This window comes from Rhizorhabdus wittichii (genome assembly GCF_017607425.1).
Taxonomy (GTDB): domain Bacteria; phylum Pseudomonadota; class Alphaproteobacteria; order Sphingomonadales; family Sphingomonadaceae; genus Rhizorhabdus; species Rhizorhabdus wittichii.
The window spans coordinates 1,456,200-1,570,834 of the sequence record NZ_CP059319.1 but is presented as its reverse complement, the minus strand read 5'-3'; the positions used below and the strand labels follow the sequence as shown (position 1 = coordinate 1,570,834).

At 66.4% G+C, this 114,635-nt stretch carries 100 protein-coding genes, 1 tRNA gene and 1 pseudogene (2 of these 102 cut by a window edge); 64 read left to right on the top strand and 38 right to left on the bottom strand.

The window, feature by feature from the left end; genetic code table 11:
* The 4 genes in view from HRJ34_RS07465 to HRJ34_RS07450 are tightly spaced (at most 56 nt apart) and all read left to right on the top strand, a layout consistent with a single transcriptional unit that may run on beyond the window.
* A protein-coding gene (locus HRJ34_RS07465) for a TonB-dependent receptor (RefSeq protein WP_226949091.1) crosses the window boundary here: on the top strand, positions 1–1,010 show its end. Its footprint begins 1,396 nt before the window's first position; only the last 1,010 of its 2,406 coding nucleotides appear in the window; its start codon lies off the left edge, out of view; the stop codon is at positions 1,008–1,010.
* A gap of 56 nt (positions 1,011–1,066) precedes the next feature.
* Positions 1,067–1,543, top strand: coding sequence for a nuclear transport factor 2 family protein (locus HRJ34_RS07460; protein WP_011951808.1), 477 nt, complete (start codon positions 1,067–1,069; stop codon positions 1,541–1,543).
* A gap of 30 nt (positions 1,544–1,573) precedes the next feature.
* The gene (locus HRJ34_RS07455; protein WP_011951807.1) at positions 1,574–2,803 is read left to right on the top strand and encodes an aromatic ring-hydroxylating oxygenase subunit alpha; all 1,230 of its coding nucleotides are present in this window, start codon (positions 1,574–1,576) and stop codon (positions 2,801–2,803) included.
* A 12-nt stretch (positions 2,804–2,815) separates the two neighbouring features.
* Positions 2,816–3,181: a hypothetical protein gene (locus HRJ34_RS07450; RefSeq protein ID WP_208633738.1), complete on the top strand. Its 366-nt coding sequence runs from the start codon at positions 2,816–2,818 to the stop codon at positions 3,179–3,181.
* A gap of 18 nt (positions 3,182–3,199) precedes the next feature.
* Here the strand turns inward: HRJ34_RS07450 and HRJ34_RS07445 are convergent, their stop codons facing one another.
* The gene (locus tag HRJ34_RS07445) at positions 3,200–4,087 is read right to left on the bottom strand and encodes a LysR family transcriptional regulator (RefSeq protein WP_208633737.1); all 888 of its coding nucleotides are present in this window, start codon (positions 4,085–4,087) and stop codon (positions 3,200–3,202) included.
* 87 nt (positions 4,088–4,174) lie between these two features.
* Here HRJ34_RS07445 and HRJ34_RS07440 point away from each other — a divergent pair, with 87 nt between their 5' ends.
* On the top strand, positions 4,175–4,882 hold the full coding sequence (locus HRJ34_RS07440) for a CoA transferase subunit A (RefSeq protein WP_011951804.1): 708 nt from the start codon (positions 4,175–4,177) through the stop codon (positions 4,880–4,882).
* The gene (locus HRJ34_RS07435) at positions 4,882–5,532 is read left to right on the top strand and encodes a 3-oxoacid CoA-transferase subunit B (protein WP_016746021.1); all 651 of its coding nucleotides are present in this window, start codon (positions 4,882–4,884) and stop codon (positions 5,530–5,532) included. The genes HRJ34_RS07440 and HRJ34_RS07435 overlap by 1 nt, the downstream gene beginning before the upstream one ends.
* 58 nt (positions 5,533–5,590) lie before the next feature.
* On the opposite strand, the gene HRJ34_RS07430 is transcribed toward HRJ34_RS07435, so the two are convergent.
* The 4 genes from HRJ34_RS07430 to HRJ34_RS07415 all read right to left on the bottom strand — a co-directional run bounded on the left by HRJ34_RS07430 (position 5,591) and on the right by HRJ34_RS07415 (position 7,755).
* A complete protein-coding gene (locus HRJ34_RS07430) occupies positions 5,591–5,950 on the bottom strand; it encodes a hypothetical protein (protein ID WP_029994374.1) in 360 nt (119 codons plus the stop codon).
* Between the two features lie 193 nt (positions 5,951–6,143).
* Positions 6,144–6,596, bottom strand: coding sequence for a MaoC family dehydratase (locus tag HRJ34_RS07425; RefSeq protein WP_208633736.1), 453 nt, complete (start codon positions 6,594–6,596; stop codon positions 6,144–6,146).
* A 111-nt stretch (positions 6,597–6,707) separates the two neighbouring features.
* The gene (locus tag HRJ34_RS07420; RefSeq protein WP_016746019.1) at positions 6,708–6,971 is read right to left on the bottom strand and encodes a hypothetical protein; all 264 of its coding nucleotides are present in this window, start codon (positions 6,969–6,971) and stop codon (positions 6,708–6,710) included.
* A 103-nt stretch (positions 6,972–7,074) separates the two neighbouring features.
* Positions 7,075–7,755, bottom strand: a complete 681-nt coding sequence (locus HRJ34_RS07415; protein WP_011951800.1) for a Crp/Fnr family transcriptional regulator — start codon at positions 7,753–7,755, stop codon at positions 7,075–7,077.
* Between the two features lie 255 nt (positions 7,756–8,010).
* On the opposite strand from HRJ34_RS07415, the gene HRJ34_RS07410 reads away from it, so the two are divergent.
* The 3 genes from HRJ34_RS07410 (at position 8,011) to HRJ34_RS07400 (ending at position 9,946) form a co-directional block, all read left to right on the top strand.
* Entirely contained in the window at positions 8,011–8,265 is a 255-nt protein-coding gene (locus HRJ34_RS07410; RefSeq protein ID WP_016746018.1) for a DUF6894 family protein, read from the top strand.
* Entirely contained in the window at positions 8,249–9,013 is a 765-nt protein-coding gene (locus HRJ34_RS07405; RefSeq protein WP_030089599.1) for a Crp/Fnr family transcriptional regulator, read from the top strand. The genes HRJ34_RS07410 and HRJ34_RS07405 overlap by 17 nt, the downstream gene beginning before the upstream one ends.
* 75 nt (positions 9,014–9,088) lie before the next feature.
* Positions 9,089–9,946 carry an LLM class F420-dependent oxidoreductase gene (locus tag HRJ34_RS07400; RefSeq protein WP_208633735.1) on the top strand — a complete coding sequence of 286 codons (858 nt, stop codon included), beginning with the start codon at positions 9,089–9,091 and terminating at the stop codon, positions 9,944–9,946.
* Here HRJ34_RS07400 and HRJ34_RS07395 read toward each other — a convergent pair.
* Entirely contained in the window at positions 9,943–10,827 is an 885-nt protein-coding gene (locus HRJ34_RS07395; protein WP_208633734.1) for a LysR substrate-binding domain-containing protein, read from the bottom strand. The two genes, HRJ34_RS07400 and HRJ34_RS07395, sit on opposite strands and share 4 nt — an antisense overlap.
* A gap of 74 nt (positions 10,828–10,901) precedes the next feature.
* Here HRJ34_RS07395 and HRJ34_RS07390 point away from each other — a divergent pair, with 74 nt between their 5' ends.
* Genes HRJ34_RS07390 through HRJ34_RS07380 form a run of 3 tightly spaced genes read left to right on the top strand, consistent with a single transcriptional unit; the run spans position 10,902 to position 13,548 of the window.
* Complete coding sequence (locus tag HRJ34_RS07390; protein WP_029994378.1) at positions 10,902–11,963, top strand: YeiH family protein; 1,062 nt, start codon at positions 10,902–10,904, stop codon at positions 11,961–11,963.
* A 15-nt stretch (positions 11,964–11,978) separates the two neighbouring features.
* Entirely contained in the window at positions 11,979–13,217 is a 1,239-nt protein-coding gene (locus tag HRJ34_RS07385; protein ID WP_011951794.1) for a molybdopterin-dependent oxidoreductase, read from the top strand.
* A complete protein-coding gene (locus HRJ34_RS07380; protein WP_011951793.1) occupies positions 13,210–13,548 on the top strand; it encodes a c-type cytochrome in 339 nt (112 codons plus the stop codon). The genes HRJ34_RS07385 and HRJ34_RS07380 overlap by 8 nt, the downstream gene beginning before the upstream one ends.
* Here HRJ34_RS07380 and HRJ34_RS07375 read toward each other — a convergent pair.
* Positions 13,534–14,286: a class II aldolase/adducin family protein gene (locus HRJ34_RS07375; RefSeq protein ID WP_208633733.1), complete on the bottom strand. Its 753-nt coding sequence runs from the start codon at positions 14,284–14,286 to the stop codon at positions 13,534–13,536. The two genes, HRJ34_RS07380 and HRJ34_RS07375, sit on opposite strands and share 15 nt — an antisense overlap.
* Positions 14,287–14,514: 228 nt before the next feature.
* Between HRJ34_RS07375 and HRJ34_RS07370 the strand changes: the two genes are divergently transcribed.
* The 10 genes from HRJ34_RS07370 to HRJ34_RS07325 all read left to right on the top strand — a co-directional run bounded on the left by HRJ34_RS07370 (position 14,515) and on the right by HRJ34_RS07325 (position 27,269).
* Entirely contained in the window at positions 14,515–15,087 is a 573-nt protein-coding gene (locus tag HRJ34_RS07370; RefSeq protein ID WP_226949090.1) for a TetR/AcrR family transcriptional regulator, read from the top strand.
* A 71-nt stretch (positions 15,088–15,158) separates the two neighbouring features.
* Positions 15,159–16,415, top strand: coding sequence for a sarcosine oxidase subunit beta family protein (locus HRJ34_RS07365; protein WP_011951790.1), 1,257 nt, complete (start codon positions 15,159–15,161; stop codon positions 16,413–16,415).
* 9 nt (positions 16,416–16,424) lie between these two features.
* Positions 16,425–16,721 carry a sarcosine oxidase subunit delta gene (locus tag HRJ34_RS07360; RefSeq protein ID WP_016747188.1) on the top strand — a complete coding sequence of 99 codons (297 nt, stop codon included), beginning with the start codon at positions 16,425–16,427 and terminating at the stop codon, positions 16,719–16,721.
* Positions 16,718–19,636: a sarcosine oxidase subunit alpha family protein gene (locus HRJ34_RS07355; protein WP_208633732.1), complete on the top strand. Its 2,919-nt coding sequence runs from the start codon at positions 16,718–16,720 to the stop codon at positions 19,634–19,636. The genes HRJ34_RS07360 and HRJ34_RS07355 overlap by 4 nt, the downstream gene beginning before the upstream one ends.
* Positions 19,629–20,159: a sarcosine oxidase subunit gamma gene (locus tag HRJ34_RS07350; RefSeq protein WP_208633731.1), complete on the top strand. Its 531-nt coding sequence runs from the start codon at positions 19,629–19,631 to the stop codon at positions 20,157–20,159. The genes HRJ34_RS07355 and HRJ34_RS07350 overlap by 8 nt, the downstream gene beginning before the upstream one ends.
* Positions 20,160–20,214: 55 nt before the next feature.
* Positions 20,215–21,066: a formyltetrahydrofolate deformylase gene (gene purU / locus HRJ34_RS07345; RefSeq protein ID WP_011951786.1), complete on the top strand. Its 852-nt coding sequence runs from the start codon at positions 20,215–20,217 to the stop codon at positions 21,064–21,066.
* Positions 21,067–21,070: 4 nt separating this feature from the next.
* Complete coding sequence (folD, locus tag HRJ34_RS07340) at positions 21,071–21,958, top strand: bifunctional methylenetetrahydrofolate dehydrogenase/methenyltetrahydrofolate cyclohydrolase FolD (protein ID WP_208633730.1); 888 nt, start codon at positions 21,071–21,073, stop codon at positions 21,956–21,958.
* Positions 21,959–22,060: 102 nt separating this feature from the next.
* The gene (locus HRJ34_RS07335; protein ID WP_208633729.1) at positions 22,061–24,454 is read left to right on the top strand and encodes a GcvT family protein; all 2,394 of its coding nucleotides are present in this window, start codon (positions 22,061–22,063) and stop codon (positions 24,452–24,454) included.
* A 44-nt stretch (positions 24,455–24,498) separates the two neighbouring features.
* Entirely contained in the window at positions 24,499–26,334 is a 1,836-nt protein-coding gene (locus tag HRJ34_RS07330; protein ID WP_208633728.1) for a CocE/NonD family hydrolase, read from the top strand.
* Positions 26,335–26,360: 26 nt separating this feature from the next.
* Positions 26,361–27,269, top strand: coding sequence for an alpha/beta fold hydrolase (locus tag HRJ34_RS07325; protein ID WP_208633727.1), 909 nt, complete (start codon positions 26,361–26,363; stop codon positions 27,267–27,269).
* 55 nt (positions 27,270–27,324) lie between these two features.
* On the opposite strand, the gene HRJ34_RS07320 is transcribed toward HRJ34_RS07325, so the two are convergent.
* A complete protein-coding gene (locus HRJ34_RS07320; RefSeq protein WP_208633726.1) occupies positions 27,325–28,407 on the bottom strand; it encodes a helix-turn-helix transcriptional regulator in 1,083 nt (360 codons plus the stop codon).
* Between the two features lie 367 nt (positions 28,408–28,774).
* Between HRJ34_RS07320 and HRJ34_RS07315 the strand changes: the two genes are divergently transcribed.
* The 4 genes from HRJ34_RS07315 to HRJ34_RS07300 are packed head-to-tail and all read left to right on the top strand — an operon-like array spanning position 28,775 to position 33,581.
* Complete coding sequence (locus HRJ34_RS07315; protein ID WP_208633725.1) at positions 28,775–30,814, top strand: TonB-dependent receptor; 2,040 nt, start codon at positions 28,775–28,777, stop codon at positions 30,812–30,814.
* Between the two features lie 31 nt (positions 30,815–30,845).
* The gene (locus tag HRJ34_RS07310; RefSeq protein ID WP_029994394.1) at positions 30,846–31,901 is read left to right on the top strand and encodes an aldo/keto reductase; all 1,056 of its coding nucleotides are present in this window, start codon (positions 30,846–30,848) and stop codon (positions 31,899–31,901) included.
* Positions 31,894–32,445, top strand: coding sequence for a cupin domain-containing protein (locus tag HRJ34_RS07305; protein ID WP_030089585.1), 552 nt, complete (start codon positions 31,894–31,896; stop codon positions 32,443–32,445). Before HRJ34_RS07310 ends, HRJ34_RS07305 begins: the two co-directional genes overlap by 8 nt.
* 11 nt (positions 32,446–32,456) lie before the next feature.
* A complete protein-coding gene (locus HRJ34_RS07300; protein ID WP_208633724.1) occupies positions 32,457–33,581 on the top strand; it encodes an MFS transporter in 1,125 nt (374 codons plus the stop codon).
* 9 nt (positions 33,582–33,590) lie between these two features.
* Here the strand turns inward: HRJ34_RS07300 and HRJ34_RS07295 are convergent, their stop codons facing one another.
* The 5 genes from HRJ34_RS07295 to HRJ34_RS07275 all read right to left on the bottom strand — a co-directional run bounded on the left by HRJ34_RS07295 (position 33,591) and on the right by HRJ34_RS07275 (position 39,622).
* On the bottom strand, positions 33,591–35,705 hold the full coding sequence (locus tag HRJ34_RS07295) for a CocE/NonD family hydrolase (RefSeq protein ID WP_208633723.1): 2,115 nt from the start codon (positions 35,703–35,705) through the stop codon (positions 33,591–33,593).
* A gap of 39 nt (positions 35,706–35,744) precedes the next feature.
* A complete protein-coding gene (locus HRJ34_RS07290) occupies positions 35,745–36,962 on the bottom strand; it encodes an MFS transporter (RefSeq protein WP_157783601.1) in 1,218 nt (405 codons plus the stop codon).
* A gap of 33 nt (positions 36,963–36,995) precedes the next feature.
* Positions 36,996–37,478, bottom strand: coding sequence for a hypothetical protein (locus HRJ34_RS07285; RefSeq protein WP_208633722.1), 483 nt, complete (start codon positions 37,476–37,478; stop codon positions 36,996–36,998).
* Position 37,479: 1 nt separating this feature from the next.
* Positions 37,480–38,586 (bottom strand): helix-turn-helix transcriptional regulator, encoded by a 1,107-nt coding sequence (locus HRJ34_RS07280; RefSeq protein ID WP_226948727.1) that lies wholly within the window; start codon positions 38,584–38,586, stop codon positions 37,480–37,482.
* An 85-nt stretch (positions 38,587–38,671) separates the two neighbouring features.
* Entirely contained in the window at positions 38,672–39,622 is a 951-nt protein-coding gene (locus HRJ34_RS07275) for a LysR family transcriptional regulator (RefSeq protein WP_226949089.1), read from the bottom strand.
* A gap of 84 nt (positions 39,623–39,706) precedes the next feature.
* On the opposite strand from HRJ34_RS07275, the gene HRJ34_RS07270 reads away from it, so the two are divergent.
* From HRJ34_RS07270 to HRJ34_RS07260, 3 genes are all read left to right on the top strand, one after another.
* The gene (locus HRJ34_RS07270) at positions 39,707–40,963 is read left to right on the top strand and encodes an aromatic ring-hydroxylating oxygenase subunit alpha (protein WP_208633721.1); all 1,257 of its coding nucleotides are present in this window, start codon (positions 39,707–39,709) and stop codon (positions 40,961–40,963) included.
* Positions 40,964–41,046: 83 nt separating this feature from the next.
* Entirely contained in the window at positions 41,047–43,290 is a 2,244-nt protein-coding gene (locus HRJ34_RS07265) for a TonB-dependent receptor (protein ID WP_011951776.1), read from the top strand.
* Between the two features lie 35 nt (positions 43,291–43,325).
* Positions 43,326–45,470, top strand: coding sequence for a CocE/NonD family hydrolase (locus HRJ34_RS07260; RefSeq protein WP_208633720.1), 2,145 nt, complete (start codon positions 43,326–43,328; stop codon positions 45,468–45,470).
* Positions 45,471–45,475: 5 nt separating this feature from the next.
* On the opposite strand, the gene HRJ34_RS07255 is transcribed toward HRJ34_RS07260, so the two are convergent.
* From HRJ34_RS07255 to HRJ34_RS07245, 3 genes are read right to left on the bottom strand one after another with little or no spacing between them, the layout of a single operon-like run.
* Positions 45,476–46,195, bottom strand: a complete 720-nt coding sequence (locus HRJ34_RS07255) for an SDR family NAD(P)-dependent oxidoreductase (protein WP_208633719.1) — start codon at positions 46,193–46,195, stop codon at positions 45,476–45,478.
* 18 nt (positions 46,196–46,213) lie between these two features.
* A complete protein-coding gene (locus HRJ34_RS07250; protein WP_208633718.1) occupies positions 46,214–47,104 on the bottom strand; it encodes a polysaccharide deacetylase family protein in 891 nt (296 codons plus the stop codon).
* Between the two features lie 20 nt (positions 47,105–47,124).
* Entirely contained in the window at positions 47,125–48,543 is a 1,419-nt protein-coding gene (locus HRJ34_RS07245) for an amidase (protein WP_208633717.1), read from the bottom strand.
* Between the two features lie 257 nt (positions 48,544–48,800).
* Here HRJ34_RS07245 and HRJ34_RS07240 point away from each other — a divergent pair, with 257 nt between their 5' ends.
* From HRJ34_RS07240 to HRJ34_RS07205, 8 genes are all read left to right on the top strand, one after another.
* The gene (locus HRJ34_RS07240; RefSeq protein ID WP_226949088.1) at positions 48,801–51,374 is read left to right on the top strand and encodes a LuxR C-terminal-related transcriptional regulator; all 2,574 of its coding nucleotides are present in this window, start codon (positions 48,801–48,803) and stop codon (positions 51,372–51,374) included.
* A gap of 123 nt (positions 51,375–51,497) precedes the next feature.
* Positions 51,498–52,253 (top strand): SDR family NAD(P)-dependent oxidoreductase, encoded by a 756-nt coding sequence (locus HRJ34_RS07235; protein WP_011951770.1) that lies wholly within the window; start codon positions 51,498–51,500, stop codon positions 52,251–52,253.
* Positions 52,254–52,295: 42 nt separating this feature from the next.
* On the top strand, positions 52,296–54,683 hold the full coding sequence (locus HRJ34_RS07230; protein WP_208633715.1) for a TonB-dependent receptor: 2,388 nt from the start codon (positions 52,296–52,298) through the stop codon (positions 54,681–54,683).
* A 258-nt stretch (positions 54,684–54,941) separates the two neighbouring features.
* Positions 54,942–55,460 carry an RNA polymerase sigma factor gene (locus HRJ34_RS07225; RefSeq protein ID WP_011951768.1) on the top strand — a complete coding sequence of 173 codons (519 nt, stop codon included), beginning with the start codon at positions 54,942–54,944 and terminating at the stop codon, positions 55,458–55,460.
* Complete coding sequence (locus tag HRJ34_RS07220; protein ID WP_208633714.1) at positions 55,457–56,413, top strand: FecR family protein; 957 nt, start codon at positions 55,457–55,459, stop codon at positions 56,411–56,413. The genes HRJ34_RS07225 and HRJ34_RS07220 overlap by 4 nt, the downstream gene beginning before the upstream one ends.
* A gap of 86 nt (positions 56,414–56,499) precedes the next feature.
* Positions 56,500–59,169 carry a TonB-dependent receptor domain-containing protein gene (locus HRJ34_RS07215; RefSeq protein ID WP_208633713.1) on the top strand — a complete coding sequence of 890 codons (2,670 nt, stop codon included), beginning with the start codon at positions 56,500–56,502 and terminating at the stop codon, positions 59,167–59,169.
* A gap of 28 nt (positions 59,170–59,197) precedes the next feature.
* Positions 59,198–61,675, top strand: a complete 2,478-nt coding sequence (locus HRJ34_RS07210) for a penicillin acylase family protein (RefSeq protein ID WP_208633712.1) — start codon at positions 59,198–59,200, stop codon at positions 61,673–61,675.
* A 55-nt stretch (positions 61,676–61,730) separates the two neighbouring features.
* Positions 61,731–62,948: a serine hydrolase domain-containing protein gene (locus HRJ34_RS07205; protein ID WP_037507270.1), complete on the top strand. Its 1,218-nt coding sequence runs from the start codon at positions 61,731–61,733 to the stop codon at positions 62,946–62,948.
* An 8-nt stretch (positions 62,949–62,956) separates the two neighbouring features.
* On the opposite strand, the gene HRJ34_RS07200 is transcribed toward HRJ34_RS07205, so the two are convergent.
* From HRJ34_RS07200 to HRJ34_RS07185, 4 genes are all read right to left on the bottom strand, one after another.
* Positions 62,957–64,258, bottom strand: a complete 1,302-nt coding sequence (locus HRJ34_RS07200) for a spinster family MFS transporter (protein WP_011951763.1) — start codon at positions 64,256–64,258, stop codon at positions 62,957–62,959.
* On the bottom strand, positions 64,255–65,415 hold the full coding sequence (locus HRJ34_RS07195) for a dipeptidase (protein WP_208633711.1): 1,161 nt from the start codon (positions 65,413–65,415) through the stop codon (positions 64,255–64,257). The genes HRJ34_RS07200 and HRJ34_RS07195 overlap by 4 nt, the downstream gene beginning before the upstream one ends.
* Positions 65,416–65,437: 22 nt before the next feature.
* The gene (locus tag HRJ34_RS07190) at positions 65,438–67,003 is read right to left on the bottom strand and encodes a M20/M25/M40 family metallo-hydrolase (RefSeq protein ID WP_030092246.1); all 1,566 of its coding nucleotides are present in this window, start codon (positions 67,001–67,003) and stop codon (positions 65,438–65,440) included.
* 69 nt (positions 67,004–67,072) lie between these two features.
* A complete protein-coding gene (locus tag HRJ34_RS07185; protein ID WP_226949087.1) occupies positions 67,073–69,808 on the bottom strand; it encodes a M14 family zinc carboxypeptidase in 2,736 nt (911 codons plus the stop codon).
* Between the two features lie 596 nt (positions 69,809–70,404).
* Between HRJ34_RS07185 and HRJ34_RS07180 the strand changes: the two genes are divergently transcribed.
* Together HRJ34_RS07180 and HRJ34_RS07175 are read left to right on the top strand one after the other, a co-directional pair.
* Entirely contained in the window at positions 70,405–72,675 is a 2,271-nt protein-coding gene (locus tag HRJ34_RS07180; protein WP_226949086.1) for a TonB-dependent receptor, read from the top strand.
* Between the two features lie 56 nt (positions 72,676–72,731).
* On the top strand, positions 72,732–74,048 hold the full coding sequence (locus HRJ34_RS07175; RefSeq protein ID WP_029994416.1) for a metal-dependent hydrolase family protein: 1,317 nt from the start codon (positions 72,732–72,734) through the stop codon (positions 74,046–74,048).
* A 66-nt stretch (positions 74,049–74,114) separates the two neighbouring features.
* Here HRJ34_RS07175 and HRJ34_RS07170 read toward each other — a convergent pair whose 3' ends face one another.
* The 4 genes from HRJ34_RS07170 to HRJ34_RS07155 are packed head-to-tail and all read right to left on the bottom strand — an operon-like array spanning position 74,115 to position 78,024.
* Positions 74,115–74,894, bottom strand: coding sequence for a 2-keto-4-pentenoate hydratase (locus tag HRJ34_RS07170; protein WP_030092242.1), 780 nt, complete (start codon positions 74,892–74,894; stop codon positions 74,115–74,117).
* On the bottom strand, positions 74,887–75,720 hold the full coding sequence (locus tag HRJ34_RS07165) for a 2-keto-4-pentenoate hydratase (protein ID WP_208633709.1): 834 nt from the start codon (positions 75,718–75,720) through the stop codon (positions 74,887–74,889). Before HRJ34_RS07165 ends, HRJ34_RS07170 begins: the two co-directional genes overlap by 8 nt.
* The gene (locus tag HRJ34_RS07160; RefSeq protein ID WP_208633708.1) at positions 75,717–76,478 is read right to left on the bottom strand and encodes an alpha/beta fold hydrolase; all 762 of its coding nucleotides are present in this window, start codon (positions 76,476–76,478) and stop codon (positions 75,717–75,719) included. The genes HRJ34_RS07165 and HRJ34_RS07160 overlap by 4 nt, the downstream gene beginning before the upstream one ends.
* 1 nt (position 76,479) lies before the next feature.
* The gene (locus HRJ34_RS07155; protein WP_226949085.1) at positions 76,480–78,024 is read right to left on the bottom strand and encodes an oxidoreductase; all 1,545 of its coding nucleotides are present in this window, start codon (positions 78,022–78,024) and stop codon (positions 76,480–76,482) included.
* Between HRJ34_RS07155 and HRJ34_RS07150 the strand changes: the two genes are divergently transcribed.
* On the top strand, positions 77,923–78,765 hold the full coding sequence (locus HRJ34_RS07150) for a VOC family protein (protein ID WP_404947168.1): 843 nt from the start codon (positions 77,923–77,925) through the stop codon (positions 78,763–78,765). The genes HRJ34_RS07155 and HRJ34_RS07150 overlap by 102 nt on opposite strands.
* Positions 78,765–79,508, top strand: coding sequence for an HpcH/HpaI aldolase family protein (locus HRJ34_RS07145; protein WP_208633706.1), 744 nt, complete (start codon positions 78,765–78,767; stop codon positions 79,506–79,508). The genes HRJ34_RS07150 and HRJ34_RS07145 overlap by 1 nt, the downstream gene beginning before the upstream one ends.
* A 461-nt stretch (positions 79,509–79,969) precedes the next feature.
* Here the strand turns inward: HRJ34_RS07145 and HRJ34_RS07140 are convergent, their stop codons facing one another.
* Positions 79,970–80,806: an IS5 family transposase gene (locus HRJ34_RS07140; RefSeq protein ID WP_208631555.1), complete on the bottom strand. Its 837-nt coding sequence runs from the start codon at positions 80,804–80,806 to the stop codon at positions 79,970–79,972.
* Between the two features lie 140 nt (positions 80,807–80,946).
* Between HRJ34_RS07140 and HRJ34_RS07135 the strand changes: the two genes are divergently transcribed.
* The 6 genes from HRJ34_RS07135 (at position 80,947) to HRJ34_RS07110 (ending at position 90,078) form a co-directional block, all read left to right on the top strand.
* A complete protein-coding gene (locus HRJ34_RS07135; RefSeq protein WP_208633705.1) occupies positions 80,947–83,172 on the top strand; it encodes a TonB-dependent receptor in 2,226 nt (741 codons plus the stop codon).
* Positions 83,173–83,270: 98 nt separating this feature from the next.
* A complete protein-coding gene (locus HRJ34_RS07130; protein WP_011951753.1) occupies positions 83,271–83,939 on the top strand; it encodes a cysteine hydrolase in 669 nt (222 codons plus the stop codon).
* Between the two features lie 425 nt (positions 83,940–84,364).
* Positions 84,365–86,569 (top strand): TonB-dependent receptor, encoded by a 2,205-nt coding sequence (locus tag HRJ34_RS07125; RefSeq protein ID WP_016746973.1) that lies wholly within the window; start codon positions 84,365–84,367, stop codon positions 86,567–86,569.
* A gap of 147 nt (positions 86,570–86,716) precedes the next feature.
* A complete protein-coding gene (locus tag HRJ34_RS07120; protein ID WP_011951751.1) occupies positions 86,717–88,159 on the top strand; it encodes a UbiD family decarboxylase in 1,443 nt (480 codons plus the stop codon).
* Positions 88,160–88,221: 62 nt separating this feature from the next.
* Complete coding sequence (locus tag HRJ34_RS07115; RefSeq protein ID WP_030091417.1) at positions 88,222–89,544, top strand: spinster family MFS transporter; 1,323 nt, start codon at positions 88,222–88,224, stop codon at positions 89,542–89,544.
* 12 nt (positions 89,545–89,556) lie between these two features.
* Entirely contained in the window at positions 89,557–90,078 is a 522-nt protein-coding gene (locus tag HRJ34_RS07110) for a TIGR02444 family protein (protein ID WP_208633704.1), read from the top strand.
* A gap of 12 nt (positions 90,079–90,090) precedes the next feature.
* Here HRJ34_RS07110 and HRJ34_RS07105 read toward each other — a convergent pair whose 3' ends face one another.
* Positions 90,091–90,681, bottom strand: coding sequence for a UbiX family flavin prenyltransferase (locus HRJ34_RS07105; RefSeq protein ID WP_011951748.1), 591 nt, complete (start codon positions 90,679–90,681; stop codon positions 90,091–90,093).
* A 55-nt stretch (positions 90,682–90,736) separates the two neighbouring features.
* Positions 90,737–91,060 (bottom strand): hypothetical protein, encoded by a 324-nt coding sequence (locus HRJ34_RS07100; protein ID WP_016746968.1) that lies wholly within the window; start codon positions 91,058–91,060, stop codon positions 90,737–90,739.
* Between the two features lie 213 nt (positions 91,061–91,273).
* Between HRJ34_RS07100 and HRJ34_RS07095 the strand changes: the two genes are divergently transcribed.
* On the top strand, positions 91,274–93,568 hold the full coding sequence (locus HRJ34_RS07095; RefSeq protein ID WP_208633703.1) for a TonB-dependent receptor: 2,295 nt from the start codon (positions 91,274–91,276) through the stop codon (positions 93,566–93,568).
* 74 nt (positions 93,569–93,642) lie between these two features.
* Here HRJ34_RS07095 and HRJ34_RS07090 read toward each other — a convergent pair whose 3' ends face one another.
* Both HRJ34_RS07090 and HRJ34_RS07085 read right to left on the bottom strand, forming a co-directional pair.
* Positions 93,643–94,872, bottom strand: coding sequence for an NAD(P)/FAD-dependent oxidoreductase (locus tag HRJ34_RS07090; RefSeq protein WP_208633702.1), 1,230 nt, complete (start codon positions 94,870–94,872; stop codon positions 93,643–93,645).
* Between the two features lie 4 nt (positions 94,873–94,876).
* Complete coding sequence (locus HRJ34_RS07085) at positions 94,877–95,692, bottom strand: SDR family NAD(P)-dependent oxidoreductase (protein ID WP_100213050.1); 816 nt, start codon at positions 95,690–95,692, stop codon at positions 94,877–94,879.
* Positions 95,693–95,853: 161 nt separating this feature from the next.
* Here HRJ34_RS07085 and HRJ34_RS07080 point away from each other — a divergent pair, with 161 nt between their 5' ends.
* From HRJ34_RS07080 to HRJ34_RS07060, 5 genes are all read left to right on the top strand, one after another.
* Positions 95,854–97,038, top strand: coding sequence for an aromatic ring-hydroxylating oxygenase subunit alpha (locus HRJ34_RS07080; protein WP_226949083.1), 1,185 nt, complete (start codon positions 95,854–95,856; stop codon positions 97,036–97,038).
* Complete coding sequence (locus tag HRJ34_RS07075; RefSeq protein WP_208633700.1) at positions 97,028–97,528, top strand: aromatic-ring-hydroxylating dioxygenase subunit beta; 501 nt, start codon at positions 97,028–97,030, stop codon at positions 97,526–97,528. Before HRJ34_RS07080 ends, HRJ34_RS07075 begins: the two co-directional genes overlap by 11 nt.
* A gap of 8 nt (positions 97,529–97,536) precedes the next feature.
* On the top strand, positions 97,537–98,475 hold the full coding sequence (locus HRJ34_RS07070; RefSeq protein ID WP_226949082.1) for a VOC family protein: 939 nt from the start codon (positions 97,537–97,539) through the stop codon (positions 98,473–98,475).
* Between the two features lie 2 nt (positions 98,476–98,477).
* Entirely contained in the window at positions 98,478–98,798 is a 321-nt protein-coding gene (locus tag HRJ34_RS07065; RefSeq protein ID WP_011951740.1) for a non-heme iron oxygenase ferredoxin subunit, read from the top strand.
* Positions 98,799–98,906: 108 nt separating this feature from the next.
* Positions 98,907–100,373 (top strand): flavin-containing monooxygenase, encoded by a 1,467-nt coding sequence (locus HRJ34_RS07060; protein WP_226949081.1) that lies wholly within the window; start codon positions 98,907–98,909, stop codon positions 100,371–100,373.
* Between the two features lie 63 nt (positions 100,374–100,436).
* On the opposite strand, the gene HRJ34_RS07055 is transcribed toward HRJ34_RS07060, so the two are convergent.
* The gene (locus HRJ34_RS07055; protein WP_011951738.1) at positions 100,437–101,132 is read right to left on the bottom strand and encodes a GntR family transcriptional regulator; all 696 of its coding nucleotides are present in this window, start codon (positions 101,130–101,132) and stop codon (positions 100,437–100,439) included.
* Between the two features lie 406 nt (positions 101,133–101,538).
* Between HRJ34_RS07055 and HRJ34_RS07050 the strand changes: the two genes are divergently transcribed.
* The 8 genes and pseudogenes from HRJ34_RS07050 to HRJ34_RS07025 all read left to right on the top strand — a co-directional run bounded on the left by HRJ34_RS07050 (position 101,539) and on the right by HRJ34_RS07025 (position 106,793).
* Positions 101,539–102,726 (top strand): aromatic ring-hydroxylating dioxygenase subunit alpha, encoded by a 1,188-nt coding sequence (locus tag HRJ34_RS07050; RefSeq protein ID WP_020372189.1) that lies wholly within the window; start codon positions 101,539–101,541, stop codon positions 102,724–102,726.
* 4 nt (positions 102,727–102,730) lie between these two features.
* Positions 102,731–103,258: an aromatic-ring-hydroxylating dioxygenase subunit beta gene (locus HRJ34_RS07045; RefSeq protein ID WP_264319425.1), complete on the top strand. Its 528-nt coding sequence runs from the start codon at positions 102,731–102,733 to the stop codon at positions 103,256–103,258.
* A 9-nt stretch (positions 103,259–103,267) separates the two neighbouring features.
* Entirely contained in the window at positions 103,268–104,107 is an 840-nt protein-coding gene (locus HRJ34_RS07040) for an alpha/beta fold hydrolase (protein ID WP_226949080.1), read from the top strand.
* A 5-nt stretch (positions 104,108–104,112) separates the two neighbouring features.
* Positions 104,113–104,616, top strand: a complete 504-nt coding sequence (locus tag HRJ34_RS29175; protein WP_264319424.1) for an amidase family protein — start codon at positions 104,113–104,115, stop codon at positions 104,614–104,616.
* Positions 104,583–104,723: pseudogene (locus HRJ34_RS29440) on the top strand (amidase family protein); the annotation flags it as partial. The gene HRJ34_RS29175 and the pseudogene HRJ34_RS29440, both read left to right, overlap by 34 nt.
* 12 nt (positions 104,724–104,735) lie before the next feature.
* Positions 104,736–105,386 carry an amidase family protein gene (locus HRJ34_RS29170; protein WP_264319423.1) on the top strand — a complete coding sequence of 217 codons (651 nt, stop codon included), beginning with the start codon at positions 104,736–104,738 and terminating at the stop codon, positions 105,384–105,386.
* A gap of 1 nt (position 105,387) precedes the next feature.
* Entirely contained in the window at positions 105,388–106,140 is a 753-nt protein-coding gene (locus HRJ34_RS07030) for an alpha/beta fold hydrolase (RefSeq protein ID WP_208633696.1), read from the top strand.
* A gap of 5 nt (positions 106,141–106,145) precedes the next feature.
* Positions 106,146–106,793: a pyroglutamyl-peptidase I family protein gene (locus tag HRJ34_RS07025; RefSeq protein ID WP_011951732.1), complete on the top strand. Its 648-nt coding sequence runs from the start codon at positions 106,146–106,148 to the stop codon at positions 106,791–106,793.
* Positions 106,794–106,882: 89 nt separating this feature from the next.
* Here the strand turns inward: HRJ34_RS07025 and HRJ34_RS07020 are convergent.
* The 4 genes from HRJ34_RS07020 to HRJ34_RS07005 all read right to left on the bottom strand — a co-directional run bounded on the left by HRJ34_RS07020 (position 106,883) and on the right by HRJ34_RS07005 (position 109,507).
* A tRNA-Thr gene (locus HRJ34_RS07020) sits at positions 106,883–106,957 on the bottom strand.
* A 20-nt stretch (positions 106,958–106,977) separates the two neighbouring features.
* A complete protein-coding gene (locus HRJ34_RS07015; RefSeq protein ID WP_011951731.1) occupies positions 106,978–107,847 on the bottom strand; it encodes a hypothetical protein in 870 nt (289 codons plus the stop codon).
* Entirely contained in the window at positions 107,844–108,194 is a 351-nt protein-coding gene (locus HRJ34_RS07010) for an MmcQ/YjbR family DNA-binding protein (RefSeq protein ID WP_208633695.1), read from the bottom strand. Before HRJ34_RS07010 ends, HRJ34_RS07015 begins: the two co-directional genes overlap by 4 nt.
* Entirely contained in the window at positions 108,191–109,507 is a 1,317-nt protein-coding gene (locus tag HRJ34_RS07005) for a replication-associated recombination protein A (protein ID WP_208633694.1), read from the bottom strand. Before HRJ34_RS07005 ends, HRJ34_RS07010 begins: the two co-directional genes overlap by 4 nt.
* A gap of 128 nt (positions 109,508–109,635) precedes the next feature.
* On the opposite strand from HRJ34_RS07005, the gene HRJ34_RS07000 reads away from it, so the two are divergent.
* Positions 109,636–110,262, top strand: coding sequence for a PadR family transcriptional regulator (locus tag HRJ34_RS07000; RefSeq protein WP_011951728.1), 627 nt, complete (start codon positions 109,636–109,638; stop codon positions 110,260–110,262).
* Between the two features lie 8 nt (positions 110,263–110,270).
* Positions 110,271–110,591: a DUF2218 domain-containing protein gene (locus HRJ34_RS06995; protein WP_029995297.1), complete on the top strand. Its 321-nt coding sequence runs from the start codon at positions 110,271–110,273 to the stop codon at positions 110,589–110,591.
* A 16-nt stretch (positions 110,592–110,607) separates the two neighbouring features.
* Here the strand turns inward: HRJ34_RS06995 and HRJ34_RS06990 are convergent, their stop codons facing one another.
* Positions 110,608–111,789 (bottom strand): glycosyltransferase family 4 protein, encoded by a 1,182-nt coding sequence (locus HRJ34_RS06990; protein ID WP_011951726.1) that lies wholly within the window; start codon positions 111,787–111,789, stop codon positions 110,608–110,610.
* 145 nt (positions 111,790–111,934) lie between these two features.
* Between HRJ34_RS06990 and HRJ34_RS06985 the strand changes: the two genes are divergently transcribed.
* Positions 111,935–112,345 (top strand): low affinity iron permease family protein, encoded by a 411-nt coding sequence (locus HRJ34_RS06985; RefSeq protein ID WP_029995296.1) that lies wholly within the window; start codon positions 111,935–111,937, stop codon positions 112,343–112,345.
* Between the two features lie 112 nt (positions 112,346–112,457).
* On the opposite strand, the gene trmFO is transcribed toward HRJ34_RS06985, so the two are convergent.
* From trmFO to HRJ34_RS06970, 3 genes are all read right to left on the bottom strand, one after another.
* Positions 112,458–113,795, bottom strand: a complete 1,338-nt coding sequence (trmFO, locus tag HRJ34_RS06980; protein ID WP_208633693.1) for a methylenetetrahydrofolate--tRNA-(uracil(54)-C(5))-methyltransferase (FADH(2)-oxidizing) TrmFO — start codon at positions 113,793–113,795, stop codon at positions 112,458–112,460.
* 511 nt (positions 113,796–114,306) lie between these two features.
* Positions 114,307–114,438, bottom strand: coding sequence for an entericidin A/B family lipoprotein (locus HRJ34_RS06975; RefSeq protein ID WP_011951722.1), 132 nt, complete (start codon positions 114,436–114,438; stop codon positions 114,307–114,309).
* Between the two features lie 81 nt (positions 114,439–114,519).
* On the bottom strand, positions 114,520–114,635 hold the 3' end of the coding sequence (locus tag HRJ34_RS06970) for a winged helix-turn-helix domain-containing protein (protein ID WP_226949079.1). Its footprint extends 1,045 nt past the window's final position; 116 of the gene's 1,161 nt are visible here — the last part of the coding sequence; its start codon lies off the right edge, out of view; the stop codon is at positions 114,520–114,522.

The window sequence follows — 114,635 nt, the reverse complement described above, 5'->3', positions numbered from 1 at the left end:
GCCTCGCCTTCTTCGGGCAGGGCACCTACGAGATCGTCCACAACCTGAACCTCACCGCCGGCATCCGCTGGACCGAGGACAAGAAGACCTTCGGCAACGCCAACCAATATGTGGTGGAGGCGGGCTTCCTGACCGGGGCGCCGTTCAACCCGGACGGCTCGGGCCTGCAGAACGGTGATCCGCTGATGGGGCCGCTCGGCCAGCGGTCGACGGTGAAGGATACCGCCTGGACGCCGATGGCCAGCCTGTCCTATCGCTTCAGCCCCGAGCTGCTCGGCTACGTGTCCTATTCGGAAGGCTTCAAGGGCGGCGGCTTCACCCAGCGCGTCTTCCCGCCCTTCGCCTTCATCCCGTCGTTCAAGCCGGAAACCAGCACCACCTATGAGGTCGGCTTCAAGTCGGACCTGTTCGGCCGCAAGCTGCGGCTGAACGGCGCCGCCTTCCTGAACGACTATGACGACCTGCAGATCACGGTGAACGACCCGACGCTGGGCTTCGCGCCGATCATCCAGAATGCGGCGAAGGCGCGGATCAAGGGCTTCGAGCTGGAGATGCAGGCGCGCCCGATCGGCGGGCTGCAGATCGACGCGGGCCTCGGCTATCTCGACGCCAAGTATCGCCGGGTCGACATCCGCGCGCTCAACGCCGGCGTGACGACCGCGACCAAGCTGCAGAATGCGCCGAAATGGACGCTGAGCGCCGGCATCGCCTACAATATCCAGGCGGACGGCATCGGCAGCTTCCAGCCGCGCGTCGACTGGTCCTACCGGTCGCGGGTCTACAACGACGCGGTCAACAACCCGCTGCTCGTCCAGGACGGCTATCATCTGGTCAACGCCTCGGTCGCCTGGACCGACGAGGACAAGCGCTGGGGCATCACCGCCAGCGTCAAGAACCTGACCAAGGAGGTCTATCTCGGATCGGGCTATGCCGACTCCTTCGGCGGCCTGGTCGAGGGCGTCTATGGCCGTCCGCGCGAATGGTATCTCAGCGCGCGCTATTCCTTCTGACGGCGACGGGGCGGGCCTTGCCGGGCCCGCCCCCTGTTTTTTTGCGGAGCGTGGCGATGGAGACACTGGAACGCAGGATCGAGAGGCTGGAGGCGCTGCGGGCGATCGACGATCTGATCGCCGATCTCGGCCGGGCGTTCGACGCGGGGCCGTCTGCGGCGGCGCTGCGCGAGCTGTTCGTCGACGACGCGGCCTTCCTGATCGACCGCTATGGCGAGCTGCGCGGGCGCGACGCGATCGCCGAGGGCGTCGCCGGCAACGCCGACCAGGGCTTCCGCTGGACGCTCCACTATCTGGTGTCGCCCAAGGTCGCGCTGGCCGACGACCGGCGGTCGGCCGATATCGAATTCTACCTCTGGGAGGTGGCGACCGCCGCGAGCGGGCGCGCTTACTGGATCGGCGGCCGCTACGTCGCCGAGGCGCTGGCCGACGGGCCGCGCTGGCGCTTCCGGCAGCTCGAGCTGAAGGCCGATCTGATCTCGCACTACCCCGATGGATGGTCGCCCAAGCCGGCGGCCCTGGCCGACGCCTGATCGGCCGATTTTGACGCAAGGAGAGCAGCAATGAACGCAGAGGATCCGACGCTGAGCCATATCGGCCGCTCGATCGCGGAGATCCGGGCCGAACTGGGCGTCGATCCGGTGTCGGTGGAGGCGATCCGCGACCCGGCGGTCTATGAGCTGGAGCGCGAGAAGATCTTCCGCCGCGCCTGGCTGAAGGTCGCGACCGCCTGGGAGATACCGGAGATCGGCGACTACAAGGTCAAGGAGATGCCGGTCGCCGATACCTCGGTGCTGATCGTGCGCGGCAAGGACGACAAGATCCGCGCCTTCCACAATGTCTGCACCCATCGCGGCAACAAGGTCGTTCCCAACGGCGATTTCGAGAGCTTCGGCCGGTCCCGCGCCGGGGTCGTCACCTGCCGTTTCCACGGCTGGGTGTTCGGCACCGACGGCCCGCTGCGCTCGGTGCCGATGGAGGAGGGGTTCGGCAAGATCGACAAGAGCTGCCTCGGCCTGCGCGAGATCGCCTGCGACACGTGGGAAGGCTTCGTCTTCATCAACTTCGCCGACCCGCCCGAGCAGAGCCTGCTCGACTATCTGGGCGACTTCGCCAAGCTGTTCGGCGGCTATCCCTATGCCGAATCGACCACCATCTTCCGCTATTCGACGGTGCTCGAATGCAACTGGAAGGTCGCGCACCAGGCCTTTTCCGAGGGCTATCACGTGCCGACCATCCATGCCGGCTCGCTGCCCGGCTTCCGCGGGGTCGAGCATAGCGATTTCAAGCTGATGGGGCCGCACGCCTCCTCGACCATCTATGGCGCGGGGATGGACACCGCGGCGTCGACCGCGGCCTTCGCCGGGGTGCTGCACGGCGCCGAGCCCCACCGGCCGCGCCCCGACCAGCTTCCGCCCGGGATCAACCCGACCCGGCGCACCGACTTCCAGTTCGAGCTGCCCAACCTCTTCCCGAACCTGATCATCCATCTTTCGGCGGGCTGCGGCTATCCGGGCATGTCCTTCTTCACCCATCAGTTCTGGCCGCTCGACCATGGCCGGACGCTGTGGGAGGGGATCAACTATTTCCGGCCGGCGCGGAATGCCGCCGAGCGGGTGGCGCAGCTCCACGTCAACGCGCTCCACCGCAACGCCTGGCTGGAGGACACCGCGACGATGGAGGATACCTTCACCGGCATCCGATCCGGCGCGATCGACCAGATGTACCTGATGGACCAGGAATTCCTGATCCGCCACGCCGTCCGCGTCCACGACGATTTCCTGGCCGCCTGAGGAGCCTCGACCATGACCGACGACAAGAGCCTTCCCTCGGGCTTCGAGCAATTCGCCGACCTCGCCGCGCGCTGGGCGCGGCCGACCGAGGGCGAGCGCAGCCAGATCCGCTGGGCCGCCTCGAAGCAGAACTTCGCCGACTTCTACGCGGCGTTCATGCCCAAGCTCGACGAGGCCCTGGCGCTGCTCGCCGACCAGTCGCTCGAAGGGCTGAGCGGGCCGACCGCCAATCTGTTCGAGCTGGTCTGCGCCTTCGCCGAGGCGACGCCGCACCACGAACTCTATGGCGGCAGCGCCGAGGTGCCGTTCAGCTTCTCCGCGCGGCGCTTCGTCCCCGCGCATCGCGACCGGCCGAGCGCCAGCCCGGTGCTGCGCTGACCGGATCGCCCCCGGCCGTCATCGGCCGGGGGCGATCTCCGCGATCTCCAGCGCCGCCGCCCGCGCGAAGATGTCGCGGACGAGCGGGTCCCGCTCCTGCGCCCGGATCGCGGCGTGGAACGGGATCGAGCGGTCGAGGTCGGGGCGCAGCCGTACGAGCGTGCCGCGATCGAGATGGTCGCGCGCCATGATCTCGGGCACGAAGCTGATGCCGCCGCCCGACAGCACGATGTCGATCAGCGAGCGGACGTTGTTGCAGCTGTTGATCGTCGCGTCGCCATGCCCCGCCGCCTCGAGGCTGGCGCGGGCGACGCCGTGGATCGGCGAATGGCGGTGGAGCAGCCACAGCGTGGGGCAGGGGCCGTCGAAGCCCCGATTGCCCAGCGCGGGACTCGCGATCCACATCATGTCGACCGCGCCGATCGGGGCGGTCTCGATATTGGGGCTGGCGACCGGGCCGGCGAGGAAGATCAGGTCGCAATTGGCGCTGAGCAGCTTCTGGAGCAGGCCGTGCGACAGGTCGATCTCCATCTCCAGCGTCACGCGCGGCATCTCGGCCTTCAGCGCGGTGAAGAAGGACGGCAGGCAGGTCGCCGCCGCGATCTCGCCCGCGCCGATCCGGACGATGCCCGACGCGCCCTCGAACCGGCCCGATTGCAGGAAAGTGCGCTCGATCGAGGTCCAGAGCGGCTCGCACTCGCGGACGAACGCGCGCCCCCGCACCGTCAGCGCCATCGTCCGCCCGGCGCGCTCGAACAGGCGGAAGCCGATCTGATGCTCCAGCTCGCGGATGCGCGCCGACACGCCCGGCTGGGTGGTGTTGAGCCGTTCCGCCGCCGCGCCGAACGTGCCGAGACGGCTGATCCACAACAGCGTTTCGAGATGGTAGAGTGAGATGCGTCTCATAAGAGATGGCTATGATTAAACCAAGAAAACTACAATTGGATTTTATGATTTCGGTCCTCTAGCCCCCGTGTCAGGGAGGAGCCTTCCATGACCAAGATTTACCCGAACGCCGCAGCGGCGCTTGAGGGATTGCTGTTTGACGGAATGACGATCTCCGCCGGCGGTTTCGGCCTGTGCGGTGTTCCGGAGCGTCTGATCGACGCGATCGTCGCATCGGGCGTCGGCGGCCTGACGGTCGCGTCGAACAATGCCGGCATCGACGGGGAGGGACTCGGCAAGCTGCTGCGCACCCGCCAGATCAGGAAGATGATCAGCTCCTATGTCGGCGAGAACAAGGAGTTCGAGCGGCAATATCTGGCCGGCGAGCTCGAGGTCGAGTTCTGCCCGCAGGGCACGCTGGCCGAGCGGATGCGCGCCGGCGGCGCCGGCATCCCCGGCTTCTACACGAAGACCGGCGTCGGCACCCTCGTCGCCGAGGGCAAGGAGAGCAAGGAGTTCGACGGCGAGACCTATGTGCTCGAACGCGGCATCCGCTCCGACCTGGCGATTATCAAGGGCTGGAAGGCCGACGAGAGCGGCAACCTGGTGTTCCGCAAGACCGCGCGGAACTTCAACCATCCGGCGGCGACCTCGGGCAAGGTCTGCGTGGCCGAGGTCGAGGAGATCGTGCCGGTCGGCAGCATCGACCCCGATCACATCCATCTGCCGAGCATCTATGTGAAGCGCCTCGTCCTCGGCGCGCCCTATGACAAGAAGATCGAGTTCCGCACGACCCGCGCGAGGGAGACCGCATAATGGCCCAGGAAAGCAAAGGTTGGGACCGCAACCAGATGGCGGCGCGCGCCGCCAAGGAACTCAAGGACGGCTTCTACGTCAACCTGGGTATCGGCATCCCGACCCTGGTCGCGAACAACATCCCCGCCGGGATGACCGTGACCCTGCAGTCGGAGAACGGCATGCTCGGCATCGGCCCGTTCCCCTATGAGGACGAGGTCGACGCCGACCTGATCAACGCCGGCAAGCAGACGATCAGCCAGCTTCCCTCGTCGAGCTTCTTCTCCTCGGCCGACAGCTTCGCGATGATCCGCGGCGGGCATATCGACCTGACCGTGCTCGGCGCGATGGAGGTGTCGGAGGGCGGCGACATCGCCAACTGGATGATCCCCGGCAAGATGATCAAGGGCATGGGCGGCGCGATGGACCTCGTCGCCGGCGTCAAGAAGATCATCGTCGTCATGGAGCATAATGCCAAGGACGGCAGCCCGAAGTTCATCCCGGCCTGCACCCTGCCGCTGACCGGGAAGAACGTCGTCGACATGATCGTCACCGACCTGGCGGTGTTCCAGCGCCCCGATCACGCCTCGCCGTTCAAGCTGGTCGAGATCGCCCCCGGCGTCACCGCCGAGGAGGTCGCCGCCAAGACGACCGCGCATTATCTGAGCTGAGGCGACGTTCCAGACCCTCTCCCGTGAAAGCGGGAGAGGGCATCCCGGGCGATCGGGCTCAGGCGGTCTGGACGTCGAAGGCGAACCAGGCGCTCCGGCCGTGATCGTAGAGCTGCACGGCGCGGTCGGTCACCATGACCGAATAATGGGTCGAAGAGGCGCGATCATAGCCCTTGGCGGTCGTCCCATCGATCTCGATCGAGACGAAGCTCTGGTCGGCCGCATCGTAGAGTTCGGGCAGCGTGCCGCCGAACTTCGCCGCGCGGTCGCCGTCGAAGCCCTGCAGATGCTCGCCCCGCGCCTCCGCCGCGATCCGCAGATGGCGCCCCGCCGCGTGATCGTAGATGCCGGCCACCTTCGTCTGGGTGATCAGGGCGTGGGCGGCAGCCGCCACCATGGCGCGTGTATGGGAAAGCATGGCGGCACCTGACATCCTCGACCGGGGAAAATCAAGCGGGTGCCGTCAGCCAGCCGGGCGATAGGATTGGGAAGGAGCGGTTTTCCCCGTCGTCATCCCGGACTTGATCCGGGATCCAGAACCGCAACGCTGCGGCTCCGTCCCGACGGAGCGGCAATGGACCCTGACTTTCGTCAGGATGACGCTTGTCTCCCTATGCCGTTTTCCGCTTCAGCAGCGCCGAGCGCAGGCATTCGCAGACGATCTCGTCGCGCTGGTTGATCAGGCGGTGGCGGAAGGTGACGATGCCGGCGTCGGGGCGTGAGCGGGATTCGCGCAGTTCGACCACCTCGGTCTCCGCGCGCATCGTGTCGCCGATGAAGACCGGCTTGGGCATCACCAGCTTGTCATAGCCGAGATTGGCAACGAGCGTGCCGAGCGTCGTGTCGCCGACCGACAGGCCGACCATCAGCGCGAAGGTGAAGGTGCCGTTGACGAGGATCTGGCCGAACTCGCTGGCCTTGGCCGCCTCCAGGTCGATGTGGAGCGGCTGCGGATTGTGGGTCATCGTCGAGAAGAGCAGGTTGTCGGTCTCGGTGACGGTGCGGCGGATCTCGTGCCGCAGGCTGTCGCCGACCTGCCATTCGTCAAACCACCGGCCGGCCATCGCGCATCCTCCCTCTGATCAGCAGGGGCGGTGTATCGCAAGCGGCGATATCTGGAAAATCGAAATGGCGCGGGGCCGTGCATAGACCGCGTCTATGGACGGGCCCGTGGTTCAGAGATCGAGCGCGGTGACGAGGATCTCGATGCCCCGATCGCCGCGCGTGGCGAAGCCTTCGCGCGCGAGGCGCATCGCGGCGTCGCCGATCCTGTGTCGCTTCTCTTCCAATATCCGGTCCAGCTCGGTCTGGGGCGCGCGCCGGGCGAGCTTGAAGATGGCGCCGCTGTCGAGTTCGACGATGGCGGGTTCGCCGTCGAGCGATGCATGGAAACCGGGGTGACCACCCTCTTCGAGGCGGGAGCCGAGTATCAGGGACATGGGAGCTCCGGCTGGCTGCGAGCGTGCCGTGGCGGCAATCTTTCGGCGCAGTCTCCCGGACCTAGTCCATCCCGCCGTCATGACGGTATGATCCAGATTAGGTTCAGGCGGCGTCGGGGTCGAGATAGAGATAGGCGGCGTCGAACTGGCCGCGCGCGGCGAGCCAGTCGGGACGGAGGATCTCGACATGGGAGGAGCGGACGATGCACAGCCCCTCCTCGCGCAACTGCCGCAGGATGCGGTTCATGTGGATGCTCGTCACCCCGCAGATCTCGGCCAGGTCGTTCTGGGTCAGGTCGAGCGCGAAGCGCCGCCCGTCGCTGAGGCCGACCGCGCGGAGCCGGGCGTTGGTCTCGCACAGGAAATGCGCGACCCGGCCCATCGCATCGAGCCGGCCGAGCCGGAACAGCCAGGCGCGGTGCATCGCCGCGTCGAGCAGGGTGGAGAACCACAGCTTGCGGGCGAGCACCGTATCCGTGACCAGCGCGTGCATCCGATCGTGCGGCACGATCGCGACGCGCGCATGCGTCACCGAGGCGATGTCATGTTCGAGCTGGGACAGCGCATAGCTGTGCAGGTCGACGAAATCGCCCGGCAGGTGCAGCCCGACGAACTGGCGCAGGCCGTCGCGGTCGGAAATGGTGCGGCCCATCAGCCCGTCGATGATCAGCGCGCTGTGCCGCAGCGTCTCGCCCGCCTCGACCATCACGGTGCGGGCCGGCACGACCTTGATCTCGCTGATCGCCCTCTCGATCGCGGCGTGCTCGGCGGGTTCGAGCATCATGCCCCGACGTCCCTTGAGGAACTTCTCCGTAATCATTCCGCGTGCGTTGCCCCCGAGCGCGAGGGCCGCCCGTCCGGCCCAGCAAGATCGATGGTGCTCCTCCTAATCCGGAACTTCCGGAATGAGATTGCCGTAGGTTAGTTTTGCGGAAGAATTGCAACTTCCTTGTAATCAAAGGGTTTTGGTTGACGACGTCCACCGCCCCGCGGATCGCGTCGCCGCGCCGTGGGCCATGAGGAGCCGCGCGGAAAAACCATGCCGCATTTCCACTTTCACGTCTCGAACGGCACCGGGGAGACCCGCGACGAGGAGGGCGTGGACCTGCCCGATCTCGACGCCGCCCATGCCCGGGCCCTGTCGGGAATCCGATCGATCCTGCGCGAGGAGCTCGGCCGTGGCGTGCTCGATTTCGGCGGCATGATCCGCATCACCGATCCGCAGGGGCGCCTCGTCCGCGAGGTGCCGTTCGACAGCGCGGTCGAGGTTCGCCGCAGTGGCGGCCCTCGCTGAGCGCAGCCGGCCGGCCGGGGCCACGCCCTGGGCCGACCGGCTGCTGATGAAGTTGCGGCAGCGCGACGACGTCGACGCCGACGAGGAAGCCGCGCTGCGCTCGATCGTCGAGCCGCCGCAACATTATCCGGCGCGCAGGGTGATCATCGAGGAGGGCCGGCCGCTCGAACGGTCGGCGCTGCTCGTCGAAGGCCTCATCGCCCGGTTCAAGGACATGCGCGACGGCCAGCAGCAGATCAGCGAGCTTCATGTCGCCGGCGACTTCGCCGACCTGCACAGCTTCACCCTCAAGCGACTCGATCATGGCATCCTCGCGCTCACCGGCTGCCGGATAAGCTGGGTCGGGCACGACGCGCTCAGGACGGTGATCGAGCGCTTCCCCCATCTCGGCCGGCTGCTGTGGTTCTCGACCAATCTCGACGCGGCGATCCATCGCGCCTGGACGGTGTCGCTCGGCCGCCGCGACGCGGTTGCGCGGCTCGCCCATCTGCTGTGCGAACTGCAGGTCCGGCTGGAGATCGTCGGGCTTGCCGATCCGAGCGGCTATCCGCTCGCGCTGACCCAGAACGACCTCGCCAACTGCCTCGGCCTGACCTCGGTCCATGTGAACCGGGTGCTGCGCGACCTGCGCGAGCGCGGGCTGGTCACCTTTCGCGGCGGCCATGTCACCATCGCCGACCGCGCCGGGCTGTGCGACCTCGCCGAGTTCAGCCCCGACTATCTGTTCCTCGAGAAGCGATCGCGCTGACCCGCCGTGCGGGGGTGACATCGACCGGGCGGCGGCCTTATCCTCCGGCATGGACAGGATGCCGAGGAGAGGGCGATGACACGGGGATTGGGACGCATCGGCATCTGGTCGATCGAGCTGCGCTTCGGCGATCCGGTCGAGGCGGGGCGGGCGGCGGCCGAGCTGGAGGCGCTCGGCTTCGGCGCGATCTGGGTTCCCGGCGCGATGGACGACCGCATCCTCGCCGATGTCGACCGGCTGCTCGACGCCACCTCCACCGTCGCGATCGGGACGGGCATCATCAACGTCTGGAAGGTCGCCGCCGCCGATGTCGGCGGCTGGTGGCAGGCGCTGCCGGCCGAGCGGCAGGCGCGGCTGATGCTCGGCTTCGGGGTCAGCCATGGGCCGGCGATCGGCGAACAATATGGCCGGCCGCTTGCGACCATGGCCGCCTATCTCGACGGGCTCGACGCCGCCGGCGTGCCGGCCGAGCGCCGCTGCCTCGCCGCGCTCGGCCCGAAGATGCTCGATCTCGCCCGCGACCGGACGGCCGGGGCGCATCCCTATCTGGTCACCGCCCGGCACACGGCCGAGGCGCGCGATCGGCTGGGGCCGGGCGCGCTGCTCGCGCCCGAGCAGGGGGTGATTCTCGAAAGCGATCCGGCGCGAGCGCGGGAGATCGGACGCGCCGCGCTGTCCAGCTATCTGAACTTCCCCAATTATCTGAACAACTGGCGGCGGCTCGGTTACAGTGAGGAGGACGTCGCCGGCAGCGACCGGCTGATCGACGACCTCTTCCTGTGGGGCGACCGCGACCGCATCGCGGCGGGCGTGCAGGCCCATTTCGATGCCGGCGCCGACCATGTCTGCCTGCAACTCATCCGCGGCGCGGTCGGCAGCGACATGGCGATGCCGATCGAGGGATGGCGGACGCTGGCCAAGATGCTGCTCTAGGACGGGTCGGTTTCGAGGAATTCGAGGAAGCTGGAGACGGCGCGGCTGCGGTGCCGCTCGCGGTGGAGCAGCAGGCTGAAATTGCGTTCGGGCAGGACGCAGTCGAGCCGCTGGATCAGGCCGGCCTTGCGGCGCGGGGTGGCGGCGGCGTCGGAGATGGGGGCGATCATCGCGCTGCCCTCGACCGCCGCCAGCACCGCTCCGTTCGACGGCAGTTCGAGCCGGATGTCGAGATCGCCGATCGCAAGGCCATGGTCGGGCAGCACCGTCGCGAAATGGTCGCGCGTGCCCGACCCCGGCTCGCGCATCACCCAGACGGCCTCCAGCAGCTCCGCCCGGCCGATCGGGCGGCCGGCGAGGCGGTGGTCGATCGCGGCATAGAGGCCGAGCCGGTCATGCCCCACCGTCCGCACGTCGAGCAGCGGATGATCGGTCCGGCCCTCGACCACCGCCAGGTCGGCATCGCCCGCGAGCACGGCCGACGCGGCCTGGGCGGTGTTGCCGTCGGCCATCGACAGGGTGATCCCCGGCCGCGCGGTGGCGAAGCGGGCGAGATAGCGCGGCAGCCAATAGGTCGCGACCGTCTGGCTGGCGGCGATGCGGACCTCGCCGCGGATCAGGCCCGACAGGTCGTCGAGCACTTGCCGCGCCTGTTCGGCCTGCGCGAGCACCGCCTTGGCCTCGGGCAGGAACAGGCGGCCGGCGCTGGTCAGCTCCAGCCGACGGCCGATCCGGTCGAACAGCCGGCTGCCGTGCCGTCCCTCCAGCGCGGCGACGGCGGCGCTGACGGCGGGCTGCGACAGATGGAGAAGGGCCGCGGCGCGGGTCATGTTCGATGCCTCGGCGACGGCGACGAAGATGCGGAGCTGATCGAGGGTCATCGATAAAGACAGTCTATCGTTTTGTTCCAATCAATCGATTGGACTTGGAGGTTTGTCAAGTCGATCTATCAGGGATGATAGTTGGGCTTTCGACATCACCCTTCGGCCGGCTGCTGCCGGGCCTTGCCCTGAGCATCGCGGTCGCCGGGGCGGCGCTGCTGCTCGCGCGGGTCGAGGCCGTGGCGGTGGGACATAGCTGGCTCGAGCCGCTGGTGCTGGCGATCCTGCTCGGCACGGCCCTGCGCACGGCCTGGGCGCTGCCGGCATCCTTCGCGCCCGGCATCGACTGCGCGGCGCGTACCGTGCTGGAGGTGGCGGTGATGCTGATCGGCGCGACGATCAGCTTCGGGACGCTGATGGCGGCGGGACCGGCGTTGCTCGTCGGGATCGTCGCGACCGTGGTCTGCGCGATCGGCCTGTCCTTCCTGATCGGCCGGGCGTTCGGCCTGCCGTCCAAGATGGCGACGCTGGTCGCCTGCGGCAACGCGATCTGCGGCAATTCGGCGATCGCCGCGGTCGCGCCGGTGATCGAGGCCGACAGCAGGGACGTCGCCACCGCGATCGCCTTCACGGCGGTGCTCGGCGTCGGCGTCGTCCTGCTCCTGCCGCTGCTCGCCGCGGTGCTGCATCTCTCGCCCGCCGCCGGCGGGGCCCTGGCCGGCCTGACCGTCTATGCGGTGCCGCAGGTGCTCGCCGCCGCCGGGCCGATGGGCGGCGTCGCGGTGCAGGTGGGGACGCTGGTGAAGCTGACCCGGGTGCTGATGCTGGGGCCGGTGCTGTTGCTGCTGTCGCTGGTCGCGCCGCGCGCCGGGACGGCCGGACCTGCGGCCGGGGGCCGCGCCTCGTTCGATCGACGGCGCTTGGCATTGATCCTGCCCTGGTTCATCGTCGGCTTCCTGCTGCTGGCGGTGCTCCGGTCGATCGGGCTGCTGCCGGCGGCGGCGGTCGGCGCGGCGGACCATGTCGCCGGGCTGCTGACGGTCGTCGCGATGGCGGCGCTGGGGCTGGGGGTCGACCTGCGCAGCGTCGCGGCCGCGGGCCCGCGCGTGACGGCGGTGGTGACGCTGTCGCTGTGCCTGCTGGCGGCAATCGCGCTGGGCATATTGTGGGCGACCGGGCTCGCCTGGAACGGCTGACGGAGCGGAAGGACGATGGATCGGTTCGATATGATGATGAGGGCGCCGCTCGACCGCCGGCAGATGCTGGCGGGCGCGGCGGCGATGCTGGCGGCGGTGCCGGCCGGCGCGCAGGGGCTGGTCGACCTGCGCCTGCCGGGCGGGCCGTCGCGGCGGCCGCTGGCGGGCGGCTTCCCCGGCAAGGGGGAGATGATCGTCCAGCGCATCCATCCGCCGCTGCTCGAAACCCCGATGGAGGTGTTCGACGGCGACGTCTTCACCCCCAATGACCGCTTCTTCGTGCGCTGGCACTGGTCCGATTTCCCCACCTCGGTCGATGCCGGGGCGTTCCGCCTGGCCGTCCACGGACGGGTGCGGCGGCCGCTGTCGATCAGCCTCGCCCAGTTGCTGCGGATGCCGCGCGTCGAGCTGGCGGCGGTGAACCAATGCTCGGGCAATTCGCGCGGCCTGTTCGAACCCCGCGTCCCCGGCGCGCAATGGGCGCATGGCGCGATGGGCAATGCGCGCTGGACCGGCGTGCGGCTGCGCGACCTGCTCGACCGGGCGGGGGTGCTCGCCGATGCCGTCGCGGTCCGCTTCGCCGGGCTCGACGGGACGACGGTGGAGGGCGCGCCGCGCTATGAGAAGGCGCTCGCCATCGACCATGCCCGCGACGGCGAGGTGATGATCGCCTTCGCGATGAACGGGGAGCAGCTGCCGCTGCTCAACGGCTTTCCGATCCGGCTGATCGTGCCCGGCTATTATTCGACCTACTGGATCAAGATGCTGTCCGACATCGAGGTGCTGGCCGCGCCCGACGATGGCTACTGGATGGCCAAGGCTTACCGGATACCGACGACGCCGGGCGCGGACATCGCGCCGGGGACCAAGGATTTCCCGACGGTGCCGATCGGCCGGATGGTGCCGCGCTCCTTCGTCACCAGCCTGCGCGAGGGGCAGGCGGTTCCGCTTCGCCCGGTGCTGCCGGTCGGCGGGATCGCGCTGGGCGGCGACCGGGGCGTCGCCCGGGTCGAGCTGTCGGCCGACGGCGGGCGGAGCTGGCTGCCGACCCGGCTCGGCCCCGACCATGGCCGCTACAGCTTCCGTCGCTGGGATGCCGATCTGCCGCTGGCGGGACCGGGGCGGCTGACGCTGATGGTCCGCTGCACCAACGATGCGGGGGAGGGGCAGCCGATGAAGCCGGTCTGGAACCCGAGCGGCTTCATGCGCGGCAATGTCGAGGCGGTGTCGATCGAGGTGCGGGCCGATGCGTGACCGGACCTGGCTGGCCGCCGGACTCTGCGCCCTCGTCGCCGCGATCGCGCTCTCGGCCGGATCGCGCGCCGCGCCGCGCTTCGCCATCACATCGACCTCGGTCGAGCTGCCCTATGACGAGACGGCCTATCCCGAGGGGCCGGGGGCGGAGGTGATGAACGCCAATTGCGCGTCGTGCCATTCGGCGAGCATGGTGCTGCTCCAGCCCAGATTGTCGCGCGAGCAATGGACCGGGATCGTCCGCAAGATGCGCGACGTCTACCGCGCCCCCGTCGCCGACGAGGACGTCCCGGCGATCATCGACTATCTGGCGAAGCTATCGCCGAGCTGAGGCCTGCTCGGCGCGCATCCGGCGGACCGAGGCGTCGAACACCATGTCGGAGAAGCTGGCCGAGGTCGCCAGCCGCAGCGCGTCGTCGGCGCAGCGCTGCCGCACGCTGTCGGCGAGGATCGTGTCGGGGCCGCCGGCCTGGCCCGACATGCATTGGATCTCGGCCGCGCGCTGCACCGTCCACAGCAGCATGAAGGTCGCCGGGATCGACCGCTCGCACACCGCGATGCCGTGGTTGCGCAGCACCAGGACATGCTTGTCGCCGATGCTCTCCAGCATCCGGCCGCGCTCGTCGTCATAGAGGGTGATGCCCTCGAAATCATGATAGCCAACCCGGCCGAACAGCTGGGCGCCGTAGAAATTGTCGTGGCTGATCCCCTCGCGCTTCATCGCCACCGCCGACACCGCATTGCTGTGGGTGTGGGCGACGCAGGCGACGTCGGGCCGGTTCGCATGGATCACGCCGTGCAGCGCGAACCCCGCCGGGTTGCCGGGATAGGGCGACGGCTCGACCAGCTTGCCGTCGATCCCGACCTTGATCAGGTTCTCGGGCGTGATCTCCTCGTAGAGCAGGCCGAAGGGGTTCATCAGATAGTGATGCTCGGGCCCTGGAAGCCGGACCGAGATATGGTTGAAGATGATCTCCGACCAACCGAGATGGACGACGAGGTGGTAGAAATCGGTGAGCTGGCGGCGAAGCGCGGCTTCGTCGAGCGGTTGTGCGGAGGCTGTGACCATCTGGCGGTTCCCGGTAAGGTGCGGTGGCGCGGACCGGCCATGGGTCTAAAATCCCCATGGTTCGCTGTAAAGGCGGAGGCACCGGCCGGCGCCGCGCCATTTGGGAGTTGACGCAAAAATACACTGCTGTATTTATCGGTGACGGTTTCCATCGATCACCATCGCGGAGCAGGGCATCTCGTGACGAAAGGCGCGGCACAGACGAAGGCCACCGCCAGGCGGTCCTGGGTGCGGACGCCGCCGCCCGAGCAGACCCCGTCGACCGAGGACTGGGTCCGGCTGGCGCGCGAGGTGCTGATCAGCGAGGGGATCGTCGCGGTCAAGATCGACCGGCTCGCCAAGCTGGCCGGCGTCACGCGCGGCGGCTTCTACTGGCGCTTCCAGAGCCGCGACGAACTGCTCGACGCGCTGATCGCCGACTGGCGCGACCGCAACACCACGCCGATGCTGCAGGTCCTCCGCAGCGACGCCTCCCCGAAGGAGCGGATGCGCGGCCTGGCCGAGCTCTATATCGAGGGGCGCGGGTTCAGCGAGGCCTATGACAGCGCCGTCCGCGCCTGGGCCGCGCTGTCGCCGCCGATCGCGGAGATCGTCCGGGCGGTCGACGGCATCCGGCTGGAGGCGCTCGAGGAACTGTTCCGCGACGTTGGCTTCGACGCCGACGAGGCGATGATCCGCGCGCGCATCACCTATTTCCACCAGGTCGGCTATTATGCGATCGGCATGCAGGAGAGCGCCGAGGAGCGATGGAAGCTCGTCGACCGCTATACCGACGTGCTGTTCAGCAACCTGTTGAAATAAATACCCGTTCTCCGAAGTTTTTAGGAGCGGCATGTGCTTATCCAAGAAATACACAACTGTATTTATGAGAGATGAAGATGCGCTATTCGGCGTGGACGGTTTTCAAACAGGGGCTGGGCGGCCAGCGCGGCTGGAAGCCTGCCTGGCGGTCGCCCGACCCGAAGCCGGACTATGAGGTCGTCGTCATCGGCGGCGGCGGCCATGGGCTGGCGACGGCCTATTATCTGGCCAGGACCTACGGCATCCGCCGCGTCGCGGTGTTGGAGAAGGGCTGGATCGGCGGCGGCAACAGCGGCCGCAACACCACGGCGATCCGGTCCAACTATTATTACCGCGCCAGCGCCCGGATGTACGAGCATTCGCTCAAGCTCTACGAGAGGCTGTCGAAGGAGCTGAACTATAATGTGATGTTCAGCCAGCGCGGCATGATCTCGCTGGCCCACAGCCCGCACGATGTCGAGTTGGCGCATCGGCAGGCCGGCGCGATGCGGCTGAACGGGGTGGACGCGGACTTCCTGACGCCGGCCGAGATCGCCCGGCGCGTACCGATCCTCGACATGTCGCCCGAGGCGCGCTTCCCGGTGTTCGGCGGACTGCTCCAGAAGCGGGCGGGCACCGCGCGGCACGACGCGGTGGTGTGGGGCTATGCCCGCGCCGCCGATGCGCTGGGCGTCGACATCATCCAGAATTGCGAGGTGACCGGCTTCCGGCGCGGCGCCGACGGCGCGGTGACCGGGGTCGAGACCTCGCGCGGGCCGATCGCGACGACGCGGATCGGCGTCGCGGTCGCCGGCCATTCGAGCCGGCTCGCCGAGATGGCCGGCTTCCGCCTGCCGATCACCAGCTATGCGTTGCAGGCCTTCGTGTCGGAACCGCTCAAGCCGGTGCTCGACACCGTCATCCTGTCGCCCGCGACCGGGGTCTATATGAGCCAGTCCGACAAGGGCGGCCTCGTCATCGGCGGCGGGCTGGACCTCTATCCCTCCTATGCGCAGCGCGGCAACATGCCGGTGATCCGCAACGTGCTGGGCGCGGTCGCGGCGCAATATCCGGCGCTCGGCCGGGTCCGGTTGCTGCGGCAATGGGCCGGCATCGTCGACGTCGTCCCCGACAGCAGCCCGATCATCGGCGCGTCGCCGGTGCCGGGGCTGTTCCTCGACTGCGGCTGGGGCACCGGCGGGTTCAAGGCGATCCCGGTCGGCGGCACGATGCTGGCCCACCAGCTCGCCACGCTGACGCCGCACGAACTGGCCGAGCCCTTCTCGCTCGAACGCTTCACCACCGGCGCGCTCATCGACGAAGCCGCCGGCTCCGGCATCGCGCACTGAGGATCGATCATGCTGCAAATCTCCTGCCCCTGGTGCGGTCCCCGCGACGAGATCGAATTCCGCTGCGGCGGCCAGAGCCATATCATCCGCCCCGGCCCGCCCGAGGCGGTCGATGACGCGACCTGGGGCCGCTATCTGAGCGAGAAGATCAACCCGCGCGGGGACCATCTCGAACGCTGGCTGCACGCCGCCGGCTGCCGCCGCTGGTTCAACGTCGCGCGCGACACCGCGACCCACCGCATCCGCGCGGTCTATCACATGATCGAACAGCCGCCCGCGATCGACGATGAGGGGAGCGCGCGATGAGCCAGCCTTTCCGCCTCGCCGCTGGCGGGCTGGTCGATCGCGGCCGGCCGCTGTCCTTCCGCTTCGAGGGGCGCGACTATCGCGGCTATGCCGGCGACACGCTCGCCTCCGCATTGCTCGCCAACGGCGTCCGGCTGGTCGGCCGCTCGTTCAAATATCACCGCCCGCGCGGGATATTGGGGTTCGGGCCGGAGGAATCCAACGCGCTGATGCAGCTCGGCATTGGCGCGCGCACCGCGCCCAACCTGCGCGCCACCGAGATCAGGCTGCACGACGGGCTGGAGGCGAGGGCGGTCAATTGCTGGCCGAGCGTCCGTTTCGACGTCGGCGGGGTGAACAACCTGCTGTCGCGCTTCCTGGCGGCGGGCTTCTACTACAAGACCTTCATGTGGCCGCACTGGCACGTCTATGAGGGCGTGATCCGGTGGGCGGCCGGCCTCGGCAAGGCGCCCAAGGCCGCCGATCCCGACCGCTACGAGAACCGCTTCGCCCATTGCGACCTGCTGGTGGTCGGATCGGGCCCGGCCGGCCTCGCCGCGGCGCGGGCGGCGGCGGACGGCGGCGCGCGGGTGATCCTCGCCGAGCAGGATCATGTGCTGGGCGGGCGGCTGCGCTGGGAGGGCGGCGAGATCGACGGCCTGGCCACCGATCGCTGGGCCGACGCGACGATCGCGGCGCTGGCCGCGATGCCGAACGTCCGCATCCTGCCGAGCACCGCCGTCACCGGCTATTTCGACCATGACGCGCTGGCGATGATCGAAGCGGTGTCGGGCGACGATCCCGCCGCCCCGGCGCACCTGCCGCGCTACCGGCAATGGCAGGTGCGGGCGGGCAGGGTGGTTCTCGCCACCGGCGCGATCGAGCGGCCGCTGGTGTTCCCCGGCAACGACCGGCCCGGCGTCATGCTGGCGAGCGCGGTGCGCCATTATCTGGCGCGCTACGGCGTCCGCTCCGGGGACCGGGCGGTGATCTTCACCAACAATGACGAAGCCTATCGCACCGCCGTCGCCTTCCGGGCCGCCGGGGGCACGGTGGTGGCGGTGGTCGACACGCGGGCCGACGTCGACCCGGCGGTCGCCGCCTCGGTCGAGACGCTCGGCATCCCGTTGCTGCGCGGCGCGTCGGTGGTGGCGACACAGGGGGCGAAGGCGCTGCGCGGCGTCACGGTGCGCCGGGCGGACGGCGGCACGCTGCGCCTCGTCTGCGACCTGCTGGCGATGTCGGGCGGCAGCAACCCAAATGTCGGCCTCTTCTCCCAGTCGGGCGGGCAACTCGCCTTCGACGAGGAACTGGCCGCCTTCCGCCCCGCCCGGTCGGTGCAGAACGAACGGTCGGTCGGCGCCGCCGCCGGGCTGCGGACGCTGGGCGAGGCGCTGGCGAGCGGCCATGCCGCCGGAACGGGCGACGGCGCCGCGCCGCGCGCCACCGACGCGCATCCGGCGCCGGCCGTCACCGCCTGCTGGCGGATCGACGCGCCGGGCAAGGCCTTCGTCGACATGCAGAACGACGTCGGCGCCGACGATATCGGCCTTGCCGCGCGCGAGAGCTTCCGCTCGGTCGAGCATCTCAAGCGCTACACCACGCTCGGCATGGCGTCCGACCAGGGCAAGACCTCCAACGTCAACGCGCTGGCGATCATGGCCGGGCTGACCGGGCAGGGCATCGCCGAGACCGGGACGACGCGCTTCCGCTTCCCCTTCGTGCCGGTCGCGCTCGGCGCCTTCGCCGGCCGCGCCCATGGCGAATTGCTGCGGCCGCTGCGGCGGCTGGCCTTGCACGACCGCCATGTCGCACTGGGAGCGATCATGGAGGATTATGGCTGGCTCCGCCCGTCGGCCTATCCCCGCGCTGGCGAGAGCCGGTTCGAGGCCGAGCAGCGCGAGGCGCGGGCGGTGCGCGACGGGGTCGGCATCTTCGACGGCTCGCCGCTCGGCAAGATCGAGGTGCGCGGCCCCGACGCGGGCAAGCTGCTCGACTTCATCTATGCCAATACGATGTCGACGCTGAAGGTCGGCAAGGTCCGCTACGGGTTGATGCTCAACGAGCTGGGAGTCGTCATCGACGACGGCGTCTGCGTCCGGCTGGGCGAGGATCATTTCCTGGTCGGCGCGTCGAGCGCCGGCGCGGACCGGATCGCCGCCTGGCTGGAGGAATGGCTCCAGTGCGAGTTCGTCGACCATGACGTGCTGGTCGCCCCCGTGACGACGAACTGGTCGGTGGTGACGCTCACCGGCCCGCGCGCCCGCGACCTGCTCGCCGAGGCGGGGGCGAGCTTCCCGCTGGGGGCCGAGGCCTTCCCGCACATGAGCTTCCAGGCCGGCACCGTCGCGGGGATCGAGGCGCGGGTGATGCGGGTGAGCTACACCGGCGAGACCTCCTACGAGATCAACGTGCCGACCGGCCGCACCGCCGAGCTATGGGACGTGCTGATGCGGCTCGGCGGCCGATATGGGCTGGCCCCGATCGGCATCGACGCGTGGAACCTGCTGCGCCTCGAAAAGGGCTATCTGCACATCGGCGCCGATACGGACGGGACCACGACGCCGCTCAACATCGGCTGGGACCATGTCCTGCGGCGCAAGGGCGACTTCGCCGGCAAGCGTTCGCTGATGCTCGCGCTGCACCAGGACCCGGCGCGGCTCCAGCTCGTCGGGCTGCGCGCGGAGGGCGGCGAGCCGCTGCCGATCGGCGCGCATCTGGTTCGTGGCGAGGGGGCGGATCGCGCCAGCGACGGCTTCGTCACGTCGAGCGTCCATAGCCCGGTGTTCGGCCGGGGCGTCGCGCTGGCGCTCGTCCATGGCGGCACCGGCCGGATCGGGGAGACGGTCGCGCTGGAGCATGAGGGGCGCCGGCTGACCGCCACGATCGTCCAACCCACCCTCTACGATCCCGAAGGAGCGCGGCTCAATGGCTGACATCTGGAAGGCGGCCGCCGCGACGGTCGCGGTGCGCGAACGCGCGCCCGGGTCGATCGCCACGCTGCGGCTGCGGCGGCCTTCGGCGGACGACCTCGCACGGATCGGCGCGCTGATCGGCACGACGTTGCCGACCGTCCCCAACCGCATTGCCGACGGCGCCGCGCGGGTGATCTGGATCGGCCCCGACGAATGGCTGATCCTCGGCGATACCGCATCGAACGCGGCGATCGAGGCGGCGGCGACCGACGCCGCTGCGGCGCTGTGCGTCGGCGTCGGCGACGGGCGCTGCATGTTCGAGGCGACCGGCCCCGACGCCGCCGAGCTGCTGGCCAAGGCGACGTCGATCGACCTGCATCCGGCTCTGTTCACCGAGGCGATGTCGGCGATGACGCTGTTCGCGCAGGTCAACGCGATCGTCGATCGCCCGCCGGGCCTCGACGGCTTCCGGCTGATCTTCGACGTCAGCCTCCGCGACTATCTCCGCCGCTGGTTCGGCGACGCGGTCGTCGAGTTCGGCTGAAGCCACGGCCCGCCGCCGCCTTCCTTCCCATCATCCCGATCATCGAAGGGTTGCCATGACCGCCGCCTATGTCCTGACTCTGTCCTGCCCCGACCAGCCGGGGATCGTCACCCGCGTCACCGCCGAGCTGTACAGCTACCGCGCCAACATCGTCGAAGCCGCCCAGTTCGAGGACAGGGAGACCGGCCGCTTCTTCATGCGGGTGGTGTTCACCGTGCCCGAGGGCGTGACATTGGACGTGGTGCGCGACACCTTCACGCCGGTCGCGCGCCATTACGACATGCACTGGGCGATCCGCCCGCGCGACCAGCGGCGCAAGGTGCTGCTGCTCGCGTCGAAGTTCGACCATTGCCTGGTCGACCTGCTCTACCGCAACCGCATCGGCGAGCTGAACATGGAGGTGGTCGGGATCGTCTCCAACCACCCGCGCGAAACCTATGGCGACCTCGGCGACGCGCCCTTCCACCATTTCCCGATCACCCGCGACAGCAAGGCCGAGCAGGAAGCGCGGATCAAGGCGCTGGTCGACGAGACCGGCGCCGAGCTGATCGTGCTCGCGCGCTACATGCAGATATTGTCGGACGACCTCGCCGCCTTCCTGGCGGGGCGCTGCATCAACATCCATCACAGCTTCCTGCCCGGCTTCAAGGGCGCCAAGCCTTATCACCAGGCGCATGCGCGCGGCGTGAAGATGATCGGCGCGACCGCCCATTACGTCACCGCCGACCTCGACGAAGGGCCGATCATCGCCCAGGACGTCGAGCAGATCAGCCATGCGGACTCGCCCGAGGCGCTGGTGCGCAAGGGCCGCGACATCGAGCGGCGCGTGCTGGCGCGGGCGGTGCGCCACCATCTGGCCGACCGGGTGCTGCTCAACGGCGCCAAGACCGTGGTCTTCACGGACTGATCCGATGGCCGCCACCATCGACGGCAAGGCGATCGCGGCGGCGATCCGGGCCGAGGTCGCGGCCGGCGTCGCGGCGCTGACGGCAGAGGGCGGGGCCGCGCCGGGGCTGGCCGTCGTGCTGGTCGGCGAGGACCCGGCGAGCCTGGTCTATGTCGGCCGCAAGATCGCCCAGACCCGCCAGGCGGGCATCCGTTCGTTCGAGCACCGGCTGCCCGCCGGGACGGGCGAGGCGGACCTGCTCGGCCTGATCGAACGGCTCAACCGCGACGACGAGGTCCACGGCATCCTCGTCCAGCTTCCGCTGCCGCGCCACATTCGCGCCGATCGGGTACTCGACGCGATCGACCCGCTCAAGGACGTCGACGGCTTCCATCCGGTCAATGTCGGCCGGCTGTCGATCGGCACCGACGGGCTGGTACCCTGCACGCCGCTCGGCTGCATGTTGCTGCTGGAAACGGTGATCGACGATTTCCGGGGGCTGAAGGCGGTCGTCATCGGCAAGTCGAACATCGTCGGCAAGCCGGTGGCGATGCTGCTGCTCGAACGCGAGTGCACGGTGACGGTGACGCATATCCTGACCCGCAACCTGCCCGACATCGTCCGCACCGCCGACATCGTCGTGGTCGCGGCCGGGAGCCCGGGGCTGGTGCGCGGCGACTGGGTCCGGCCCGGCGCGGTGGTGATCGACGTCGGGATCAACCGCATCGGCGAACCGGGCAAGGACAGCCGGCTGGTCGGCGACGCCGCGTTCGACGAGCTGGGCCATGCGGCGGCGATCACGCCGGTTCCCGGTGGGGTCGGGCCGATGACGGTCGCCTGCCTGCTGCGCAACACGCTGGTCGCCGCGCGCCGGCAGCAGAGGGCGGACGCTTCGCCTAAAAAAGGCGCCTGACCGCCTCTGGTCCCGCGCTTTCATAGGGCTATTCCTGGCCGGGAAGGGACCTGCACGGGGCAGGGCGACATCGATTCCTGTCGGAGGTTGGACGTTCGAGCGATGCAGCAGCAGGCGCGGGTTGTGATCATAGGCGGCGGCGTGATCGGCTGCAGCATCCTCTACCATCTCACCAAGCAGGGATGGACCGACGTGGTGCTGCTCGAACGCAAGGAGCTGACGGCGGGATCGACCTGGCACGCGGCGGGCGGCTTCCACACCATCAACGGCAACGCCAACGTCGCCCGGCTCCAGGCCTATACCTGCGGCATCTACCGCGAGATCCAGGAGCTTTCGGGGCAGGACGTCGGCGCCCATTATGTCGGCGGGCTGCTGGTCGCGGCGACCGAGCAGCGCTGGGAATTCCTGCGCGCCGAACATGCCCGCCACCATGTGCTGGGGATCGAGTCCGAACTGCTCGGCCCGGCGGAGATCGCGAAGCTCGTCCCGATCATGGAGATGAAGGACGTGATCGGCGCGATCTACGATCCGCTCGAAGGCTATCTCGATCCCTCGGGCGCGACCTATGCCTATGCCGGCGCGGCGCGGGCGGCGGGCGCGACGATCCACCGCCACACCATGGTCGAGGGTCTGGCGCGCCGGCCGACCGGCGAGTGGGAGGTGCGGACCGACAAGGGGACGATCGTCGCCGAGCATGTCGTCAACGCCGCCGGCCTCTGGGCGCGCGAGGTCGGCCGGATGGCCGGGGTCGATCTGCCGCTGGTGCCGATGGAGCATCACTACCTGATCACCGACGACCTGCCCGAGCTGAAGGGCAGGCCGGAGATGCCGTCGGTCGCCGATCTCGACAGCGGGCTCTACCTGCGGCAGGAGCATGACGGCATGCTGCTCGGCGTCTATGAGCGTGACGCGGTGCCGTGGGCGGTGGCGGGGACGCCGTGGGATTATGCCGAGAACGAGCTGCTCATCCCCGACCTCGACCGGCTCGGCGAGGACCTGACGCGCGGGTTCGAGCGCTATCCCGCGATCGCCAATGCCGGGATCAAGCGCATCGTCAACGGCCCCTTCACCTTCTCGCCCGACGGCAATCCGCTGGTCGGCCCGATCGCCGGCCTGCCCAATTACTGGGTCGCCTGCGGGATCATGGCGGGGTTCGTCCAGGGCGGCGGCATCGGCCGGTCGCTCGCCGAATGGATCATCGACGGCCAGCCGTCGATCGACGTCCACGGCATGGACATCGCCCGCTTCGACCCCAGGCTCCCCGAGCCGGTGACGATCGCCCGCGCGCGGGAATTCTACGGCCGCCGCTTCGACATCCCCTATCCCAACGAGATCTGGCCGGTCGGCCGCCCGCTCAAGACCTCGCCGCTCTATGCGGCGCACGAGGCGAAGGGCGCTGTGTTCATGAGCAGCTTCGGCTTCGAGGCGCCGGCCTATTTCGCGCCGCCCGGCGCGCCGTTCGAGGAGACGCCGACCTTCCGCCGGTCGAACGCCTTCGCGATCATCGGCGAGGAATGCCGCGCGGTCCGGGCCTCGGTCGGCGTGGTCGACATGTCGGCGGTGTCGAAATTCCAGGTCGACGGGCCGGGGGCGGAAGCCTTCCTGCGCAAGGTGATCGCGTCGCCGCTGCCGGCGGTCGGCCGCACCCTGCCGGCGCTGCTGCTGTCGAAGGTCGGCCGGATCATCGGCGACCTCAACGTCAGCCGGCTGGCCGGAGACCGCTATCTGTTGACCGCGCCGACCTTCATGCAGGCGATCTACATGCGCTGGTTCGAGGAGCATGGGCGCGGCCTCGACGTCGCGTTGCGCAACGTCACCGACGAGCTGGGCGGGCTGTTCGTCGCCGGCCCGCGCGCCGCCGCGATGATCGATGCGCTGAGCACCCATCATCGCATCGGCAGCGCCGTCGCGCCGGGCGAGCTGACCGAGGCGGCGATCGGCTACGCGCCCTGCCACGTCCTCGCCTCCGACCGGATCGGCGAGATGGGCTTCGAGCTCTATACGCCCACCGTCCACCTCTATCCGCTCTACCGTCAGATCATGGCGGCGGGCGCCGGGATGGGCGTCCGCGACATCGGCATCCGCGCGTTCAGCACGCTGGTCATGGAGCATGCCCCGGGCACCACCCTGCGCGAGATGTCGCAGGACCACACGGTCGCCGAGTGCGGCTATGGCGAACTGCTCGACCGGACGCGCGACGACTATATCGGCTGCGCGGCGGCGCTCGCTTCGCTCGACGGCGAGCCCGAATACCGGCTCGTCGCGCTGCGCGTCGACACGGTCGACGCCGATCCGGCCGGCGAGGAGCCGGTATGGGTGGGCGACGCCTATGTCGGCGCGACCAGCTCGGGCTATTACGGCCATACGGTGGGTTATGCGATGGCGATGGCCTTCCTGGACGCCGCCGGGCGAGCCGAGGGGGCCGCGCTCGAAGTGTCGGTGCTGGGCGAGCGGCGGCCGGCGCACATCGTACCGTTGCCCTTTCCGAAGGGCTGAGATGTCGGGAGGCGGCCCATGCCGCCGCAACAGGGGAGGTCATCATGCGTCGTCGATCCTGGGCTGCGGCCCTCGCACTGGTCGCCCTGCTGTCGGGCACCGCCCCGGCGGCGGCCCCGCAGGCGCCTGTCGACCTGCTCGACCTGATGAAGGTTCGCGGCGCCGCGACCGTGCAGCGCGGTGTTCCGGTCACGCTGCGCGACGGCACGCGGCTGTTCGCCACCCTCGTCACCCCGAACCGGCCCGCCGGCGAGCGGCTGCCGACGATCCTGATCCAGTCGCCTTATGATCCGTCCTGGGAGCTGGGCGGCGCGACCGTCTCTCGCCTCGTTCATGCCGGCTATGCGATCGTCGTCGTCAACGCGCGCGGCACCCAATGGTCGGAGGGCGAATATCACTGGATGAAGGGCGCCGCCGACGACGGCGAGGACAGCGTCAAATGGGTGACGGCGCAGCCCTGGTCGAACGGCAAGGTCGGCGCCTATGGCTGCTCGTCGAGCGGCGAGGTGCAGTTCGCCCTCGCCAAGCGCAATCCGCCCGGCCTGAAGGCGATGGTGGCGATGGCGGCCGCCACCGGCATCGGCGTCATCCCCGGCTATGCCGACCAGGGCATCTTCTACACCGGCGGGGTGCCGTCGTTCGACTGGGCCTATTGGTATCGCACCCAGGGCCATCTCCATCACCCCAAGCTGCCGGCCGGCATCTCGCAGCAGGAGCGCGAGGCGCTGATCGCCACCTATTCGGCGGCGGCCGTCGCCCCCGAAGGATGGGACTGGGCGAAGCATCTGCCGAGCCGCGACGTATTGAAGGGGACCGGATCGCCCGAGTCCGAGTTCGACCGGATGATCGCGATGAAGCCGAACGATCCGCGCTGGCGCGAATATGACTTCCTCAACACCGGCGACAGCACGCGGGTGCCGATGCTGCACGTCGACAGCTGGTACGACACGATCGAGGTCTATCCCACCGCCAAGGCCTTCGAATATCTCTCGCGCAATTCGCCGGACCAATATCTGATCCTCGGCGGCACCGCGCATTGCTCGATGGGGACCGAGACCGAGAAGACGATGGTCGGCGAGCGGCCAATCGGCGACGCCCGCTTCGACTATGAAGGGCAGGTCGTGCGCTGGTTCGACCATTGGCTGAAGGACGACGGCAAGGGCGAGCTGGCGATGCCGCGCGTCCAATATTACCCGCTCGAAGCGAACCGCTGGGTGAGCGACAAGGCGTGGCCGCCGCGCTCGACGCCGCGCCGCCTGTTCCTCGACAGCGCGGGCGACGCGAACGGGCTGGCCGGCGGCGGCAAGCTGGTCGACCGGCCGGGCAGGGGCGCGCCCGACCGCTTCGCCAGCGATCCGCTGAACCCCGTGCCGACCCATGGCGGCGGCTGCTGCGACCGCAACGTCTCGCGCGACCAGAGCGCGATCGAGCGGCGCGACGACGTGCTCGTCTACACGACCGCGCCGTTCGACAGGACATTGAAGGTCGCGGGTTATGTCAACGCCACGCTCTATCTGTCGACCTCGACGCCCGACGCCGACGTCGCGGTGAAGCTGGTCGACGTCTATCCCGACGGCAAGGCGTACAACATCTACGACACGATCCAGCGGCTGCGCTATCGCGACGGGATCGACCGCGAGGCGCCGATGGAGGCCGGCCGCGTCTACAAGGTCGAGCTGAAGCAGATCGTCGCCGCTTCGCATTTCGCGCCCGGCCACCGCCTGCGCATCGAGATCGCCGGCAGCAACTTCCCGCAATATGAGCGGAACATGCACCGGGGCGGCGCGAACCATGAGCAGCGCGAGCCGGTGACCGCCAGCACCACCCTCTATCACGACAAGGATCGCGCCTCGTTCATCGAACTGCCGGTGGTGCCCTGATGCCAACGACGAAAGGGGAAGGAACAATGAGAGGAACCGGAAGGGCGATACTGGCGGGCCTGATGCAGGTCGCGATGACCGGCGAGGCCGTCGCCGCCGACACGGCGAAGGCGTTCACCGCGCCGATCGAGGGCGGTAGGCTCCATTATGAGATGATCGGCGGCGGCGACCAGCCGCCGCTGGTGCTGGTCAATGGCGGGCCGGGGCTCGACCATCGCTATTTCCATGGCAGCCCGGTCTGGGAAGGCTTGTCGAAGCGCCGCCCGGTCGTCTTCTACGACCAGCGCGGCATGGGACGCACCACCTCGACCATCGCCGTCGACCGGTTCACGGTCGACATGATGGTCGCCGACCTGGAAGCGCTGCGGGTCAGGCTCGGCGTTCCGAAGATCGCGCTGCTCGGCCATAGCTGGGGCGGGCTGCTGTCGATGGCCTATGCGACACGCCATCCCGACCATGTCTCCCGCCTCGTCCTGGTCGGGTCGGGCGCTCCGAAGATCGCGGCGCACGAATATCTGTTCGACAAGCTCTATCCCGAGATCGCGGCCCGGCAGGTGCCCGACGACAGCCCGGCGGCGAAGATGGGATGCAAGGCCGACAGCCTCGAGGATTATGGGCGGATGGCCTATTACGACCAGCGCAACCAGCCGCGCCTGGCCGCCGAGGACAACAGCGCCTTCTCGCAGGAGGTCTGCACCGCGGTCATGCTCGACGCGATGAAGCTCGACCTCTTCCCCAGGCTCCATGCGCTCCACGTGCCGACGCTGGTGATCAACGGCCGCTTCGACGCCAATGTCGCGCCGACGGTCGCCTATGCGATCAGCAAGGCGATCCCCGGCGCGACGCTCGACTATTTCGAGCATAGCGGCCACCAGCCGTTCGAAGAGGAGCCCGACCGGTTCGAACTGGTGGTCGAGCGCTTCCTCGATCAGTAGCGCGATCGATCAGGAGAAGCGGCGCTCGATCCGGTTCTCCTCGGTCTACGGTTCGTCAGCCTCCGTCACGCCGCACGGCCGTTACGCCGAACATCCTGTCGGGATCGATGCCATTGTCGGCCGCTACCCAGCGTGCCTGTTGATCGACTTGATCCAGGGCGGTGGGATTTCGGCGATAGGCGCTTGGCAACATGCCGAAGTAGCGCTCGAACGCGACGGTGAAGCTCTGCTGATAGTCGTAGCCGACGGTTTCCGCCACACGGGCGATCGACATGTCGTTTCGGCGAAGCAGGTCTCGGGCATGGCACATCCGCAGATCGTGCGTGAAGGCGAAGATGCTTTGGCCGAACAGGGCCCTGAAGCCGGTCTTCAGCTTCGTCGAACCGAGACCGGCTTCCCGCGCGAGGTCCTTCAGCGAGGGTGAGGGAAAGCTTCCCCGGATCAACCGTTCCCGGACGAGATGGATCTTGTCGAAATCACGATCGGACAGCCGCCTGGGCAGCGCGCTATCGTCTTGTGCGGCCTCCAATATGGCGAGGATTTCCGCGATCAGCACGAGGACATAGCCTTCGGCCTGGACCAGCCGGCGGGTTGTCGTGAAGTGGGATCGGGCGAGATCATGGGCCAGCCGCGTCAGCCGTGGATAGAGCGGCACGCGCATCGCGAACGGCTGCAACGCCGCCGGTCCTAGCGCATCGGCGATATGAGGGCGCAGTCCGCATCGGAAGTCGCCGAATTTTTGCTCGATATAGCGTGGCGTGCAGAAGATCGTGACATGCGCGTTGCGGTCGCCGCCCGGCACCTTGTTATATACGGCTTTCTGTTCAGGCTGACGACCAATGAAAAGCGAGCCGGCGGTAAGCCTTATGGAATTCGGACCGATCCTTCGCTCGATGGTGCCTTCGAAACGGAACTGGAACTCGATGAAATTCGCCTCGAAGGGGCAAAGCTCATCTTGAAAGCCCGCAGGCGCATTGACGCTCCACACGGTCAGTTCGGGGTCGAGTTCCAACTGCTCCCAATGCCCCAGCCCGCTGTCCTGTATGGGGCCCAGCATCCGGCGCATGACGAAGTCGCGTCGTTCGAGGACCGAATGACGGGAGGGTTCTGATGCGCCCCCTGAGGGATAATAGCTCACCATCCTGTCGACCCGGAAAGCCCCTTCCTGGCACGAGGTGTGTCGACGCGACCCGTCGACCAGTGATCATCATCGAAAAGGCTAGACTGCGCTCCGTCAACCTCAAGACATGCAATCGTCAAAATTGATGCATGAATCTTAAATTTTTCGCCACCGACCTTGGTACGCGATTTTGCGCGACGGCTATTCTCCTCAAAGACAAGAGAGGGGGATTGATATGCAAGATAAGCTATTAAAGAATCGCCTTTTTATTTGTAGTGTCGGGTCGATTCTCGCATCGTTGCCGATGCTTTCCGTCCCGGCTTTCGCGCAGGCGGAAGGCACGGGAGCGGACATCCGCGCGACGGATATCGGAAATGAGATCGTCGTGACGGCGCAGAAGCGCAAGGAGCGGCTGCAGGATGTTCCCATCTCCATTTCCACGGTCACCGGCGCCGAGGTCGCCAAGCGCGGACTCACCAATCTGCGCGACCTGAGCCAGGCGGCACTGGGCTTGCAGGCGACCTCCCCTTACGCGAACTCGAATACGAAATTCGCCATTCGCGGCGTCGGGGCCACGGATTTCGCCCAGAATTACCAGTCGCCGATCGGCATCTATTCGGATGAAGTCTTTCTCGGCTCGCCGATCGATTCGAGCTTCGCGATGTTCGACATCGATCATGCTGAAGTCCTGCGTGGGCCGCAGGGAACATTGTTCGGAAAGAACACCACGGGCGGAGCGATCAGCCTGACGTCGGCTTTGCCGAAGGACCATGTCGAAGGCTATGTCACGGTGCGCGGCGGTAATTTCGGCTATATCGAGCCGCAAGCCGCCATTTCGCTTCCGGTGACGGAGAGTCTTGCCGTCCGCTTTGCCGGCGTGCTGCGCGACCGTGACGGCACGCTGAAGAACCTCGCCGATCATACGCGCCTCAACGACGTCGGCCAGCAGGCGGCCCGCTTCTCCGCGCTGTACAAGCCGGGATCGGACTTCGAGGCGCTGCTGACCCTGGGCTATGGCCGCAACGACAGCAACGGCATGTTCGGCCAACCCCATGACCGTCTCGGCCAGAATCCCTATGAGGGCTATTATAACGGCTTCGGGCTGGAGCGGATCGATACCGGCAATGCCACGCTGAAGCTGACCAGGGATTTCGGCAGGTTCAACCTCACCTCGATCACCGCCTATCGCGCCAACAAGCTCCATCGCAAGGAGGAGCCGGACTCGGGTGTCGGGACATCGGGGGATTTCCAGGTCGACTGGCGTTCGAAATATCACCAGACCAGCCAGGAGCTTCGTCTGGCATCGGATTCCGACGGGCGCCTCACCTGGATGATCGGTGGCTATTATTATCAGGATCATCTGCGGGCGAACAATTCCGCCCAATATCCAGATCCGAGCGACTATTTCGCGTTGAACTTCCGCCTTCACCAGGACTTGCGCGACTTCGCGGCCTTCGGTCAGGCCACCTACAAGCTGCTGCCCAAGCTCAACCTCACCATAGGTGGACGTTTCACGACCGAACGGCAGAAGTTCACCTATGAGAACCGCTTCACCGGGATGGACAATCCGTTCGCCGACGGGGTGGCGCCAGCGCTGTCCTATGCCGAGAACCGAACCTACAATGCCTGGTCGGGCAAGGTCGGCCTCGAATATATGGCAACCCGCGACAACCTGATCTACGCCAGTGTATCGCGAGGCTTCAACAGCGGCGGCCATGCCGGCCTGGCCTTTTCGGCGGCCCAACTCGCAAGCACCGATCCCGAATATCTCATCGCCTATGAGGTCGGGACGAAGAACAGCTTCCTGGACGGCGCCCTGACGCTCAACCTTTCGGGATTCTACTATGATTACAAGGACATCATCGTCACGACGGTGGTCGATACCGGCGGTGCGACGCTGGCCAGCCTGAAGACCAACGCGGCGCGGGCCCATTCGAAGGGCTTCGAACTCGAAACCGTCGTGCGGCCGGTCCGTGACCTGTCGCTGACGGCTGGTGCCGCCTATCTCGATGCGCGCTATACGCGTTTCGTGTCGGCCGTCCTCGGTGGCGACTTCACGGGCAACCGGCTTCCGAGTTCGCCGAAATGGACGCTCACCGGCGCGTTCAACTATGATCTGCGGCTTCCGGGCGACAAGACGCTGAGCTTCAATGCGGACGTGCAGCATGTCGCGCCCTTCTATCGCGATGCGCAGAACACGCCCCAACTGCGGCTGCCCAGCCGCACGATCGCCAATGCGCGCATAACCCTGCAACTGGAGAACGGCCTCTCGCTGGGCCTCTGGTCGCGAAACCTGTTCGACGAGCATTATTTCACCGATGCGTTCACCGATCCTTCGATCGCCGACGTCACCGGTGGCGCTCCCTACGGCTATTTCTACGGCGATCCCCGAACCTACGGTTTCGAGGTCGGCATCCGGTTCTGACCCGGATCAATCCACTGAAAGACGTGATTCAATGAAAAGACCGGAAAGACTTCACCCGCGGGAGGCGTTTTCCCTCCCGCGCCTCATCAAAGGTGCCTGGCAGCTTTCGGAGGGGCACAGCGCCGTATCCCTCGCCTCGGCGGTCTCCGATATGCGGAGTTTCGTCGAAGCTGGTGTCGACGCGTTCGACTGCGGCGACGTCTATATCGGGGTCGAGGAACTGATCGGCCGCTTCCTCGACGAGTATCGCCGGCAGGCCGGCGCGGCGGAGGTGACCGTTCTCACCAAATATATCCCCGATCGGGATCGGTTACCCGTCCTCCGGCGGACCGATGTCGAGGCGGCCGTCGACCGCTCGATCGCGCGTCTGCGCGTCGAACGGTTGAACGTCCTGCAATTTCACTGGTGGGATCTGGATATCCCGCGTTATCTCGACGTGCTGCATTGGCTCGAGGAGCTTCGCAGGGCGGGCAAGATCGAGCATCTCGGTCTCGTCAATTTCGATTCGGTGCGCTTGCGGGAAATCCTCGATGCCGGCTTCCGGCCGGCGACCATGCAGGCCCAATATTCCCTGCTCGACCGGCGGGTCGAGCAAGGCGTCGCGCAGCTCTGTGCGGACCATGGCCTTGCGCTGTTGTGCTACGGCACCGTCGCCGGCGGTTTTCTGAGCGACAGGTGGCTCGGCATGGCCGAACCCGGATCTCCGCCGGAAAACCGGTCGCTGACGAAATACAAGCTGATCATCGACGAGTTCGGCGGGTGGGATATCTTTCAGTTGCTGCTGCGGACCTTGCGGTCGATCGCCGATGCTCACGGTGTCGATATCGCGACCGTGGCGATGCGCTTCATCATCGAGCGGGCGCCCTTTACCGCGATCATCATAGGCGCGCGCAGCGACGCGCATCTTTCCAGGAATCTGGAGACCTTTTCCTTTGAGCTGACCGAAGCCGATCGAGCGAAGATCGATGCGGTGCTGGCGTCCGCGCGGCGTGTGCCAGGTGATTTCTACGACCTCGAACGCATCGTCGATGGTCCTCATGGTCGCATCATGAAGCAAAATCTGGATCTGGAGCATGGCAATGTCTGAAGAACCCTTCAGCGTGCGACGGATCGTCGCCGGTGAGAATGCGGAGGGGCGGTCGATCGTTCTGGCGGACGGGATCGTGCCCGTGGTCAACGGGACGGCGGACTATCTTCAGATCGCCGAGCTCTGGCGCACCGATGGGGGCGCAAACGAGATACCGGCCCATAGGGACGCCGTGGATGCGTCGGTTTCGGACATCAAGCCTCCGGCCGGAGGGACGCGCTTCGTGATCGAGGTGGCCCATCCGGAAGGAGGGGAAGGGCGAAGCGAGGATGCCGTCCGGCGAATGTTCGAAGCGATTTCCGGCACCGGGAGCCGCACCGAGGCGCGGCCGGGCGAGCATCCCGGGATGCATCGAACCGATACGATCGATTATATCGTGGTGCTGAAGGGAGAGATCGACTTCATCCTCGAGACGGGGGAAGTCCATCTGACGGAAGGGGACATGATCGTCGATACGGGGGTCAATCATAGTTGGGCGAACCGGTCCGGCAAGCCTTGCGTGCTGGCCGCGGTGATGATCGGCATGGAGCGCGGCGGCGCATGACGCCATGGGCCATGCAGGACCTGCGCAGGGATTTCGCCGGCCTGCTGCCGCTGTGCGTTGCTTATTTCCTCGCATCGACCTTCATCCTGGCGCTGCCGATGTGGGTGGGGGCGATCATTGGCGCTCATGTCGCCGATGAAAGGGTGGCGGGCTGGCTCGCCACGTTGGAACTGGGCACGGTGGCGCTATCGATGCTGATCGCGTCGCGTCGCCAGGCGTTCGGCTCGACCGCCGTCCATGTGGCGTTCGCGCTGTTCGCGATAGGCGGTTATGCGCTTTCCGCCTTCGTTCCGTCGCTATGGCTGCTGGGGGTGTTGCGGGTCGTGGCGGGCGCGGGTTTCGGCTGGTTGCTGGCGGCGACGCTCGCAGCCGCGGCCGGCCGGGACAATCCGACCAAGACATTCGGCATCATGGAGATCGGGTTGGCCTTATATGCCTGTGTCTTCTACGCGATTGTCGGCCATGCGATCGAAGCCGGTGGAATGCGGGGCTGCTTCCTCGCCATGGCCGCCTGCCTCATCCTATGTTTGCCTGCGGTTCGTGCCTTGCGCGCGGGTGGGAACGAAAAGCTTCCGCAACGTGCTCATCGGCCGGTCCGTCCCGCCGATATTGCGGGCGTCGCCGCGCATTTCCTGTTCTTCGTCGCGATGTACAGCGTCTGGACCTTCCTCGCGCACAAGGGCGAGATCATCGGCGTGAATGCCCAGGGCCTGGGCAGCCTGCTTTCGATCGCTTTCGTCGCGGGCCTTGTCGGAGCGGCGCTCACGATGCTCGCCATTCCCATGTTCGGGCGACGGATCGTCATTCCCGGCGGACTGATTTTCCTGGCGTCGGCCATGATGCTGCTCGGTCGGGTGGATGGGCCTGCCGGCTTCTATGTCGCGGTGGTGCTGATCAAGGCGGGCTTTCTCTTCTACACCGTTTCGATGAACGGCCATTTCGCGGCCAGCGATCCGACCGGTCGGCTCAACACCATCGGCTTGGCCATGGCGATGATCGGATCGTCGGTGGGACCCGCCATAGGAGGCTACGGCCTCACCATTCTGGGTTTCGACGGCCTTACGGTGATCGTGGCTCTGGCATGGATTCTGGTCGCGATATTGGCCTTCCTCGCGACCCGAAGCCTATCCAGATAGCATCACCTATCAGGAGAAGCGGCGCTCGATCCGGTTCTCCTCGGTCTTCTCGAACACCACCTTGTCGCGTTCGAAGGCCTGCATCGTCTCGGTGACGATGAACTCGCGGCTGGTCATCCGCAGCTCGGTGGTGGCGAGGGTGCGGAAATCCCAGTCGGCGCGCGTCGAGCCCCAGCCCGCCGTCACCCGCCAGACCGAGCTGGTCGGGTCGCCGTCGACGATGCTCAGCTCCATGCGGGTCTGGCCGGTGCGGTCGGTCGCGATGTCGCCGATCGTGAACCGCGACGCGGGATCGTTGCGGATCACGGTCACCTTGCCGGCGGCGTCGGGGCCGGTCTGCCGGATCGTCTCGCCCTCGACCGACATGAAGCCGATCTTGGCAGACTGTTGGCGGTCGCGCAGCAGCGCCGGCAGGTCGCCGACGCTCTCGCCGGCGCGATAGGGACGAACCGGCAGCTCGAGCCGCGACGCGCCGGTGGTGACGGCGAGCGTCACCGGCTCGGGCGAGGGCGCCAGCATCGGCCACAGCGCCTCGGAGATCGCCACGCGGATGCGGCTCCCTTTCTTGAAGCGGTGCGCGCCATAGGCGAAGGGCACCGTCACGTCATAGGCCTTGCCGGGTTCGAGCAGGCTCGGATCGCTGTGGCTCTCGCGGTGGGTGAGGTTGAGCACGCCATAGGTGACGGACCAGCTCTTGCCGTCCGGCAGCAGCTCGTTGACCCGCACCACCACCTTGGCGACGGGGCGATCGGCGGCGATCCGCAGCCTGGCCTTGGCGATGCCGAGCATCTCGACATCCTCGGCCAGCGGCGCGCTGTCGAACACCAGCGCGAGGCCGTCGTCGTGCGACTGCTCGCCGGGCAGGTCGAGCGCCATGTTGAAGGGCAGCCATTCGCGCTTCGCGGTGCCCAGCGTCTGGTGGGGAGCGATCGTCCGTTGCGTCTCGGCGCCCGGCTGCGCGGCGAGGCCCGTTTCGTTGAGGTGCCAGATCCGGTTGCGGATCGCGGGCGAGGGCCATTGCGCCTCGGCCACCCAATGGCCCGGCGTGTCGGCCGGCCACACCTCGCTGGGCGTCCGTTCGTTGACATAGGCGCGCAGCATCGGCTCGCGCATGATGCCGGTGTCGACGCCGTGCAGCCAATGCGCCCACCAGCGCACCTCCTCGATCACCCAGTCGAGGCCGGGGCCGGGGTTGCCGCCGTCCGGGAACTGGTGGCCCCAGGAGCCGATCAGCCCCTTGCGCGGCGCGCTCAGCCCTTCGAGCAGGCGGGGGATGGCGGCCGAATAGGCGTCGACCTGGCCACCGACCGCATAGACGGCGCACTTGATCGCGGCATAGTCCTGCTCGACCGAGCCGTGCTTCCAATAGGCGTCGTAGGTCGCGTGGCCGAGCCATCTCGCATGGATCGCGGGCAGGTTGCGCAGCCGCTCCATCCACATGTCGCGCCAGCGTTCGCCGACGATCCGGGGATCGGGCGCGTCGACCAGCACGTTGCGGAACATCGTCCCCCAATGAAGGCAGGTGAGGCCGAGGACGCCGCCGATATAATGGGCGTCGTCCATATAGCGGTTGTCGGTCGAGCAGGCGGTGACGATCGCCTTGAGCGCGGGCGGGTTGAGCGCGGCGACCTGCAGGCTGTTGAAGCCGCCCCAGCTGATCCCGCGCATGCCGACCGAGCCGTTGCACCAGGGCTGGCGCGCGAGGAAGGCGATCGCGTCGACGATGTCCTGCTGTTCCTGCGCCAGATATTCGTCGCGGAGCAGCCCGTCCGATTCGCCCGAGCCGCGCAGGTCGAGCCGGGCATAGGCGAAGCCATAGGGGCAGAATTGGTCGGCCCAGGCATTATCGCGGCCGCGGGTGCCGTCGCGCTTCGAATAGGGCAGCGCCTCCAGCACCACCCCGACCGGCGCCTTGTCAGCGCCCTTCGGCACCCAGAGGCGGCAACCGAGCCGGGTGCCGTCGCGCACCGTCACCCAGATATTCTCGGTCATCTCGACCGGACGCTTCGCGGGCAGCGGCCAGGCGGCCTCGGCGGTCCAGGGCAGCAGGCTGCCGAGCGTCACCGCCGAGGCGGCCTGGAGCAGCCCGCGCCGCGTCGGTTGATTGCGCTTCCCGTCGGTCATCGGTCCGTCCCCTCTTTATCCCTGGCGGGATGCTATCAGTCAGGGCGCGGGCGCGTATTCAGTCGATCGGTCGGGACTTTCATGCGATCGGTCGGTCGCGGCGGCGGCCCGTTGCCGCAGGGTGCGGGCGACGATCGGCATGCAGACCGGGATGGTGATGAGGCAGCTCGCGAAGCCGAGCAGGCCCAGCATGCCGAACGAGCCATGGTCGACGATCAGCCCGCCGATCGGCGCGCCCACCGCGAAGGCGAGCCGCTCGCAGCCGCCGCCGAGCGTGCCGAGCCGCCCCTCCGCGTCGAACATCGCCGCGGTGCCGAGGAACAGCGCATATTGGTACATGTAGAAGATCCAGTAGGTCAGCACGCCCAGCGCGAAGCTGACCGTCCCGTCCGCATAGCCCATCAGGACGCAGGACAGCGCGGTGCCGGCAAGGCCGACGAGCATCGCCGGCACGCGCGGCAGGCGGCCGCCGATCAGCGCCGCGACGACGCTGCCCAGCACCCCGCAGGCGGTGCTGGCGGACAGGATCGTCGCGATCATCTCGGGATCGATGGCGAGGCGGGTGCCGATCCGTTCGGCGAAGCTCCACAGCGCGCCGGTGCCGAGCGAATAGCAGGCCCACATCACCAGCAGCGCGATGGTGGCGGGTTGCGACAGGACGCGCGCCGGCGGCGGCGTCAGCAGGGCGGGCCGAGACCGGAAGCGCAGCATCGCCGGCGACACGACCAGGATCAGCGCCGCGATCGCCGGAAAGGCGCCCATCGCGCCGAGCCGGGCGCTGGCGAGCGGGATGACCATCATCATCACGACGATGAACAGGATCGCCCCGACATTGCCGAGCGCATAGACCCGGTCGGGATTGCGCGCGGTCGACGCGCCGGTGATCGCCGCCGCGAACACCAGGCCATAGCCGATGCCGGCCAGCGTCGCGCAGGCGAGCAGCGGCGGCAAGGTCGCCGGGATCAGGAACATGATCGCATGGGCGAGCGCCGCGAGCGCCGCGCCGGCCAGCGAGATCGTCACCGAGGAGAAGCGGTGCACGACCGGCGACAGCAGGATCATCGAGATCGCCAGCGCGCCGATCTCGAACAGGCCGAACACGCCGGCCAGGCTGGCGCTGAGCCCGCGCCCGTCCATCAGCGCGCCGACCTGGAAGGGCATGGTCGAGGTGCCGAGATGGGCGATGCCGCTCGCCACCGCGACGGCGAGGATGAGCGCGATGCTGTCGGATGATCGGGCAGCGGAAGCAGAGGTCATGGCAGTGCTTTCGAAGGAAGAAGGGCCCGCCCCTCAGGGTCGGGCGGAAAGGTGGCGCTCGGCGGCGGCGATCGCGCGGCGGAGCGGTTCGTTCGGATCGTGGTCGCTGGCGAGGCTCGCCTCGCCGAAGCGCTGGAGGGCGATCTCGTGCCCGACGAGCAGGTCGAGCGCCGGCCGGTCGGCGGCCGGGGCCGCGTCGCGCAGCCTGGCGAAGGCGTCGACATGGTCGTCCAGCCCGTGCGCGGCCCGGTCGATGAAGGCGGCCCATGTCGCCAGCTGCTCGGCCTGCGCTTCGCCGCGTCGCTCGGCCCGGTCGATCGCGTCGCGGTCCGACCGGGTTTCCACCAGCGGCGCGACGATGCGCGCGGTCATGGTTTCGAGCCGCTCCATCAGCGCGCAGCTTTCGCGTTCGACGGGCGTGCGGTCGCCGGCCGCGAAGGCGCGGGCGAAGGCCGCACCCCCGATCTCGCTGAGATAGGCCCGGCGCAGCCCGTCGAGATAGTCCCCCCGGTCCACCTCAACAGGCGCTGGATGCGTCGGCCAGGATCATCGGATCGCGCCGGTAGTCCTTGGGCAGCACGTTGAACTGACGCCGGAAGGCGACCGTGAAGCTGTTCTGATATTCATAGCCGAGCATCTCGGCGACCAGCAGGATCGGGATGTCGGACTTGCGCAGCAGCTCCAGCGCATGGTCCATCCGCAGGTCGTTGGCATATTGCGAGACGCTCTTGCCGAACAGCGCCTTGAAGCCGCTCTTGAGCTTGGTGGCGCTCAGGCCGATCGCGCGGGCGATCTCCTCGATCGTCGGCGGCGGGGTGTACTGGCTGCGGATCAGGTCGCGGGCCTTGCGCAGGCAGCGGACGTCGGTGTCGGACAGGCGGCACAGGCTGGTCGAATCGTCGTGCGCGTCCTCCAGCATCGAGACGACCTCGCACAGGATCATCATCACCAGCGCCTCGGCGCGGACGAGGCCGCGGCTGCGGACGATGTCGAGCGACCAGAGCTCGCGCACCAGCTCGATCAGGCGCGGGTAGCAGGCCATGCGCAGGAAGAAGAGGCCCTTGCTCTCGGCGCCCAGCCCGACCGCGACATTGGCCGGCAGGGTCGCGGCATAGTCGCCGAAATAGCGTTCGAGCGCCGAGGGCCGCAGATAGATGGTCATCGAGCTTTCGCGCTCGTCCGCCTGCAGCCGCTCCATGATGTTCATGCCATGGGGCTGGCGCCAGACGAGCAGGCTGCCCTTGTCGACGTCGACCGTCTCGATGCCGTCGCGCTCGGGATAGAGGCTGAGCCGGCCCGACAGGCGGAAGTGCAGCTCGATGAAATCCTCGCCGATGACCGGGCAGAGCGCGTCCTGCTGGAAGGAGAGGTTGGTGTTGAGCACGAACAGGTCCGACGCCAGGCGGACCAGTCCGCAATGGCCGGTCTCGGACCCCGTGCGGAACTGGTGGCTGGCGCCGACCAGCGTCTCGTTCGGGCGGACGAGGCGCGAGACGACGGCTCCCTTCGGATCGTCCCCCAGCACGTCGAACACGTCCTGGAGGAACACCGCGCCGCCGAGGCGGCCCTGGCGGACCGAGAAGGGAGCACAGGGCGACCGATCCAACTGCACCATTGCGTCCATCAACACCTCTCCTGATGTCATGGGGGCGGCGAGAGGATGAGCGGCCGACGACAGCGCATGATCTCCCGACGCTCAACAGAATACGCTACTGTATTGTGTTGTCCAGCGGCTTTATGATGGGCGCGTTTGGAGGCCGTTTTCCGGGATTCTTATGGGTCAGGTCGCGTCGGACCGGCCGAGAATCCAGCGGCGGAACAGGTCGACCATCGGGTCGCCGGCCCCGTCGGGCGTGACGACCAGATAATAGCCGAGGTCGAGGCTCGACCACGTCGTCGGGAAGGGGGCGACCAGCGGGCGGGGGGCCGGGGCGCCGGCGTCCCCAGCGCGATCTCGATCCGCCGGCGGCATATTCGGCCGCGAAGACGAAGCTTTCGAAGGTCATGCCCTGGCCGCTGGGGATCGGCATGCCGCGCCGGGCGCCGAACTCGGTCCAGAGATGGTCATAGGCCTCGCCGTCGACGAGCACGTGGAGCAGCTCCTCGCCGGCGAGAAAGTCGGCGAGCGGCCGGTCGGCCGCGCGCGCCGCCACTTCGGGCGCGCACATCGGGGTGAAGCGGATGCGGCGCAGCAGGTGCCGGTCGGGCCGGTCGCCGCGGACATGGTCGAACAGGATCGCGACGTCGACCTTCTCCTCGGGCGAGCCGGTGACATAGCTGCTGCCGACGCGGATCGCGACGTCGGGATGGTCCTTCCGGAAGGCGCGGAGCAGCGGCATGCCGATCGCGTTGGCATAGGCCGGCGGCATATGGACCCGCAGTGTCCGCGATGCGCCCATCCGGTTCATCGCCGCCTGGATGTCGTCGAACGCCTGCTCGACCACCGGCAACAGCGCCTCGCCCTCCGGCGTCAGCCCGAAGCCCTGCGCCGAGCGCTCGATCAGCTTGCGGCCGATGATGTCCTCCAGATTGGCGACGTGGCGGCTGATCACGCTCTGGGTGACGCTCAACTCCTGCGCGCCGGCGGTGAAGCTGGCCCGGCGGGCGGTGGCTTCGAACGCCCGCAGGGCGTTGAGGGGGAGCTGCCGTCGATCGATCATTCCAAAATACCATGCCGTGCTTGGTGATTTGGCATTGGCGCGCGCCGGGGCCTCCGCGTCAATATTCGATCAGGGAGTATTTTCATGATCGAAGCATCTCGAATCCAGGCGCTGCTCGACGAACGCAAGCCGCACCACAGCCTGCCGCAGCCCTTCTACCGCGACGCCGACCTGTTCGATCATGACATGGAGGCGATCTTCCACCGGTCGTGGCTGCTGGTCGGGTTCGAGGCCGAACTGGCCGAGCCGGGCAGCTATCTCGCGCTCACCATCGGCCGCTCGCCGATCCTGCTGGTGCGGCAGAAGGACGGCACGGTCGCCGGCTTCTTCAACAGCTGCCGCCATCGCGGCGCGCAGATCTGCGCCGACGGCCATGGCCGCGCGGCGCGCCTCGTCTGCCCCTATCACCAGTGGACCTACGGCACCGACGGCCGGCTGCTGAGCGCGGCGCGGATGGCGGCCAATTTCGACAAGGACCGGCACGGGCTGAACCCGATCGGCGTCGAATGCGTCGGCGGCTGCGTCTATGTCTGCCTCTCGCCCGCCCATGCGCCCGACTTCGCGCCGTTCCGCGCGGCGCTGGAACCGATGCTGGCGCCGCATCGGCTGGCCGAGGCCAGGCTCGCCACCAGCATCGCCATCGTCGACAAGGCGAACTGGAAGCTGGTGATGGAGAATGGCCGCGAATGCCATCATTGCGCGGCCTGCCATCCCGAACTGAAGATCGCCTTTCCGGTCAGCGCCGCCGACAGCACCGAGAAGGACGAGGTGGAGCTGTTCGCCCGCTATGCCGAGCGGATGGCGGCCGCCGGGCTGGAGGTCGGCCCACGCAGCGGCGACTGGTGGCACGTCGCCCGCTTCCCGCTGAACCCCGGTGCGAAGTCCTTCTCGCTCGACGGGACGCCGCTGGTGGCGAAGCCGATGGTGGAGGCCTGTGGCGGCGACATCGGCACGCTGCGCTGGGCGACCGAGCCGAACAGCTTCTGCCACGCCGCGGGCGACAACGCCTTCATGTTCTCGGCGATCCCGACCGGGCCGATGGAGACCACCGTCATCGCCAAGTGGTTCGTCCACAAGGATGCCGTCGAAGGCGTCGACTATGATCTCGACCGCCTCACCCATGTCTGGATGGAGACCAACCTGCAGGACCGCGAACTGGCCGAGAACAACCAGCGCGGCGTCAACGGCGCCGGCTATGTCCCCGGCCCCTATTCGCCGGAGGCCGAGGAATATGTCGACCGCTTCGTCAGCTGGTACTGCGATCGCCTGCGCGAGCAGCTCGCCGTCGATGGCGCGGGCCGATCGCGTCCGACTCCCTCAAAATTAGGTCGGGTCGGATGATTGATGCGCTCCCAACTCGGCTAATGGTCTGAACGGAAAAGCCAAGACCGGCCGCAAGAAGAGATAATAAAGGGGACGTTGAGATGGGGAAATCAGTTCTGGCCTTCGCATCGATCGCCGCGATCGGCGCGGCCCTGGCGGCGGGAGCCGCCCAGGCGCAGGCAGCTTCCGGCGAAGCGCCGTCCGGCGACGACATCATCGTCACCGCCAACCGCCAGGGCAGCCAGTCGATCCAGCGCGCCGCGCTCGCCATCTCGGCGATCAGCCCGAACGCGCTGGCCGACAAGGGGCAGGGCGGCCTCGCCGACATCGCCAACGTCGCCCCGTCGATCAACGTCCAGCAGACCCAGCCCGGCGTGAACCGCGTCGACATGCGCGGCATCACCACCGGCACCATCTCCGTCACCAACGTGCAGGATCGCCCGCTGGTCGCGATCTACCTCGACGACGTGCCGCTCGCATTGCAGAGCGGCAATCCCGAGCTCAAGGTGTTCGATCTCGAACGGATCGAGGTGATCCGCGGGCCGCAGGGCACGCTCTACGGCGCCGGATCGATGGCGGGCACGATCCGCTACATCACCGCCAAGCCCGACACCAAGGGCTTCTCCGGATCTGCCGAGGGCATCGTCTCGACGACCGCGCACGGTAATCTGAACTATGGGCTGCGCGGCATCGTCAACGCTCCGCTCAGCGACACGCTCGCGGTCCGGATCGGCGGCTATCAGGGGCGCAACGCCGGCTTCATCGACAATACGGGCCTGGGCAAGAAGAACGCCAACAGCGACGAGAGCACCCAGGCGCGCGTCGCCGCGCGTTGGACGCCGTCGCCGGAGTTCACCCTCGACGCCAGCTTCACCTTCGCCAAGCTCGACGTGAACGGCACCAACGCCGGCTATGCGGGCTTCTCGCGCTACAGTTACATCACGGCGGTGCCCGAGGTCTTCGACGACAATCTGAAGATCTACAACGTCACCGGCGCCTATGACTTCGGCTTCGCGACGCTGTCCGCCTCGACCTCCTATGTCGATCGCAAGACGCACAACACCAGCGACTATGGCGACACCGCCGCACTGTTCGGCATCCCGTCCTTCGTCTCGCTGGGCATCGTCGACAACCGGGTGAAGGATTTCTCCGAGGAGGTCCGGCTGGTGTCGGCCAAGTCCGACCGGTTCAACTGGACGGTCGGCGCCTATTACCAGAAGACCAAGCGCCATTATTACCAGGATACGCCGACCACCGACTTCGACTCCACCTTCGGCGCGATCATCGGCGATCCGACCTTCAACAGCCAGACCGACTATCAGGCGTTCCAGCCCAACGACGTCTTCTCGGGCTTGCAGAACATCGACGAGCACCAGTTCGCCCTGTTCGGCGAGGCGACGCTGACGCTCGGCAAGTTCGACCTGACCGGCGGCCTGCGCTATTTCGACTTCAAGCAGGATTTCGACCTGTTCTACTCGGGTGTCGCCGGATCGCTGGCGCCGGGCCAGCCGCTGACCCAGGCGGGGACCGAGAAGGCCAACGGCTTCAACCCGCGCGCCGTGATCGCCTATCGCCCGCAAGAGAATCTGATGCTCTATGCGGAGGCGGCGCGAGGCTTCCGCTATGGCGGCGTCAACCAGCCAGTGCCGGCGTCCTTCTGCGGCGCGGCGCTGGCGGCGGCGGGCCTGACCAGCGCGCCGCTCACCTTCGGCCCAGACAATCTGTGGAGCTACACGGTCGGCGAGAAGGGGCAGTTCTTCGATCGCCGCGTGACGTTCAACGTCGCCGCCTTCTACGTCGACTGGAAGAAGGTGCAGACCAACCGCAACCTCGACTGCGGCTATTATTTCACCCAGAACGCCGGCAAGGTCCGCAGCATGGGCCTGGAGCTGGAAAGCCGCTTCAAGCTCAGCGACGCGCTGACGATCGGCATCAACGGCTCCTACACCGATGCGCAGGCGAACGGGGCGATCCCCAATGCCGGCGCGGTCGACGGCGACCGGGTGCCCTATTTCCCCAAATATACGGTGGCGGCGAACGCGGCCTATGTCGTGCCGATCGAGGACGGATCGCTGACCTTCTCCGGCGATTTCCAGATGCGCGGCAACAGCTATACCGAGTTCAACGAGGCCGATCCGCTGCGCCGCAAGATCCCCGCCTACCAGACGGTCAACGCCTCGGTGACCTATGACAGGGGGCCGTGGGAGTTCAGCCTGTTCGGCACCAACCTGAACAACAGCCGGATGATCTCGCTGGTCAGTCGCTCGCGCCCGACCGCGATCGCCGACCGCTATTATTACGGCCGCCCGCGGACCTTCGGCGCGCGCGCCAAGGTGCGGTTCTGACGTTCGCAAGAGGATAGCCGACAGGGGAGGGGCAGATGGGTTCCGGAAGCGATCGGGAGGGAGCGCGGAACCTGTCCCGCCGCGCGTTGCTCGAGCTTTCCTGCGCGGCGCCGTTGGCGGCGGGCGGCGCGCGCGCACTCGCCGCCACGGGGATCGGCCAGTCCCCGATGGGACCGCGCGAGATCAGGGTCATCGAAACGGCATGGGTGACGATGTCGGACGGGACCCGGCTCGCGCTGCGGATCGTGCTTCCCGCCGACGCCGACCGGAATCCCGTCCCCGCGATCATCCAATATTGGCCCTATCGCCGCCGCGACATCACCCGCTCCGAAGACGACCGGCTGTTCAACTATTTCGCGTCGCACGGCTATGCCTGCATCCACCCGGACATTCGCGGATCGGGCGATTCCGAAGGGGTGCTCAAGGACGAATATCTGAAGGTCGAGCAGGACGACGGCCTGGAGATCATCGCCTGGGTCGCCCGGCAGAAATGGTGCACCGGAAAGGTCGGGATGACCGGCCTGTCGTGGAGCGGCTTCAGCGCCTTGCAGATAGCGGCGCGGCGGCCGCCCGCGCTCGAGGCGATCCTCGTCCATGGCTGTTCCGACGATCGCTACGCCGACGACGCCCATTATCTGGGCGGTACGATCTGCCAGGACATGGGCGTGTGGGGATCGGTGTTCTTCGCGCTCCAGGGCTATCCGCCCGATCCGCAGGTGGTGGGCGATCACTGGCGCGCGATGTGGCGCGCCCGCTGCGAGGGGCTCGACCTGGTCATCGCCGACTGGCTGAGTCACCAGACGCGCGACGCGTTCTGGAAGCACGGTTCGGTCAGCGAGGATCATGCGGCGATCCAGGTCCCGGTCTATGCGATCGGCGGTTGGGTCGACGGCTATCCGAACGCGGTGCCCCGGCTGATGGAGCATCTGACGGTGCCGAGGAAGGCGCTGATCGGACCATGGGGGCACAGCTATCCGCACACCGGCGGCCCGGGGCCGTTGATCGACTATCTCACCGAGGCGCGGCGCTGGTGGGACCATTGGCTCAAGGGCGTCGACACCGGCATCATGGAGGAGCCGGCCTATCGCGCCTGGATGCAGGACGACGCCGCACATGACGGAAGCGAGACGGTGGCGGGCCGCTGGGTCGCCGAGCCTGGCTGGCCGTCATCCAATATCCGGTCGCGACGCCTGTTCCTCAACCGGCAGGGCCTGGCGGCGGAACCCGAGACGGGCGCTCCGCTGACCCTCGCACCGCATCAGACGGTCGGCATCGCGGCGGGCTATTGGTGCCCGGCCGGCGCCGGGAACAGCGATCTGCTGCGGGTCCAGCTGCCGACCGACCAACGGGTCGACGATGCCCGCTCGCTGGTGTTCGACGGCGCGCCGCTCGCGGAAAGGATGGAGATCCTCGGCTTCCCCGCCGTCGACCTCGAACTGTCGGTCGACAGGCCGGTGGCGCTCGTCGCCGTCCGTCTCGACGAACTCCATCCCGACGGGACCTCGCGCCGGATCAGCTATGGCGTGCTCAACCTCACCCATCGCGACAGCCATGAGCATCCCGCGATGCTGGTGCCGGGGACCCGCTACAAGGTCCATGTGCCGATGAAGCATTGCAGCATGGCCTTCAAAGCCGGCGCGCGCCTGCGGGTGGCGATCTCGACCTCCTACTGGCCGCTGGTCTTCCCGTCGCCCGAGCCGGTGACGCTGACCCTCTATCCGGGCGTGAGCTCGCTGATCCTGCCGGTGCGCGCGCCCAGGGCGAGCGACGCTCTGCTGAAGCCGCTCGGCGATCCGTTCGTCCCTCCCTATATCGCCGAGACGGTGCTGACGCCCGATCGCCCCCCCGCCATGACGGTGACCCGGACCGGCGAGGTGCAGACGATCGAGAACCGGTCGGGTGGGGGCGCCTTCCGCGTCAATCCCGTCGGGACCGTGCTGGCGTCCGAACTGCGCGACATGTCGGTCATCGCCGATGACGATCCGCTCAGCGCCCATAGCGACTATTGGGCGTCCCAGAGCTTCCGGCGCGACGACTGGAACGCCAAGGTCGACACGCATCTGTCGTTCCGGATGACGAAGGACGACTATGTCGTGACGGCGACGTTCAAGGCCTGGGACGGCGACGCGGTCTTCTTCGAGAAATCCTGGGAGAAGGTGATCCCGCGGACCTTCTCATAGGCGCGTCACTGGACGGTGTAGCCGCCGTCGACGACCAGCGAGGCGCCGGTGACGAAGCGGCCCTCGTCGCTGCCGAGGTAGAGCACCGCCATCGCCACGTCGCGCGGGGAACCCATCACGCCGAGCGGCGTGGCGTCGAGCGTGCCCTGCACCGCCTCCGGCCCCCGCGAGCGGAGCGACGGGGTGTCGATCAGCCCGGGGTGGATCGCGTTCACGCGGACGCCCCAGTCGGCATAGCTGATCGCCGCGTTGCGCGTCATCGCGGTCACCGCGCCCTTGGCGGCATGATAGGCGGCCATGCCGGGGATCGCGATGATCCCGAAGATCGAGGCGATGTTGACGATGTTGCCGCGCCGTTCGCGGAGCAGCGGCAGGCAGGCCTGCATGCCCAGCATGACGCCGGTCTGGTCGACGGCGATCACCTGGTTCCAGGCCTCCAGCGAGGTGTCGTGGATGCCCTCGAAGAAGCCGATCCCGGCATTGTTGACGAGCAGGTCGAGGCCGCCATGCGCCGCCGCGACCATGGCCGCCAGCGAGGCCCATTCGTCGGCGCGGCTGACGTCGAGCGCCACGCTGGTCAGGCGCGGATCGTCCGTGCCGAACGGGGAGGGCGTGCGGTCGGCGGCATAGACGATCGCGCCTTCGCCGATCAGCGTCTCGACGCAGCCGCGGCCGATGCCGCTATGTCCGCCGGTGACGATCGCCACCTTGTCCTTCAGGCGCATGGCGTGCCTCCCCGTGGCTCAATCGGCCTGCACGATCGCGTTCGCCCCGGTGCGGAGCGGGTTGGCGGCCTTCCACTGGTCGAGCGGGTTGGCGGCTTTCCACTTCGCGGCATAGGAGCCCAGCGTGTCGAACACGACGCCGGCCTGGCCGCGCATATGGTCGATCAGCCTTTCGAGCATCGCCAGGCGGCTGCCGCGCGCGATCGTCTCGGGATGGTTGGTGAGGTTGAAGATGCCCCCCGGGCAGCGTTCGAGCGCGAAGTCGAAATCGGCCTTCCAGGTCCGCCCGAGATCCTCGGGGATGACGCCGGCCGGGTTCATGCCGAGGACGAACTCGAACGCCGGGAAATCGTCGAGCGCCCAGTTCACCGGCAGCTCGACCAGATCGACGGTCGGGCCGAACCGATAGGGTTCATCAGGCCCCCAATCATCACCGGTACGGAGATAATAGGCTTCGAAATCATGGCCCATGCAGCTCGAATCGTAGTGGAAGCCATATTCGAGCAGCAGTTTCACCGTCGCCGGGCTGAAATCCCAGGCGGGGGAGCGATAGCCGGTCGGATGCACCCCGGCCGCGCGGTCGAGCGCGGTCAGGCCCTTCTCCAGCACGCGTCGCTCGCCGGCCTCGTCGAAGTCGGCCGGGTTCTCGTGGACCCAGCCATGGTGGACGATCTCATGGCCTTCGTCGCGGATGCGCTTGACCATGTCGGGAAAGGCATAGGCGGTGTGGCCGGGCACGGCGAAGCTGCCGCGGATGTCGAGCTTCCTGAGCAGGTCGAGGAGGCGCGGGGTCGCCACCACGGTGAAGTCGCCGCGCGACAACATGCTGGGGTTCCGGCTTTTTGCCGTGCCGATCCAGGACGACATGCCGTCGACGTCGAAGGTCAGGCAAACGGTGAGGCGGTCCATGAAGTCTCCTTTGATGGGCGTCAGGGGCGGAGCGGCGGTCGCCGCGAGGCCCAGGGCAAGGCGCGTTCGAGCTGGCCCGCGAGCCGGAACAGCAGGTCCTCGCGGCCGAAGCCGGCGGCGAACTGGACGCCGAGCGGCAGGCCGTCCGCGCTGTGGCAGAGCGGCACCGACATGGCCGGCTGGCCGGTCAGGTTGAACAGCGCCAGGAACGGCGTGAACGAGCCCTTGTGATCGAACCAGCGTTCGGGCGTGATGCCCGGCGCGTTCTGGTCATAGGTGCCGAGCGGGGCGGCCGGCGTCGCGGTGACCGGCGTCAGCAGCAGGTCATAGGTCTCGAAGAAGCCGCCGACGGCGCGGCTGATCCGGTTCATGACCGCCGGCACGGCGAGCAGCTCGCCAGCGCTCAGCGCCTTGCCGTGGCGGTAGATGGCGAGGGTCGCCGCTTCGAGATTGTCGTCGCCGGGGACCCGGCCGTTGATCGCGGCGAGTCCGTCGACCCAGCTCACCATGCCGGCCGCCCAGGCGTCGATATTGGCGCGGCGATATTCCGCATAGTCGAACGCCGGCCGCGCCTCCTCGACATGATGGCCGAGCGCTTCGCACAGGCGGGCGGCCTGCCAGGTGGCGGCCCGGCTTTCCTCGCCGATCGGCGCGCCGGACCAGGCATCGGTGGTGACGGCGATCCGCAGCGGCGGGGGATCGCGATCGACCTCCTGCCGATAGGGGGCGTGGGGCGGCGCGATGATATAGGGATCGCCGGCCGCCGGGCCCGCGACCGCGTCGAGCGCCGCCGCCGAATCCCGGACGCTGCGCGACAGCACGCCTTCGCAGCCCATGCCGAACAGCGCGTCGCCCGAGTCCGGGCCGAGGGTGATCCGGCCCCGGCTGGGCTTCAGCGCGAAGACGCCGCAGCAGGCCGCCGGGTTGCGCAGCGATCCGGCGCCGTCATTGCCGTGCGCGATCGGCACCATGCCGGCGGCGACGGCGGCGGCCGATCCCCCGCTGGAGCCGCCCGCCATGTGCGCCGGGTTCCAGGGATTGCGCGTCGGCCCGTTGGCGACCGGCTCGGTCGTGCAGCCATGGCCGAACTCCGGCGTGTTGGTCCGCCCGATCGCGACCAGCCCGGCGGCGCGGAAACGCTCCATCAGGAAGGTGTCGCCCGGCGTCCGCAGCCCCCGGGCGAAGCGCGACCCCATCTCCACCAGCCCGCCCCGGCGATGGAGGACGAGGTCCTTCACGAGGAAGGGCACGCCGGCGAAGACTCCGTCGTTCGCCGTCGGTTCGTCGTCGAACGTCTCGATGACGGCGTTCAGACTCGGGTTCAGCCGCTCGACGGCGGCGGTGGCGGCGGCCTTGACCTCGTCCCGGCTCACCGCTCCGCCGCGGATCAGCCCGGCGAGGGCCAGCGCGTCATGCGCCTGATAGTCTTCGAAGTTCATGTTCGTCTTCCGCAAGGGCGGTGCGGAAAATGTCCAAGCCGGGGCGCGAGGTCACCATCCCGAAGGATGGCCCGCGCACAAATTTCTTTGCGGGGACCCATCCTTAAAGATGGCTCCTTCGCCAGGAATCCGGGCCATCTTTACCGCCTTCGACTCTCCTGTAAGATGATGGCGGCGGCTTACGGCAGGATGGAATGGCGGCACATTTCTCTGCAGCGTTGACGAAGTTCACGCCACCCGTGAACTGGGGTCGGACGATGGCGCGGCCCCGCCTGCTCGCCATGGCCAGCGCGTTCGAGGACAAGCGCCTGGTGCTGGTCACCGCCGCCGCCGGTTCGGGCAAGACGACCTTCATGTCGCAATGGTATGCGGCGCTTGGCGAGCAGGGGCGGCTCGTCGCCTGGCTGTCGCTCGACGAGCGCGACCGCAATCCGGGCCGGCTGCTCTCGCTGCTCGCGGAGAGCCTGCGGCTGGCGGCCGACGAGGCGCAGCTTTCGGGCGAGCGCTTCGCGCTCAACGGGTTCGAGTTGCAGTCCGACGACTTCATCGACAGCTTCGTCAACGCGGTCTCGCTGCTCGGCCAGCGGACGGCGGTGTTCGTCGACGATTATTATCTGGCGGCGACGCCCGAGAACGACCTCGTCCTGCGCGAGATCCTCCGGCTGGCGCCGCCCAACCTGCTGATCGTCCTGTCGAGCCGCGCCTATCCCGACCTCGGGCTCGCCCGGCTGCGTGCCTATAGCGCGATGGCGGAGGTGGATTTCGACCAACTCCGCTTCGACGGCGACGAGGCGACCGCCTTCATGCGCGACGTCCACGGCATCGATATCGGCCGCAGCGGTGGCGAGCTGTTCTGCACACGGACCGAGGGCTGGATCGCCGGATTGCAGCTCGCCTCGCTCTCGCTCAAGGGCCGGGAAGGCCATGTCGAGCTGCTCGAGAATTTCGCGGGCAGCCGCAGGGAGGTCGCCGACTATCTGAGTTCCTTCGTGCTCGACGAGCAATCGGCGGACGTCCGCGACTTCCTGTTCCGCACCGCGCTGCTCGACCGTTTCGACTGCGACCTGGCCGGCGCGGTGACCGGAATCGCCGATGCGCAGGGCATGATCGAGCTGGTCGAGGCGGCCAACCTCTTCATCGTCCCGCTCGACGACCAGCAGCGCTGGTATCGCTATCATCATCTCTTCCAGGATTTCCTGCGCGGCCGGGCCCCGCGCGAGGGCATCGACCTTCCGGCGGTCTATGCCGCCGCGGTGCGCCATTGCGAGGAATGCGGGCTGGGCGAGGATGCGGTCGCCTATGCGCTGGCGAGCAGGGACGAGGCCAAGGCCGCGGACCTGATCGCCGAGAGCGCGATGGCGCTGATCTACAAGGGCGACATACCGCGCCTCGCCTCCTGGCTGGAGAGCGTCTCCGAAAGCGTCATGCAGAGCCATCCGAGGTTGCCGACGATCCGCTGCTGGGCGCTGTTCCACGCGGGCCAGTGGGAGGCGGGCGAGGCGGCGCTGGGCGAGATCGCGCAGCGCCGCGGCGATGGCGGCGATACCGCGGAGATCGAGCTGCTCGACGTCGCGATGCGCGTCGCCGCCGACGAGCTGGAGGATATCCTCGTCCGCGGCGGCGAACTGGTCGACCGGCTCGAGGACAGCGCCCCCTTCCTGGCGGGGACGCTCGCCAACTTCGTCACGATGAGCCGGATCGGCATCGGCGACTATGAGACGGCGTGGAGCTTCTGCGACAAGGCGGGGACGCTGCTGCTGCGGGCGGACTGCCCCTATGGCTATATCTTCTCGCGGTGCACGCGGGCGATCTGCCTGATCGCGGAGGGCAAGGCCGATGTCGCGGATGCCGAGCTGGCCAAGGCCGAGCAGCTCGCCAACCGCACGGCAGGCAACATCTCGTTCGCGGCGGCGCTGTGCCGGGGCTGGCGGGGTGCCTGCGCCTATGAGCGGGGGGACCTCCTCACCGCGCGGCAGCAGCTCGAATTCGCCGTGCCGCTGATCCGGCGGTGCGGCAATATCGAGATACAGCGCCGGCTGGCGGTCTATCTGAGCCGCACCTGCGCGGCGCTGGGCGATCGGGCGGCGGCGCATGACGTGCTCGACGAGCTGGCGGCGTCGCGCCACGGCGACAGCGCCGGCAAGACCCGGACGACGGTCGCGGCCGAGCGGATCAGGCTGTTGCTGGGGGAGGAGGACGTCCGCCAGCTCCGGCTCGTCTGGGCCGAACTCGACCGCTTCGCCGCGCGGGAAGGCGTGCTTCCCGACCGGCTGCTGTTCGACGTGGAGATCAGCCGGCTGCGGATGATGATCGCGGAAGGGCGTTGGGGCGAGGCGGCCGGCGCGACGCCCCGGCTCGCGGCATGGCTGGAGCGCCGGCAGAACAGCGCGCGCCCGCGCGCCGAGCTGCTGCTGGTCGAGGCGCAGATCCAGCTCGGCCGCCAGGACGCCGCCGCGAGCCGGCTGGCGCGGCAGGCACGCGTCACCGGCGAGCGTTTTCCGATGGTCTTCCGCGAGGCGCCCGATCCGGTCCAGGCGCTGCTCAACGGCGACTGGGACGGGGAGGGGACCGGGCCGGAGACGAGCGACGCCCTGCAACTGGCCGCGACCGAGCATGGCCTGAGCGCGCGCGAGGGCGAGATCCTCTCGCTGGTGATCGAAGGGCACAAGAACAAGTGGATCGCCCGGCGGCTGGGCCTGTCCGAGCACACCGTCAAATGGCACGTCCGCAACGTGCTGGAGAAGCTCGGCGCGCCGAACCGCGCCTCGGCGGGGGCGATGGTCCGGCATCTGGAGCTGGCGTCGTCGCGGGCCGCCGCCGGCCGGCGATAGGGCGAGCCCTCCCAATCCTTTCGGGCGGGTGAAAAAAATCGAGCCGCCCATACCTTGTGGTGGTCCGCCCGGTACGGGGGCGGGGTAGCGATGGTCTCATAGCATCGGAGACCGGAGCTTCCATTGGTCAGTGATCCTTCCCCGCCATCGGCCGCCGCCGCCGGCAACCCGTCGATCGGTCGCCGCCTGGAGGGCCGCACCGCGCTGGTCACCGGAGCGCTGAGCGGGATCGGGCAGGCCGCCGCCGATCGGCTGGAGGCCGAGGGGGCCCGCGTGTTCCGGCTCGATCTGTCCCCTGCGGAGGGGGAGCGTCGCATCGCCGCCGACGTCTCCGACCTCAGCGCATGGCGGCAGGTGGCCGAGCTGATCCGCGCCGAGACGCCGACGCTCGACATATTGGTGAACAGCGCGGGCATCTTCGGCCTCGGCTCGCTGGCCGAGCACAGCGCGGAGAGCTTCTACCGCTTCTTCGCGGTCAACCAGCTCGGGCCGGCGCTGGGCATCAAGGCGCTGCTGCCGTTGCTGCGCCGGGCCGGCAACGCGTCGGTGGTCAACGTCGCGTCGGGGGCCGCGCTGTTCGGGTTCGACAATGCGCTCGGCTATATGTCGAGCAAATGGGGTCTGCGCGGCGCGAGCCGTGCCCTGGCCCGCGAACTGGCGCCCGAGGTCCGGGTCAACTGCATCTTCCCCGGCCTGATCGACACGCCGATGGCGGGGATCAATTCCGCCGAGCGGCAATCCGACATCGCCGAAAGGACGCCGCTCAAGCGGATCGGCCGGCCCGAGGAGGTCGCCGCCGCGATCGCGTTCCTGGCCTCCGACGACGCCAGCTACATCACCGGATCGGAACTGACCATCGACGGCGGCATCTGCGCCTGACGGGGCCGCCTTATCATAATGAAAACGAGAGAAAGGGAAGACATGACCAGCCAGCGACGCCGCGCCTTCCGGCGGGGACTTACCCTGTCCGCAGCCCTGATCGGGATCATCGCCGTTCCGGCCCATGCCCAGGCGGCCGACGACGCCGTCGCCGAGGGGGAGATCGTCGTCACCGCCAACAAGCGCACCCAGGCGCTCAAGGACGTCGGCGTGACGGCGGCCGTGCTCGGCGCGCAGCAGCTCACCGAGCGCAAGATCGTGTCGCTGGCCGACATCGCCGCGACGGTACCGGGCCTGTCCTATTCGTCGAGCGAGAACAACACCCCCGTCTTCACGCTGCGCGGCGTCGGTTTCAACGAGGCGTCGCTCGCGGCCTATCCCACGGTCAGCGTCTATACCGACGAGGCGCCGCTGCCCTTCCCGGTGCTGTCCGCGCAGGGCGCGTTCGACCTCGACCGGATCGAGGTGCTGAAGGGGCCGCAGGGCACGCTGTTCGGCCAGAACTCGACCGGCGGCGCGATCAACTATATCGCCGCCAAGCCGACCGACACGCTCTCCGCCGGGGCCGACCTCAGCTATGGCCGCTTCAACATGGTCGAGGCGAACGGCTTCGTCAGCGGTCCGCTCGGCGAGCAGCTCAAGTTCCGCCTCGCCGGCCATTATCTGCACGCCGACGACTGGCAGAGGAGCTATACCCGCAAGGACAGCCTGGGCGAGTCCGAGGTCTATGCGGTGCGCGGGCTGCTCGACTGGGAGCCGGCCGATACGGTCAGATTCTCGCTCATGCTCAACGCCTGGCAGGACAAGTCCGACCCGCAGGCGGGCCAGCTCGTCGCGGTCTATCCGCAGATCGCGGCGGCCGCCTATCCCGAGGTGGTGAACTATCCCTATCCGCCGCAGAACGCCCGCGCCGCCGACTGGTCCAACGGCACGACGGTCAGCCCCACCGGCTCGATCCTCGATCCGCGCCCGCGATCGAACCGCAAATTCCAGCAGGCGGTGCTGCGCGGCGACATCGACCTGACCGACCAGGTCACGCTGACCTCGCTCTCCTCCTACCTCCATTTCCGGCAGCGGCAGAGCCAGGACTATGACGGCACCGCCAGCAACAATGACGACATCCCGTTCAACGACGGCACGATCAAGTCGGTGTTCCAGGAACTGCGCCTGTCGAACGGCGGCCGATCGTCGATCCGCTGGGTGCTCGGCGCCAATTACCAGCGCAGCCGCATCCGCGAGAATGACGGGATCAGCTATTCGACCGGCAGCACCAGCAATGCCGGGCTGAACTTCATCATCCAGAACGGCTATCGCAGCAATACGCTGCGTCGCGACTATGCCTTCTTCGGCAATGCCGAGGTCGACGTCGCGCCGGGCCTGACGCTGAAGGCCGGCGCGCGGTACACCAACAGCCTGACCGGCGTGAACCTGTGCAACACCGACCTCGGCGATGGCCGGACCGCGGCGCTGATCTCCGGTCTCTCCGCGCTGCTGACCGGCGGGCCGGCGCCGGTGGTGCGCCCCGGCATCGACTGCGTGACGCTGAACAGCAGCTTCCAGGTCGGCCAGCCCTTCATCGACTCGCTGAAGCAGCACAACACCTCGTGGCGCTTCGGCGTCGACTACAAGCTCAACCGGGACGTGCTGCTCTACGCGAACGTCTCGCGCGGCTACAAGGCGGGCAGCTATCCGACGATCAGCGCCTCGTCGGAGGCGCAATATATCCCGGTCACCCAGGAGAGCGTCACCGCCTATGAGGCCGGCGCGAAGCTGACCACGGCCGACCGGACGTTCACGACCAACGTCGCCGCCTTCTACTACGACTATCGCAACAAGCAGATTCGCGGGAAGACGCTCGATCCGATCTTCGGGGTGCTCAACGCGCTGATCAACGTGCCGAAGTCGCGTCTCTACGGCGCCGAGATCGAAGCGGGCGTGCGGCCCTTCCACGGCCTCGCCCTCGGCGCGTCGGTGACCTATGTGAACTCGAAGGTGCAGCGCTACACCGGCACCAACGTGCTGGGCGTCCAGCAGGATTTCGCGGGCTCGTCGATTCCCTTCTCGCCCAAGTGGCAGGCCCAGGTCGACGGCGAATATCGCTGGGACATGGGCGGGGTGACGCCGTTCGTCGGCGCGGTGCTGAACGTCCGGGCGAAGACGATCGCCTATATCGGCGGATCGGACCTCACCATCCCCGCGTCGCCCGTCAACAGCATGGCGCCGGGCGTCACCAGGCCCTTCGCGATCAAGGGCTACGAGACCGTCGACCTGCGCGCTGGCGCGGAATGGGGCCAGTGGAAGGCGATGATCTGGGGCAAGAACGTCTTCGACACATATTATTGGCAGAACGTCATATCGGCGTTCGACACCGTCTATCGGCTTGCGGGCCGGCCGGCCTCCTACGGCGTGACCGTGGGGTATAAATTCTAGAACGACCCGGACAGGCTGCGCGCTTTCCCGGCGCGCAGCCTGTCAACGACTACACACGCTTTATCCCGATCCCCTCGGGGCCTGGCCGGGCTTATCTGAAGAAATTTGCCACATGCGCCTAGGAACTTCCTATTGCGAGGCTCTAGGCTGTGGCGAGATGCAGTTGGCGTTTCGAAACGGAGAGAGGGTCGGCCAACGGTGGGTGAGCCAGGGAGCGAACGACGACGTCAGATCGCGGCATGGGTGGGCGCTTTCATCATGCCCCACGAGATCAACGTGCGCGCCTGGTTGCGGCGGACCCGGGTGTCGCCCGAAGACATCGATGACGTGATCCAGGAGGCCTATTGCAAGCTCGCCGGCCTCGACGGCTTTGAACATATCGAGCGGCCGGACGCCTATTTCTTCTCGGTGGTGCGCCACCTTCTCCTGCGCCGCATACGCCGTGCGTCGGTCGTGTCCTTCACCACGATCGCCGAGATCGAAGCCTTCGACGACGACAGGCCCTCGCCCGAACGGGAGGTCGCGGCGCAACGGGAATATGAACGCATTCGCACGCTCATTGCCCTTCTGCCGGATCGTTGCCGCGAGATATTCGAGATGCGCCGCATCCAGGGCCTGTCGCAGCGGGAAATCGCCCGGATGGTTGGCATAAGCGAGGGGATGGTCGAATATCACGTCTCGCAAGGCGTGAAGGCGATCGTCCGCAGCATGAGGGTGCAGGAGGAGGAGGTGCATTCGCGTGCCGATGCGTTGTTGCGAGCGGAGAAACGGCTGTGACCCGAGAGACTGCGCAGCAGATCGAGGATAAGGCCGCCGACTGGGTGGCGCGCATGCACAGCGCGACCTGGGGCCCCGACGATGAAGCCGAGTTGAAGCTATGGCTGGCGGCGGACCCGCGCCGGGATGGCGCCTTGCTCCAGGCCCAGGCGGCCCTGTCGATGCTGACGAGCGCCGACGCCGGAATCTTCGGCGAGAATCCTCCGGCCGAGCCGCGCCGGCGCCTGAGCAGGCGATCCTTCATGGGCTTTGGCGGCGCCGCCGTCGCCGCCTCGCTCGGCGTCGCCGCCGTGGTCTTCCGCGGGACGAGCTATGTGACGGACGTCGGCGAAATTCGGCGGATACCTTTGGCCGACGGATCGACCGCGGCCATCAATACCGACAGCGCGATCGCCATCAATCTCCAGCGGTCCAAGCGGTTGGTGAAGGTCGACAAGGGGGAGGCCTGGTTCCAGGTCGCCAAGGATGTCGAGCGCCCGTTCGAGGTCGAAGCAGGGCGCATCCGGGTCAGGGCCGTCGGAACGGCGTTTTCGGTGCGCAAGCTGGAGACGGGGGCGGGAATCCTGGTGACGGAAGGAACCGTGGATGCATGGGCGGATGGCGCGGAAGGGCAGATGATCCGCATCTCCGCCGGCGATGGCGCCTTCATAGGCAATAATGCCGCCGTCGAAAGGGTGCCGCCCGAAGCGTCTGGCGTCGACCGGGCCCTGGCATGGCGCAGCGGAAAGATAGACCTCGTCGGCCAGCCTCTCAGCGAGGCGGTGTCGGAGTTCAATCGCTATAATAAACGCAAGCTGGTCATCGTGGATCCGAAATTGCTCAACGAGCAGTTCGATGGCGTTTTTCGGACCGATGATCCTGCCGGTTTTGCCGAAATGGTGAAAAACAGTCTCTCGGTGCCGATAGATACTTCTTATGCGGACCAGATATTGATCGGCAAAAAATCTTCATAAATTTCGGCGCCTTCCTAGGAAACCGATCGGGCGGGTCTCTATCCCAGTGAGAAGTGGGCAAGGACCCAAAGGGGGAGGATCGGACAATGAACGGATTTGCGCGTACCGCATTGACGGGTTCGGCGGCTTTCATGTGCGTGGCGACGGCTTCGTCGGCCTGGGCCCAGAGCAAGATCTTCAACATACCCGCGCAATCGGCGACGACGGGCATCGCCGCTTTCGGCCAGCAGGCGGACGTGCAGATCGCCGCATCGCGCACTGTGACGCAGGGCAAGCGTACCAAAGCGGTGAAAGGCGAAATGTCGGTCGGCCAGGCGCTGTCGCAACTGCTGGATGGAACGGGCCTTCAGGTCTGGCAGACGGGGGTCCAAACCTGGACCGTCGTTGCCGCGCGGCCGACATCGCGAGTCGTCACGCATGGCCGAGGCACCGCTTATGCCGCTCTGGGCGACGCGGTAGGTGCAAGCGATCCGGACAATGACGCGGCTGCCCGGCCGGCGGGTTCGTCGAGCCCCGCCAGCGTCGCGTCCAGCCAGCATGCGGAACCTCCGGAGACTGGCGACATCGTCGTCACGGCGAACCGGCGCGAGACGTCGATCAACAAGGTTCCGATCAGCGTCTCGGCGATGACGCAGGAAAGCCTCGACAGGCAGGGAATCAAGAGGATCGACGACCTTGCCAGAACGACCCCGGGCATCAGTTTCCAACGCTCCAGCTTCGCGGGCATCGGCAATCGTTCGCAGATCTCCATCCGTGGAATCGAGTCCAATGTCGGCGCGTCGACCACGGGCATCTATATCGACGACACCCCCATTCAGACGCGAAACGCGGGCTATACGAGCACCAGCGTGTTCCCGGCCATTTTCGATCTCGAGCGCACCGAAGTGCTGCGCGGTCCCCAAGGCACCTTGTTCGGCTCGGGCTCCGAAGGCGGCACGGTTCGCTTCATAACGCCGGACCCGGGGTTATCGCGCTTTTCGACCTATGATCGCGCGGAGCTCTCGTTCACGAAGAATGGCGAGCCCAGCTATGAGGTGGGCAGCGCCGTCGGCGCCCCCATCGTCGAGGACCGGCTCGGGGTGCGGCTCAGCGCGTTTTTCCGCCGCGACGGCGGCTGGATCGATCGGGTCGACAGGAGCACCGGCAAGGTGCTCTCCTCCAACCAGAACTCGAACGAGAGCATCGTCCTGCGCGCCGCGCTGACCTGGGCGCCGACATCGTCGCTGAAGATCACGCCGTCCTTCTACTATCAGGACCTGGATTCGCAGGGGGGCGACGGATATTGGGAGAGCCTGAGCGATGCCGGGGCCGGGCGGTTCCTGACGGGCAACGCCATCGGCGCTCCATCGAGCGACAAGTTCAAGCTGCCGGCGCTGAAAGTCGAATATGACTTCGGTGGAGCGACACTGGTATCGAACAGCTCCTATCTGTCCCGCGATGCGATCGCCAATCCCGATTACACGCAATTTGTCCGCGCCGTCACCACGGGAAGCGCCTTTCCCCTGATCCCCGGAGAGTTTTCGCGCGGCTATTTCATCGATGAGCAGAAGGGCTTCACGCAGGAGGTGCGCCTCCAGTCGAACGAGCATGGGTCCCGGCTGCACTGGGTCCTCGGCCTGTTCTACAATCGCACCCGGCAGGTCGATACGGAGATCATATCGTCTCCTTTCTTTCCGCAGATCGTCCTCGATACCTATGGGGTCGACTACATAACCATCTTCGGCAACCCGCTCGGGGCGCGGGATTCCGTCTATACCGACGAGCAGCGGACGAAGGACAAGCAGATCGCCGGGTTCGGCCAGGTCGACTATGATATCACCGACAAGTTGAAGGCGACCGTCGGTCTCCGCTACGCGAAGGTCGATTTCTCCTTCACCTCCCGCAACGAGGGGCCGTTTGCCGGTGTCGCCACGAACACCGGGTCGCAATCGGAGAAACCGCTCACGCCGAAATTCGGCATTTCCTACCAGGCGGACGGCGCCAACCTCTATTATGCGAGCGCGGCCAAGGGCTTTCGCCCCGGTGGTGCCCAGCGCCGGCCACCGTCGAGCTGCGCCAGCGACCTTGCCGCGCTCGGCATCACATCGGCGCCGGAAACCTATGATGCCGATTCGGTCTGGAGCTATGAGGTCGGCACGAAGAACAGGCTGTTTGGCCGAAGCGTGAATCTGGCGACGAGCGCCTTCTGGATCAATTGGAACAACATACAGCAGAATGTTCCGCTCAATGCCTGCGGGCAGTCGTTCGTCGGCAATCTGGGAAAAGCGGTCAGCCGCGGGTTCGATATAGCGATCGATGCCAGAATAGGCGATTTCACGCTCGGGCTTTCGGGTGGGTATACCGACGCGCACTATACGCAATCGATCATAAGCGGCACTGCCGTGGTCGCGCTCAAGGGAGAAGAGATTTCCACGATCTCGCCGTGGGTGGCGCATATATCCGGCCAATATGATTTCGCTCTCGCCGACCATGACGGCTATGTCCGGCTCGATTATGATTATCGCAGCAAGGGCGCCAAGCCGAACATCGCCGTGTTCGGGGTCGATCCGCTGCTGTTCCGGCGTCCCGAGACCCATTTTTTCACCGCCCGCGCCGGAGTCAATGTCGGCGGGCTCGACGTCTCCCTGTTCGTCGACAACCTGTTCAACGCGCACCCGCTGCTGTCGCGCACGCGCGACATCGTCAGCTCGACGCTGATCTACGGTTCCACCTTCCGGCCGCGGCGCATTGGCGTGACGCTTTCGTACCGCAAGTGAAGGCGATGTAAGGGCTATGGAGGGGTGCATGCGGAAACTGGGTTGTTTGCGGCTGTCGAAGGCGGTCGCGATGCTGGCGCTCGTCTCGGTGAGCTCCGCAGGACTATGCGCGGCGGACGCGCGGCCGGCTCCGGCGGCGGAGAATGCTCGCCAGGGGGCGGTCGCGATCAAGCGCGACGCCTATGGCGTGCCCCATGTCTATGCCGATACCACCTACGGCATCTTCTACGGCTTCGGCTACGCGCTGGCCGAGGATCAGCTCTTCCAGATGGAGATGCTCCGCAGGACGGCGGAAGGGTCTGTCGCCGAAATCCTGGGGGCGAAATATGTCGAGCATGACGTGCGTGTCCGCCAGGGTTGGACGCCCTCGTCCATCGCGGCGCAATATGAGGCGCTCGACAGGGACGACCGCGCCATCTTCGATGGTTATGCGGCTGGCTATAATGCGCGCGTCAAGGAGGTGCTGGCGGACCGGAAGAGGCTGATGCCGCGCGAGTTCACCGAACTCGGGGTCGATCCCGTGCCCTGGACGCCGACGGACGTTCTCGCCGGCTACGTGCATTCGATGGCGCTGAGATTCTCCGACGCCAATGCGGAGATCGACAACCTCGCGCTGCTCACCAAGCTCAAGGAGATGCATGGGGCGGCGAAGGGCCAGGATATCTTCGACCAGCTTCGCTGGAAGCGCGACGACGCGGCGCCGACGACCATCGTCGGCGCACCCGCGGCCCCGCGCTCGGCCCGCTCCACGGTCCGGTCAGCGAACATGGTGGCGCTATCCGACGCGGCGATCGCCGAGCAGACGCGGATGCAATTGGCGCGATACGGCCGTACCGGTCCGGATGCGGCGCCGCGAGCGAGCAATGTCTGGGTGGTCGCTCCGAAAAGAAACACGGCCGGTGAAACCGTTCTGGTGAACGGCCCGCAGATGGGCGATTTCGCGACCGGCTACATCTGGTCGGTCGGGCTGCATGGCGCGGGCTTCGACGTGGTCGGCAGCGGGCCGATGGGAAGCCCCTGGCTGATCTTCGGCACGAATGGAAAGATCGGCTGGGGAGCCACGGCGGGGATGGGCGATACCGTCGACGTGTATCAGGAGAAGCTGAGCCAGACCGATCGCACCCATTATCTGTTCAACGGGCAATATCGCCGGATGGACAAGCGATCGGAGACCATCCTCGTCAAGGACGGTTCGCCTCGGTCGATCGACATCTATTCGACCGTGCACGGAACGGTCACGCAGTTCGACGATGCGCAGCACACCGCTTATTCGCGCAAGCGGAGTTGGGATGGTGCCGAAGTCCGGTCGCTGGTTGCATGGGTCCATGCAATGAAAACCGACAATTTTTCGGATTGGCGCAAGGCCATCGCCCCGGTGGCGCTGACCATAAACAATTACTACGCCGATAAGTCGGGCAATATCGGATATGTTTATCTGGGGAAATTCCCGATCCGGCCCGCCGGTCAGGACATCCGGTTGCCGGCATCCGGGACCGGAGACATGGAATGGCTCGGCTTCCGGCCATTTGCGGAAAATCCCTGGGTCCTGAATCCGGCTGGCGGCACCATAGCCAATTGGAACAACAAACCCACGAAGAACTATGACAACCCAGACTATATGTTCTGGAGCAAAGTCGATCATGTCACCGAGATACAGGACACTCTCGGGAAAAAGGATAAGTTCAGCACGGACGAGCTGTGGGAAATCAATCGCGAATTTTCCTATATCGATGGCAATGCGCGATATTTCCTGCCTTTCATCGAAAGTGCGATCGGGGATCTGCCTGCGCATGGCCCCGTCCGGCAGGCCGCGCAGCTATTGGTCGACTGGGACCGGAAAACGGTCGATCCCCGAAATCCGGCAAAGGCGTCGACCGGCTATACGATCTTCGCCGAGTTCCTTGCCGCCCTCGTGCAGGATATCGTGGGGCCGACGGTACCGAAGCCGTTCATGGGCGATGGAGCGGGGCGCAACAGCTACACCGCGATTTCCGCGAGCTTCCCTACCATGGGAGCCAAGGTCGCCTATTACGCGCTCAGCGGCCCCCAGGCGAGCGTGCGCCAGACGGTCGACCTGCTGAACGGCAGGTCACGCGGAAGCGTGATCAAGGCGGCACTCGAGACCGCCGTGGCGAAATTGACCGCGCGGTTCGGTCCCGCGATGGATGGATGGGTCGCCGATAGCGCGCCGCACGACTTCAGCACGCTGAACTATGCGGGGATTCCGCAGACGCTTCCCCGCTATGCCGTCAGCTTGCCGGGGCACATGAATCGGGGCACCGAGAATAATCGTATCGTCTTCAACAAGGGCGGGGTTTCCTATTGCGACGTCACGCCGCCGGGACAAAGCGGCTTCATAAAACCCGATGGCGAGCCGTCGCCGCATGCGCGCGATCAATTGCGGCTCTATGCAGGCTTCGCTTGCAAGCCTTTGTGGTTGAGCGAGGCCGATGTCGAGCGGAATACGGTCGAACGCGAGATGCTGACGTACAGTTTGCCGAAGTGAAATCATCCCAAGTAAATGGATGGTTGCGACGGCCAATGATGATGGGGAGAGCGAGATGTCGGATAAAGTGATCACCCGCCGGGCATTCGGGCAGATGGCCGTTGGAGCGGCGACGATGCTCGCCGGCGGTCTCGCGCTGCCCGGCAAGGCCTTTGGGCAGGCGCCGATCCACCCCTTCGCCGACAAGCTGCTGTTCCTCGAAGGCGCCGACCAGGTCTATGCCTTCTCCCATCTCGACCAGCTCTACGCGACCCGGGTCATCCCGGCGGGGGGCAAGGTTCGTGAATTCAAGACCGCCAAGCCCGGGTTCGACGTTCGGTTCGACCATCTCGGCCAGTCGATCGACACGGCCGCCTTCATCAAGGCGAGCCGGGTCGCGGCCCTGGTCATCCTCCAGAACGGCGCGATCGTCCGCGAGGATTATGCCCTCGGCCATGGCCGGGCGGGCAAGTGGATGTCCTTCTCGGCCGGCAAGTCGATCCTCTCGACGATGGTCGGCGCGGCGATCCGGGACGGGCATATCGGCTCCGTCACCGATCCCGTCGCCAAATATGTGCCGGTGCTGAAGAAGACGGCGTTCGACGACGCCACGATCCGCGACCTGCTGCGCATGTCGGGCGGCGAAGCCTGGAACGAGAATTATCTCGATCGCGGGTCCGACATCAGCAAGCATCTCGCCATCATCGCGGCGCGCAACCAGCCGGGCGCGATCCTGAAGCATATGACGGGCCTCGGGCGGGCCTTCCCGACCGGCATGTACAACCAGTACCGCACCGGCGAGACCTATCTGCTCGGCGAGGTCGTCGCCGCGGCGGTCGGCGCTTCGCTGTCGTCCTATCTCAGCGAACGGATATGGAAGCCGTTCGGCATGGAGGCCGACGCCTATTGGATGCTCACGGCGGAGGGCGGCATCGAATATGGCGGCGGCGGCACCAACGCCACCACGCGCGACTATGCCCGCTTCGGCCAGTTCATGCTGGAGGGGGGCATGGCCGGCGGACGGCAGGTCCTCCCCGAGGGGTGGATCGCCGAAGCCACCATCCCCTCGGCGCCGGCGCAGCAGGACGGCAAAGCCTCCGGCTACGGCTATCAATGGTGGATCGACACGCCCGGCACCTACACCGCGCACGGCGTGTTCGGGCAGCTCATCCATGTCGATCCGAAGCGCAATCTGGTGATCGCGATGAACCGCGCCTGGAAGACTCCCGGCGAGGAGAGCGACTATGCCCTGTCCGGGGCGTTCGTCCAGGCGGTCTCCGCCGCGCTGTCCTGATCGCGGGATCAGCCGATCAGGCGTCGATAGGGCTTGAGCGCCAGCGTCAGCAGGGCGGCGCTGACGCTGGCCGCGCAGACCGTGACGATCGTGACCGAGTTGCGCACCGCCAGCTCGTCGCCGAAGCCGTAATCGGTGCACAGCGCCACCAGCGTCGGGCCGCAGCCCATGCCGACGAGGTTTATCAGCAGCAGGTAGAGCGCGGTCATCTGGCCGCGCAGCCCGTTGGGCGTGACGCTTTGCAGGGCGGCCGGGGCGAGCGCGATCGACATGCTGATGCAGAAGCTGGTGAGCCCCACCAACGCCAGCGCCGCATAGGGCGACGCCACCAGCCCGGCCGCCAGCGCGAAGGGGACGGCGGCGACCGTGCCGACGACCGACAGCCGTAGATGGGCGTCGCGCCGCCCGCGCATCGCCAGCCGGTCGGCGACCATGCCCGCCAGGATCATCCCGCCCGATCCGAAGACGAGCATGATCGATCCATAAGCTATGCCGATCTCCTTCGGGCTCCAGCCCCACAGCCGGATGAAGCTGGTCGGCAGCCAGGCGGTATAGGCGAAGGTGACGATCGCCAGCACGGCATAGCCGAGGATCGCCGGCGCATAGAAGGCGCGCCGCTCGACGAAATGGCGGAAGCCGCTCTCGCTGCCCGCCAGTTCGCGCCGGACCGGCTCGCGCACCGTCAGCATCAGCGGCACGACCAGCAGGCCGGGCAGCGCGACGATGACGAAGGCGAGCTGCCAGGGCTTGAACGATCCCAGCCCGGGCAGGGCGACCGGGCCGGCATCCTTGGTCGCCGCGATCACCAGGCCGCCGACGATGAAGGCCAGGCCGGAGCCCAGATAGACGCCCAGCGAATAGAGTCCCATCGCGCGGCCGCGCCGTTCCGGCTGGAAATAGTCGGCGAGCATCGAATAGGCTGCCGGCGACAGGCTCGCTTCGCCGACGCCGACGACGATGCGGGCGAGGAACAGCGCGCCCAGGCTGCCGGCGAAACCGCAGGCGGCGGTGGCGAGGCACCAGATGGCGATGCCGACGATGATCAGCGACCGGCGGTTGCAGCGATCGGCGAGCCGGCCGAGGACGAGGCCGACCAGCGTGTAGAAGATCGCGAAGGCAAAACCGTGGAGAAGGCTGATCTGGGTGTCGGTCAGTTGCAGGTCGCGCTTCACCGGCTCGACCATCAGGCTCAATATCTGCCGGTCGACATAGGACAGGGTGTAGGCGAGCAGCAGGACGCCGGTGACGTAATAGCCATAAGCGGGGCGCGGCCAGGGGCGGGCGGCCGACGCCGCGCTGTCCGCGGTCATGCCGGCCAGACCTCCCGGAACAGCCGGTCGAAATTGCCGCCGAGCACCTTCTCGATCACGCGCGGCGGATATTTGGCGCGATCCATCTCGGCGGCGATGATCTCCATCCGGCGCGCGCTGTTGAGGTCGGGCACGGCGACGGGGCTGTCGGCCTCGCCGGGCGCGCCGATGCCGGCCTTCTGCCGCGCCTCCGCGGTCTTGCGGACGATGTCCATATAGGCCGGGGAGATGTCGACCGGCGTGATGCTCTGGTCGCTGCCGATGCCGACATGATCCTCGCCGCATATGTCGAGCGCGTGGCGCAGGTGGCGGACGAACAAGGCGCGCGACGCCGAGACCGGATCGCGGCCGAGGAAGGGCATCAGATAGATGCCGACCACGCCGCCCTTTTCCGCCACCGCGCGCAGCACGGTATCGGGCTGGTTGCGCTGGCTGGGGAAGACGGCGCGCGAGCCGGTGTGCGAACAGGTGATCGGCCGGGTCGAGGCGGCCACCGCGTCGAGCGCGGTCTTGGGATTGGCATGGCCGGTGTCGACCAGGATGCCGCGCGCGTTCATCCGCGCCACCGCCTCCCGGCCGAGCGGCGTCAGCCCTTCGCTCTCGGGCAGCGAACTGCCGGCGCCGAGGGCGTTGCGGTCGTTGTAGGTGAGCTGCATGATCTTCACCCACAGCCCGTCGAACATGTCGATCAGGCTCAGATCCTCGCCGATCATGCCCATGCCCTGGAAGCCGAAGATGATCCCCAGCTTCTTCTCCGCCTTGGCGGCGGCGATGTCCGAATGGCGCTTCACCAGCCGGAAATAGTCGGGATGATCGTCGATATGCTGCAGCCAGGCCGCGATCTCGTGCAGCGTGTTGGCGAGGTTGCCGGGCTTGCCGACCGTCAGGTTGATCGCCGTGATCCCCGACGCGCGGACATTGTCGAGCTTCTGCTGCGTCATCTCGCCGGGGGGCGGGAAGGGGACGTTCCAGGTGTCGGGCGAGGCGAGCGCGTCGATCACGATCGCCTTGTCGTACAGCGCCCTGACCGCCGGCGATATGGCCGGTTCGGGGGCCAGCGCCGCCCGCGCGGCGCCCCCGGCCAGCGCGCCGAGCGCGAGGCCGCCGGCCCCCAGCGCGAAGCCGCGCCGATCGAGCGTGAAGCGGTCGTCCGTCATGTCGGTTCCTCCCAGATCGAGATCAGCGTGCCGCCGCGACGGCGTGGACCAGGTCGACGTAGAATTTCTCCGCGTCGGTGATGCCCGCCAGCTTCGATCCCGGCTTGGGATCGATCACGATGAACTCGTTCGGGGCATGCGCGCCGGTGCCGTAGCCGATCCCGGCCGAGACGATCGGCAGCTTCAGGATATCGGTGAACACATAATAGGGCGCGCTACCGGCCAGCCGCGGCATCACGTCGGGGGTGATGCCATATTTGCGATAGGTGCCGATCGTCGCCTGCACGAGCGCCGCCTTCACCGAGGATTGCGCCGGCGGATAGCCGGACAGGCGCGTCAGCTTGATGTCGGTGAAGCCCTTGGCGTCGAGATGGGCGCGGATCAGCCGTTCGGATTCGTCGGGCGTCTGGTTCGGCACCAGCCGCGAATCCAGCTTGGCGGTGAATTTGTGCGGCAGGATCGTCTTGGTGCCTTCGCCCGAATAGCCGCCCCAGATGCCGTCGATGTTCAGCGTCGTGTCGAACAGATATTCGGTGATCGCCGCGCGACCGCTCAGGCCGTCGATCCACTTGTCGACGCCCAGCGACTTGCGCAGCTCGGGCTCGCGCGCGGTCCAGCCGGGCACGACGCCGTTGATCAGCTCCTGTTCCTCCTGGTTGGGCTGGCGGATCGAGTCATAATAGCCGGGAACGACGATCGTATTGCCGTCGGGGCTGGTCAGGCTCGCCAGCGCCTGGGCGAGCCGCCAGCCGGGCGCGTCGACGATCGCCTTGAACGAGCTGTGGACCTCGGCGTCCTTGGGGCCGCCCTGCGGGCCGCCTTGCGCCTCCAGCTCGAAATAGATGTTGCCCTTGACGCCCAGCGTCATCTGCACGCCGCCCGACGGCGCCTGGCTCATCATCGGGAAGACGACGCCGCCCTTGGCCTGTTTCAGCCGGTCGGCATATTTGGCGATCAGGTCGGGATAATGGGGCGAGCCCAGCTCCTCCTCGCCCTCGGCCAGCAGCATGATGTTGACCGGCAGCTTCTTCTCGGTCGCGATGATCGCCTGCAGCGCGTTGAGGAAGATGCGCTGCGGCCCCTTCTGGTTGGTCGCGCCGCGCGCCATCAGCACGCGGCCGAGCGGATGATCCTCGACGATCGTGCCGGCGAAGGCGTCGACCTTCCATCCGGTCGGCTCGATCGGCTGGACGTCGTACATCATGTAGACGGCGATGGTGGTCTTGGCGCCGGCGTCATAATAGCCCCAGACGCCGGGATGGCGCTTGGTGGGGACCAGCTCCGCCTCCTTGAAGCCCAGCGCCTTGAGGTCGTCGCGCAGCATCTCGGCCATCTGGACGACGCCGTCGTTCTGCGCGCTGATCGAGCGTTGCCGCACCCAGCGCTGGACGTTGGCGACGTCGCGGTCCTTGTTGGCGTCGATATAGGCGTAGGCGGCGGCGTGCCTGCCCTTGTAGGGCGCGACCTTCGACGCGTCATAGGCGACGTCGGTCGTGAACGGGAAGCTGGGCCGTTTGGGTTCGGCATGGGCGACGGCCGTCATCGACAGCGCCGAGAGGACGAGGGCGAGGGCGGTGGTGCGGATCATCGATATTCCCCTGACATGCTGTGGAAGGTCGCGGGCCGAGGTTGCCCCCGTCGGCCCGCGAATGGCTCCTTATGGCGTGGTCGTCGGCGCCGGTACCGGCGGGGCCACGTCGGTCAGGCCGAGCTGCTTCCAGTTCAGCACGGCGTTGTAGAGCATGCGGAACTCGCCCCAGTTCTGCCAGCGCCAGATCGGGTTGGTGGCGAACATCAGCAGGCGGCCCTGGCCGTCCGGCACGTTGATGATCGCCGGGCGATCCTTTACCTGCTCGGCCCCGCGCATGAAGCCGCTCATCACCCCGTCCTTGCCGCCGGGGAACTGCATCAGCACCTGGTCCTTCAGCCGCGTCGGCACGGTGTAGAGGGCGTTGGACGCCCAGCGCACCGGCATGGTCGTCTCGTCATAGCCGTAGAAGACCGGGCTGGCGGGCTTGAGCACCTTGGCGCTGACGATCGGGCCGGGCGCATAGAAATTGCCGGTCGTCCTCGCCACGGTCACGTCGTCGGCGATGCCGAACTCGACCGGCACCGCGCTCGCGTCGCCGGTGGTGATCAGCGTGCCGCCCTCCTCGACGAACTTGCGCAGTTCGACCAGCCCTTCGAGGGCCATGCCGCCGCGCGTGTCCTCGGTCGATCCATAGTCGCCCGAGAAACGATATTTGTCGGTCTTGGTATAGGGCAGCGGCTTGCCCTTCATCGGCACGTCGAACACGATGTCCTTGGTCGACCGGCCCTGCGTCGGCAGGATGATGACGTCATATTTGGCGCGCAGGTTGCCGGCGCGGACCTGTTCCTTGAAGATCAGGTCATAGGGCATCTCGTGCTGGTCGAACGCATAGCGCACCCAGCCGACCTTCTCGCTGGAGCCCCAGGTGCTGAACAGCGCGGTGCGCGGCAGCGTGCTGTCGTGCGTCGCGGCGCCGGGATTGCCCGAGACGGCGATCGCCTCCAGCCCAAGCTGCTCGACCGCCGGCTTCAGGGTCGCATAGGCCGCGCCGTCGACCAGGAAGGAGCCGGCCGGGACGGTCTTGCCGCCGGCCTTGAACGGCGTCTCGACGATCTTCACCGCCGCGTCCTTCAGCCGGAAGCGCAGCGTCGCCATCGCGACCGCGCCATGATCGAGCACCGCATAGGTCCGCGCGCCCGATGCCGCGATCCGGCCCTGCGGCGCGAAGCGGTCCAGCGGCGTCACCGGCACGTCCAGCGCCGCCTTGTCGGCGACCTCGACGATGTTCGTGTGGGTCATCATGCCCATCGTCCACGCCGCGTCGTCGTAGGTGGTGAGATTCTCGTCCGGATAATCGTCCTGCTTCTTCAGCAGCATCTTGGCGAGGCGGCCATAGGGCTGGTTCAGCTTGATGACGAGCGAACCGGCCGGATAGCTGCCCTCCTTCAGCTTCACCGGCTGGGTCGCGCGGCCGATCTCGATCCCCTGCAGTTGCAGGATGTTGGTGACGAAGGCGATGCGGGTCGGGTCCGCCTGGTCGGTCGGGATGATATAGGCGTAGGGCGCCTTGGTCCCGCCCGCCTCGATCGCGTTGGCGCTCTTCTTGTAGAAATTCTCCAGGATGGTCGTGGGGAAGCGCGCCGCGAGATCGAGCGCGGTCAGCACGCCGGTCTCCATGTAATTGGTGTTGTTGCGCATCGACCAGACCACCTCCTTGTAAGGGGGGAGGGGCCGGTACCAGTCGCGCTTGGTCCAGTCGCCGCCGCGCACGGCGGTCTGCACTTCGGGGGCGACGTGGCGCAGCATGGTGGTGGCGCCGGCGTTGCCGAACGTCTCGTACATGCGCAGCATGCCGTTGTGGTTCGACGACATGAAGGCGAGGTAGCCGGGCGTCCACGCGTCGACGAAGCCGTGCGTCCACACCCCCGGCATGCCGTATTTGGTCATCTGCGCCATCTCGAAATTCGAGAACCACGGCAGCTCGCCGAACAGGATCGGGTCCAGGTCGGGGTTCTGCGGCGCCTGGCCGCTATAGGTGTACATGAACGGCACGGACTCGTGCAGCTCGTGCATGATCGGCGGATGCCAATCGAGATAATATCTGATCAGGTGACGGGCGCTGACGTCCGAATAATTGATGTCGCGATTATTGTCGTGATAGATGTACTTCCCCCAATAGGGCGGGCCGCCGGGCTTGTTGCGATCGTCCTTTTCATTGATCAGGTTGCGGTAATACCAGTCGACATAACGATCGCGGCCGTCCGCCTCCAGCACGGGGGTGATCGCGACGATCAGGTTGTCGCGGATGCCCCGGATCATCGGGCTGTCCTCGGTCAGCAGCCGGTAGCTCAGCTCCATCAGCATTTCGGGCGGGCCGGTCTCGGCGCTGTGGAGGCCGCCGGAGATATGGTAGATCGGCTTGGTCGCGGCGATCACCCCCGGCGCGTCGGCGGCGCTGAGCTTGCGGGGATCGGCCAGCAGCGCGAGGTTCTTCTTGTAGCTGTCGAGCTTCGCCAGATTCTCCTCGGAGGAAATCATGACGACGATGTTCTCGCGGCCTTCCTCGCTCTTGCCGATCTCGATGATCTTCACGCGGGGCGATTTCGCCGCCAGGGCACGATAATAGCCGATGATCTGATCATAATAATGCAGCACGTTGGGCGCGCCGATGTGATTGCCCAGGACCGACTTCGGCGAGGGGATGGTCGTCGAGACCGGCAGGTGATCGACCAGGGGACTCATGAACTCCGGCTTGGTCGTCCACGTCTTGATCGTGTCGGCAAAGTCGGGGTCCATCGTCTGCGCCGACGCGGTTCCGCACAGCAGCATCGCGATCGCGGCGCCCAGCACCTGTTTCCTCACCACTCTGTCATTCCCCTCTGTTGCTCTGGCGGGCATCCGGTCTGCCCCCGGCGCCCGTTCGATCGACCAGTTGCCCGCACCGGAATCGGCTATCCCCTTGTGGGACATGGGCTTCATGGAAACGGATCGTTCCTGTTTCCTGGCCGGAGTGCAACACCCCTTGTGCAACCGAACGCCATCGGCGCGAAGCTCCGCGCACAGGGTTTGCATTTTTCTATTGCGAGGCGACGGCAAATGCATTGCGCGCGCACGAAGGTCCGTGCGTCCGCACGTTGATTGCGCATTATTGCTGGAAAATAAAATCCTGACCCGTTTGCAGCCGTCTGGACGCATGTTTTATGTTGACGCTATGGCACCGCTATTACAGGCTGGCCGTGCAAAGGGCTAAATCCGGCATCAAGCACAGGGGATGATGGGAAAAGTGACGGCCCTTTGCAGGAGGGGATGGGGAATATCATGTGTCTTTATGTGACGGGGGAACACTTTCCCGGACCATGAAGGATATCGCCGGCCGAAAAGATAGGGCCGGCGCGGTAACGGCGTGCCGATCGCGTTGGAAAACAGGGAGAAAAAAAGTGGGTTTCGAATCTCATTCGGTGAAAATCGCACGCGGCAAGCGCTTTGTGCTGTTGGCGGCGACGGCCCTTGCCGGGATCGGTGGCCCCGCTTTCGCTCAGGCGACGAGCGCGTCGGCCGACAGCGGCAGCGACGAGATCATCGTGACGGCGCTCAAGCGCAGCACCAACCTGCAGGATACCCCGATCTCGATTTCCGCCGTCACCGGCGAAGCGATCGCCAATTCGGGCGTGCAGAGCATCGCCGATCTCAATTCCTCGGTTCCCAGCCTGGCCTTCGTGGACGGCGGCCCGTCCAACCGCCGCGTCGTCATCCGCGGCATCCAGGCCGCCGGCGAGCCGACGGTCGGCACCTATTATGACGAGACCCCCGTCACCGGCGCGATCGGCGCCGCCAACGACGCCGGCGGCTCGACCCCGGAACTGCGGCTGTTCGACGTCGAGCGCGTCGAGGTGCTGCGCGGTCCGCAGGGCACGCTGTACGGATCGGGCTCGATGGGCGGCACGCTGCGCGTCATCTATCAGAAGCCGACCTTCGCCACGGAAGGCGCCGTCGATCTGAGCCTGTCCGACACGCGCTATGGCGGCCTGAACTACGAAGGCAGCGCGATGGTCAACGTGCCGGTCGTGAACGACAAGATCGCGGTGCGCGCGGTGGGCTTCTACCGCAATGCCAACGGCTTCATCGACAACACCGCGCTGAACATCAAGAACATCAACGACCAGAAGAGCTATGGCGGCCGTTTCCTGGTGCGCTTCACGCCCACCGAGGCGCTGACCATCGACGCGGCGGCCTATATCAACCGCAGCCGGACCGACACCAACGCCTGGACGCTGACCTCCGGCAAGTTCAAGTCGGATGCGCTTACCCGCCAGCCGGTGCGCGACAATCTCGAGCTCTACAGCCTCACCGCCAATTATGATTTCGGCGGCGTCGTCCTGACCGGCGTGGTCTCCTATCTCGATCGCGACCTCGACTCGGTGTCGGACGTGTCGCGCTTCATCCGGTCGACCCGCACGCCGGCCGGTTGCGCGGCCCGCGTCAGCGCCGGACAGCCCTGTTCGACCGCCCAGCTCGACAATTATTATGCGCTGGTCGACTCGCAGTCGACGTCGGCGCTGTTCCCGCAGCAGACGATGAAGAGCTGGACCGCCGAACTGCGGCTCAGCTCGGACGGCAGCGGTCCGCTCAACTGGACGGTCGGCGGCTTCTATTCGGATCGCGACACCTCGGTCGCCAATCCGCAGAGCAATGCCGATCCGGTCAGCGGCGCGATCATCGAGCCGCAGCAGATCGCCACGGTCCGCTTCATCGACGACAGCCTGCGGCAGGTCGCGGCCTTCGGCGAGTTCTCCTACGACGTTACCGATCGGCTCAACCTGACGGCCGGCGGCCGTTATTTCCGCTACAACAAGGACATCAGCGGCCAGACGACGATCGGGTCGATCCTGGTGGGCGCGGTCGTCCGCCCGCTCTCCTTCGTCAAGTCGAAGGAGGACGGCACGGTCTTCAAGTTCAACGGGTCCTACAAGGTCACCGACAACGTCCTCTTCTACGCCGAAGCGGCGCAGGGCTTCCGCCCCGGCGGCGCCAACCAGGTCATCGGCCTGGCGCAGGAGCTGACGCCCTACAAGTCGGACAGCCTGTGGAACTATGAGGTCGGCTTCAAGAACACGCTGTTCGATCGCAAGCTGCTCCTCAACGTCGATGTCTTCCAGATCGACTGGAGCGACATGCAGATCACCGGGCGCACCCCGAACGGCGCCTTCTCGTTCATCACCAATGCCGGCAAGGCGCGCGTCCGCGGCGCCGAGCTGGAAGCGACCATCCGTCCGACGGCCGGCTTCACGATCACGGGCAACGCGTCCTACATCGATGCCAAGCTGCGCGAGAACCAGAGCAACGCCAATGTCAGCGCGCCGGGCCTGAAGGGCGACCGGATTCCCTATGTGCCGAAATTCTCGGCAGGCATCGGGGCGCAATATGTCTGGGCCCTGACCGACACGCTGTCCGGCTTCGCCCGGATCGACGGCAACACGGTCGGCGGCTCCTATTCGGACTTCCGGCCCACCGGCACCTTCACGCGCAAGATCGACTCCTATCAGCTCGTGAACGCGCGCCTCGGCGTCGAAGGACCGGACAACAAGTGGGGCGCCTATCTGTTCGTCACCAACCTGCTCGACGACACGGCGATCACCCGGTCGCAGTCGAGCGCGATCGCAGTCGGGCGGACGCTGGTGAACAGCGCCGCGCCGCGCACCATCGGCGTCAACGTCCGCACCAGGTTCTGATCCCGCGACGGCGGCGTCTCCCCAGGCGCCGCCGTCCTCTTTTTCCCGGAGTTTCCATGGCTGGTTTCCTTTCCTCCCGCCTGCTGCGCGTTGCGGCGCTGGCCCTGAGCGCGACATCGACGGCGGCGCTCGCGCGCGACGTCGTGGTCCATGCCGGCCATCTGATCGACGGCGTGTCCGCCAAGCCGCGGGACAAGGTCTCCATCCTGATCCACGACGACCGGATCACGGCCGTGCAGGACGGCTTCGTGACGCCGGCCGGCGCCGAGGTGGTCGATCTCTCCTCGGCGACGGTGCTGCCGGGGCTGATCGACATGCATGATCACATCACCGGCCAATATACCGGCAAGAATCCCATCGCCGAGCGCTTCACCACCAACAATCTCGACACCGCCTATGAGTCGGTCGCCTATGTGAAGCGCACCCTCGATGCCGGCTTCACCTCGGTGCGCGACGTCGGCGGCGACACCGACGTCGTCGTCGCGCTGAAGCGCGCGATCAAGAGCGGCGAGATCTCCGGCCCGCGCCTGTGGGTTTCGGGCTATCCGCTCGGCCCCAGCGGCGGTCATGGCGATCCGCGCAACGGCATCCGCACCGACCTCGACCTGCACAGCGAGAACAAGGTCGTCGACGGCCCCGAGGCGGCGGTGCGCATCGTCCGCGAGATGCACCGCGACGGCGTCGACCTGATCAAGATCATGCCCAGCGGCGGGGTCCTCAGCATCGGCGACGATCCCAACGTCACCCTGATGAGCGACGCCGAGATCAAGGCGATCGTCGATACCGCCCATAATCTGGGCATGCGCGTCGCCGCCCACGCCCACGGCCAGAACGCCATCGTCCGCGCCTCCGCGCTGGGCGTCGATTCGATCGAGCATGGCTCGTTCGGCGATGCCGAGGCGTACAAGGTGATGAAGGAGCACGGCACCTGGCTGGTGCCGACGCTGCTGGTGGCGGACACGGTGGTGAAGGTCGCCAAGGCGCACCCGGAATCGCTGCCGCCTTCGTCGGCGAAGAAGGCGCTGGAGGTCGGGCCGATCACGATCAGGAACCTCGGCGCGGCCTACAAGGCCGGCGTCAAGATCGCCTTCGGGACCGATCAGGGCATGGCCCCGCACGGCACCAACGGCAAGGAGTTCGCGCTGATGGTCGCGGCGGGCATGCCGCCGATGGAGACGATCCGCGCCGCGACGGTGAACGCCGCCGAACTGCTGGGCGCCAAGGCCGATGTCGGCTCGGTGCAGGCCGGGCGCTATGCCGACATCATCGCGGTATCGGGCGATCCGCTGTCCGACGTCACCGAACTGGAGCGCGTGCGCTTCGTGATGAAGGGCGGCGACGTGGTGAAGCCCTGGGCCGCGGCCGCGCAATAGACCGCTTGCCGGCGCCGATGCCCAACGCACCGGCGCCGATGTGCGCAGTCGCCGCGATGCCGATCCTCAACCCGAAGCTGCGCCCGTCCTGCCGACGGTGAACTCGGCGATCCCGAGGCCTTGCACCTCGAGGCGAATATGATCGCCGGGTGACAGGGCCTCGGCGGCGGTCGCGCCGCCCGCCAGGATCACGTCTCCGGCTCTCAACGGCTCGCCGGCTTCGGAGGCGAGCCTTGCCGCCGCCACGAGCGAGCGAAGCGGGCTGCCGAGGATGGCGGCGCTCGAACCGATTTGCTTCGGCTCGCCATTGACGGACATGATCATCCCGACGTTCGAGACGTTCGTCGAAGGCGCCGACCAAGGGCCGACGACGAAGGACGACGACGAGCTGTTGTCGGCGACGACGTCGGTGACCGAGAAGCGGAAGTCCTTGTAGCGGGAGTCGATGATCTCGAGCGCCGGGGCGATCGCCTCCACCGCCGCGGCGGCACCCGCCAGCGTCACCGGGCCGGGCAGGTCCCTCTTGAGGATGAAGGCGATTTCGGGCTCGACCCGCGGGTGGACATATCGATCGAAATCGACCGTACCGCCTTCTTCCACCATCATGCCGTCGGTCAGGCGGCCCCAGATCATCTCGCTGACGCCCATCTGCACCATCTTGGCGCGGCTGGTGAAGCCCATCTTGATGCCGACGCGACGTTCTCCGCGCGCATAGCGTCGCTCCAGCAACGCCCGTTGGACCTGATAGGCGTCGAGGATCGACAGCGCGTCTTCCAGTTGCGGCGTGGCGCGCGCGAGGCGTTGCGCTTCGTCGAGCCTTTCGGCCAGTGCCTGCAGATCAGCCATGCGCTGCTCCTTCGCTGCTTTCCGGGGCGAAACGGACCTGAACGTCCCCGATTCCGTTGATCTGCATGGCGATGCGGTCGCCGGCCCGGACCGGGACCATCGGGCCGAGCGCGCCGGACAGGACGATATCCCCGGCGGCGAGCGGCCGCCCGATCCGGGCCATCGTCCCGGCCAGCCAGCGCAAGGCGTGCAGGGGATTGTCCAGGCAGGCGGCGCCCGCCCCGAACGAGGCCGGCTCGCCGTTCTTTTCGAGGACCATGCCGCAAAGCCGCAGGTCGACCGCTTCGAGCGGGATCGGGCGCGTCCCCAGGACGAACAGGCCCGAGGAGGCGTTGTCGGCAACGGTGTCGAAGATGCCGATGTCCCACTTCGCGATGCGGCTGTCGACGATCTCCAGCGCGGGCAGGGCATAAGCGACGCAGTCGATCAGCTCGGCCGTCGTCATGCGGTCGGCATCGGGCGTCGCGTCGAGCACGAACGCGATCTCGCCTTCGACCTTGGGCTGAATGAGCCGCCCGGGGCTCACCACCCCGCCGTCGGGCACTTCCATGTCCGCGAACAGGATGCCGAAATCGGGCTGGTCCACGCCGAGCTGCTTCTGAACCGCCTTCGCCGTCAGGCCGATCTTGGCGCCGACCGCGACGCGGCCGGCATCGAGCCAATGCGTCGTGTTGCAATCCTGTATCGCATAGGCGTCGGACAGCCGGGCGGCCGGATATTCGGTCCGCAGCGGCGGGACCGGCTCCAGCCGGCCATGGGCTTCGCGCAGCCTAAGCGCGCACCGCTCGATCGCCGATGGGGCGAGGCGCGAATGTTCGTCGCTCATGCTGCCCCGTCCTTGTCGTTGCGCTGGAGGAAGGCGGCGAAGGCTGAGAGGAAGTCGTCCTTGCGTTCGAGCATGACGGAGGACTGGGCCATGCCTGGCGCGACGAACAATTCGGTGCGCGGCGTCTGCTTGTGCCAGATGAAGGAGGCTTCGAGCGGATGGACCGGATCGTCGAGGTCGCCGCGGCAGATGAGGGTCGGCATGGCGATGTCGGCGAGTTCGTCGCGGACGGTGAGATAGTCCTGGAGGCCGGGGGTGGCGCGGGCGCGACCGTAGAAGGCGACGACCTCGCGCCAGTCGGGACCATGGAGCTGGGCCCATTCGCGGGCCTGGTCGCTGTCCTCGTCGACCTCGCCGAAGACGGTGCCGAGCGAGCTGTTGCCATGGGCGCTGAGGCCGATGATCGGGGCGTCGACGGTGAGGGTGCGGACCCGGTCGGGCTTCTCGATGGCCATGCGCGCGGCGATGCGCGAGCCGAGCGAGCAGCCCATGACATGGGCGGAGGCCACGCCGGCCACGTCCATGACGTGCCACATGTCCTCGACCCAGGCCCTTGGCCCCGCGAGCGCCTCGACGCGCTGGCTGCGTCCCAGTCCGCGCAGGTCGGGCATGATCACGCGGTGGGTCTCGGCCAGCCGAGCCGGAAGGTCGCCGAACCACAGCCCCGATACCGCCGCGCCATGGATCAGCAGGATCGGATCGCCCTCTCCCAGCACCTCATAATAGAGGCTCGACCCGTTGAACTCCGTAAATGCCATCTCAAATCCTCCCCTCGCCAGCGATCCCCAATCCGTCCTCCCGGCGCAGCCAGTTCGGCCGGCTCAGGATATAATCCACCATCCGCGCGGGCATGGTGAGTTCCGCGGCGATCCGTTCGGCCGTCGCGGGCAACGCCGTGCGGATGGCCGCCTCGTCATCTTGCTTCAATTTGGTTATCCATTCCGGATCGATCAGCGCCGCCCGGCCGATGGCCAGGAGATCGGCCCCCATCGCGAGGGCCTCGACGGCGTCCGCCGCCGTTCTGATCCCTCCGCTGGCGATGACCGCCGCGCGGCCCTGCACCGCCCGCGAAAGCACCTCGATCGGGTTCTCGGCGCCGACCTGTCCTTCCGGAGCCGTCCAGTCGCGATCCTCCCGCTGCGGCGAGCGTTTGCGGAAGTCGTCCATGGAGATGTGGATGTAGTCGAGGCCGACTTCGCACAGCCGCGAAACGAACTCTGCCGCGTCGGACAGCGAGTAGCCGCCGGGCTCCGCCTCGAAGGGATTGACGCGATATCCCAGCAGCGCGCTCGATCCGATCGCCTTGCGGACGGCGGTCGCCAGGCAGAGGCCGAAGCTCATCCTCTTTTCCTGCAAGCCGCCCCAGTCGTCTTCCCGGGCATTGGCCCGAGGCGAAAAGAACTGATGGAGAAGATAGTGATTGCCGCCGTGGAGCTCGATGCCGTCGAACCCGGCGTCGATCCCGCGCCGGGCCGCGCCGACGAAGGCATGGATGATGTCGACGACCTCGTCGCCGTCCATCGCGCGGGGCACATGCGCCCCCGGCCGCAACGAGGCGATGGACGAGGGCGCGCGCATGTCGGCGGGGGCCACGAGGTCCGGTCGCGCCAGCCGCCCGCTGTCGTAGAGTTGCAGGATGGCGTGGCCGCCGCCGGCACGAACGGCCTCCGCCAGGCGGCGAAGGCTGTCATGATGTTCGTCCCGGTTGGCCCCGATCCCGCGCCAGGCCCGGCCATTATCGTCGACATAGGCGCAGGCGGTGATTCCGGCCGCGAACTCGGTCGAACAGCGTCGCTCGATGTAACTCAGCTCGTCGCCGCTGACGATCCCGTCCTCGTGCGAGGAGTCGGTGGTCATCGGCGCCAGCAGGAAGCGATTGCGCAATATCCTGCCGCAGCGGAGCTCCAAGGGCGACCAGGGATCGGCGCCGGCCATCAGAGCGCCACCGTCGGGCAGGGGCCCAAACCGCCGCTGCACCGCTCCCTCGGGCGCGCCGGGAATTCGATCTGATCCATCATTATCTCTCGTCTGGTTGTATAAAAATATTCTCCATATATTATTATTATCGTCAATCCATACAAATAATATATTTTGGTTGCGAGCCGGCTGTCGCCATGGCATCCGTCGCCCACAAGCCGATGTCAGGAGGTGCCAATGGGCGTTGTTAAAAGGCTGGCCTACGTAGCCGCCGAATCGACCGACCTGTCCGCATGGAGGTCCTATGCGACGGACATTCTGGGGTTCGAGGTGGGCAGCGACAGCAATGATCGGCTGCTCTATCTGCGCGCGGACGAGAACCATCATCGGATCGCCGTCCGGTCGGGGGACCGGGACGATGTCGGCTATGTCGGATGGCAGGTCGCCAACAGCGCGGCCCTCGACGCCGCGGCGGCGACCCTGGATGCAGCCGGCGTGGCGGTTGCCCGTGGAACGCCGGAGGACATCGCCGACAGGCGGGTGCTCGACATGCTCCATTTCACCTGCCCGCATTCCGGCGTGCGGATGGAACTGGTCGTCAGCCCGGAGATCAATTTCACGCCCCGCTTCCGTCCGACGCGCGACCTCGCCGGCTTCCGGACCGGCGAGCAGGGCCTGGGCCATGTGGTGCTCTATGCGGCCGACCTACGGGCGGCGGCGGATTTCTACGTCAGGCTGCTCGGCTTCGGGATCTCCGACTTCGCCATGATCCCCGGCGTCGGGCCGCTCGCCGTCTTCATGCACTGCAACGAGCGGCATCATTCGCTGGCGTTCATGAACATCCCCGGCGCGCCGCGCCGCATCCAGCACATCATGTTCGAGACGCTGAGCATAGACGATGTCGGGCGCAGCTTCGACCTGTGCAGCGATCGCGACATCATCACGACCACGCCCGGCCGGCACCACAACGATCACACCTATTCCTTCTACTTCAAGACGCCGTCGCTCTGGCACATGGAATTCGGCTGGAGCCCCAGGACGATCGACCCGGCGAACTGGACCACGGAACATTATGAACTGCGCGGCGACCATGCCTGGGGGCACCGCGGCCTGATGGAGATGGTGTAATGGCACCGCGCTGCGCAATCTGGCTTTCGACACCGAACACCGCCGCGGCGGAGATCGCCCGCGACCTGGGCTACACGGCGGCGGTGCTCGATATCGAGCATGGCGCGTTCGACCTCGCCGCGCTCGAGAGCTTCATCCCCTTCCTCAAGGCGATCGGCCTCGAAGTCCTCGCCAAGGTGCTGGGGCCGGACCAGGTCCCCATCCAGCAGGCGCTCGATTTCGGCGCCGATGCCGTCATCATTCCGCACATCAAGGGCGTCGAGCATGCCCGGGCGGTAACGGCCTTCGCGAAATTCCCGCCGCTCGGCGACCGCAGCTTCGCGGGCGGGCGGACGAGCGCCTATGGCGGCTTCGACCAGCTTTGGGTCGAGCGGCAGGACAGCTCGACGAAATGCTACCCGATGATCGAGGACGCCGGGGCGTTCGAGGAGATCGAGGAGATCCTGGCACTGCCGACCGTCGACGGCGTCTTCCTGGGGCCGTCCGATCTTTCGCTGCGGCGGAGGCGGGGGGCCTATCAGCGGACTGAAGGCGACTTCGCGGACTTCGGGGTCGTCGCCGCCTCTGCCGCCAGGGCCGGAAAGCCCTGGATCATTCCGGCGTGGAGCCTGTCGGAAAAGCAGTTCGCGGTCGAGAATGGCGCCGGGCTGATCGTGCTCACCATGGAGCATAGCGCCCTGCTCAACGGCATGCGCAGCTCGTTGGAGGAGGTCACCTCCTTTGTCACCGAGGCCGCCCGCTAGAGCGATTTCAGGCAGATGGGAACATCTGCCGGCTCGGAAATCGTGGTAAAACAACAAGCTGGAGCGGCCGATCCGATGCAGTCGGATCGTGAACCGTTCCAGGACGGATCGGTTGATCGTCCTCGCGCCCGTGTTCGAGCGCGAGGCGCTTGCGCCAGAGGGACGGTGAGCACCTGACCTCTGGCTCCGGCGCAAAGCGCTTTTCCTTTGCCGTCCCTGACAAGCCCTTCCTCGCGGAAATCGGGCTTTCGGCGACGTTGGCGCAGCCCGACGCGCCGCCTCTTTTGCCGCCGCCACCAGCCCCGATCGCCGCGTCAAATCAGCTTGACAACAAGCATGGATGCGAATCTAATATATTTAATATACATCAATAGTGTATTGTTCGCGGCGTTTCCGCGATCAGCACGCACATCCCTAACGGATGGCGATGCTCAAAAAGGATTTCAGAGCCTGATTCAAAATTATCGGGCGTAATTTCCTAGCTTTGCGATTCTTCGTGTGAAGAGCTGGATTGAAGCGATGAAGAGCCATGCGGTTGCGGAAGCGATGGTTTGTTCGAAGTCCTTGGCGAGGCGCCGGTTTCGATTGAGCCAAGCCAGCGTTCGCTCGACGACCCAGCGCCTGGGCAGCACGACGAAGCCTTTTGCCGTATCCGATCGCTTGACGATCTCGACGGTCCATTTGCCGATGCGGCGCAGGGCATCCCTGAGCTTTTCGCCCGCATAGCCACCGTCGGCAAAGACATGGCGCAGCCACGGGAAGCGACGGACGATCTCGGCCAGCACCAACGGCGCGCCATCGCGATCCTGGATATCGGCAGTATGGATCACGGCATGGACCAGATTGCCGTCGGTGTCGGTCAGGATGTGGCGCTTGCGCCCCTTGATCCTCTTCCCCGCGTCATAGCCGCGAGGCCCGCCGCTTTCCGAGGTCTTCACACTCTGGCTGTCGATCACCCCGGCGCTCGGCGAAGCCTCGCGGCCTACAGCTTCCCGCCCGATCAACAGCAGGGCATGATTGAGCGACAGCCACAGGCCGTTGTCGCGCCACAGATAAAACCAGCGCCGCACCGTCGAGACGGGCGGAAAGCACGGCGGCAGCATCCGCCACGGCAGCCCGCCGCGCAGCAAATACAAAATCGCCTCGATAATGCGCCTGAGCGGCCACTTGCGCGGACGTCCCACCGACGAGGGCGGCGGAAAGAAGGGCTCCAGCACCGCCCATTCGGCATCGGTCAAATCGCTTGGCAAAGCCAGTTCTGTACGGGCATATTGCGCCCGAGTGGTATCGGTCCACATCGTCGATCTCCGGAAGTTTGTTGCAAAACCCCTGAATCAACGACTGGCGCTAGCGTCAAGCTAACTTGCTGATACCACTCAACTTAATTTCGGATCAGGCTCTCAGGGAAACAAGGCCTGAGCCAAGGGAGGGGAGTAAAATGAAAAGATCATTCGATCGTTCCACGAACAGAGGCGTCGAAACGAAAGGGTTCCAGAGAAATCGGGACAACGGATTCGAGAAGGATATCGCTCGGTTCAATCGTCCTATTGCGGCCTGGGCGTGTATCGGCGCGGTAGTATTTCCCGTTTCGGCATATGCGCAGGAGGGTGCAGCGACATCTCAAGAGGTGTCGGCTCCGGCAGCGACGCAGGACATCGTGGTGACGGCGCAAAGGCGCTCCGAAAAGGCGGTGAACGTCCCGATTTCGATGGTCGTGCAATCATCGAAGCAACTGGAGAATGCCGGCGTTTCGAGCGTTTCCGAGCTGGGGCAGGTGGTGCCCGGGCTGAGGATCGACGGATCCGGGCCCTATACCCAGCCGAGCATTCGCGGCGTTTCGAGCGTCGTCGTCGGGCCCGGTTTCGCGGCCAACATCGCCACCTATGTCGACGGATATTACCGTCCCGATCCGCTCGGAAACGACATTTCCTTCTCCGACGCGGAGTCCGTGCAGATATTGAAGGGCCCGCAAGGGACGCTGTTCGGCCGTAATTCGACCGGCGGCGCGATGGTCATCACGACCCGGGCTCCCTCCTTCACGCCGGAGGTGGAGATGAAGGCCAGCTACGGCAATTATGACGAAGCGCATGGCTATCTCTTCGTCACCGGCCCCATCACCGAACAGCTCGCGGCGAGCGTCTCGGGCCATCTCGATCGCAGCGATGGCTTCATCCGCAATATCGTCAGCGGCAAAAGGGTAGGGGATTCCTCCGGCGGCGGCGTGCGCGCAAAGCTGCTCTACAAGCCGAGCTCCGACGCATCGGTGACGCTCGAGGTCAGCCACTCCGAACTCAGCGACCCCAACGGCTTCTTGTGGAATCCCTATCAGGGAAAGAGCAGCGGGCCGATATTCTTCCCGGGCGTGGCCGTCACGACGGCCCGTGGCGAGGTATCCAACAACGATCCCGCGCAGTTCAAGAACGACATCACCTCGGGCTTCCTGACCGGAAAGTTCAAGATCGGCGGCGTGAACCTGAACTCCCATACGGGCTACCAGCATGTGAAGGTGGGGGCCCTTAGCTTCGACCTGGATGCTACCCAGGCGCCATTCGGATCGCTGAGCTTTCCCGAGACGAACAAGATATTCACCCAGGAATTCGACATAGGCGGCAAAAGCTCGCGATTCGAATGGATCGGCGGCCTGTTCTACATGCACCAGAACCAGGGCCAGGATTTCTCGCTGATCTTCACGGGCGCGCCCGCCGTCCCGATTTCACGGACGCGGCAGAAGATCGACGCCTATGCCGCCTTCCTCGACGGCACCCTGCAGGTGACGGACGCCGTCTTCCTCACCGCGGGCGGCCGCTTCGGCGTCGACAAGGTGACCGGGAGCACGGCCTTCGCGCCGGCTTTCAATGTCGGCTCGGTCCGCCATACGTTCCGCAGCCTCGATGGCCGAGCCATCCTGCGCTACCAGTTCGACAGGAATTCGAACGCCTATATCTCGATCAGCAAGGGATCGAAGGGCGGCCTGTTCAATACGTCGACCGGCGATCCCAACCCGGTGCGGCCGGAAAAGATCTGGGCCTATGAGATCGGCTACAAGCTTTCGCGCCCAGGCTTTCGCTTTGAAGCGGCTGCGTTCGACTATGAGTATAAGGACCAGCAGATCGTAGAATATGTCGGCAATCTCGCGAACGTCGTGAATGCCGCAAAGACGCGGGTATATGGCGCCGAGGTCCACGCCGACTATGACCTCGCGCGGAATTTCCAGATCAATGCCGGCATGTCCTATACGCGTGGCCGATATCGGTCCTTCACCAATGCCGAGCGCTACATCTTTTCCCCGATTTCGGGCATCACGACCGATCTCAACGCCGACGCATCCGGCAATGTCACGGCCCGCACGCCAAGATTTTCGGGCAGCGTCGGCCTGAATTATCTCCAGCCCTTCCTCGATGGGCAGTTGGATCTCTCCGGCACCTATGCCTATCAGACGAAAATCTACTTCGATCCGTTCGGCGACACCGAACAATCCGGCTATGGGCTGCTCAATCTGCGCGCGGCCTGGAATGATCCGTCCGATCACTGGACGATGGCCGTGTACGGCAAGAACGTCACCGACAAGAAATACCGGCAGCAGGTGACGTCCGAATCCACGGGCATCTTCCAGGTTTTCGGACGCCCGGCGACCTACGGTGTCGAAGTCACCCTCCGTTACTGATCGCGACGCAATTCATGGCCTGATCGAGCGTGGCTCGGTCAGGCGTGAACGGCCTCGCCTCGCCAGGTCTCACCAGTTTCACCGAGGAGCAGAGCGTCATGCATTCCACGAAAATTTCGGACTTCGCCACCGAGACCCGCTTTTACGCCTATGGCCCTCGGGAGCCTCTCGCGCTGGTGCCGGGCAGCTTCGCGCATGTCGTGATCGACATGCAGTACGGTTTCATGCCGGGGGGAATCATTCCGGTCGCGGGCAATCCGGCAATCATTCCCAACATCAACCGCATCTCGGCCGCCGTCCGTCGCGCGGGGGGCAGGAACATCTTCGTCCGCTTCACCTATGATCCGACATGGACGGTCTATTATGGCCGGCTCGCGGACGGTCGCGAGGCACGGATGGAGGCCGCCTTTTCCGACGGGGCCGAGCAACATGCGCTCGTCGCCGACCTGGACGTCATGGCCGACGACGTCTTGCTCAACAAGAAGCGCTTCAGCTCGTTCACGCCCGGCACCTGCGATCTCGAATCCCGTCTGCGGTCCGCCGGCATCGACACGCTGATCGTTACCGGCTGCACGTCCAGTTGCTGCGTGGAGTCGACCATTCGCGACGGCATGCAATTGAACTTCAAGACGATCTTCGTCGGGGATGCCAATGTGACGTTGAACGACGCCTATCATAACGGCGCCGTGGACAATCTTTTCGGCATATTCGGCACCGACCTGTGCATGACCGACGAAATCCTCGATCGGCTTCCCGTCACGGCATAAGCCGATGGCGGATGGGCGGCCTGAGCCGCCCGCTGCTTTCGTCCAGCTTTGACCCGGGCTGCGGCAGTGATCGCCGCTGTCCCGGATTCATTCGCGGAGTGGAATGAGGCGCCGGCCGCGAAGGATTCCGCGATCCCGTCGGGCGATCATTGTCGCTTGGGCAGGTCATGCTTGACCGGCTTCCGATCGCGCCGGCGGTGGACGCGGTCCCTCAACGGATTCTCCCTGGTCACCACGGGCGACCCCGCTTCATGCCGCTTGACAAACTGAAAATGTATGAGAAATATATTTATGGTATATGACGAATGGTCGATCGCGCCATGGATGCGCTTGGGACCGAAGGCCGCAGCGCCTGACGCCACTTTCAAAGGGGAGTAACGAGAATGGATGCGGGGAAAGAAAAATCCGGAAATGGGGGAAATCCGATGAAGCTGTCCGCCTGGACTATTTCGCTGCTGGCCGTCGCGGCCTGCCTGCAGTCGGGCGCCGCGTCCGCGCAGGAGGCGAACGCCGGCAATGACGGGGTCGACGACATCATCGTGACCGCGACGAAAAGGGCCGATGGGCAGACGCTGCAGAAAACGGCTCTCGCCATTTCGGCGCTCGGTGCGGCGCAGATCGAGTCCAAGCAGATCCGCGACCTTGCCGGCATCGGCAACAGCATCCCCAATGTCAGCTTCGACTCGGGAGGAACCTTCAAGGGGACGGCGAACTTCTCGATCCGCGGATTGGGCGTGAACAGCTCGATCCCGTCGCTGGAGCCCTCGGTCGGCGTCTTCGTCGATGGCGTCTATCAGGGGATCAACGCCGGCATCCTGTTCGACACCTTCGACCTCGAGAAGATCGAAATCCTTCGCGGTCCGCAGGGGCTGCTGTTCGGCCGCAACGTGACCGGCGGCGCGGTCCTCGTCAGCACCAAGCGGCCGACGCGGGACTTCTCGATGTCGATGCGCGCAGGCATCGAGACCGGATCGAACGTGACCGTCGCGGGATCGGTTTCCGGCCCGATCGCCGGCGACAAGCTGCTCGGCAAGCTTGCCGTCTACTACAATGACGACGGCGGCTGGTTCACCAACTCCTTCAACAACCAGAAGTACGGCGGGTCCCGGACCTTCATCATCAGGCCCGCCGTCGAGTTCGAACCGGCCGAGGGCCTCGACCTCCTGCTGCGCTTCGAGCATGGCGACCAGAAGGGCGACGGCGCAGCGGCGCAGAACTTCGCGCTCTACAGCCGCCACAGTTTCAAATTCTCGAACGATACGCCCGCCTATAGCCGGTCCAACTGGAACCAGGGCACCGCGGAGATGAACCTCGACGTCGGCTTCGGCTCCGGCCGCATCACCAATGTGTTCGGCTGGCGGCAGTTCGAGCAGGCCGCGCGCGTCGATACCGACGCTTCGCCCCAGCCGCTCTCGGACTCCTACACCTTCACCAAGCAGGAGCAGTTCAGCAACGAACTGCGCTATGCGGGCAGCTTTGCCGATATCGTCGACGTGACGACCGGGCTCTTCTACTTCAAGCAGAATCTCGACTATCAGGATGCGCGCCGGGCCAACAACGCGCCGACGGCCGTCTATTCGGGCGGCATCCAGGATTCGCATAGCTGGGCATGGTTCTCGTCGGCCGACTTCCATGTTGCCGACGGCCTGACCCTAAACACCGGCCTTCGCTACTCGCGCGAGAGGAAGAAGGTGCGCATCGCGAGCCAGGATACGCCGACGGCGACCGGCACCGGCGTGACCTCGGTCGACATCATCCCGGCCGGCGCCTGCAACATCGTCGCGCGCCAGTGCGTGTTCGATTTCCGGGATTCGAAGAGCTGGTCGAGCTGGACCCCCAAGGTCGGTTTCGAATGGACGGTCGCGCCCAGCAATCTTTTCTATGCCTTCTGGACGAAGGGCGTGAGGAGCGGCGGCTATAATGTCCGCAACAGCTTCCAGTCGGTCGCGCCCGGCCCGTTCGAGCCGGAAAACGTCAGCAACTTCGAAATGGGCAACAAGCTGCAATTGTTGGACAAGCGCCTGACCTTCAACAACGCGATCTACTACCAGAAGGTCAAGGGGCTGCAGCGAAGCGTCATCATTGCGAACGGCGTCAACGGCAGCACGGCGGCCTTCATCCGCAATACCGCGGACGCGACGATCTGGGGCGTCGAATCGGAACTGCGCTTCAACCCGACGCCGGAACTGTCGCTGAATGCATCCGTCGGCTACACCCATGGCGAATATGACAAGATGTTCTTCGACCTGACGGGCGACGGCGTCATCGACGCCAGGGACCTTGCGCTCGCGCTTCCGCGTCTTTCGCCTTGGACGGTCAGCGCGGGGTTCAGCTACACCCATCCGGTGGGCGACCTCGGCGACGTCACGCTGGCGGCGGACTATTCCTATCGCGACCGGTCATTCTACAATGACAGCAACACCGGCGCCTTGAACATCATGCACATGGTCAACGGAAGCATTTCCGTGCAGTCCGACGATAAGCGCTGGACGGCATCGCTCTATGGCAAGAACCTTCTGAACAAGGTGCAGTTCGGCGGCGTGACGCCGATCCGCGGACTCCCCGGAGCCACGCTCGCGCCGTTGGAAAAGGGGCGGGTGATCGGCATCGACGTGAAATTCCAATATTGAGCAGGGGGGCCGCGTCGCGCGTGATCGTGACGACGCGGTTGCCGCCAGCCAGGTCGATCGACGCGCGTCGATCGTCAAATCCGTGGCCTTCGGCCCAGCCCATGCCGGCTGCGGTCGAAGGCCACTCTCGATAAAAGGAGCGCAGGCGTGGCTTATGATGATCTTCGCGACTGGTTGACGCACGTCGAGGCCATGGGCGACCTCAGGCATATCAAGGGCGCGCATCTGGACGACGACATCGGCCCGATAACCGAGATATCCGAGCGATCGATGACGGGGCCGGCGGTGCTCTTCAGCGATATTCCGGGCTTCGATGCGGGGCGCCGCATTCTCGTGAACCCGATAAGCTCGCTCGATCGCGTCGCGTTGACCGTGGGTTTCCCGACGGGATTGTCCAAAGCCGATTATTGCGACCTGTGGCTCGAAAAGACCCGGACGATCACCCCCATCCCGCCGCGCGAAGTCGACGATGGACCGGTGATGGAGAATGTGATCAGGGACGGCGACGTCGATCTGTCGAGCTTTCCGGCCCCGATCTGGCATCGCGGCGACGGCGGCCGGTATATCGGCACCGGATGCGTCGTCATAACGCGCGATCCCGACGATAACTGGATCAATCTCGGGACCTACCGCGTCATGGTCGCGGGAAGGAACCAGGTCACGATCTATGCGGCGCCGGGCAAGCACCTCGCGATCGTGCGCGACAAGCTGTTCGAACAGGGCAAGCCGATGCCCGTCGCGATATCGCTGGGCCATGATCCGGCGATCTTCATGGGCGGCTCGACCCCCTTGCCCTATGGGCAGTCCGAATATGACTATGTCGGCGGCCTGAAGAACCGGGCCATCGACGTCCTGCCGTGCGAATTGAGCGGCCTGCCCATACCGGCCCGGTCGGAACTGGTCCTCGAAGGCGAGATATCACCGACCGAAAAGCTGCCCGAGGGACCTTTCGGGGAATGGCCGGGCTATTATGCCAGCGGCCAGCGCACCGAATATGTCACGACCATCCGGCGCATCTATCATCGCAATGCCCCGATCATGGTCGGCACGCCGCCGACCAAGCCGCCCACGGGGGTCGGGACCGCGCTAGGCACGGTGCGCGCGGCGCGGGTGCGGGAGGAGATCCGCAAGGCGGGCATCCCCGACGTCAAGCATGTCTGGTTCCACGAATTCGGCAGCCGCTTCTTCCTCGCCGTGTCGATCAAGCAGCGCTATGCGGGCCATGCGGCACAGGTCGGCCATGTCGCCACCATGTGCCAGGGCGCGGCCTATATGGGCCGATATGTCGTCGTGGTGGACGACGACATCGACGTCTACGACACGATGGACGTCATGTGGGCCATGGCGACGCGCAGCGACCCGGTGCGCGACATCAATATCATCCCGCGCGCGTGGAGCGACGAGCTCGACCCGATGGTGGCCCAGGGCAATGCCGAGGCCCCGTTCAATTCGCGCGCGATCATCGACGCGACATGGCCATGGGAGTGGCGCGGCAAGATTCCGACCGTCATCTCGCTCAGCCCGGAAGAGCGCGCGGCCGCCCTCGAAAAATGGGGGGGTATCCTGTTCGGCTCCTCGCAAGCGCGGTGAGCGGACCCGTCCAGACAGGGCTGAGCGACCGGTCGCCCGGTCCGGGATTGGCCCCCGCGACCTTGGCTGACGATGACGAGCAGGCACCGGGCGCGGGCCAAGGGAAAGGCCGGTCGAGCTCCGACGAGCGTCCGGCCGCCTATGACTGGTATGTCCTGATCGTCCTCACCGTCATTTTCCTGCTGGCCTCGGTCGACCGCAGCCTGGTTTCCGTGGTGATGGAACCGATCCGGCACGAATTCGGGCTGACGGATGCACAGCTCGGCTTCCTGGCGGGCCTGGCCTTCGGGATACCCTATGCGCTCGCCAGCCTGCCTTTCGGACTGTTGATCGACCGGATCAATCGCCGCAAATTCCTGGCCGGCATGTTGGCGCTATGGAGCTTGCTGACCGGGCTGTGCGGCCTGGCGCAAAGCTATGTGCAGCTCGTCCTGCTGCGCATGCTCGTCGGCGTCGCGGAGGCGGGCTTCCCGGCGGCACAGTCGATGATCTCCGACTATTTCCCCGCGCGGCGGCGGCCGATGGCGCTTGGCGTGTTCATGTCCGGGGGCTCGGTGGCGTTCGTCCTGTCCTTCGCCCTGGGCGGGTGGTTCGCCGACGAATGGGGATGGCGGACCGTTTTCTTCGCGGCCGGTCCGCCGGGGCTGCTCATCGCGCTGCTGTTCTACCTCACCGTTCGGGAGCCCGAGAGGGGACGAATGGACGGCCCCTCCAGCAAGGCCGATCCGGAGGCGCCATCCTTCTGGCAGGCCATGCGGTTCCTGATGTCCTCGCCGGCATTCCGGCACCTGTTCATCGGTTACGCCCTGGTCGCCGCGACGACGTCGAGCTTCTGGTCCTGGATCGGTTCGCTGCTGATCCGCGTCCACGGCCTGGAAGTGCGCGAAGCCGGCCTCTACATCGCGTTCGGGGCCGGCGTCTTCGGCTTTGTCGGGGCGCTGCTCGGCGCCGTCGCGACGGGGTATCTCGGACGGCGCGGCCTTCGCCCGGTGCTCACGTTCGTCGCGTCCATGGCCGTCCTCCTGAGTCCGTTCGGAATCGCGATGGCGCTGGCCCCGACGTTGCAGACCGTGATCGCCTGCATGGTCGTCACCAGCATCCTCAAATCCTGCTATACCGGCCCGGCGCAGGGCATCATCCTGAGCCTGGCCAAGACCCGCATGCGCGGCGTCGCGGCTTCGCTCGTCAATGTCGCGGGGACGTTGCTGGGCTTTGGCGTCGGTCCGTTGCTGGCCGGCGCGATCAGCTATTTTCTCGGTGGCGGCAGCTCCATTCGCTATGGCCTTGCCGCATTGTTTCTGATGAACATCTGGGCCGGCCTGCATTTCTGGATGGCGCGGAGAACCGTCGAGGAGGAGGTCCGCGTGGCGAGGGCGGAAATCTAGACGAGTACCGGGATGGCAGCGGTGTCGACATCATCAAAGCATCGCCTGGACACCGTCTGGGCCTATTTCCTCGACCTCTACGCCAGGCCCGGCGTCAAGGAGACCTGCCTGGACTGGCAGGATCGGCTGGGCGCCGACGTCATCCTGCTCCTGTGGCTGCTCCGGCTTGGCGCCGAGGACGGCCTCGCGGTGGACGACGTCAGCCTGCGTCGGGTGGACGAGCGGATGAAGGAATGGCGCATGTCGGCCATCCTGCCGATCCGCGACGCCAGGCGAGCCGCAGGCAAGCTTGCAAAGGCCGGCGACAGGGACGCTTCCAGCCTCTACCCGCGCCTCAAGCGCGTGGAACTCGCCGCCGAACGCATGGCGCTGCGGCGGCTCCTGCTGGAAGACGGCGTCGCCGGACAGCGGCTGCCCGAACAGCTTGCGGCCACCGCGAACCTGGAGCGCTATCTCGGCACCCTGGCCGAGGGGCTCGCCGCCGAAGAGCGGACGGCAATTGCGAGATTGGTGAGCGCTGCTGAAGCAGGGTGACGGGCAGGGGGGTCATGCCGTCGAGTCCCGCAGCCCCTTCCAGCGCTTGACGTCGTGATCCGCATTGATGCCCAGGAGATCGATCATGCGCGCAACGGTGTGATCGACGATGTCGTCGATCGACGTCGGCTTGATGTAGAAGGCGGGCACCGGCGGCGCGATGATGCCGCCGGCTTCGGTTATCGCCTTCATCGCGTTGATATGGATCAGGCTGAGCGGCGTTTCGCGCAGCATCAGGATCAGCCGGCGGCGTTCCTTCAGGGTCACGTCCGCGGCCCGCGTCAGGAGGTTGTCCGAAAGGCCGTGCGCGACGGCCGCCATCGTTCGAATGGCGCAGGGCGCGACGATCATGCCGGCCGTTTCGAACGATCCGCTGGCGATGGCGGCCCCGATGTCGCCGATCGGATAGGAGGTGCCGGCGAGCTGGCGAAGATCCTTGAGGGTAAGCCCCATTTCGTGCCGGAGGGTGATCTCCGCGGCCTTCGAAGCCACCAGATGCGTCTCGACATCGAGAGACTTGAGCCGCTCGAGGAGGCGAACGGCATAGATGCTCCCGGTCGCTCCGGAAATGCCGACGATGACAGGCAGGCGTCGATTGTTCACGATTTCTCCAATCGTCAATTTACCTTCTCACGCGCGATCATCTCGATGTCGGCGCTCAAAGGATATTGGCCACCCCGATCAATGTACACGCCGTCAGCAACGTCCCGATCTTCGCTAGAGAGGCGGGCTCTCCATAGAGAAGGATGCCGACCGCGATCGATGCCATCGGGATTCCGGCCGCGAGCAGCGGGATGAAAAAGCTCAGGTTCACGCCGGCTTGCGAAATCCTGGCCATGAAAAACACCCCCAGGCAGAAGGATGCCAACGACAGGAGGGTGGGGATCGGATTGGTGAACCCGCTGGTGGTGGGGACCAGCGCTATTCCAACGACCTGAAAGGCAATGGAGAGGATCATGAATAAAATGATCGTAATATTCATATGATGCTCTCCCCGTTGTAAAATATTCGTCGGTCTTTTCGACGGGAGCGATCCCACCGCTCGGTAAGCCCGCACGCCCAAAATCCATGCTCGCGATCCGAGGCTGCCCGGCGCTGGTTGCTCCAGTGATATATTTTTATATTGTAGGTTAGATATATTATTCATATATGTCCAAAAAACTCAACGCGCAAGCGTGCAAAAGGGGAGATGGAAATGAACTATGCGCACCGCTCGGTAGGGGCGGTTATCGCGATGGCGTCCCTTGTCGGGGTGTCCGCCCATGCCCAGGGCGTCGGGGCGAAAGAAGAGGGATATGGTACGGCCGCCGTCGAAACCCTCGAAGCCGATGCGGGAGATGCCATCGTCGTCACCGCGCAGCGCCGCGTGCAGAAATTGCAGGATGTCGGCATCGCGGTAAGCGCATTCAGCGGCGAGCAGTTGCGTACCCGCCAGATCTCCAGCAGCATCGACGTCGCACGGATGACGCCCGGCGTCTTCGCTTCGTCCTCGAACGGTGGGCAAACCGCCAGCATTTCCATTCGCGGCGTGACCCAGAACGACAGCTCGGACGCCGTCGAGGGTCCCGTTGCCGTCTATGTGGACGAAACCTACGTTCCCAGCCTGCAGGGCCAGGGCTTCGGTCTCTTCGACATCGAGCGCGTCGAGGCTCTCAAGGGGCCGCAGGGCACGTTGTTCGGCCGCAATGCCACGGGCGGGCTCGTCAACTTCGTGATCGCCAAACCGTCCGACACGGTGACCGGCTACGCGAACGGCAGCTATGGGAGCTTCGACAGCGTCAAGCTGGAAGGCGCGATCGGCGGGCCGATCGCCGAAACGGTCCAGGGGCGCATTTCGCTTCTCTACAATCGCAACAATGGCTGGTTGAAGAACCTGTATCCGGGAAAGCCCGACGTCGGCGGAGAGGATACATTGGGCGGCCGCGCCCAGCTGCAATGGCAAGCGACGGACGCGCTCAAGGTGCGGGCGACCGCTTCCGCCGTGCGGAGCGATCTGTCCACCGGCGCCTATAACTCCATTTCGACGCAGCCCGTGTTCGACGGTCAGGGACGCGTGGTCGGTGCGGACAGGGTCTCCGGGCCGACGGCGCTGGGCTTTACGCCGCTTCCCGGTAGCAGGCTGGAGGTCAACCACGACTTCGCCTGTTCCGATTGTGGCCGCACGAGGCTTTATGACGCGGCGCTCCACGTCGATTACGATGCCGGAGGCGCCCAGATCAGCGCGATCACCAACTGGAAGCGCATCACCAAGGCCCTGCTGATCGACGTGGACAGTTCGCCCGTCAATTTGGTGGACGTGGGCCAGAACGCCCAGACGGAGAGCTTCTCGCAGGAGCTTCGCGCCACCGGGAAGGCCGACAGGGCCGTCTGGAACCTCGGCGTCTATTATCTGCAGATACACACGCTCGCCCAGATGGGCTTTCTCGCCCGACCCAATGGCATACTGGCGGGCGCGCTGGGTGTTTCCGGCACCGGCGCTGATCTCGCCAATCTCCAGGACCTCTGGACGCGGTCATTCTCCGGTTTCGGGCAGATCGAATATAAGCTCGCGCCCAGACTGAGCGGTACGATCGGCCTTCGCGTCATTCACGAATGGCAGCGCTACGATTTCCAATCGAGCCAGTTCCAGAACCAGAATGACTACAAGCTGGATACCGCCATCGCGGTGGCCACGCTTCAGCCTTCCTATGCGAACAAGCGGAGCGATAGTTTCTGGGCGGGCAAGGCCGCGCTCGAATATCATGCCAATCGCGACATGCTGTTGTACGCCTCGATCAATCGCGGGGCGAAGGGCGGCAACTACAACTCCAAATTGCCCGATGGAAGTCCGCCGCTCTCGCCGGACGAGTTCGCCTACAAGGGCGAAACGCTGCTCGCTTATGAGGGCGGCATGAAGTCGACGTGGCTGGATGGAAAGGCCACGTTCAACCTGTCGGGGTTCATCTACGATTATTCCAATTACCAGGCCTTCACCTTTTCCAACGCCTCCGGCTTCGTGCAGAACAGGGATGCGAACCTCCATGGCGGCGAGGCCGAGTTCACCCTTCGGCCGGTCGAGGGCCTGGAACTGAGCGGCGGCCTCTCGCTGCTGCATGCCAAGGTCAAGAACGTGCAGGTCGCGACCGGTGTCTATAAAGACGTGCGGCCGACATTCGCCCCGAAGCGGCAGGCCAACGGGCGCATCAGCTATCGTCCTCCCCTGGAGGTCGCCGGCGGCCACATCAACCTGGCCGTCGATGGCTATTCGACATCGTCCTTCTACCAGAACATCCGCAATTTCGCGGCGCACAAGATCAGCGGCCACACGATCTTCGGTGCGCAGGTCGGATGGGAGAGCGCGTCGGGCTTCTCGCTGACCGGCGCCGTATCCAACCTGTTCGACAAGCGATACGAGATCACGGGCTTCGATCTGTCGACGCTTTGCGGCTGCAGCGAGGTTGCCTACGGCAAGCCGCGCTGGTGGACGATTTCCGCGGGATTTCGCTTCTGACGCATAGGGGAGCGCCTGATCGGCGCTCCCTCCGAAAAGCCCGCTCGACGTGATCGCCGAGACGGCTTCATATCTCAGCGTTTCATATATTTCTGGATGTTGAAGCCTTCCGACCGGACGTCGTCGGGGGTGACGGCCCCGCCGGCCTTGACGACCTCCATGCCGAACCTGACGTCCCTCGGTCGATTGAGGCCCAGGACCGCCGTCAGGCGGCGCTGCGTGAAATAGAAGGCTGTCCCAGAGAAGCCGTCTTCCCCCTGGTCGTGCCAGACGATCTGGTCATGCGTGCCCGGCAGGCCGGCGAGCTGCATCTTCGACTCATACTGGTCGGACCAGAACCACGGGATATCGTCATAGGCTTCCCTGTGCCCCAGCATCGATCGCGCGGCGGCCACCGCCTGGCGATAGGCGTTCTGCCAGGATTCCAGGCGGACCAGCCCCGACGCATAGGCCGTCGGGCGCGCCGCCACGTCGCCGGCCGCGTAGATGCCCTCGACCGAGGTTTCGCAGAAGGTGTTGACCGCGATGCCGTTGGCGATCTCGATGCCGGACGCCTGCGCGAACTCGCAGTTCGGCGTGGAGCCGATGCCGTAGACGACGGCGTCGCACGCTAGTTCGGAGCCGTCGGAAAGGACGACCAGCTTGCCGCCGTCCGGCGCTTCGCGGATCTGCAGGACGGAGGTGCTCAGGCGAATGTCGATCCCGCGGCTGGCATGGAGATCGCAATAGCGGCTCGCCCCCTCGGAGCCGAGCACCCGCTGCATGGGCGCCTCGCTGGCTTCGACGAGGGTCACGGCGCAGCCGAGTTCCTGCGCCGCGGCGGCGACTTCGGCACCGATGAAGCCGAACCCGATCACCACGATCCTGCGCCCGGGCAGCAGCTCGGCGCGCACCCTCGCCGCGTCGTCGAGCGACCGCAGGGTGTGGATGTTCGCTTGCGCTTCGGGCGCGAAGGGGAGGTCGCGCGCCCGCGCCCCGGTGCAGATCAGCAATTTGTCGAAGGAGATGCTGCGGCCGTTCGTGGTTTCGAGCGAGCGGGCCGACCGGTCGATCGAAGCGATCCTCGTCGAGAGGACCGGCGTGATCGCGGCGTCGCTATAATCGGACTCCTGGCGCAGGAGCAGCGCATCCTCCCCGGCCTTCCCGAGCAGGAAGGCTTTCGACAGGGGAGGGCGATCATAGGGCAGATGCGCTTCGTCCCCGATCAGCAATATCTCGCCGTCGAAACCGTCCTTGCGCAATTGAAAGGCGGCATGCGCGCCGGCCAGGCTGGCACCGACGATCGCAAAGGTCTTCCTGGTCATGGGATCAGGCATCCTCGAAAATGGAGAAGCGGACGCCTGCGGTGAGGCCGCCGTCGATGACCAGTGAGGCCCCGGTTATGTAGGATGCGGCGTCCGAGGCGAGGAAGATGGAGGGCTTGGCCACCTCTTCGGGGCGCGCATAGCGCTTCATCGGGCAAATCCGTTCCATGAGATCCTCGTGCCCGGGGTGGCGGTCGAGCCATCCCTGGATGCGTGGCGTCATCGTGCTGCCGGGGCAGACGGCGTTCACCCGGATGCTGTCGCGGGCGAAATCGATCGCCATGTTCCGGGTCAGCATGACCGCTCCGCCTTTCGCGGCGGTGTAGGCGGAGCATCGATTCTCGGCGAGGATGCCCGCCGTCGAAGCGACGTTGACGATGGCGCCGCCGCCATTGCGGCGGAGGACCTCTATCACCGGCTTGGAACAGCGGTAGATCGATTTCAGGTTGAGATCGAGCACGCCGTCCCAGTCGGCGTCGACCATTTCGTCGACGCGCTTCGCCAGGCTGGCGCCAGCGACGTTGAACAGGGCGTGGAGGGGATCGCCGAGTTGCCCGAGCGCCTCGATCATCGCCGGCATGGCGTCCGGATCGGTCACGTCCATCCCGAGGCCGATGGCCCGCCCGCCCATCTGCTCGACCTGGCGCGCCGTCTCGATCGCCGCCTCCCGGTCGAGGTCGCCGACGACCAGGGAGCCGCCCTCGGCCGCCCATTCCAGGGCGATTGCCCGGCCGATGCCGGCGCCCCCCGCGGTGACCAGCCCGGCGCGGCCGATCGCGCTGCCGGGCCGGGTGACGGCGCCTCGGGATTCCAAAGACATAATTACCTCCATGACGCGGGTCTTTCCCGGTGAAGCCCCGCTTCGATCCGGGCCCCTTAGCCGCTTGACACCAGAGAAGATATGATAATATATTCTTTGTATATCAAAAAGCGAAATTTTGCTCGCGAAGGAGAAGCGGGGGCATGAAAGGACAATGCGACATGGCAACGACCGCCGGGATGGAAGAGTATGAAACCGTCCGGGCGCGGATTGCCGGCCAGTTCACCACAGAGAAGGACATCCCCAAAGCGATCTTTTCCGACCCGGCCATCTACCGCGAGGAACTGAAGCGGATTTTCCGCGGCCATTATTGGCACATGGTGGCGCACCGCGCGGAGCTTCCCGAGGCCAACAGCTTCAAGACCTTCTGGCTGGGCGAGACGCCGGTCCTGCTGACGCGCGGCGAGGATGAGACGCTTCGCGCCTTCGTCAACACCTGCACGCACCGGGGGACGCTGCTCGAACAGCGGGCGGCCGGTTGCAGCAAGGAATTCGAGTGCCCCTATCACCGCTGGCTGTTCAGCAACAAAGGCAACTTCATCGGCGGTCCGGGCCGGCGGGATTTCCGGTCGGATTTCGTCGCCGAGGATTATGCGCTGCGCGAGTTCCAGGTGGACGAGATCGCCGGGCTGATCTTCTGCAGCGCGGCGCCGCAGGTCGGCCTGGAGGAGTGGCTGGGCCAGTGCGCGGGCCATGTCCGGGACGTGATGCTGGATGACGGGCGGCTGACGCTGCTCGGCTATCAGAACGCGATCTTCAACGCGAACTGGAAGACCTATTTCGACAATGACTTCTACCATGCCCCGCTGCTGCACATGGGCTTCCGGCTGCTGAGCTGGCATGGCGGCCAGGGCGAGGTCCGGGTCGAGGAGCCGGTCGGGCATTTCTCGGTCGGCTATGAAAGCTCGCCCTATGAGGACAACGGCTTCCTCGCCGATCCGTCCCTGGTGGAAATGAAGGGGACCGACGCGCGGGCGCGCGTCGTCGCGCTGCGCCCGGCCTATGTGCTGACCAAGCATCTCGACACCATCAGCGTCCGGTTCGTCCGGCCCCTGGGCGTGGACAGGACGCAGGTCACCTATGCCTTTTTCGGGCACGAGAGCGACAGCCCGGAATATCAGGCGCATCGCGTGCGCCAGGCGTCGAACCTGCTGGGGCCCAGCGGCATGATCACCATCGAGGACGCGGCCGTCTTCAATCGCCAGCAAATGACCTCGCGGGACGGGGGGATGTCGCGATTTGTGGTCGGGGTCGATCGCCCGGCGGCCGAAGCGCGGCAGAATGACGAAAACGGAAACACGGCCGGCTGGGCCTACTATCGGGAGGTGATGGGCTTTGACCGCTGATATTCACATGCAAGCCGTCTCGGCCGAGGCGATGTCCGCCATCGACGGCCTGATGGGCAATTATGTGGCGGCCCTCGACTGGCAGGACTGGAATGGCTGGCTCGGATCGTTCGCCGACAGCTGCCACTATTCGGTGACGAGCCGGCAGAATGCCGAAAGCAACCTTCCTCTCTGCTACATGATCGATGATTGCCGCGCCCGGATCGAGGACCGCGTCAAGTTCATCACGGAGGTATGGGCCTCGACGATCGAGCCATATCGCACCCGCCACGTCACGCAGCGGCTGTCGGTATCCAGAATGGATGACAGGAATTACCGCGTTCTGTCGAACGTCGTGGTGATGTTCACGCAGAACAACGACCCGTCGGGGGTTCTGGTGACGGGCTATTATGATGACGTCGTCACGGTCGATGGTGGGACGGCCCTCTTCGCAAGCAAGATGGTCTACATCGACGGAACGCCCGCCCGCTACCTCGCCTATCCGCTTTGAGAAGAATGATGACAGACCAACAGTCGAATATGCCGTCGCCGATCGTCGCCCTGGGCTATCTGGGTTTCTATGCGCAGGACCTCGCCGCGTGGGAGGAATGGGCGACCCAGATTTTCGGGTTCGCGAAGGTTCGCGCGCCGGAAGGCATTTCCAGCGATCATCTCTACCTGCGGATCGACGAGCGCCAATGGCGCTTCGCGGTCGAGCCCGGCACGGAAGGCCGCGTCGCTTTCATCGGCTGGGAGGCCGCCGACGCCAACGCGTTGGAGGAGGTCCATCGGCGGCTCACCGCCCAGGGGATCGAGGTCGTCAGGGATGCCGAGCTGGCGCGAAAGCGCTGCGTGCAGGACCTGATCCGCTGCGAGGATCCCGACGGCTTCCGGCTGGAGTTCTTCCACGGCCATCTCGTTTCCCGCGAGCCGTTCGTCTCTCCGCGCGGCATCGGCTTCGTCACCGGCGACATGGGGCTCGGTCACATCCTCATCACGGTGAGCGACATCGAAAAGTCGAAGGCCTTCTACCTGGACCTGCTCGGCTTCAGGATGAGCGATTACATCGTCTTCGGCGGGAACAAGGTGCATTTCACCCACATCAACCCGCGTCACCACAGCCTGGCCTTCGTCCAGACCAGCGATCGCATCGCGCGGCTGGGCCACTTCATGGTGGAGGCCGACGATGTCGACGCCGTCGGCTTCGCGCTCGACCGTCTTCATGCCAGCACATGGCAGCTGAAGGAGACCCTCGGGCGCCACACCAATGATCGCATGCTCTCCTTCTACTGCGAGAATCCTTCGGGGTCGCAAACGGAGTTCGGTTGGGGCGGGCGCAAGGTCGCCCACCCCGGCTGGCTGGTGGAAACCTATGATGCGACCGCATTCTGGGGACACAAGGTTCCGGGCACCGAATATTCGGACAGGGGTCCTCAGTCTCCACGCGAAGGAATTTGAAAATGGCGGAAAAGATTCGGGTGTGCGCGGAGGGCGAGATCGAGGACGGCGGCTTCAAGGTCATCGCCCTCAGGGAACCGGTCGCGATATTCAACCTTGGCGGGGAATATTACGCGCTCAACGACCATTGCACGCATGAGAAATGTTCGCTGACCCAGGAAGGCTACGTCATCGGCGACGAGCTGGAATGCGGATGGCATTACGCCAAGTTCTCGATCCGGACCGGTGAAGTGACGGCTCCGCCGGCGACGCGAAACCTGAAGACATATCAAGTCCTGGTCGAGGGATCCGAAATATTCGTCGTCATTCCCGATCCCGAATGATCTCGTCCTGGATCGATTCCGGATTTCCACCTGCACCGTGCCAGTTGAGCGACGTGTTCCTGCGGAACGCGATGTCAAGATTTTGAGAGGGATACCGTGTCTGAGGATGTGAGCACGAAGATTCTGATCGTGGGAAGCGGCGCCAACGCCATTTCCCCGGCGGTCAAGCTTGCGCTGCGGGGCGAGACCGATTTCCGCATGATTACCAAGGACTCGGACTTTGGCGGGGTATGGCACGTCAATCGCTATCCGGGATGCATTACCGACATCCATGTCGCGGCCTATCAGTTCTCCTATGAGATCTCGGGCGACTGGACCTCGTCCCACCCCGAAGCACGGGAAATGGCGGCTTACCTCCGGAAGGTCGCGCGCCATTACGGGCTTTACGACCATGTCGATTTCAACACCGAGCTTCTCGACGCCGAGTGGGACAAGGACGGCCTGTACTGGAAGGTCACGACCAACGGGACGACATATCGCGCCCAGTTCCTGATCCTCTGCACGGGCTTCCTGGAGCAGCTCAAATTTCCGGAACTCGAAGGCAAGGAGAGGTTCAAAGGACGCCTTTTCCACTCGGTCCATTGGCCCGAGGGATATACCGGCGAGGGCGATCGCATCGCCGTTCTCGGCACCTCCGCGTCAGGCGTGCAGATCGTGCCCGAAATGCAGAAGGTCGCGGATCACGTCTTCGTGTTCCAGCGCACGGCCATGCACCTTCTGCCGTTGAACAGGGAGGTCTATTCTTCCGACGAGCTGGCGCGGCGGCGATCCGACCCGGAGTTCCTGGTCAGGGAACGTGACGAGAAGCTCGCGATGTTCGACAAGGTCGCCTATGACGCTCTCTTCAAGTCCGAGACGCCTCAACAGGTCGCCGAGCGGCAGGCGCTGATCGACGCGCATCGCGAACGCCTCGTCCCCGATCCCGATCTCCGGGAAAAGCTGACGCCGCAATATCTGCTGGGCTGCAAGCGTCCCACCCGGACCGACCTCTTCTATCCCAGCCTCCAGCAGCCCAATGTGACGCTGATCGCCGAGGGCGCCGTCGCGCTCGACGAAGGGGCGATCATATCGGGCAGCGGCCAGGCGTTCGAGGTCGACACGGTCGTCATGGCGACCGGCTTCTACTGGGGCGGGGATATCCTCAACCGCATCCGGCGGCGTGACGGCCGGACCGTGGCGCAGCATCAGGCCGGGCACCGCAGGGCGCACAAGTCCGTGTCGCTATCGGGCTGCCCCAATCTGTTCCTGGTCGGCGGCGCCGGCGCCAATGGCGCCGTCTGGAACGGCTATGCTCCGGGCGAACTGGTGCCCGACTATATCTTCGCCGTCCTCGACCATATGGAAGCCAACGGCATCGACGCCTTCGAGGTCCGGGAGGAATGCGAGACCGAATGGAAGGCAAGGACCGATGACGTCCTGTCCAGGGCGGCGATCGTCGTGGGCGGATGCGTCAACTACATGCTCGACGAATCCGGCCATGACATGTCGAGCTGGCCGGGAACCATGCGGGACATGGAAAGAGCGATGCAGATCTTCGAACCGGACCATTATCAGCCGATTGGAGCAGGTTCGTAGGGAAGGGAGCGGGGAGGAAACTCCCCGCTTCGCCTGTCTCGCCGGACGGGAAGGGGGAGGGGCTTAGCGGTTCGCCGCCAGCAGCGCGGCCGCCGGTTCGGGCGTGCCCCGGGGAAAGCCGAAAATCTTCAACTGGCGATCGTGGGAGAACTCGATGTGATCCACGGTCGACCGCTCGAGCAGCTCGACGTCGCCTCTGCGGATCGCATCGACCTGCAACCGGTGGTGATCGTTGATGCTCTCCGTTCCGATCCGGATATAGGATCGGTACCATAGCCGCAGCGAGCCGAAGTTCAGGAAGCGGATCGCCTCGACCAGGAAGCGGTTGTAGCTCGCCTCGGCGATCGCCAGGTGGAAATCATAATCGAGCTCGGCGACCTGGTACGGGTCATTCGCGCGGATGGCTTTGTCGAGCTGATCGCAGAGCTTCTCCATGGCATCGAGGTCGGCGGCCGTCGCCCGTTCGGCCGCCATCAGCGCGGCCTTCACCTCGAAAATCTGGCGCGCTTCGTACAGGGCGGCCAGGTCGTCGATGCTGGTCGATCGGACATGCGGCGTCCGGTGCGGATGCCAGACCACGAACTCCTCGCTCGACAGGCGCTTGATCGCCTCGCGGATCGGGGTGCGTCCGACGTCGATGCGCTCCATCAGCACGGTCTCGTCAAGCGGCGATAATTCGCCGAACTCGCCGGTGACGATCGCCTTGCGCAGGTTCCAATAAGCTTGCTCGGTTTTCGTCGTATAGTTCTGACCAGCCATCAGGGCGCTTTTCCTCTCGGTTCGTTCGCCAGTCGCGATCCGGAGTGGGACCGCATCAATATATTCAGATTATCTTTATCGCACCGGAGGGGCGTTGTCGATGCTGATGGCAGGGGCGCCGCTACCCGACACCCGAGCAATCCTGCCTCGGCCCGCCGCTTCGGACGACCGGTCATGGCCCGCCCTCACAGGGCAGAAAGCGATTGACAGATTCAAAATATATTGTTCATATATGGCAATTCAAGGAGAGGCCCCGGATCAGGGGCGACCAAATCACTCATGTAGTGGAGGACGCACGGTGGTGCCGAGCAGTGACTATCTGAAGTCTCTCGTGGATATCGAGGCTGGCAGGATTAGCCCCGAAATCTTCATCGATGAAGATATTTATCGACTGGAGCTGGATCGGGTGTTCGGTCGGAACTGGCTGTTCCTGGCGCACGACAGCATGATTCCGAAGCCGGGCGACTTCTTCAGCACCTATATGGGCGGCGATCCGGTCGTCGTCGCACGGCAGCCCGATGGTTCGGTGCGGGCGTTCCTCAACGCCTGTCGCCACCGGGGGATGCGGGTCTGCCGCGCCGAGAGCGGCAATACCAAGTCGTTCTTCTGCACCTATCATGGCTGGGCCTATGATACGGCGGGCAACCTGATCAACGTCCCGAACCTGTCGGATGCCTACAAGGACCGGCTGTCCCTCAAGGACAACGGCCTCATCCCTGTCGCGCGGATCGAGAGCTACAAGGGGCTCATCTTCGGCAACTTCGACGCCACCGCTCCCTCGCTGGAAGAGCATCTGGGCGATCTCAAATATTATATCGACGGATGGGTCGATCAGGTCGACGGCGGCATCGAGGTCCTTCCCGGCGTCGTGCGGTGGACCATCAACGCCAACTGGAAGCTCGCGGCCGAGCAGTTCGCGGGCGACACCTATCATGCGCCGACCAGCCATGCGTCGTCGCTGCTGTCGTTCGGGCCGCCGTTCGAAGGCAAGGACGGCGCGCATGTGGCCTTCCGCGAAGGGCATGGCGAAAGCTTCCTGTTCAAGCGCCATACCCGCTTCTCCGAGGATCCGCTCAGCCTCTACAACGACGCCAAGCTCGAAGCCGCCAAGGCCAGGGTCGGCGATCGCGCCGAGTTCGTCGCGAACTTCACCGCTTTCCCCGCATTTTCGGGACTGCCCGGTTCGTCGAACATTCGCGTCTGGCATCCCAAGGGCCCCAATAAATTCGAGATCTGGTCCTTCACGGTGGTCGACAAGAATGCACCGCCCGAGGCCAAGAAGGCGATGCAGGTCTCGGCCTCCTTCACCGAGGGGCCGGCGGGCGTGGTCGAGACCGACGACGGCGAGAATTGGGGGCTGATCGGGGCGATCCTCGAGCAGGGTCATCAGGCCCGCAAGATGCGCTGGAACTATCAGATGGGCGACTACCCCGCCACCGGGCATGAGGAATTCCCCGGCGCCTATCGCGACAGCTTCTTCGGCGAGGCCGGCCATCGGGCCTTCTATCGCCGGTGGCTCGAATTCATGACCAGCGAGGAGTGGCCCGTCCTCACCCAAGAAGAGCGCGACGCGTTCAACAAGCCGGGAGCGTGAAGTGGTGTCTCAGATCGACAAGCAAATCGAACGGCAGTTTCGCGTCGAACAGTTCCTCTATCGGGAAGCCGATCTCCTCGATAGCTGGGAGTGGGGGAAGTGGTTCGAACTCTTCACGGAAGACGTCCGCTACTGGATGCCGCTCCGGCGGAACCTGCAGCGCCGCGAGCGCGGTACGGGACAGTTGCCGACCGGCCTCGAAATGGCGCTCGTCGACGATGATCACACGCAGCTCAAGATGCGCGTCCAGCAGATGTCGTCCGGGCGGCACTGGGCGGAAGACCCACCCTCGCGGTGCCGCCATCTGATCTCCAACGTCGTCGTCGTCGAGGAAGACGAGGCGAGACAGGAGCTCGTCGTCCGCTCCAATTTCATCGTCTATCGCAACCGCCTCGAGCGGGAAGTGGATATCTGGGCGGGCAATCGCGAAGACACGCTGCGGCGGCAGGGGGATTCCTTCCGGATCGCCAGCCGGACCATCCTGCTGGACCAGAATGTGGTTCTGTCGAAGAACCTCAGCGTCTTCTTCTGAGTGGGCTCGGTGGAACAGCGATCCGACACGGGCCGGCGACTTGAGGTCGCCGGCTCCACCACCCATTTCCACGATCTGGGATCGGGAGAGCCGTTGCTGCTGCTTCCGGCCTACGGTCCCCTGCCGGGCACGACCGGCTGGCTGACCTATTCCAAGGTCCTGCCCCATTTCGTCGAACGGCGGCGCTGCATCATCGTCGACTATCATAATTTCGGGATGTCATCCCCGCTCGTCTTCGACGAGCCGGCGCACGACGTCTTCGTTCGGCAGGTCAGGGCCGTTCTCGATCATCTGGGCATCGCGCGCTGCGACGTCGTCGGCACGTCGACCGGGGGCACCGTCGCGATCGACCTCGCGCTTTCCGATCCGAACCGCGTGTCCCGGATGGTCGTGGGGGCCTGTGAGGCATCCACGGGCGGGGACCCTTATCTGCTCTCTCCCTGGCCCAGCGAGGTTGCGAAGCTGTCGGCCGAATATCAGGGCAATCCGCCCGATCTCGATCGGTTGAGGCGGCTGTTGAACGCGATCGTCCACGATCCCGCCATGATCGACGAGGGGACGATCCTTTCGATCCTGGAATGGGCGATCAACGAGCCCAAGCATGCGGAAGCATGGAGCCGGTCCCGCAGCGTCCCTTCGGGCAAGCTCGAACGGCTGAAGGAGATCGCGGCACCGGTGCGGATCATTCACGGCCGGTTCGACCGGATGGTCCCCGTGGAAGGGGCCATTCGCCTGATGAACTACCTTGCCGATCCCGACCTCGTCATCCTGAACCGGTGCGGCCATTGGCCCGCCTTCGAGCGGCCGGAAGAGTTCGCTCGCCAGGTTCTCGGATTCCTTGGCCGATGACGCAAATGCCCGGCAAGGACGGCGCCGTCTCAGCGCGACTGAGCCATGTCCTGGACCTGATCGCCGCAGGTGCCGTCCCGGCCGAGCGCGCCTATACGCATATCCTGGCGGGTACGGCGCGCGGCGAAGCCCGCGCGGCCGACGGCCGCGCGGATCGGGGCGAAGCGATCGGCGCGCTCGACGGCGCCCTGGTTTCCGTCAAGGCGATGCTGGACGTGCGGGGACTCCTGACCGATGCGGGGTCCGCTACCCTGCGCGGACGGCCGCCGGCCGCGAGCGACAGCAGCGTGGTGTCACGGCTTCGGTCTGCGGGCGCCGTCGTCGTCGGCACGACGCAGATGACGGAGTTCGCCTTTTCGGCGGTGGGCACCAATCCCAATTTCCCCGCCTTGGGCAATCCCTCTCATGACGCGGGAGCGGATTTGCGGAGGGTCGTCGTCGGGGGCGGCGGTTTCGGTCGGCGGGGCCTGGTGACATCGCCATCGGCAGCGATACGGGCGGCTCGCTGAGAATCCCGGCGGCCCCTTTGCGCCTGGTCGGTTTCAAGCCAACGGCTTCGCGGGTTCCGGCGGCCGGCAGCTTCCCCTTGTCGCAGACGCTCGATTCGATCGGCCCCATCGCTCGATCGGTGAAGCTTTGCGCCCTGGCGGATTCGGTCCTTGCCACGGGCAAGGCATCGGACGTCGCGGCCATCGGCGTGGATCGCTTCCGGCTGGTCGTCGCCCGTGGGAGGCTGTTCGAGGGTTGCGACCAGGCGGTGCTCGACGCCTTCGACGGCGCGATCGATCACCTGCGGCGATCGGACGTCCGGATCTCGGACGGATCGCTCGAACCGAGCGGCATCACCGATCTGGCGCCGGTCGACCCCAACACGCGGAGCCGGATCGAAGCCGGCAGCGGCTTGTCGGCCGTCGATTATCTGGAGATGGCGCGCCTGCGGCGTCAACTGGCCGACGGGTTCGAGCGGTCGATGGAGGACGGGGAGGTATATGTCGTCCCCACGGTCCCGATCGTCGCGCCGACGACGTCGTCGGTCAGCGATCCGGAGCAGTTCCGACGGACCAACGCCTTGCTGCTCCGCAATCCGCGGGTTGCCAATCTGCTCGATTGCCCCTCCATCTCGATACCGCTTCCCAGCCGGGGCCTGCCGGTCGGGATGATGCTGATCGGACGGCGGAACGCCGATCGGCATCTCCTGTCGATCGCGTTGCGGCTGGAAGGCATTCTCGCCCAGGGCGACCGGGACGGATTGGGGATCGCTGGCGAGGGGAGGATTTGAGATGGCATTTACGGAGTTCAACGGGTCGAGCCTCTATTATGAGGTGCTGGGAGAGGGCGATCCGATCCTGCTGATCCATGGCGCGGCGGTATCGGGGCTGTGGTTCGGCGACCTTCCGGCTCGGCTGGCCGAGACCCACCGCGTGATCATGCCCGACCTGCGCGGACTGGGACGCAGCCAGCGCGTCGAGGCGCTCGCGGGGCCAAGGGCCTGGGTCGAGGACATGTGGCACGTCATGGACGTGGCCGGCGTGGCCTCCGCCCATGTCATGGGCTGCTCGCTCGGCTCGCGCATCGCCGCGCGCATGGCCATCGAGAAGCCCGACCGGGTCCGCACCCTCACCGTCGACGCCCCGATCATCGGCCTCAGCGCCCATGGCAACAGCTCGCTCGGCACCGTCTTCGGCGAGGTCGACGAGGACAGCGACCAGGCCCGCGAATGGGCCCAGCTCCATGGTCCCGACTGGCGCGAGGTCGTCGCCTTCTACGGTCGCGCCCGCGCCACCCCCGGCCTCCAGGACTATCTCACCGTCCGCGACGAACTCGCCGACATCGCCATGCCGACCCTCATCTGCCGCGGCGACCTCGACGATCCGGTCCATCCGCTCGAAGCCTCCTTCATCTGGCACAAGCAGACGCCGCGCACCGAATTGTTCGTCGCGCCAGGCATGGCCCAGTCCTCCGTCATGCTCGAACGCAAGGACGACTTCCTCTCAGCCTTCGCCGCCTTCCTCCAGCGCAACGACAAGGACTGAACGCGATGAAGACCGCCATCGTCACCGGCTTCGGTCCCTATCTCGAAGAGGCCGAGAACCCCAGCGGCGCCATCGCCCAGGCCATCCATGGAACCGAGAAGGACGGGGTTCGCATTCATGGCCTGGTCCTGCCGGTCAGCGCCGGCGCGGTGCGGGCGTTGCTGGAGGAAGAGGTGCGAAGGCTCCGTCCGGACGTGCTGATCGTCACCGGCGTGACGCGGGGACGCGCCGCCGTGGCCGCCGAGCGGGTGGCCATCAACGTCATGGATTTCCCGATCCCCGACGTCGACGGACGGGCGTTCATAGACGAAGCCATCGTCGATGGCGGGCCCGCGGCCTATTTCTCCACCCTTCCGATCAAGGCGATAGCGAAGGCCTGGAGGGACCGGGACATCCCTGCCTATGTCTCGAACACGGCGGGCACCTATTTGTGCAACCAGACCTTCTATCTGGCCTGCCATCTCGCATCCTCGCGCCCGATGCGGGCGGGCCTCGTCCATATTCCCCTCTCGTCGGCACATGCGGCGGCGAGCCCGACGCCCGTTCCCTCGCTGGCGTTGGAGACCATGTACGAGGCCGTTCTGACCGCCGCCCTGATATCGGCCAATCATGAAGGTGCCGACCTGAAGCTGGAGGGAGGCCTGACGTGCTGATCGCTCGTCCGGCCAGGCTGCCGAAGGGGTAGGGGCCAAAGACAATGGATCGAAAACGGGCCGCGGACAGCGGCCCTTTTCATGTCGGCTGGTGCCGGCTGAGGGATTCGAACCCCCGACCTTCGGTTTACAAAACCGCTGCACTACCACTGTGCTAAGCCGGCACGCTCCGCGCCCTCATGCGTCAGGGAATGCCGAACGTCCAGCCCTCGACGGCGGCGATCTCCGAAGAAAGTGCGGGCGGCTGCCAGAGGTCGTCACGGGCCGCCGCCTCGGCCAGCCAGGCGGCGGTCAGGATCGCGTCGGTGCTGTGATCGTCATAGCGCGCGAGCAGGGGCGGGCGGCGGATGCCGTAGCCGGCAAGGCCGGCGCGGAGCCGGTCGGCGTCGCGCATCTTGCTGCCGCCGCCGAGGCCTGCCGTCCGGGCGGCGACGGTCGTGTAGATCTCGACGATCGCGGGGCCGGTCTCCGGCAACGGATCGAACGGCCAGACCGGCACCCGGCCGTCCAGCCGGTGGAGCAGCCGCATCCCCGTCAGGCTCGACTTGCCGACCTGCGCGGCGCCGACCAGGTTGAAGCAGCTCGTCGCAGGACCATGGCGGCCGTCGCGGCAGAGGCGCTCGACCAGCCGATAGCGGCCGTTGCCGGCGCCGAACAGGTCGCCCTGCCGTCCGCCATGGCGGCGGAAATGGCGGCTCGCCTCGCCATGGTCGACGAAGGCGCCCGCCTCCAGATGCGGATCGCCGGCGCAGATATCGTCGACCAGCCGCCACAGCGCGCGGGCGTCGGCCGGGCTCTCCGCCCAGCCGGGGAAATAGGCGCCGGCGTCGAGGAAGGGGAAGGCGGTCGAGAAGTCGATCCCGACCAGCAGGTCGCTGCCGCGCCGGGCATGATCGAGCAGCCAGTCGAGCACCGCGCCGCGCGACCAGGTGCGCTCGATCAGCTTCGGGGCGCGGCCCGGCCCGTCGCTGACGGCGATCGCGATGCCCTTCTGCCGATCGCCCTTCGCCCCCGACCAGTCGATGCAGGCGAAGCGCCGGAAGCGGCGGGTCATGCCTTCTTCTTGGCCGGGCGGGGCCTGGGCCGCTTCTTCGCCAGCGCCTGCCCGTGGGCGCGCTCGATCATCGCCAGCACCCGGTCGGGATCGGCGGTGCCGTAGCGGACGAGCACGGCGGGCCAGCCCTCATAATGCGGCGTCTGCCAATAGGTGTCGGGATCGGTCGCCTTGAGCATGTCGACGGTGTCGCGGTCGATCATCAGGCAGAAGCTGCCTTCCTCGCGCCCCGGCGCGACGAAGGCGTTGCCGTTGGCCTTGACCGCCGGGCCGCCATAATGGGTCGAGCGTTCGGCGCCGGGCAGGCCGGCCGCGAAGGCGGTGACCCGGTCCCAGTCGAGGTTCATTTGCCGCCGCGCTCCTGCCGCAGTCGGTCCCAATAGGCGATCCGCTCGGCGATCTTCGCCTCGAAGCCGCGCGGGGAGGGGGCGTAGAAGCTCTGCGGCGCCATTTCCTCGGGCCAATAATCGTCGCCCGAGAAGGCCTCCTCGGCGTCATGGTCATAGGCATAGCCCTTGCCGTAGCCGACGTCCTTCATCAGCTTGGTGGGCGCATTGAGGATATTCTTCGGCGGCATCAGCGAGCCGGTGTCCTTCGCCGACCGGAACGCCGCCTTCTGCGCGGCATAGGCCGCGTTCGACTTGGGCGCGGTCGCCAGATAGAGGCAGGCCTGCACGATCGCCAACTCGCCCTCGGGCGAGCCGAGGAAGTCGTAGGCGTCCTTGGCGGCGAGGCACTGGACCAACGCCTGCGGGTCGGCGAGCCCGATATCCTCGCTGGCGAAGCGGACCAGCCGGCGCAGCACGTAGAGCGGCTCCTCGCCCGCCGTCAGCATCCGCGCGAGATAGTAGAGCGCGGCCTGCGGGTCCGATCCGCGCAGTGATTTGTGCAGCGCGGAGATCAGGTTGTAATGCCCCTCGCGGTCCTTGTCGTAGACCGCCATCCGCCGATGGAGCAGCGCGGCCAGTTCGCCCGGTTCGAGCGGATGGTCGATCGCGATCGAGAAGAGCGTCTCGGCCTGGTTGAGCAGGAAGCGGCCGTCGCCGTCGGCCGAGGCGACCAGCGCCTCGCGCGCGCCCTCGGTCAGGGGCAGGGCGCGCTCCTCGATCTCCTCGGCGCGCGCGATCAGCTTGCCGAGCGCGGCGGCGTCGAGCCGGTTGAGGATCAGCACCTGCGCACGGCTGAGCAACGCCGCGTTGAGCTCGAACGAGGGATTTTCGGTGGTCGCGCCGACCAGCACCACGGTGCCGTCCTCGACATAGGGCAGGAAGCTGTCCTGCTGGGCGCGGTTGAAGCGGTGGATCTCGTCCACGAACAGCAGCGTGCGGGTGCCGATCCGCGCATGCTCGCGCGCCTCGGCGAAGATCTTCTTGAGGTCGGCGACGCCCGAGAAGACCGCCGAGACCGGCGCGAAGCGCAGCCCCACCGCATCGGCGAGCAGCCGCGCGATCGTCGTCTTGCCGGTGCCGGGCGGCCCCCACAGCACCAGCGAGGACAAGCGGCCCGCCGCGACCATGCGGCCGATCGCGCCTTCGGGGCCGGTGAGATGTTCCTGCCCGATCACGTCCGCCAGCGTGCGCGGCCGCAGCCGTTCGGCGAGCGGCGCTGCGTCGGCGGAGGCGGAGCCAGCGGCGGGGTCGGGCGCAAAAAGGTCGGCCATCGCGACGATATAGGGGCGTGATCGCGGGCCGGACAGGGGGCGCGGAAAGTCTCTTGCAAAAACTCTTTCGAGATATATCTTAGAGCTATCGAGAATGATTCGATATAACCAGAAATTGGAGAATGACATTGTTTGGATTTCACAAAGGACATCGGGAGCATGGCCGCCACGGCGGCTTTCATGGCGGTTTCCGCGCGATGCGTGGCCGCCATGGCGGCGGTTTCGGCGGCGGCTTCTTCGATCCCTTCGGGGAGGGCTTCGGCGGCGGCATGGGCGGCCGGCGGGGCGGCGGCCGGCGCCGCGTGTTCGACGGAACGGAGCTGCGGCTGATCCTGCTCGCGCTGATCGGCGACCAACCGCGCCACGGCTATGACCTGATCAAGGCGATCGAGGAGCGGACCGGCGGCGCCTATGCGCCCAGCCCCGGCGTCATCTATCCGACGCTGACGATGCTCGAGGACATGGGCCAGATCGCCGAGCAGGCGGCCGAGGGCTCGAAGCGGCTGTTCGGCATCACCGACGCCGGCAAGCTCGAGATCGGCGAGCAGGGCGACAAGATCGAGGCGCTGTTCGCGCGGCTCGACGCGCTGGGCGAGGAGCAGGGCGGCGGCGAAAGCCGGATGCCGGTCCGCCGGGCGATGATGAACCTCGCCATGGTGCTGCGCGACCGGCTGTCGCGCGATCGCGGCGGCGAACTCGCGCATGAGGTGGCGGCGATCCTCGACGACGCGGCCCGCAAGATCGAGCGGCTGTGAGCGCGGCGATGACGACCAGCGCCACCGCATCGGTGCCGACGGCTTCGGCCAGCCGCTACCTCCAGCAGCTCTGCAAGCATTGGGCGCATAACCTGGAGGTCGAGTTCACCCCGGTCCACGGAACGGTGGTCTTCCCGCGCGATGCGCGAGGGGCCGACCATCCGGGGGACGGGCTGGCCACCTTCGACGCGACCGACGGGACGCTGGAGGTGCGCATCGACGCCAGCTCGGACGAGCAGCTCGACGCGCTGAAGGGAGCGGTGGCCCGCCACCTCGACCGCTTCGCCTTTCGCGAGGCGCCGTTGAGCTTCGACTGGAAGGCGGCCTGACCGGCTGCCTTTTCGGTCAGGGAACCGGGCTTTGCCGGGTGACCCTGACCCCCGCCTCGTGCTGGCGGATGATGCGCATATAGGCGTCGACCAGTTCCTGGTTGACCTGGTCCCAGCCGTAACGCTCGCTGGCCTTCAAGCCGGCCTCGCCGATCGTCCGCCGCACCTCCGGATCGACGCAGAGCGCCTGCAGCGCGTCGGCGAAGGCCTGGGTGCGGCCGGGGGCGATCAGCCGGCCGGTCACGCCGTCCTCGATCAGGCTCTCGCTGCCGGTCGCGCGCGCCGCGACGACGGGCAGGCCGGCGGCCATCGCCTCCAGCGTGACGTTGCCGAAGGTCTCGGTGACCGACGGATTGAACAGCATGTCCATCGACGCCACCGCGCGGCCGAGGTTCTCGCCGGCCTGGAAGCCCGCGAAGACCGCGCCGGGCAGGCGTTTCTCGAACCATTCGCGCGCCGGGCCGTGGCCGACCACCAGCACCTTGTGGCGCACCTGCCGCCGTTCGAGCTGGTCGATCGTGTCGGCGAACACGTCGAGGCCCTTCTCCATCACCAGCCGGCCGACGAAGCCGATCACCACCTCGTCGGTTTCGATCCCCAGCGACCGGCGCCAGTCGTCGCAGCGCCGCTCGGGCTTGAAGATCGTGCGGTCGATGCCGCGCGACCAGATGCCGACGTCATAGCTCATCCGCTGGTCGCGAAGCAGCTGCGCCATCGATTCCGACGGCGCGAAGATCGCGTCGCAGCGGCGATAGAAGCGGCGCAGCAGCGCCTCGACCATCGGTTCGAGGAAGGCGAGGCCGTAATAGCGGAAATAGGTCTCGAACCGGGTGTGGACCGATGCCACCACCGGCAGCTTGCGGCGCAGCGCGAGCGACACGGCGCGATGGCCGAGGATCTCGGGGCTGGCGACGTGCATGATGTTCGGGGCGAAGCGGCTGATGTCGCGCTTGACGCTCGGCGGGATCATCAGCGGGAAGCGATATTCGGCGCGCCCCGGAACCGGCAGCGAGGGAATGCTGATCAGGTCGCCGGTCGGCGGGAAGGCCGGTTGCTCGACGGTCGGCGAATAGACGCGCACCGCCGCGCCCTGGCCCAGCAGATAGGCCACCAGCCGGTTGAGCGCCTGGTTCGCGCCGTCGCGCACATAGTTGTAGTTGCCCGTGAACAGGGCGACCCGAAGCTGCGATGCATCCATCGCGACGCCTTAGGGGCCAAAGCCGATCATCGCAACCGGAACAGCCGGGCAACCCAAGGGTTGTCGCGGTGAAAGCGTGGCGGCGCGGGATCGCGATCGCCGGCAAGGATCGGAAAACGCGGCGTAATCGACAGGAGGGACGGCGATGGAACATTTCTTCACCCGCGTCGCGGCCCGGATCGCCAGCGCCGTGGGACAGCCGCTCGCCTTCGTCATCGCCTTCTGTTCGATCGTCGTCTGGGGTTTCAGCGGCCCGATGTTCGGTTTCTCGGACACCTGGCAGCTGATCGTCAACACGACGACGACGATCGTGACCTTCCTGATGGTGTTCCTGATCCAGAACGCCCAGAACCGCGATGCCGCGGCGATGCAGGCCAAGCTCGACGAGCTGCTCCGCGCCGTCGCCGATGCGCGCAATCGCTATATCGGCATCGAGCATCTGACCGAGAAGGAACTCGAGAAGATCCGCAGCGAGATCGAGGAGGAATATGCGCCGGGCGAGGGCGGCAAGCCCCATCACACCAACAGCATCGCGCACCTGATCCGGCGGCGTTAAGATTTTTCCGTCATTCCAGCGCAAGCTGGAATCTCTTTTCTTTCTCTTGGTTTGTGGCCATTTCCTGAAAAGAAAAATGAGATCCCGGCTTTCGCCGGGACGACGACGGGGATCAGGCCGGCTCGACCCCGCCGTCCATCCATGCCTTGAGCGCCTCGCCGGCGCGCTCGGCCATCATCGCCTTGCGGTCGCCCTTGCGCTTGCGGCCGCCCTTCGCGCCTTCGAGCGGCGGGAACAGGCCGAAATTGACGTTCATCGGCTGATAGCCATCGGCCTCCGCGCCGCCGGTGATGTGGCCCAGCAGCGCGCCGAGCGCGGTGGCGGCGGGCGGCGTCTCGATCGGCCGGCCGAGCAGTTCGGCTGCCGCGAACCGTCCTGCGAGCAGGCCGATCGCCGCCGATTCCACATAGCCTTCGCATCCGGTGATCTGTCCGGCGAAGCGGATGTTCGGGCGCGACTTCAGCCGCAGCGCGCCGTCGAGCAGCTTGGGGCTCTGGATGAAGGTGTTGCGATGGAGACCGCCGAGCCGCGCGAACTCGGCCTTTTCCAGGCCGGGAATGGTGCGGAACAGGCGGACCTGCTCGGCATGCTTCAACTTGGTCTGGAAGCCGACCATGTTCCACAATGTGCCGAGCGCATTGTCCTGGCGGAGCTGGACGACCGCATAGGGCCAGCGGCCGGTGCGCGGATTGTCGAGGCCGACCGGCTTCATCGGGCCGTAGCGCATCGTGTCGACGCCGCGTTCCGCCATCACCTCGATCGGCATGCAGCCGTCGAAATAGGGGGTGTCCTTCTCCCACTCCTTGAACGCGGTCTTCTCGCCGTCGAGCAGCGCCTGGTGGAAGGCCAGATACTGGTCCTTGTCCATCGGGCAGTTGATATAGTCCTTGGTTTCGCCCTTGTCCCAGCGCGAGGCCATCCAGGCGACGTCCATGTCGATCGAGTGATGGTGGACGATCGGCGCGATCGCGTCGAAGAAGGCGAGCGCGTCGGCGCCGGTCGCGGCGCCGATCGAGTCCGCCAGCGCGGCGGCGGTCAGCGGGCCGGTGGCGACGATCACGGGGTCGTCCGCCGGCAGCGCGTCGACCCGTTCGCGGACCAGCTCGATCAGCGGATGCCCGGCGACCGCGCGGGTGACCGCCTCGGCATAGCCTTCGCGATCGACCGCGAGCGCGGAGCCGGCGGGCACGCGATGGGCGTCGGCCTTGGCCATGATCAGCGATCCCAGCGCCCGCATCTCGGCATGGAGGAGGCCGACCGCGTTGGTCGGGTCGTCGGAACGGAAGCTGTTCGAGCAGACCAGCTCGGCGAGGCTGTCGGTCTGGTGTGCCGGCGTAGCCTCGATCCCGCGCATTTCGGAGAGGCGCACGCGGATGCCGGCCTGGGCGAGCTGCCACGCGGCTTCCGAACCGGCGAGCCCGCCGCCGATCACATGTATCTGATGAACCATGGCCGCGCTTTACGGGCCTGGTCCCGCGATCGCAACGGCACTCGTCATCCCGGCGGAGGCCGGGATCTCGGGAGGCTCCTGCCTCGACCTCATCTCCTCTCTCCCGAGACCCGGCTTCCGCCGGGTGATGGACAAGAGAAGTCCGTCGTCAGGTGAGCTTGGCGAAAGCCCAGCCGATCATCGCCCAGAGCAGCGCCGATCCGCCGATGGCGATCAGCAGCCCGACATAGGGCGGGTAGCGGTCCTCCCGTCCGACGTCGAGCAACCCTACCGGAATACAAATGATGGCAGTGCGAGCATGTGCATGGCGTCCACGGCCTTTCATCGATCCATTCTCCCCCGCCGCCCGGAAAACGAACCTGCTCGTTCCAGGCGCCGGGATTGCTTTTACAGCATTCGGGAGATGAAAGCATCGGGGGGCTAGACCAATGTCTAAGCCCGGGCGTGGATTGGTTCGCGCGAGGGAAGTCGCCTCCGGGCCCTGCGCTCGCCGGGCGCCGGAGGCTTCCCTTTAGTTGAAGGTGGCGCGGTCGCCGGCCTCGCCGACCGACTGGATGTCGCGGCCGAGGCCCTTCACGGTGTTGCAGGCACAGAGCGCCAGGAGCGCGCAGCCCAGAACCGTCACCGCCAGCATGTTACGCATCGCCTATATCTCCCTGCGGACAAGGCGAAGCGTTAGCTGTCCGCTTCCCGGGCTGTCCATATCAAAACGATGGCGGCACGATCATCCGTGGCTCACCCGCTCGAGGCCCAGCCAGCCGGCCATCGTCGCCAGTTCCTCGTCCAGCGCGGCCTGGGTCGCGGCCGGGGCGTCGGGTTCGGGGTGCGTCGACAGCACGC

What these genes read in the sequence shown, in the direction of transcription:
- HRJ34_RS07445 (WP_208633737.1), bottom strand. Translation starts at nt 4,087, where the DNA reads ATGAGACGCATCTCACTCTACCATCTCGAAACGCTGTTGTGGATCAGC.
- HRJ34_RS07100 (WP_016746968.1), bottom strand. Translation starts at nt 91,060, where the DNA reads ATGAATATTACGATCATTTTATTCATGATCCTCTCCATTGCCTTTCAG.
- HRJ34_RS07085 (WP_100213050.1), bottom strand. Translation starts at nt 95,692, where the DNA reads ATGTCTTTGGAATCCCGAGGCGCCGTCACCCGGCCCGGCAGCGCGATC.
- HRJ34_RS07350 (WP_208633731.1), top strand. Translation starts at nt 19,629, where the DNA reads ATGGCTGACATCTGGAAGGCGGCCGCCGCGACGGTCGCGGTGCGCGAA.
- HRJ34_RS29175 (WP_264319424.1), top strand. Translation starts at nt 104,113, where the DNA reads ATGCCCGGCAAGGACGGCGCCGTCTCAGCGCGACTGAGCCATGTCCTG.
- HRJ34_RS07420 (WP_016746019.1), bottom strand. Translation starts at nt 6,971, where the DNA reads ATGTCCCTGATACTCGGCTCCCGCCTCGAAGAGGGTGGTCACCCCGGT.
- HRJ34_RS07225 (WP_011951768.1), top strand. Translation starts at nt 54,942, where the DNA reads ATGCCCCACGAGATCAACGTGCGCGCCTGGTTGCGGCGGACCCGGGTG.
- purU (WP_011951786.1), top strand. Translation starts at nt 20,215, where the DNA reads ATGACCGCCGCCTATGTCCTGACTCTGTCCTGCCCCGACCAGCCGGGG.
- HRJ34_RS07430 (WP_029994374.1), bottom strand. Translation starts at nt 5,950, where the DNA reads ATGCTTTCCCATACACGCGCCATGGTGGCGGCTGCCGCCCACGCCCTG.
- HRJ34_RS06990 (WP_011951726.1), bottom strand. Translation starts at nt 111,789, where the DNA reads ATGGATGCATCGCAGCTTCGGGTCGCCCTGTTCACGGGCAACTACAAC.
- HRJ34_RS06975 (WP_011951722.1), bottom strand. Translation starts at nt 114,438, where the DNA reads ATGCGTAACATGCTGGCGGTGACGGTTCTGGGCTGCGCGCTCCTGGCG.
- HRJ34_RS07250 (WP_208633718.1), bottom strand. Translation starts at nt 47,104, where the DNA reads ATGGACCGCCTCACCGTTTGCCTGACCTTCGACGTCGACGGCATGTCG.
- HRJ34_RS07280 (WP_226948727.1), bottom strand. Translation starts at nt 38,586, where the DNA reads ATGGACGCAATGGTGCAGTTGGATCGGTCGCCCTGTGCTCCCTTCTCG.
- HRJ34_RS07395 (WP_208633734.1), bottom strand. Translation starts at nt 10,827, where the DNA reads ATGACCCTCGATCAGCTCCGCATCTTCGTCGCCGTCGCCGAGGCATCG.
- HRJ34_RS07025 (WP_011951732.1), top strand. Translation starts at nt 106,146, where the DNA reads ATGAAGACCGCCATCGTCACCGGCTTCGGTCCCTATCTCGAAGAGGCC.
- HRJ34_RS07375 (WP_208633733.1), bottom strand. Translation starts at nt 14,286, where the DNA reads ATGGTCACAGCCTCCGCACAACCGCTCGACGAAGCCGCGCTTCGCCGC.
- HRJ34_RS07385 (WP_011951794.1), top strand. Translation starts at nt 11,979, where the DNA reads ATGGATCGGTTCGATATGATGATGAGGGCGCCGCTCGACCGCCGGCAG.
- HRJ34_RS07065 (WP_011951740.1), top strand. Translation starts at nt 98,478, where the DNA reads ATGGCGGAAAAGATTCGGGTGTGCGCGGAGGGCGAGATCGAGGACGGC.
- HRJ34_RS07435 (WP_016746021.1), top strand. Translation starts at nt 4,882, where the DNA reads ATGGCCCAGGAAAGCAAAGGTTGGGACCGCAACCAGATGGCGGCGCGC.
- HRJ34_RS07410 (WP_016746018.1), top strand. Translation starts at nt 8,011, where the DNA reads ATGCCGCATTTCCACTTTCACGTCTCGAACGGCACCGGGGAGACCCGC.
- HRJ34_RS07400 (WP_208633735.1), top strand. Translation starts at nt 9,089, where the DNA reads ATGACACGGGGATTGGGACGCATCGGCATCTGGTCGATCGAGCTGCGC.
- HRJ34_RS07450 (WP_208633738.1), top strand. Translation starts at nt 2,816, where the DNA reads ATGACCGACGACAAGAGCCTTCCCTCGGGCTTCGAGCAATTCGCCGAC.
- HRJ34_RS07460 (WP_011951808.1), top strand. Translation starts at nt 1,067, where the DNA reads ATGGAGACACTGGAACGCAGGATCGAGAGGCTGGAGGCGCTGCGGGCG.
- HRJ34_RS07090 (WP_208633702.1), bottom strand. Translation starts at nt 94,872, where the DNA reads ATGACCAGGAAGACCTTTGCGATCGTCGGTGCCAGCCTGGCCGGCGCG.
- HRJ34_RS07255 (WP_208633719.1), bottom strand. Translation starts at nt 46,195, where the DNA reads ATGCGCCTGAAGGACAAGGTGGCGATCGTCACCGGCGGACATAGCGGC.
- HRJ34_RS07325 (WP_208633727.1), top strand. Translation starts at nt 26,361, where the DNA reads ATGAGAGGAACCGGAAGGGCGATACTGGCGGGCCTGATGCAGGTCGCG.
- HRJ34_RS07295 (WP_208633723.1), bottom strand. Translation starts at nt 35,705, where the DNA reads ATGACCGACGGGAAGCGCAATCAACCGACGCGGCGCGGGCTGCTCCAG.
- HRJ34_RS07335 (WP_208633729.1), top strand. Translation starts at nt 22,061, where the DNA reads ATGCAGCAGCAGGCGCGGGTTGTGATCATAGGCGGCGGCGTGATCGGC.
- HRJ34_RS07390 (WP_029994378.1), top strand. Translation starts at nt 10,902, where the DNA reads ATGATAGTTGGGCTTTCGACATCACCCTTCGGCCGGCTGCTGCCGGGC.
- HRJ34_RS07195 (WP_208633711.1), bottom strand. Translation starts at nt 65,415, where the DNA reads ATGACGGACGACCGCTTCACGCTCGATCGGCGCGGCTTCGCGCTGGGG.
- HRJ34_RS07365 (WP_011951790.1), top strand. Translation starts at nt 15,159, where the DNA reads ATGAAGATGCGCTATTCGGCGTGGACGGTTTTCAAACAGGGGCTGGGC.
- HRJ34_RS07130 (WP_011951753.1), top strand. Translation starts at nt 83,271, where the DNA reads ATGCATTCCACGAAAATTTCGGACTTCGCCACCGAGACCCGCTTTTAC.
- HRJ34_RS07205 (WP_037507270.1), top strand. Translation starts at nt 61,731, where the DNA reads ATGTCGGATAAAGTGATCACCCGCCGGGCATTCGGGCAGATGGCCGTT.
- HRJ34_RS07095 (WP_208633703.1), top strand. Translation starts at nt 91,274, where the DNA reads ATGAACTATGCGCACCGCTCGGTAGGGGCGGTTATCGCGATGGCGTCC.
- HRJ34_RS07135 (WP_208633705.1), top strand. Translation starts at nt 80,947, where the DNA reads ATGAAAAGATCATTCGATCGTTCCACGAACAGAGGCGTCGAAACGAAA.
- HRJ34_RS07160 (WP_208633708.1), bottom strand. Translation starts at nt 76,478, where the DNA reads ATGGCATTTACGGAGTTCAACGGGTCGAGCCTCTATTATGAGGTGCTG.
- HRJ34_RS07270 (WP_208633721.1), top strand. Translation starts at nt 39,707, where the DNA reads ATGATCGAAGCATCTCGAATCCAGGCGCTGCTCGACGAACGCAAGCCG.
- HRJ34_RS07110 (WP_208633704.1), top strand. Translation starts at nt 89,557, where the DNA reads ATGGCAGCGGTGTCGACATCATCAAAGCATCGCCTGGACACCGTCTGG.
- HRJ34_RS07125 (WP_016746973.1), top strand. Translation starts at nt 84,365, where the DNA reads ATGAAGCTGTCCGCCTGGACTATTTCGCTGCTGGCCGTCGCGGCCTGC.
- HRJ34_RS07245 (WP_208633717.1), bottom strand. Translation starts at nt 48,543, where the DNA reads ATGAACTTCGAAGACTATCAGGCGCATGACGCGCTGGCCCTCGCCGGG.
- HRJ34_RS07275 (WP_226949089.1), bottom strand. Translation starts at nt 39,622, where the DNA reads ATGATCGATCGACGGCAGCTCCCCCTCAACGCCCTGCGGGCGTTCGAA.
- HRJ34_RS07005 (WP_208633694.1), bottom strand. Translation starts at nt 109,507, where the DNA reads ATGGCCGACCTTTTTGCGCCCGACCCCGCCGCTGGCTCCGCCTCCGCC.
- HRJ34_RS07010 (WP_208633695.1), bottom strand. Translation starts at nt 108,194, where the DNA reads ATGAACCTCGACTGGGACCGGGTCACCGCCTTCGCGGCCGGCCTGCCC.
- HRJ34_RS07355 (WP_208633732.1), top strand. Translation starts at nt 16,718, where the DNA reads ATGAGCCAGCCTTTCCGCCTCGCCGCTGGCGGGCTGGTCGATCGCGGC.
- HRJ34_RS07290 (WP_157783601.1), bottom strand. Translation starts at nt 36,962, where the DNA reads ATGACCTCTGCTTCCGCTGCCCGATCATCCGACAGCATCGCGCTCATC.
- HRJ34_RS07145 (WP_208633706.1), top strand. Translation starts at nt 78,765, where the DNA reads ATGGCACCGCGCTGCGCAATCTGGCTTTCGACACCGAACACCGCCGCG.
- HRJ34_RS07080 (WP_226949083.1), top strand. Translation starts at nt 95,854, where the DNA reads ATGGCAACGACCGCCGGGATGGAAGAGTATGAAACCGTCCGGGCGCGG.
- HRJ34_RS07455 (WP_011951807.1), top strand. Translation starts at nt 1,574, where the DNA reads ATGAACGCAGAGGATCCGACGCTGAGCCATATCGGCCGCTCGATCGCG.
- HRJ34_RS07240 (WP_226949088.1), top strand. Translation starts at nt 48,801, where the DNA reads ATGGCGCGGCCCCGCCTGCTCGCCATGGCCAGCGCGTTCGAGGACAAG.
- HRJ34_RS07200 (WP_011951763.1), bottom strand. Translation starts at nt 64,258, where the DNA reads ATGACCGCGGACAGCGCGGCGTCGGCCGCCCGCCCCTGGCCGCGCCCC.
- HRJ34_RS07165 (WP_208633709.1), bottom strand. Translation starts at nt 75,720, where the DNA reads ATGAGCGACGAACATTCGCGCCTCGCCCCATCGGCGATCGAGCGGTGC.
- HRJ34_RS07265 (WP_011951776.1), top strand. Translation starts at nt 41,047, where the DNA reads ATGGGGAAATCAGTTCTGGCCTTCGCATCGATCGCCGCGATCGGCGCG.
- HRJ34_RS07360 (WP_016747188.1), top strand. Translation starts at nt 16,425, where the DNA reads ATGCTGCAAATCTCCTGCCCCTGGTGCGGTCCCCGCGACGAGATCGAA.
- HRJ34_RS06995 (WP_029995297.1), top strand. Translation starts at nt 110,271, where the DNA reads ATGACGACCAGCGCCACCGCATCGGTGCCGACGGCTTCGGCCAGCCGC.
- HRJ34_RS07070 (WP_226949082.1), top strand. Translation starts at nt 97,537, where the DNA reads ATGACAGACCAACAGTCGAATATGCCGTCGCCGATCGTCGCCCTGGGC.
- HRJ34_RS07190 (WP_030092246.1), bottom strand. Translation starts at nt 67,003, where the DNA reads ATGATCCGCACCACCGCCCTCGCCCTCGTCCTCTCGGCGCTGTCGATG.
- HRJ34_RS07140 (WP_208631555.1), bottom strand. Translation starts at nt 80,806, where the DNA reads ATGTGGACCGATACCACTCGGGCGCAATATGCCCGTACAGAACTGGCT.
- HRJ34_RS07170 (WP_030092242.1), bottom strand. Translation starts at nt 74,894, where the DNA reads ATGGCTGATCTGCAGGCACTGGCCGAAAGGCTCGACGAAGCGCAACGC.
- HRJ34_RS07305 (WP_030089585.1), top strand. Translation starts at nt 31,894, where the DNA reads ATGTCTGAAGAACCCTTCAGCGTGCGACGGATCGTCGCCGGTGAGAAT.
- HRJ34_RS07380 (WP_011951793.1), top strand. Translation starts at nt 13,210, where the DNA reads ATGCGTGACCGGACCTGGCTGGCCGCCGGACTCTGCGCCCTCGTCGCC.
- HRJ34_RS07330 (WP_208633728.1), top strand. Translation starts at nt 24,499, where the DNA reads ATGCGTCGTCGATCCTGGGCTGCGGCCCTCGCACTGGTCGCCCTGCTG.
- HRJ34_RS07425 (WP_208633736.1), bottom strand. Translation starts at nt 6,596, where the DNA reads ATGGCCGGCCGGTGGTTTGACGAATGGCAGGTCGGCGACAGCCTGCGG.
- folD (WP_208633730.1), top strand. Translation starts at nt 21,071, where the DNA reads ATGGCCGCCACCATCGACGGCAAGGCGATCGCGGCGGCGATCCGGGCC.
- HRJ34_RS07215 (WP_208633713.1), top strand. Translation starts at nt 56,500, where the DNA reads ATGAACGGATTTGCGCGTACCGCATTGACGGGTTCGGCGGCTTTCATG.
- HRJ34_RS07230 (WP_208633715.1), top strand. Translation starts at nt 52,296, where the DNA reads ATGACCAGCCAGCGACGCCGCGCCTTCCGGCGGGGACTTACCCTGTCC.
- HRJ34_RS07310 (WP_029994394.1), top strand. Translation starts at nt 30,846, where the DNA reads ATGAAAAGACCGGAAAGACTTCACCCGCGGGAGGCGTTTTCCCTCCCG.
- HRJ34_RS07030 (WP_208633696.1), top strand. Translation starts at nt 105,388, where the DNA reads ATGGCATTTACGGAGTTCAACGGGTCGAGCCTCTATTATGAGGTGCTG.
- HRJ34_RS07015 (WP_011951731.1), bottom strand. Translation starts at nt 107,847, where the DNA reads ATGACCCGCCGCTTCCGGCGCTTCGCCTGCATCGACTGGTCGGGGGCG.
- HRJ34_RS07300 (WP_208633724.1), top strand. Translation starts at nt 32,457, where the DNA reads ATGCAGGACCTGCGCAGGGATTTCGCCGGCCTGCTGCCGCTGTGCGTT.
- HRJ34_RS07440 (WP_011951804.1), top strand. Translation starts at nt 4,175, where the DNA reads ATGACCAAGATTTACCCGAACGCCGCAGCGGCGCTTGAGGGATTGCTG.
- HRJ34_RS07260 (WP_208633720.1), top strand. Translation starts at nt 43,326, where the DNA reads ATGGGTTCCGGAAGCGATCGGGAGGGAGCGCGGAACCTGTCCCGCCGC.
- HRJ34_RS07155 (WP_226949085.1), bottom strand. Translation starts at nt 78,024, where the DNA reads ATGATGGTTCTCGTCCGCGCGCAGATAGAGCAGCCGATCATTGCTGTC.
- HRJ34_RS07210 (WP_208633712.1), top strand. Translation starts at nt 59,198, where the DNA reads ATGCGGAAACTGGGTTGTTTGCGGCTGTCGAAGGCGGTCGCGATGCTG.
- HRJ34_RS06985 (WP_029995296.1), top strand. Translation starts at nt 111,935, where the DNA reads ATGGAACATTTCTTCACCCGCGTCGCGGCCCGGATCGCCAGCGCCGTG.
- HRJ34_RS07055 (WP_011951738.1), bottom strand. Translation starts at nt 101,132, where the DNA reads ATGGCTGGTCAGAACTATACGACGAAAACCGAGCAAGCTTATTGGAAC.
- trmFO (WP_208633693.1), bottom strand. Translation starts at nt 113,795, where the DNA reads ATGGTTCATCAGATACATGTGATCGGCGGCGGGCTCGCCGGTTCGGAA.
- HRJ34_RS07175 (WP_029994416.1), top strand. Translation starts at nt 72,732, where the DNA reads ATGGCTGGTTTCCTTTCCTCCCGCCTGCTGCGCGTTGCGGCGCTGGCC.
- HRJ34_RS07415 (WP_011951800.1), bottom strand. Translation starts at nt 7,755, where the DNA reads ATGATGCTCGAACCCGCCGAGCACGCCGCGATCGAGAGGGCGATCAGC.